We start from the raw sequence: 114,051 nt of genomic DNA, 5'->3' as shown, positions 1-114,051 counted from the left end.
CTCGCCGACCACCCCCGCCGGCACCGGTCGCAACCAGCCATCGAGCACAAACAACGCCGCGCCGGGCACCGGCGAACCGATCGGCACAACCCCCGACCCAGGAACCAAGGGCGCGCTGATCGCCGCATACACCGTGGTCTCGGTCGGGCCGTAGCCGTTGACCATCACCCGCCCCGGCGCCCAGCGCTCCACCACCTCAGCCGGACACGGCTCAGCGGCCACCACCAACGCCGCCGACTCCAACGCCTGCGGGGAGAGCCTCCCCACCGCAGACGGGGTCTGGCTCAACACGCTCACTTTCTCTGAGGCCAGCACGCCCTGGAAGTCCTCCGGCGAGCGGGCCACCTCATCGGGCACCACCACCAGCCGCCCCCCATGCAACAGCGCAGCCCAGATCTCCCACACCGAGTAGTCAAAGGCCAACGAATGACACTGCGTCCACACCTGCCGTGGCGCCAGCGCCACACCGACATCTAGGCCATCGAACAGCCGGGTGACATTGCGGTGAGTGACCGCAACGCCTTTCGGCACTCCGGTGGTGCCCGAGGTGTAGATGAGGTAGGCGATGTCGTCGGGGGTCGGCGTCCGCAACGCCGTGCGCGGATACGTCTGAACCCGGGGGTCGGCGACATCGATCACCGGAAGATCAAACTCCTCTAGCCGGTCGGCCAGCTCGGTGGTGGTGACAGCGGCGATGGGTGCGGCATCAGCAACCATGAAGCCGATCCGGCTCGCGGGCAGCGCCGGGTCGATCGGCAGATAAGCCGCCCCGGTCTTGAGCACCGCCAAGATCGACACGATCGCCTCAGCCGACCGCGAAAACATCAGTGCCACAAATCGTCCCGGGCTCGCACCCCGAGCGGTGAGCAGATGCGCCAGTCGCTTGGCCGCCTCGTCAAGCTCGCGATACGTCATCGATCGGCCGTTGTAGGTCAGCGCCGGTGCCTGCGGGGTGCGCGCCACCTGCGCGGCGAACAACTCCGGAACCGACGAACCGGTCACCGGCAGCGTCAACACCGCCCGATTACCCCACCCATCCAGCCGGGCGTGCTCGGGCTCGTCGAGCAGATCGACCGACGACACCCGCGCGGGCGGCGCAGCGGTAATCGCCACCAACACCCGCCACAACCGCTCGAGGAGCGCCTCGATGCTGGCCGCATCGAACACATCGGTGCGGAACTCCACCGTGCCGCCGATCCCGGCCGGCGCACCGGATTCGCTCCACCGCTCCCCCAGGGAAAACGTCAAATCCATACGCGCCGTCTGGGTATCGATGGGCAGCGGTGTCACCTGCAGACCACCCAAAGCCAGCCCAGTGGCATCACCGTCTTGACCCGTGAAGTTCTGCCAACCCAACAGCACCTGCACCACCGGGTGATGGGACAGGCTACGGGTCGGGTTGAGCCGCTCGACCAACACCTCGAAGGGCACATCCTGATGCTCGAAGGCCTCCAAACTGCGCGCCCGAACCCCCTCCAACAACTCAGCCACCGTGGGATCACCAGCGAGATCAACCCGCAGCACCAAGGTGTTGACGAAAAACCCGACCAAATCATCGAGCGCAGGATCGCGCCGCCCGGCGATCGGAAAGCCCACCGCCACATCAGAAGTGGCGCTCACCTTCGCCAGCAGCACCGCCAGCGCCGCTTGTACCACCATGAAACTGGTCGCGTTGTGCTCACGGGCCGCTCGGGCGACCTGTTGCTGTAGCTCGGCCGGCCAGTCGACGGCCACCGTGGCGCCGTGCTGATCAGCCACCGCCGGATAAGGCCGATCGGTGGGCAGCTCGAGGCGTTCGGGCAACCCGGCGAGGGCTTCCTCCCAGTACGCCAGCTGCGCTGCGATGGGACTGTCGCTGTCGTCGAGCTCCCCTAGCTGCGCGCGCTGCCACAGCGTGTAATCGGCGTACTGCACCGTCAGCGGCGCCCAATCCGGGGCGTGTCCCGCACACCGGCTGGCATAGGACACGCCCAGATCGCGCACCAACGGGGTCAACGACCAGCCATCGGCGGCGATATGGTGCACCACCGCCACCAGCACGTGCTCATCCTCGGCGAGGCGGAAAAGCTGTGCCCGCAACGGAATCTGGTGGCCTAGGTCAAACGTGTAGCGCACCGCCTCCTCGATCGCCTCCGCCAGCCGGTGCGGTGGCCAGCCGGTGGCATCGATGACGTCCCAACCGAAGTCGGCCCGCTCGGCGGGCAACACGACCTGCTGCGGGACCCCGTCGACCGCGACAAACAGTGTGCGCAGGCTTTCATGGCGGGCCACCACATCCGCCAGCGCCGCACTCAACGCCTCCGCATCAAGCTGCCCCCGCAGCCGCAACGCCGCCGGCATGTTGTAAACCGGTGACGGGCCCTGCAATTGCTCCAGGAACCACAACCGGCTCTGGGCGAACGACAACGGAACCACCGCCGGCCGCTGCTCAGCGGCGACCAACGGCTCCAGCTGACCGGTACCCTCACCGATCCGCGGCGCCACCCGAGCAACCGTCGGCGCCTCAAACAGCGTCCGCACTGAAAGATCAGCATCGAGTGCGGAATTGATCGCCGCGATCAGGCGCATCGCCGAGATGCTGTCACCACCAAGGTCAAAGAAGGAGTCGTCGACGCCGACCCGCTCGAGCCCCAGCACTTGGGCGTAGATGCCGACCAGAATCTCCTCGGTCGGGTTGGCCGGGGCCCGGTACTGGCCGGCGGTGTACTCCGGCGCCGGCAGAGCGCGGGTGTCGAGTTTGCCGTTGGGGGTCAACGGAAGGCTCTCCAGCGCTACGACTGCGGCCGGAACCATGTAGGCGGGCAGCCGCTCGGCCAGCACGCTGCGGGCTTCGGTCGGGTCGGCGGTGCCGGTGATATAGCCAACCAGGCGTTTGTCGCCCGGGCGGTCCTCGCGGGCGATCACAGCCGCCTGCTGCACCCCCTCCAGCGCGGCGAGCGCCGTCTGGATTTCGCCGAGTTCGATGCGATAGCCGCGGATCTTCACCTGCTCATCGGCGCGGCCCAGATAGTCGAGCTGCCCGTCGGCGCGCCAGCGCACCACATCCCCGGTGCGATACATCCGTTGTGCCGGCGCGCCGAATGGGCAGGCGACAAACCGCGACGCGGTCAACCCGGCCCGTCGCCAATACCCGACCCCCACTCCGGCGCCGGCCAGATACAACTCGCCTACGACACCGGCCGGCACCGGCCGCAGCCAGGCGTCCAACACGAAAAACGCCGCCCACGTCACCGGCGAGCCGATCGGCGGCGCCCCCGCGCCCGCCGTCAACGGCGCACTCTTCGATGCCCACATCGTGGTCTCTGTGGGGCCGTAGACGTTGAGCATCACGCGCCCCGGCGCCCACCGGTCGACCAGCTGGGCCGGGCACGGCTCTGCGCCGATCACCAACGCCGTCGACTCCAACCGCTCAGGTGATAGCGCTCCCACGGCAGACGGCGTCTGCGTCAGCACGCTCACCTTCTGCCCAACCAGCAAGGCGTGGAAGGCTTCCGGCGAGCGAGCCACCGACTCGGGCACCACTACCAGGCGTCCACCATGCAACAGCGCAGCCCAGATCTCCCACACCGAGAAGTCGAAGGCGTACGAGTGACACTGGGTCCACACCTGCCCGGGGGCCAGTTCCAGGCCGGTATCCAGTGAGTCGAAAAGCTGGGTCACGTTCTGGTGGGTGACCGCTACACCCTTGGGAACGCCGGTGGTGCCGGAGGTGTAGACGATATGGGCCAGGTCATCTGGTGCCGGCCCCGGCAACCCCGTAGCCGGGTAGGCGCCAATCCGGGTGTCGTTGACGTCGATAACGACGACGCCGAACTCGGCTAGCCGCTCGGCCAGCTCGGTGGTGGTGACAGCGGCGATGGGTGCGGCATCAGTAACCATGAAGCCGATCCGGCTTGCGGGCAGCGCCGGGTCGATCGGCAGATAGGCCGCTCCGGTCTTGAGCACTGCCAAGATCGCCACGATCGCCTCGGCCGAACGCGAAAACATCAGCGCCACACACTGTCCCGGGCGTGCACCCTGGCCGGCGAGCAGATGCGCCAACCTGTTCGCCGCCTCGTCAAGGTCGCGGTAACTCCACGAACGCTCGCCGCAGCTCAGCGCCACCGCCTGCGGAGTGCGAGCCACCTGCGCGGCGAACAACTCCGGAACCGACGAGCCCGTCAACGGCAGCGTCAACACCGCCCGATTGCCCCACCCATCCAGCTGGGCAAGCTCAGTGGCATGCAGTAGATCCACCGACGACAACTGTCGCGTCGGGTCGGCGGTGACAGCCACCAAGACTCGCCTCCAGCGCTCGAGGAGCGTCTCGATGCTGGCCGCGTCGAACACGTCGGTGCGGAACTCCACCGTGCCGCCGATTCCGGCGGGCGCACCGGATTCGCTCCACTGTTCGGCCAGGGAGATCGACAAATCCATGCGCGCCGTCTGGGTGTCGATCGGCATCGGGGTGACGTGGAGATCACCCAGGGCCAACGCTGCGGTGTTTCGCTCCTGCCAGGGAAAGTTCTCCCAACCCAACAACACCTGCACCAATGGGTGATGGGTCAAGCTTCGGGCCGGGTTGAGCCGCTCCACCAGCACCTCAAACGGCACATCCTGATGCTCGTAGGCGGCAAGGCTGCGCCGCCGCACCTGGCCGAGCAAGTCGGCAAAACTGGGATCCCCGGCCAGATCAACCCGCAGCACCAAAACGTTGACGAAGAACCCGACCAGTTCATCGAGCGCGGGGTCGCGGCGCCCGGCGATCGGGAACCCCACTGCCACTTCGCTACTGGCGCCGATCTTGGACAGCAACGCGGCAAGAGCGGCTTGGACCACCATGAAGCTGGTCGCGTTGTGCTCGCGGGCCACCCGACGAACCTGTTGCTGCAACTCGGCCGGCCAGTTCACCGCCACCCGGGCGCCACGGTAGTCAGCGACCGGTGGATAGGGCCGATCGGTGGGCAGTTCGAGGCGTTCGGGCAACCCGGCGAGGGCATCTTCCCAATGAGCCAGCTGGGCGGCGATGGGGCTTTCGCTGTCGTCGAGCTCACCTAGCTGCGCGCGCTGCCACAGCGTGTAATCGGCATACTGCACCCGCAAGTCGCTCCAACTCGGGACTTGCCCCGCGCACCGGCTGGCGTAGGCCATGCCCAGATCACGGGCCAACGGGGTGATCGACCAACCGTCGGCGGCGATATGGTGCACCGCTGCCACCAGCACGTGTTCGACATCGCCGATGCGGAACAGCCGTGCTTGTAGCGGGATCTGGTGTGCCAGGTCGAACGTATAGCGCGCCGCGGTCCGGATGGCATCCTCGAGCCGGTGTGCCGGCCACTCGCCGGCGTCGATGATGTCCCAACCGAAGTCGGCCTGCTCAATGGGAATAACCACTTGCTGGGGTATGCCGTCGCGAGCGACAACCAATGTGCGCAGGCTTTCATGGCGGCCGACCACGTCGGCCAGCGCCGCACCCAGCGCGTCGGCGTCAAGCCGCCCCCGCAGTTGCAACGCCAGCGCGATGTTGTAGATCGGCGAGGGCCCCTGCAATTGCTCCAGGAACCACAGCCGGCTCTGGGCGAACGACAACGGAAGCACCGGTGGCCGCTGTCCTGCCACCAACGGCTCCAGCCGATCCGCATCGCCACCGATGCGTGGCGCCAACTGGGCAACCGTGGGCGCCTCGAAAACGGTGCGCACTGAAATATCTGCGTCCAGCGAGTTGTTGATCGCCGCGATCAGGCGCATCGCCGACAGCGAATCCCCACCCAGGTCGAAAAACGACTCATCCACACCGACCCGGTCCAGCCCGAGTATTCGGGCGTAAACGCCTGCCAGGATCTCCTCGACCGCGCCGACCGGAGCGCGATAACGATCGGCATCCTGGTACTCGGGGGCCGGCAGCGCCCTACGGTCGAGCTTGCCCGATGAGGTCAACGGAAATTCCTCGAGCACCACAATGTGCGTCGGCACCATGTACTCGGGCAACCAGGCGCTCAATCGCTGACGGACCGCGTTGATTTTCGTATTGGTATGCGGGTCATTGGCATAGGTGCCGCGTCGGTGGTCCCCGGCGGTTGGTAGGTAGAGGTCGGCGAGTGCTGTGTCGTGCTGCCGGTGGGAGTCGGTAGCGGTGATGAAGACGGCATCAACCGTGCCGGGTCGGGCGCCCCAGGTGACGGCAACGTGGTATCCGTTGGCTTCACCGAGGCGATGCAACTCTTCGGGGACAGCGGAATCGGCGGGGGCGGTGGCTTGGGCGAGTGCGTCTGGCACAGACAGCCCGGCGGCCAGACCGCGCTCGATGTCCACGTCGCTGATCAGTCCGGTGCGGGGGATCTCGGTGACGCGGACAACGGCGGGACGTTGGGATACGAACCGATCTTGTAGGTCACGCAGGCGTGAGAATTCGATCCACGCCCAGGTGGGTGCGGCGGCCAGTGAGCGCACCCGTGTCGGGCTTTTGTGGACGACGACTTCGTAGCGATAGCGGCTCAGCTCGTTATCGGCCCATCCGCGTTTGACTTGGATATCGAGTCCGGCCACCGCCGGATGCTCCGCGGCCCAGGTGGTGAAAAAGTCTGGGGCCAACAGCAATTCGGGTTCGCCGAGCATGGCGCGGTGTACCCGTTGGCGGATCTCGGCGGCGTCGGTCGCCGCACTGCGGACCAGTGCGATACCGGTCTGGAAAGCACTCTGCAGGCTGTGGTTACGGATGTCGCCGATGAACAGTGCTCCGCCGGGTGCCAGCAGATCCATGGCGTTGTCGATGACCTCCGCCAGATACCCCGCATTGGGGAAATACTGGACGACCGAGTTGAGAATGATGGTGTCGAAGTAGCCCTGCGGCAAGCCCTCGGTGACGTGGGCGGGCCGGACCATCAACTCGACCCGGTCGCGCCACGGGATCTGCAACTTCTCCAGCGTGCGGGCCAGTTCGTCGATGACCACCGCCGACATGTCAGTGCCGACGTACTGCTCACATTGCGGGGCGATCTGCGACAACAACAGCCCCGAACCCACGCCGATCTCCAGCACTCGCCGTGGCTGCAGGGCGACGATCCGGTCCACGGTGGCCGAACGCCACTCCTGCATCTCCTCAAGAGGAATCGGATCATCGGTGTAGCTGCTGTTCCAGCCCCGAAAATCCATGCCGAACTCCGAGCGCTGTGTCTCAGCGCCGTAGAGGTCGTCATACAGGTGTTGCCACTCTTCGACGATTTCGGCGTCGTGATCGCCGGTAGTGCTGTGCTCGAGGGTGACGTAGGCGACGAGATGGGCGCCGGTATTGCTGTGTTGCACCGTGGCGGCGGCCTGGGTGACCTGCGGGCAGGCCAGCAGCGTGTTCTCGATTTCGCCTAGCTCGATGCGCTGTCCACGCAGCTTGATCTGGGTGTCGGCGCGGCCCAGATAGTCCAGGGTGCCGTCCGGGGTCCAGCGCACCAGGTCGCCGGTGCGGTACATGCGAGTTCCGGCGTCACCGTAGGGGTTGGCGACGAACCGTTCCGCGGTCAACTCAACTCGGCCCACATAGCCGTGCGCCAGGGCCGGCCCGGACAGATACAGCTCACCGACAACCCCAGTCGGGGCAGGGTTCAGCCAGGCGTCGAGCACCAGCGCGCACACCCCAGGGATCGGGGCGCCGATGTGAATCGGCTGCCCCTCGGACAGGCTCGCGCAGGTGACCCAGATCGTGGTCTCGGTCGGACCGTAGCCGTTGAACATCCGCCGGCCCGGCGCCCAGGCCGTCACCAACTCCTCCAGGCAGGCCTCTCCGACGGCGACCAGTGTGTCCAGCCCGTCCAGCCGCGCGCGATCCAGCGACGACAGCACCGTCGGGGTCAATATGGCCGCGCCGACCTGCTTGTCCTGCAGCAACGCGGTCAGCGCCTCCCCGGCGTACACCCCCGGCGGCGCCACCACCAGCGCGGCCCGCGATTCCACCGCCAGCAACAACTCGCCGATCGACGCGTCAAAGGTCGGCGAAGCAACCATCAGCACCCGGGCATCTGCGCTCAGGCCGAACAGCTCGCGCTGGGCCGCAGCCCAACCCAGCAGACCGGCGTGGCCGACGGCCACCCCCTTGGGGGCCCCGGTGGACCCCGACGTGAAGATCACGTATGCGGTGTTGTTGACCTCCAGCGCCGCCAACCGGTCGGCGTCGGTAATCGGATCCGCGGAGCGCGCCGACACATCCAACCCGTCGATGCGCATCACCGGGCGCTCCCCGCCTGCGGCGAGATCGTCGGCACCGCAAGTCAATACGCACACCGCATCGGCCGCGTCCAGCACCGTGGCAATCCGCTCGACCGGATGCGATGGATCCACCGGGGCATACACCCCACCGGCCTTGACCACGGCCCACCAGGCCACGACCAATTCCACGCATCGATCCATTGCCACGCCCACCGCACGCTCCGGACCGGCGCCCGCCTCGATCAGCACCCTCGCCAGCCGAGTCGACCACCGATCGAGCTCGCGATACGACAGCGTGCGCGTACCGTCCACAATCGCCACCGCGTCGGGGTCGGCCGCCACCGCCGCGGCTAACAGCTGAGGCGCCACCCCGACCGGCGCCGCCACCCCAGCGCCAGACCACCGCGACAGCACGAGCTCGCGCTCACCACGGTCCAGGAGATCCACCGACGACAGACGCCGTGTGGGATCGGCGGTCATCGCCAGCAAAACGCGGCGCAACCGCTCGATGACTGCCTTGATGGTGGCGGTGTCGAAGACGTCGGCGTCGTACTCGACGTGCAGGTCGAGCTCGCGGCCTGGCAGAGCTTCTACGGTCAGCGGGTAGTGGTTGTATTCGCGGTTGGTGAACTCGGTGATGGCCAACTCGTCGACGCCCAACGGCACGTTGGTTTCGATGGGGTAGTTCTCGTATACGAAGAGCGTGTCGAAGAGTCTTTCGTGGCCGGTGACGCGATGAATCTCGCTCAGCGCCAGGTGCTGGTGCTCGAGCGTGTCGTTATGGTCGTTTTGCAGCTGGTCCAGCAGATCTGCGGTGGTCGTTACCGCTGTGATGTTGGCCCGCACCGGCACCGTGTTGATCAACAGGCCGACCATCGATTCCGCGTCGCCGACCTCCACCTGGCCCACCCGTGACCGCGGGGTGCCGAAGGTGACATCGTGCTGACCCGTCAGCGAGGTCAGCACCAGCGCCCAAGCACCCTGCAACACGGTGCTGACGGTGGTATGACATGAGCGCGCAAACCCGTTGATGGCGCGCGTGGCCTGCTCCGGGACCCGGAACGACTCAACACCTCGCCGTCCTGCCCCTAACCGATCCTGCGGACCGACCAGTGTGGGAGTGTCGAAGTCGGCGAGTACCTCGCGCCAAGCCGCGCGAGCGGCGTCGAGGTCTCGATCGGCCAGCCAGGTGAGAAACGTCCGATACGACCGGGCTCCGGGCAGTCGCTGCCCGTAATAGCTGGCGAATATTTCGCGGAGCAGGATCGGCATCGACCAGCCGTCCAGCACGATGTGGTGATTCGTCAGTACGAACCGGTGCCGGTCTTGTGCCGTGCGGATCAATGCGGCTCTGAAGGGTGCCTGGTTGGCGAGGTCACATACCGCGGCGCGTTCGGCCACGCACAGCCGTTGGATCAGCTCATCTGCGTCGACGTCGATGCCGGCGGTCTCGACGCTGAGATCTACATACCGCCACTCCACCGCTGGGTCAGCCGGGATGATCTGCACCGGTTCCTCGAACCGCTCGCAGAATCGGGCCGCCAGGTGCGGGTGCCGATCGACCACCGTATGCACCGCGTCCCGCAGACGGTCGGGGTCGAGCCGGCCGGCCACCGTGAACTCCAGCTGGACCGCATACAGTTCACTCGATTCGCCGGGGCCCTGCGCACTGCTCGCGTGAAAGAGAAGCCCCTGCTGCAGGGGGGTCAGCGGCAGCACGTCGGCGATCCGGTATTGCCGTTGCAGTTCGTCGAGCTGGTCCTGGCTGAGGCGAGCAGGCGCAATATCCGACGGCGTCAACCCGCCTCCACCGGATCGCACATGCGCGCAAATGCCGGCCAGGGCGTCAAACCACAGCTGGCTGAGCCGGGTGATCTGCGGGCGATCAAGCGTCGAGGGCGCCCAGGCCCAGTCGGCGTGAAGGCGAGGGCCAGTGTCGGTGTCGACGGTGCCGGCGTTGAGCTCCACAGTGTGCGCAAGCGGCATGGGCACCGCCGCGGCGGCGCCGGTCAACGACAAGCCTTCCTTGCCGATCCGCCAACCATCACCCGAGACGTCGGCCGTCGCGCCCAGGCGCCCGAGATAGTTGAACCCGATCGCCGGGTCGGACCCATCGAGGTCGACTTCGGTGTTCAGATAGCGCAGCAGACCGTAGCTCAAGGGGTGCGGTAGGGCCCGCAGCTGTTCTTTGGCGTCCTTGATGACGGCCGCCAGTGCCGGTGCACCGGACATCACTTGCGCCCACCGCAGCCCGCCCACCCTCAACGACACCGGGTATTTGGTGGTGAACCACCCCACGGTGCGCGACAGATCCATAGCCGAGGAAAGCTCCTCGTGGCGGCCATGGCCCTCGACGTCGATACTGAGCGGCGCGGTGCCGTTACCCAAGAACTCCGCCGCCGCCAACGCGAACGCAATCAACAAGATGTCGTGCACTCCGGCGTGAAACGCCGCAGGCACCTCACCCAAGAGCATGCCGGTGGTCTCCACATCCAACGACACCGACAACCGACCGGCGTTGGCATACGTGTCCACCGCAGGACGTACCGCGGGCAGCGCGGTGTGTGCCGCCGCCACCTGCTTCCAGGCGTCGGCCTGTTCCACCACGTGAGGGCTATGCGCGTGCTCCGCCAACAGCTCCGCCCACCGGGCGAAGGACGTCCCGCCGGCCGGTACTGCCACCGGTTGACCGGTGCGATGCTGCGCCCAGGCGATGTTCAAGTCCTCCAACAAAATCCACCACGACACCGCATCGACGGCCAAATGATGAACGATGAGCACCAACTGGCCGGTCGAGGCGATCCAGAGCGCGCGCAGCATCACTCCGGCGGCCGGGTTCAGCCGTGACCTCGCCTCCACCACCGCCGCATCGGATAACAGCTCCACCGCTTGCAGACACTCACGGGCATCCACCGAACCGGGCTCTGGCACCGTCAACGACCAGCCACCCGCGCCGTCGTCATCGGCTCGCAGCCGCAACATGCCATGACGGTCCAGCAAGGCTTGCAACAGGATTACCGCGTCGAGCTCAGTAGCCTCGGCTGGAGCCTGCACCACCACCGTCTGGTTGAACTGCTCCACGGGGCCGTCCACGTCGCGCAGCCACCGCATGATCGGCGTGGCCACTACCGGCCCGACGCCCTCGTCCACCAAGCCGCCATCACCGTCTGTCACCGCGGCGACTCGGGCCAGCCGGGCCACGGTCTGCTCGACGAAAACATCATGCGGCCGACACATCAGGCCCGCGGCACGCGCCCGCGCAGCCACCTGCATCGCCGAAATGCTGTCGCCGCCCAGCTCGAAGAACGACTCGTCGACGCCGACGCGTCCCAGTCCGAGCACCTGTGCGTAGATGCCGGCCAGGATCTCTTCGACCGCATTGTCCGGAGCGCGGTAGTCACCGATGGTGTATTCGGGCGGCGGTAGGGCGCGGGTGTCGAGTTTGCCGTTGACCGTCAACGGCAGCGCTTCCAACACCACCACGGCCGAGGGCACCATATAGGCGGGGAGGCGCTGCGTCAGTTGGGCGCGTATCTCGCTCGGGTCGGCGTCGCCGGTGACATAGCCGACCAGGCGCTTGTCGCCCGGTCGGTCTTCGCGGGCGATCACCGCCGCCTGATCCACCTCGTGGAGCGCGCTCAATGCGGCCTGAACTTCGCCGATTTCGATGCGGTAGCCGCGGATCTTGACCTGCTCGTCGACGCGCCCTAGATAGTCCAGTTGCCCATCGGCGCGCCAGCACACCAGATCCCCCGTGCGGTACATCCGTATTCCCGGCACTCCCGCGCCACCGAACGGGCAAGCGACAAATCGCGTCGCGGTCAGTCCCGCCCGGCGCACATACCCGACGCCAACTCCGGCACCGGCCACATACAACTCCCCGACCACACCGACCGGCACCGGGCGCAACCACCCATCGAGCACAAACAACGCCGCCCCTGACACCGGCAACCCGATCGGCACAAAGCCCGGCCCGGGTGTCAACGGCGCGCTGATCGCCACACACATCGTGGTCTCAGTCGGACCGTACGCGTTGACCATCACCCGTCCGGGCGCCCACCGGTCCACCACCTCGGGCGGACACGCCTCACCGGCCACTACCAACGCCGATTCCAGCCCCTGCGGCGACAACATCCTCACCGCCGACGGTGTCTGGGTAAGCACGCTGACCTCTTCCGAGACCAACATTTCGTGCAGGTCTTCCGGCGAGCGCGCCACCCCTTCGGGCACCACCACCAGTCGCCCGCCGCGCAACAGCGCACCGAAGATCTCCCACACCGAGACATCGAAAGCCAGTGAATGACAATGCGACCACACCCCCGGCGCCGGCAGGCCGGCACCCAACGACGCCAACAGCTGGGTCACGTTTCGGTGGGCGACCGCCACTCCCTTGGGCAACCCGGTGGTGCCCGAGGTGTAGATGAGGTAAGCGACGTCATCAGGGCTCGGCGCCGGTAACGCTGTGCGGGGTTGGGTACCGACCACGGGGTCATCGATATCGATCACCAGCAGCTTGTGCTCATCTAGCCTGGGACGCAGCTCAGCGGTGGTGATCACCGCCACCGGTGCGGCATCGGCCAGCAAGAACTCGATCCGCGTCGTCGGCACCGCCGGGTCGACGGGCAGATAGGCCGCCCCCGTTTTGAGCACCGCCAACATGGCGACGACCGCTTCGGCCGAGCGCGAAAACAGAAGCGCCACATACTGTCCGGGGCCCACCCCGTGACCTGCCAACAACGAGGCCAACCGGTCGGCGGTGTCATCGAGTTCCCGGTACGTCATCGACCGGCCTTCACATACCAGCGCCACCGCTTCCGGGGCGCGGGCCACTTGTGCGGCGAACAACGCCGGAACCGACAGGGACACAACGGGAGCGGTGGCTAGCGCCGCCCGATTAGCGAGGCCGTCCAATCGGGCACAGTCGAGTTCATCGAGCAGCCCCACCGACGACAATGACCGCTCGGGATCGGCGGCCATCGCGGCCAATAACCGCTCTAACTGCTGTGCCAAGCTGCGGAGATCACAATCAGCAAACGAATGCGCCGTGCCCGGCGTGCTGAGAAAGAGCCGATCATCGTCCCTGAAAAAGACGAGCCCGAACTGATCTCCCAGCGCAGCATGTGTCAAGGTTCCCGACGCCGCAGCATCACCAAAATGTCCAATATGCGTGGTGGGAATGAAATTGACAACGACACGATTTGACACCTGCCCCCAACCGCGGAGGCCCGCCTTGTTCTCAAGAACTTGCACCGGGAACCGCTGATGTTGCAGCGCTTCTCTCATTCGCGTGTCGACGTGCCTACAAAAATCAGCGACGGCAAACTCCGGCGAAGGTCTCAACACGAGCGGCACAAAGCCGGTAACCATTCCGGGCACAGCCTGCACTCGTGGACTCACACGCCTGCTCACCGGAAAATCGAGCACCACCTCGGGACCGTCGGCATGGTATTCACGCACCAGCAGCGCGCACGCCGCAGTGATCACGGAGGCTCGACGCACACGCAACGCACGCGCCATTTTGTGAGCCTCGGCGACGACCGAAGGATCCAATTGAATCGGTTCAGGAAATCCGTCGGGGTCAGTGCCGCCGCCCCCGGTGCGCGTCAACTGATAAGGCGGTGCAGTTTCCAGCGGGAGATTTCTAGTCCAATAGGCTTGATCGTCGAGATAATCGGTGGATGCTTCGTATTCCAACTCGGAATCAACCAGATCAGGCAGCGATCCGAAGAAAGCGGGTGGTATCGAAGTACCCGAAGAAACTGCATTATAGATTTCCTCGACCCGGTGACAAACCAGAGCGACACCGATTCCGTCTGCCACTATATGGTGGCAGCAGACAAACCAATAGAATTCGTCCTCCCGTGTCTGTATCAACGCAAATTTGAACAGCGGTCCAGTAAGCGGCATGACGTTGCTTTGGATCGAGGAGGCTATCCGATAGGCGCCCTGTTCAGGATCCTGCGAGCCCGAAAGGTCATAGCGGGCAAGCTCGACATCGGGACAATCCACGGTCTTTTGGAAGACCTGGCCATCCGCCTCGAAGAAGACAGCTCTGAGTGGTTCCGCCTCAGAAACGACTTGACGGATCGCCGACCCAAGCAAATCCGGGTCTAGCGAACCTTCGATTCGCACAAGAAAACCAATGTGCCACTTCGCGCCGAGGCCGCTCGCCTCCGTGGCGAGCCATATATCCAGCTGTCCGCGCGTCAGCGGATGTACGCGATCAGCCATCCCCATCCAAGTGCCTCCCCACTAAGCAGAAACAGGTCTATGCGTCAAACACCTGGTTCTGTCCCCACTTCTCACGCGAAGCCGCGTCAACCAAAACGACGACGCTGCCACTGTCGTCATCGAAAGGGTTGGGCTGCACCGGATTACCCATCAACTCGTCGATACGCGGTGTCCGCCGGCGCGTTGCCATATTGGTGAATTTGCGCCTGCTGTTGCGGTTTCGGCTCTTCATCGACATCGAGTGGCAGCCCGACGATCGAGGAAATGAGGTCGCGGTCGTCCTGCTCTACACCATTGGCGAGGGCATGAGCTGCGTGCCAGCGATCCCTGTCGTCGCGTTCCTGGGAAAGCTTGAATCGTCCTCTCATATCGTCGATGTCGATCTCGAAACCGACGAGTAGTGGAAAGAGGCGCTGATCGCTGGCCGCTTCGCGCGTCAGCCGGAAGCCGCCCGGCGTTGGGTCCGCTGCGGCGGCGATACCGCGCAGACCGTTGACGACGGCGTCCTTGTCGCGCAGGATCCGTGCACGCCCACGAACCTCCACAGTGATGGAGTTCCACGTGGGCAGTTGCGCGGATTCGTACACGTGCGGAGAGATGTATCCGTTTGGTCCATGGAACAAAACGAGGACGCGTCGCCCGTCGAGAAGCTCGGTGTGCGGGTTTGCAAAGTCCATGTGGCCGAACAGAACCCCCAATGACCCGCGCGATGTATCGAGGGTCAAGGGAAGTTGCGTGACAACCGGCTCGTCTACCCCGCTGGCAGAGACAAGTGTGGCGAACCGGTATCGATTGATCACGTCGTGCAAGCGGTCCGGATCGGTCTCCAGATATCGCTTAGGTGGATACTCGCCATGGACGCGTTGCTTGCGGCGTATCGGGGCGCCGCTTGGCGCATTTCCGATCTCTTGCGCGATGGCCTGAGCTCGGAACGGCAACAGCGACAACAGGGTATCGCCGATTCCGAACCACGCTTCGCCGTACCCCTGCAGGAACAGCCTGGCGGTCACCGCGGGCACGGTGTTGACTCGACAGCTCCGAGTCAGCGAGATCGCGCCGGATTCATCCCACAAGACATGCGGCAGAACATGGCGAAACACCTCGGCGTCCAGCACACGCTCGTAACCAGTGGCAAGGACGGCACCGTCGAAGTGGAACTCACTGGAATCGCCGCTGAAGCGGTCTTCGAAGCTGGCGACGACTTGGTCGTCGATTTCTTCGATTTGCGAGAGCCGTGACTCACGATGCAGGAGTAGCCGGCGACATCCCTTCACCTCGTCGAGGTAGGTGATTTGGTATAGCTTCTGCAGCAGATCCGCGTCGACGACGCCATAATTGGTCGAGCGTAGTGCGCTGCGCAGCGCAACTCGTTGTGCTGGCGGATGATTGTAGAAATCCGCCGCGCTCGTCGAGAAGAAGTGTTCATTGATGAACGGAGAATGATCGGTGGCGCGAAGGGTACAGTCAGAAATGAACAGGTGGATAGTCGCTCCGGGGTAATGGTTCAACAGATAATCGACAATTTCTGCTGCGCTTTGGCCGTTGCCGATAACCGCGAATCGGTACGGCTTTTGTGATTCGTTGAATCGGTTCGTGAAGTTCGGCAAAAATGCACTTGAGTGGAGCACCGCCGACGCATCCGCACGCGCGCCGAGAAGACGCGGAACGCCGCCGCCGCCAAAAATGACGTTCGCGGTGAAGAAGCAGGACTCTGCGCCCGTAGCCATGTCACGTACATGGACTCTGAACCGCGTAAGGTGCCCGTTCGATGATGGGGAATGGCCAACGGGGACCACGGCGGTGACGATTGTGTTGTAGCAGACTCTGTCAGTGAAGAATTCGGCTACCCAGCGAAGATAGTCATTGTACTCGAGCCGGCTCGGGTGGAATTCGTGGAGATTGACGAATTGTTCCAGGCGACCTCTGGCTTTAGCATACTGAAGAAATGTGTAGCGGCTTGCTGGATTGCGAAGTGTCGCCAGATCTTTCAGGAATGAAATCTGCATTTTCGTGCCGTCGAGCAGCATTCCTGGATGCCATTGGAAGGTTCCGCTACGTTCGAAAAACAGGCCCTTCCGGTCCGGTACGATTTCGTCGGCCGCTACGGCTAGTGCCAGATTGGATGGGCCGAAGCCGATACCGATGAAATCGAGGTCGGAATCGTGGCCCTCACCGGGCGGCATAGATGTCATGTTGTCGTTCCTCCCCCACTGTCATCCGGCCCTCCGCCCAGGACTACCCGGCTCGCCCGTGGGCTCGTGCGCACGCACGATCGGAACCCACTCCCGCAAACTTGACACCTGTAGCCATAACGGGGATCGAGGGAATCGTGTTACCCGACTGCGACAGTCGCTGCAGCCAAGCCGCCCCACCTCGCTGCCTTGTATATCCGCAGGTTACCGTCCTCCCGTAGTTCCCCGCACGACAGAGTCGAGGTCATCGTAACTCGCCCTCCGAAATCTGTAGCAACTATTTCGGCAAAATCTGGTGATTGCCCAGCGAAGTATGAGCACAGCGTTCAAGTCGTCCGCTTGCGAGCGCCGCGGCGCCTTACACCGGCCCGGTCATTCCGGCGCGACGGACACTGTTCGAGCGCGACATCTACCTCGAATAACGTTCCCGCGCCCAACTGTTCAGCCACGGGTGCAGCCTCGACGACTACCGGTCCGTCACGCCACCTGGCGTGCCCTCGGCGAGGCGTCAAGCCAGGGCCGGCGGCGCACGAAATATCCCTGCAATAAAAAATTAGCGCCGCAGTAACAGAAAACTATTTGACCGAACGGACAATATCCCGTGGTTCGGCAATTTGAATGTGCTGCCGGCATCGTCAATTACCGCCTATAGCAATGATCCGTTGGCGGGCGAAATCTCGTTCGGACGACTTTGGCGCGTCCGGGGGCCCCTCGTGAGCACCTCCGAGCGTGGCAAAGCGTCGATTTTCGGCGGCGTGTCGTGTGCGGCCAGGACACTCGCGGTGCGCCCACGCACAACTGGCGTACATGCCCACGCGCAGAAGAGGAACCGCTAGCGGGAGGCCTTCTTGCGTTCGATATCGGCCAGAGCCGCCGCAAGTTCCGCGCGCTGCGCAGCCGATGTCTCCCACGCGTGTTGGCGGTTCTTGACCACCTTCGCCGGAGCGCCGACCGCGATCGAGTAATCGGGGACGTCGCCTCGCACGACGGCGTGCGACCCCAGCACGCACCCACGCCCGATCGTGGTGTTGCGCAGCACGGTCACCTTTACCCCGACCCACGTGTCGGGCCCGATCCGCACCGGGCCCTTGACGATGCCCTGGTCCTTGATCGGCACGTTGATGTCGTCCATCCGGTGGTCGAAGTCGCAGATGTAGCACCAGTCGGCCATCAACACCGAATCGCCCAACTCGATGTCGAGGTAGGTGTTGATCACGTTGTCGCGGCCGAGCACGACCTTGTCGCCGAACCGCAGCGAACCCTCATGGCAACGAATCGTGTTCTTGTCGCCGATGTGCACCCAGCGGCCGATCTCCATCGTCGACAACTCCGGCGTCGCCTCGATCTCCACACCCTTACCGAGGAACACCATGCCGCGGGTGATGATGTGCGGATTGCGCAGCTTGAACTTCAGCAACCGCCAGTACCGCACCAGATACCACGGCGTGTACGCGCGGTTGGCCACCACCCACTTCAGCGAGGCCAGCGTGAGGAACTTCGCCTGTCTCGGGTCGCGCAGCCGCGACCCGCGCCAGCGCTTGTGTAACGGCGCGCCCCACATCGTCGTCATGGCCGGAAAGCCTACGCGAGCGATCCCACCCCGAACGGTTACCCTCACGTGGGCCCAAGACGAGGAAACGGGAAAGGATCGAGTGTTCCGGCGATTGACCGTGCTGCCTGTGCTGGCACTGACAGCGCTGATCACGGCCACATTGGCAGGGTGTCAAAGCACCGACTCCTGGGTCGAGGCGAAGGCCGCCGACGGCTGGGCGGCCCAGTACCGCGACGCCGGCAACAGCAGCTACCAACCGCGGGCGGGCGCCGACACGCTGCGCCTGGAGTGGACCCGCTCGGTCAAGGGCAGTCTCGCGGCCGAGGTCGCGCTCGCATCGGGCAGCTACCTGGCCGTCAACGCGCAGACGTCCGCCGGTTGCTCGTTGATGGTGTGGGAGGCCGACAAGAACGCTCGGCAGCGCTGGTGCACCCGGCTCGTGCAGGGTCCGGGACCCGGCGCCCCGCTCTCCAGTCCTCTCTGGGACGGGTTCGACAACCTCTACATCGGACAGCCGGGCGCGATGCTGTCGTTCCCGCCGACGCAGTGGATCCGCTGGCGCCAACCGGTCATCGGGATGCCGACCACCGCCCGCATCCTCAACCCGGGTCACCTGCTGGTCGTGACGCATCTGGGGCAGGTGCTGGTCTTCGACGCCCACCGGGGCACCGTGGTGGGCAGTCCGGTGGACCTGGTCGCCGGTGTCGATCCCAAGGACCCCGAGCGCGGGCTCGCCGACTGCCGCCTCGCCCGGCCCCGCTGTCCGGTGGCCGCCGCGCCGGCCTTCGCGGCCGCGAGCGGGACCGTCGTGCTCGGCCTTTGGGAGCCCAACGCCGACAAGCCCATCGTCGTCGGGTTGCGGTACCAACCGGGCCAGACGCCGATGCTCACCCGGGAGTGGACCAGCGACGCCGTCGGCGGCGGGCCCCTGGCCAGCCCGGTGTTCTCGGCCGACGGGTCGACGGTGTACGTCAACGGCCGCGACGAGCAGCTGTGGGCACTGAACGCCGCAGACGGAAAAGCCAAGTGGTCGGTTCGGCTCGACTACCTCGCGCAGACGCCGCCGTCGGTCTCACCCGACGGGCTCATCGTCGCGGGCGGGGGCCCGGGCGCAAAGTTGGTCGGGATCCGAGACGACGGCGACCGCGGCGAGGTGCTCTGGACCCGCGATGACGTCGCGCCGCTGACGACATCGAGCCAGGCCGGCCCCGACGTCGCCTACACCGTCACGCGCGAGGGCGCCGGAGACGACGCCGGCCAAGCGCTGCTGGTGTTCGATCCCGCCGACGGCCGCACACTCAACACCTATCCGCTGCCGAGGGCGACCGGCTGGCCGGTCGGCGTCTCCGTGGGGAACGACCGCCGCGTCGTGACCGCCACCAGTGATGGTGTGGTGTACGGCTTCGCGCCCGATTAAAGCGCGAGCAGCGGTGCCACCGCGGCGCGCGGCACGTTCGCCTGAACCGGACCGGAGGATTCGGGGAACAGTTCACCCTGGCTGAAGAAGAAGATCAGCGAATCGTCGGTCAACGCAAAGTTCTGGTAGTTAGCGGGATCCATGCCGTCGCCGGGCGGCACCGGTTCGATCATGCCCTGCCTCTGTAGGTACCGGTCGATCTCGGGATAGATGACCTCCAACGGCTTGGTGCCCGGCTTGAACAGGGTGTCGAAGGTGATTGGCGCACTCTTGGCGACGTCCCAGTTGAACGCCTGGTAGAAGGTCTGCGGGCGCACCCCGCCGACGTTCTGCCAGACGGTGAAGACCACGCTGCGGGTGCCCGCGACCGGCGGCCCCGACCGATAGCCGATGCCTTCGGCGTCGAGTTCGTAGGGCAGGTTGTAGGCGTCTGGGTCCTGGGCGACGTTGACGAACCCGTCGCGGGTCTTCTTCAGATAGTCGACCAGAGGCGCTTGGTCGGGGTAGTCGTTCGGATAACTCAAATCGACGGTGTACGTCGGGGTCTCGACGTGCACCCGGCATATCTGGTCCGGCCCGACGATGCCATGGAGGTCGGCGCACCCGGTTTGCGCGCTCGCAGCCGGAGCGGCGAAGACGCCCACGACAGCGGCGACCGCGAACGGGGCAGTCCACCTGAGAATGCGCATTGTCGACGTCCTTGCAGCCGGCACCGGTCTGGATACCGGCATCACCGCCACAATACGTGTGCGGTCAGCGGGACGAACGGCAAATGAATGCCGTTGCCCTACTTGTTCCCCCGGCCCCGATGCGGGCGATGACCACCGAAGCTTGCTGTGTGCCACGCAGGCGAAGTCTCGGGCGCAGCGCGTCGGGGTCCACCTCGACACCGCGGACGAGGATCTCGACCGCCCCGACATCGCGTGCCGAAAGTGCCTGGCGCAGCCGTCGTTCGCCGAACGGTATCTCTTCGAGCACTTCGAAGCCCCGCACCCCGTGCGGCAACCCGTTCCCCGACAGGTAGGCGATGTCGCGGTCTAGTTGCCACAGACCGTGGCGCGCCGCGTAATGCCGCACCAGACCGGCGCGCACGATTGCGCCGTCCGGGTCGACGATCCACCGCCCGGCCGGCGACACCGCGCACTCGTCGGGTTCGCCGTCGGTGACCTGTTCGCCGGTGTCCAACACCGTGGCTCGGCGCCGCACGCCCGATTCCGCCAGCCCCGCCGACCACAGGCACGCCTCACGCACACTGCCCGCCGCCGAGGTGACTTCGATCTCGCCGTCGAACCCCAGCCCGGTCACCGCGTCGAAATCGATTCCGGGAGCACACTTGACGGCGAGGTCGCGACCGCGGTACGCCTCGAGAAGCTCGTCGAGCGGGGGTGTGTAGTCCCGGGGGTCGAACCGGCGTCGTCCGCCGCTGCGTCGGGCGGGGTCGAGCACGATGACGGCGTCCCGCGTCACCGGACGCAGCGCGTCGGCGCGGCAGACATCCACGTCGGCGACGTTGTTGCGAGCCATCGCGAGACGGACCGGATCGATGTCGCTGCCGACCACGAGTGCGGCCGAATCACGCAGCGCCGCAAGCTCGGTGCCGATCGAGCAGGTCGCATCGTGCACCCGCAAACCGGCCAGCCGTCGCGCGCGGTGACGGGCGACCGGTTCGGCGGTGGCCTGCTGCAGCGCCTCGTCGGTGAACAGCCAGTCGTCGGGGCGAGAGAGTTTCGCCTTCGCCTTCCTGCGCAGCACCGTGGTCTCGACCAGTATCGCGGCGCGCTCACCGAAACGGGCCCGCGCCGAGGCGATGTCGGAGATCAGCGTCGCACTCGTCAGCCGCAGCGCGGCGATCTCCCGAAGAGCGGCGACACCGGCCTCGCTGCGCAGATAGCCGACGTCCTCGACGCCGAACGCCACAGTCACTTCGCGGGCGGCTTGACCCCCGTCACCATGACGTTGTAGAACCAGCCCTTCGGGACCACCTGACGCCAGATGTTGTGGTCCACCCAGGACAACGCAATCCAGCTGTTGAACGCGAATTTCGCCCAGCCCCAGCCCAATCGGTCCGGCGGCACCGCGGCCTCGAAGGTGCGCAGCGGCCAGCCGAGCATCGCCGCGGTGAACTCGGTGGTGGCGGTGGACACGTCGACGGCGCCTGCATTGCCTGCCATGCGTTCCAGGTCGGCTGGTGAGAACGTGTGCAAGTCGACGATCGCCTCCAACGCGGCCGCGCGTGACGACTCGTCGAGCTCGGCCTGCGGGCGGCGCCAACCCGACAGCCCCGGCAGCCTCGTCACATTCGTCACCGCCCGCCACGTCAGCGTCGACAGCGGACGCGCGTAGCTCTCGCCCGCGTTCGTCGGCTCGCCGGCGAAGATGAATCGGCCCCCTGGCTTGAGCACCCGCACCACTTCCCGCAGCGACAGTTCGACGTCGGGGATGTGGTGCAGCACCGCGTGGCCGACCACCAGGTCGAAGGTGTCGTCCTCGTACGGGATGCCCTCGGCGTCGGCGACGCGGCCATCGACCTCGAGGCCGAGGTTCTCGCCGTTGCGCACGGCCACCTTGACCATCCCCGGCGACAGGTCGGTGACCGATCCGCGCCGCGCGACCCCGGCCTGGATCAGGTTCAGCAGGAAGAACCCGCTGCCGCAGCCCAGCTCCAACGCCCGGTCATAGGGCAGCTTGCGCTGCTCATCGAAGGGGACAGTCGCGTCGAACAGGTCGCGGGCGTAGTCCACACACCGCTTGTCGTAGGAGATCGACCACTTCTCGTCGTAGCTCTCCGCTTCCCAGTCGTGGTAGAGCACCTGGGCGAGCTTCGAGTCGTGACGGGCCGCCTCCACCTGTTCCGCGGTGGCATGCGGATTGGGGACCGGAGCCGCGGAGTCGGCGACATCAGGGACAGTGTCGATTTCCTCAAAGCTCATAACAGGGCAGCCTAATTGTCGAAGGTGGCCTTGGCGGCAGCCAGTACCCGCGGCGGATGCTCGACGAACCGCCGCGCCCAGGCCAGCGCCGCGTCGTACACGCCGTCGGGCGCCACCATCTGGTCGATCAGACCCAACGCGAACGCCTCCTTGGCGTCGACGAACCGGCCGCTGAACACCAGGTCCTTGGCCTTGCTCAGGCCGACGGCGCGGGCCAACCGCGACGTGCCGCCCGCCGGCACGAGCCCGGCCAGGATCTCGGTCACTCCAAACTTGACGTTGTCGCCCGAGATTCGCCAGTCGGCGCCGAGCGCCAGCGCCAGCCCGCCGCCCAGGGCGTAGCCCGTGATGGCGGCGACCGTGGGCTTGGGGACCGCGGCCAGCGCGTCGACCGCATCACGGCAGCCCCGTGCGGCCGCGGCGGCTTCGTCGGCGTTCAGCGTGCGCAGTTCGGGCACGTCGTCGCCGGCGGAGAAGATCTCGTGGCCGCCGAAGACGATCACGGCGTGGACGTCGTCGCGGCACCCGACGCTGTGGGCGGCGCCGGCCAGCTCGCGGTACACCTGGCGGGTGAGCGCGTTGGTCGGCGGCCGCGACAGCAACAGCGTGGCGATGCCGGGTTGCGCATCGCTGGTGTGGACGGAGACGAACTCGCTCATGCCTGGCGCGTATCGGATTCGTAGCCCTGCGGCGCGCGACGGTTACGGGCGGCGTTGTACCGGTCGCTGTTGAAGAACTCGATCTCCCAGTTGCCGGTGTCCTTGTTCGCCGCCAGATGAGGTGTCACGGAGACGATCTGGCGTTCCACTGCGAGCACTTCGGCAACCGTGCGGCCGTCGAGCGAGTCGAGTTGGGTCCACGTGGGCGGCAGCAGGAAAGTCCGGCCGTCGGCGAAGTCCTCGAGCGCTTCATGTGGGGTGATCCAGTCGGCCCTGTCGGTCTCGGTGTTCTCCCCGTCGGCGCGTTGCCCCTCCGGCAGCGTGCCGACGAAAAAGTAGGTGTCGTAGCGGCGGGTGCGTTCCTCCTTGGGCGTCACCCAGTTCGCCCACGGCCGAAGCAGATCGGCGCGCAGCACCAGGTTCTCGCGGCGCAGGAAGTCGGCGAACGACAACGACCGATTCACCAGGTCGGCCCGCGCCTCGCGGTAGACCGAGGCGTCGTCGACGAGCACGTCGGGGTCGTCGGCCGCGCCGGCGAACAACACCCCTGACTCCTCGAACGTCTCGCGCGCCGCCGCGCACACCAACGCCTGCGCCAGATCCGTCTCGACGCCGAAACGCGTTGCCCACCAGGCAGGTTCGGGACCGAACCAGGCGATGTCGGCGTTGCGGTCGCGGTCGTCGACACCGCCGCCGGGAAACACCATCACCCCGGCCACGAAATCCATCGCCGAGTGCCGCCGCATCAGGAACACTTCAAGCCCCGGGTGCTTGTCGCGAATCAGCATCACGGTCGCGGCAGGCCGCGGCGTCAGTGGTTCGTCGGCCGGTTGGTCTGTCATGCTCGCCTCCTGTGTGCGGCCCGGCTTCTGGCCCGCCGCGCGAAGTACCGGCCCTCCACGATCTCGAGTGTGATCGCCTGGCCGAACGCCTTGGACAGGTTCTCGGCGGTCAACACGTCCGGTAGCAGGCCCGAGTCCACGACCTTGCCCTCGGACAGGATCAGCCCGTGGGAGAAGCCGCGCGGGATCTCCTCGACGTGGTGGGTCACCAGCACCATCGCCGGCGAGTCCGGGTCGGCCGCCAGGTCCTCGAGTCGGGCCAGTAGTTCCTCGCGCCCGCCGAGGTCCAGTCCAGCGGCGGGTTCGTCGAGCAACAGCAGTTCGGGGTCGGTCATCATCGACCGCGCGATCAGCACCCGCTTGCGCTCCCCTTCGGACAAGGTGCCGTACGTGCGTTCGGCCAGGTGTTCGGCGCCGACACTCTCGAGCATGTCGATCGCCTGCTCGTAGTCGGTGTCGTCGTACTGCTCGCGCCACCGGCCCAGCACCGCGTAGCCGGCGGAGACCACCAGATCGCGCACCACCTCGCCGTCGGGCACCCGCTGCGAGAGCGCCGAACTGCTGAGCCCGACACGGGCCCGCAATTCGGTCATGTCGGTGCGGCCGAGTCGCTCGCCGAGCACGTACGCCGTCCCCGACGACGGATATTCCAGGGCGGCGGCGATGCGCAGCAGCGATGTCTTACCGGCGCCGTTGGGACCGATCACCACCCAGCGTTCGTCGAGTTCGACCGCCCAGGTGATCGGCCCGACCAGGACCTGACCGCCGCGCCGCAGCGACACCTTGGCGAAGTCGATCAGCACATCGGGGTCGGCTGCATCTCCTTCGGTGGCGGGCACCCGCTCATCGTAGTCAGGCGATTACGGTGCGCTCGTGCTCGCCCGGCGGGTGTTCGCGCACCCAAGCCGACCGCCTGCACGACGAAACCCCGCTACGCATGGTGCGGGAAGCGCAACCGGATCAACTCGAGTTCACGGGCCATCCGCTCGGCGTCGCGGTCCTGGTAGTCGGTGTACGCGATCGGCGGGTGCCAGGTGAAGTGCCTCGCGAGACGCCGGCTCATCCGAGAGATCCAGTTTGTCCTCATGGCCCCCATCGTCCGCGGTGACTGGCTTGCTCTTCAATAGCCAGTTCGTCCATACTGGCCTGTAATGACCGTCGAAATCCCGGCACGTGCGCTCGATGTGGACCTCTTGGTACGCGAGCTGGGTAACTGGCGGACCTCCAGTCGGAGCGGTCCGGCCTATCGGGGTTTGGCCGATGCGATCCGATTGCTCATCGTCGACGGACGCGTGCCCGTGGGTGCGCGACTGCCCAGCGAACGCGCGCTCGCCGACGTGCTGCGGGTATCGCGCACGACCGTCACCGGCGCCTATACGCAACTGCGCGAGGACGGCTACCTCATCGCCCGTCGCGGAGCGCGCAGCACGACCGCGTTACCCGTCGCACCGGCGGCGCGCGCCGAGCCCACCCCGCCGGCGGTGAGCTTGGCCGCCGCGGCGCTGTCCGCCCCCGCCGCCGCGGTGATGGAGGCGTTCGCCGAGGCCACCCACGACGTCACGCCGTATCTGCACGCGCCGGGACACGAACTCGTCGGCGTCACCGCGCTGCGCCAGGCTATCGCCGAAAGATACTGCGAGCGCGGTCTTTTGACCGAACCGGACGAGATCATGGTGACGACGGGCGCGCTGCACGCCATCGGGCTGATCCTGACCACCTATGTTCAACCGGGCGATCGCGTGCTCGTCGAGCAGCCCACCTATCACGGTGCGCTGTCGTCGATGATGACCGCCGGAGCACGGCCGGTCCCCGTCGCGATGACCGAAACCGGCTGGGACCTCGACGCGTTGCAGAGCGCGCTGCAGCAGTTGTCGCCGAGCCTGGCGTATCTGATTCCGGACAACCAGAACCCCACCGGGTTGACCATGCCCGCGGCGGACCGGAAACGGTTGGCGCGCATCATCGCCGAGACCCGCACCCGCACGGTCATCGACGAGACCATCCTCGACATGTGGCTGGACGAGCCGGTGCCGGGGCCGATCGCGGCCGAGATGGCTTCGCGTCGTGATCTGGTGCTCACCGTCGGTTCGATGTCGAAGTCGTTCTGGGGTGGGCTGCGGGTCGGCTGGATCCGCGCGGAGCGCGCGACGATCGCCACCCTTGCCGCGCTCCGGCCGTCGGTCGACATGGGTACGGCGGTACTCGAACAATGCGCTGCCGCAAGGCTTCTCGCTCGACACGACGATGTGCTGCCGGAGCGACGCGCAATCCTGCGCAGCCGTCGCGCCCATCTGCAGAAGCTGCTGAGCCAGCACCTGCCCGACTGGCAACCCGGCCCGGGAGCGGGTGGCATGTCGTTGTGGGTGCGGCTACCCGCGCCGATGAGCACCGCGCTGTCGGCCGCCGCCTCCCGGCTCGGCCTCGACCTGCCCGCCGGGCCGCGGTTCGGGGTGGACGGCACGCTCGAGCGGTTCGTCCGAGTGCCGTACGCGCTGCCCGAAGAGCAATTGAGTGAGGCGGTGGAACTGCTGGCGCGGTCCTGGCACAGCGTCACCGGGCTGTCCGCCCCGGAGCCGACGACCGTGGTGGTCTAGTAACCGCCGCGTGGGCCCACGCGCAAGCTGGGGACGACCGTGTCTGCACGTGACACGCCGCGAAAAGTTGGCATTTTGCGGTCGCTCGCGCGAGATGTCAGTCCGGGATGTCGACCCGGCGCACCAGTCCGTCGAGGGCGTCGGCGGCCTCGATCTCGCCGCGGGTGATACCGAGGATGAACAGGACGGTGTCCAGGTACGGATGGCTCAGCGAGGTGTCGGCGACCTCCCGCAACGCCGGCTTGGCGTTGAAGGCCACACCGAGACCCGCGGCGGCGAGCATGTCGATGTCGTTGGCGCCGTCGCCGACGGCCACCGTCTGCTCCATCGGCACGCCGGCTTGTTGGGCGAAATCGCGGAGCGCCTTGGCTTTTCCGGCCCGGTCGATGACGGGCCCGATGACCCGCCCGGTCAGCTTGCCGTCGATGATCTCGAGTTCGTTGGCCGCGACGAAATCCATCATCAGCTCGTGTGCGAGCGGTTCGATGACCTGACGGAAGCCGCCCGACACGATGCCGCAGTGATATCCCAACCGCCGCAGTGTGCGCACCGTGGTCCGGGCTCCGGGGGTCAACTCGATCTGTTCGGCGACGTCGTCGAGCACCGTCGCGGGCAGGTCCGCCAGCGTCGCCACTCGCCGGTGCAGCGATTCGGCGAAGTCGAGTTCGCCACGCATGGCGGCTTCGGTGACCTCGGCGACGGCGGCCTCCGCGCCGACGCGAGCGGCCAACATCTCGATCACCTCGCCCTGGATCAGGGTCGAGTCGACGTCGAATACGATGAGTCGCTTGGCCCGTCGCGTCAGGCTGTAGTCCTCGAGCGCGATGTCGATTTCCTCGGTGACCGCGACCTGTGCCAGCGCCTGCTGAAGCTCTTCGTAGACCGCTTGGCCGGACACCGACACGCGCAGCTCCAATCCCGTCACCGGGTAATCGGATACGCCGCGGATGAAGTCGATGTTGACCTTCAGCCTGGCAAGCTCACGGGCGACCACACCGAATGCCTCGGCCGTGATGGGACGGCCGAGCACGACGATGGTGTGTGTGGAGGGTTCGCGTAGGACGGGTTCGGCGTCACTGCGCTCGATCGTGACGTCCAGCCCGACGTCGTGGATCGCCGTCGTCACCGCATCGCGCAGCTCGGCACCGCCGGCCACCTCGGCGGGGCCGGCGACCAGCACGCCCAGTGTCAGCCGCCCGCGGATCACGACCTGCTCGACGTTGAGCAACTCGACCTGATGCCGCGACAACACCTCGAACAGGGCCGACGTGACACCTGGTCGGTCTCGGCCCGTCACCGTGATCAACAGCGACGAGCGCGCGCGCGACGGCATGCTCACCCCCGTTCGCGGCCGATCGTCAGCTCGATTGGTCGACGGGCCGCGAGTCCGAGTGATCGTGACTGCGCCCCACGTGGGCTTCGGCGCGCATTCGTTCCACCATGTGCGGGTAGTGCAATTCGAAAGCAGGGCGCTCCGAACGGATTCGGGGCAGCTCGGTGAAGTTGTGCCGCGGCGGCGGACACGAGGTCGCCCACTCCAGCGAGTTGCCGTAACCCCACGGATCGTCGACGGTGACCGGCTCGCCGTACCGCCAACTCTTGAAGATGTTCCAGACGAACGGCAGCGTCGAGATGCCGAGGATGAACGCGCCGATGGTCGACACGACGTTGAGCGTGGTGAACCCGTCGGTGGGCAGGTAGTCCGCGTAGCGGCGCGGCATGCCCTCGTCACCGACCCAGTGCTGCACCAGGAACGTGGTGTGGAAACCGATGAAGGTCAACCAGAAGTGCAGCTTGCCCAGTCGTTCGTCGAGCAGCCGGCCGGTCATCTTCGGGAACCAGAAGTAGATGCCCGCGTAGGTGGCGAACACGATGGTGCCGAACAGCACGTAGTGGAAGTGCGCGATGACGAAGTAGCTGTCGGTGACGTGGAAGTCCAGCGGTGGGCTGGCCAGCAGCACGCCCGACAGGCCACCGAGCAGGAACGTCAGCAGGAAGCCGACAGAGAACAACATCGGCGTCTCGAACGTCAACTGGCCCTTCCACATCGTGCCGATCCAGTTGAAGAACTTGATGCCGGTCGGCACCGCGATCAAGAACGTCATGAACGAGAAGAAGGGCAGCAGCACCGCGCCGGTGGCATACATGTGATGCGCCCACACCGCGATGGACAGTGCGGCGATCGAAATGGTCGCGTAGATCAGCGTGGTGTAGCCGAAGATCGGCTTGCGGCTGAAGACCGGGAAGATCTCGCTGACGATCCCGAAGAAGGGCAACGCAATGATGTACACCTCGGGGTGGCCGAAGTACCAGAACAGGTGCTGATACAGCAGCACGCCACCGTTGGCCGGGTCGTAGATGTGCGCGCCGAGATGGCGGTCGGCGGCCAGGCCGAACAGCGCCGCCGTCAGCAGCGGGAAGGCCAGCAGCACCAGGATCGACGTCACCAGAATGTTCCAGGTGAACACCGGCATCCGGAACATCGTCATGCCGGGGGCGCGCATGCACACCACGGTGGTGATCATGTTGACCCCGCCGAGGATGGTGCCCAGACCCGAGATGGCCAGGCCCAGGATCCACAGGTCTCCGCCGGCGCCGGGTGAGTGGATGGCGTTGCTCAGCGGCGCGTACGCCGTCCAGCCGAAGTCAGCCGCACCGCCCGGGGTGATGAATCCGGAGATGGCGATCAGGGCCCCGAAGACGAACAGCCAGAAGGAAAGGGCGTTGAGTCGCGGGAACGCCACGTCGGGGGCACCGATCTGCAGCGGCAGCACGAGGTTGGCGAACCCGAACACGATCGGCGTCGCGTAGAACAGCAGCATCACCGTGCCGTGCATGGTGAACAGCTGGTTGAACTGTTCGTTCGACAGGAACTGCAGGCCCGGCATCGCCAGCTCGGTGCGCATGAACAGCGCCATCAGCCCGCCGATGAAGAAGAAGATGAAGCAGGCGACGCAGTACATGATGCCGATCAGCTTGTGATCGGTGGTGGTGATGAGCTTGTAGACCAGGTTGCCCTTGGGGCCGAGTCGCGCCGGGAACGGACGCCGTGCCTCGAGTTCTCCGATTGGGGGCGCTTCGGCTACCAACAGGTCCTCCATACATCCAGGTCGGGACATCCCCGCGGTTTTCTCGATGAATCCTAGCTGCCGTCTCACGCGCGAGTCGGGGGCGGTCCTACAAAGTGTCGTATTGGCTCACTCCCGTCGGCTCACAGCCCGGGAGCTGGCCGGATGTTACCGTCGGCGACGTGCTGATCAGCGGACCGCGGAGGGGTCTTTTGGCGGGCCGGACGCTGGGGCTGGCGGCGATCGCCACCGCAGTCGCCATGACTGTGATCAGTGGTTGCGGCTCCCCCGGCGGCGATGAGTCCCGCACCGGCGCAACGCGGTCAATCGTGACGAGTACGACGAAAATCGCCGGCGCCGGAGTGCTGGGCAACGAGCGCAGGCCGGACGAGTCGTGCGCACCCGAACCCACGCCGGTGGATCCGGGGCCGCCGGACCGGATGGTGCGGCACGCGGCGGGCGAGACCCGGGTACCCGCCGACCCGCAGCGCATCGTGGTGCTCTCCGGTGACCAACTCGATGCGCTGTGCGCCCTCGGGCTGCAGTCGCGGGTGGTGGCGGCCGCGTTGCCCGACGGTTCGGACAGCCAACCGTCGTACCTCGGGCAGGTCATTCACGATGTACCCGGCGTCGGCACCCGCAGCGCCCCCGATATGGACGCCATCCGGGCCGCGGCGCCCGAGCTGATCCTCGGTTCGCAGGCGTTGACTCCCGAGGCGTTCGGCGCACTGTCGGACATCGCGCCGACGGTGTTCACCGGGCCACCCGGGCCGGCGTGGCAGGACAACCTGCGCACGGTGGGCGCGGCGACCGGTCGCCAGGACGCAGCCAACGGTCTGGTCGAGGGATTTCACCGCGCCGCCGACAGGACCGGTGCCGACAACGACGCCACGCATTTTCAGGCGTCGGTCGTGCAGTTCACCGACACCACGATGCGGGTGTACGGCGCCGACACGTTCCCGGGCAGCGTGCTCTCCGACGTCGGCGTCGATCGCCCTGTGACGCAACGCTTCACCGACAGGCCCTACATCGAGGTGGGGATCAGCGACAGGGACCTGGCCGACAATCCCGATCTGTCCATCGCCGACGGTGACATCGTCTACCTGTCGTTCGAGTCCGACGCGGCTCGCGAGCGCGCGCCGGAGGTGCTGGAGAGCGACGCATGGAAGAGACTCGGCGCCATGCGCGACGGGCGGGTGTTCGCGGTCAACAACGAGGTGTGGCAGACCGGGCAGGGCATCGTCGCCGCCCGGGGGATCCTCGCCGACCTGCGGTGGCTCAACGCCCCGATCAACTAGCGTTCGAGCCGTGTTCCACGTCTTGAAGTCGACCTATCTGCAGCCGCCCGACGTCGTCAACCAGACCAGGCCAGCTCACCTCGAATGGCTCGAGAACGAGGTCAGCGCGGGCCGGATCGTGCTGGCCGGCCGCCGGGAGGACGAGTCCGGCGCCGTTCTGATCACCGGCGACATCGATGCCGATGCGGCCCAAGACGTCATCGCCCGCGACCCGTACACGCTGGCCGCCGTCGCCAGCTATGAACGGCTGTCGTTCAACGGCGCGTTCCGCGCGCCGGGACTGTAGGGCGGATCTCACAGCTCGACCCGGAATGATCGCGGTGCGGCCAGCCGTTGTCGTGGTGGGCCCGCCGCACCGTCAGCGGCGGTTTTCTCGATAGTCACTCGAAGCAGAAGAAGGCCGTTATGAGCACTGTTACCGCATATGCCGCACCGTCGGCGACCGAACCGCTCGCCCAAATCACGATCACCCGCCGCGAGGTCGGGCCGCGCGACGTGGCGTTCGACATCCATTTCTCAGGCATCTGTCACTCCGACATCCACACCGTCCGCGACGAGTGGGGCCGGGCGAGTTATCCGCTGGTGCCCGGGCACGAGATCGCAGGCATCGTCACCGAGGTCGGTGCCGAGGTCACCAACTTCGCGGTGGGCGACCGGGTCGGCGTGGGCTGCTTCGTCGACTCCTGCCGCGAATGTGCGCAGTGCCGCGCCGGCGAGGAGCAGTACTGCGCCAAGGGCATGGTCGGCACTTACAACGCTGTCGGTCGCGACGGTGAGCCGACGCAGGGCGGCTACAGCGGCGCCATCGTGGTGGATGAGAACTATGTGTTGCGCATTCCCGACGGCCTGCCGCTGGACGCTGCCGCGCCGCTGCTGTGCGCGGGCATCACGCTGTATTCGCCTCTGCGACACTGGAATGCGGGTCCGGGCACCCGGGTGGCGATCGTCGGGCTCGGCGGGCTGGGCCACATGGGCGTCAAGCTTGCGCACGCGATGGGCGCGCACGTGACGGTGCTGAGCCAGTCACTGAAGAAGATGGAGGACGGGCTGCGTCTCGGCGCAGACGAGTACTACGCCACCTCTGATCCCGAGACCTTCACCAAACTGCGGGGATCGTTCGACCTGATACTGAACACCGTGTCGGCCAACCTCGATCTGGCCGGCTATCTCGGATTGCTCAAACTCGACGGGACGCTGGTGGAGCTGGGGATGCCGGAGAACCCGATGTCGGTGCCCGCTGGCGCGCTGATCTTCGGCCGCCGCCGCATCGCCGGCTCGTTGATCGGCGGCATCGCCGAGACGCAGGAGATGCTGGACTTCTGCGCCCAGCACGGTGTGCTGCCGGAGATCGAGGTCATCACACCGGATTACATCAACGAGGCGTACGAGCGGGTGTTGGCCAGCGATGTGCGGTACCGGTTCGTGATCGACACCGAGTCACTGCGGTGACGACCCAAAGCACGGAGTCACTGCGGGCTTGATTCGCCGAAACTGCGGCGAGATCGCGATTTCCGCGAAAGTTGCGATCTCGCTGCAGTTTCGATCCTGCTCAGACGTTCAGAACCCGCGGATCTCGACCGCGTTGATGAAGATGCCGTGGCCGGTGCTGTCGTAGGTGATCCGCGTGCGCAGCCCCTCCGGCTGGACGGTCCAACCGTTGACCTGGTACGCCTGCCCGCCGTCCACGGATACGGGTGCGTCCACCGGATCGGCGATAAGGCCTCGGTCCCAATAGAACTCGCCGGTCCCCCGCACGACGGCGAGGTTCAGCCGCTGATTCCATTTGGACGTCTCGGGAGGCGCCATCCCCCACGGCTGTCCGTTCGTCAGCGCGCATACCGTCATCGGTCCGCCGCCGAACGCCACTTCATCCGCGCTCAGCAAACACCGCACCGCGCCGGAGTCGAGCAGCACCTGCTGCCCCGGATCCGCTGCCGCCGGCGGTGCCAGCACCACCGCGCCCAGGACTGCCGCACCCAAAGCCGTAACTGCCCGCCGAATCATGCCCGTCTCCACGTCACCCGCCATCACCTTCAGCCGGGAATGGTCTCATGGTGGCGATCATGACAGGCCGGTTTCCCGCGATCTGAAACTTCAGTGTCTGCTGACCGCAGCACCTACTCGTCGGCGGCGCGGTGCGCGGCCCGGTTCTGTGCCCGCTCGTCCGCAGCTTCCTGCTCCTCTGCTTTCAGAACAATTGCGTCAGGACCGGGAACCACCGTCGCGACATGGCCGGTCGCGACCCAGCGCACCACGTACGGCGGCGACCCGTCCGCCGAGTGCACCTCCGTAATAAGCCCCCGCTGCTCCGAAAGCTCTGTCGTCCTGCCCTTGATCACCAACCAATCGCCTACGTTTGCCTTCATCACCAGCTCCTCCTGCGCTCCTGTTCCATTCTGCGCGTCTCCCGGGCGTAGACAATCTCGCCTCGTCATCTTGGGACAGGGTGTGGCAGCCGTGCGAGGCGAAAGAGCGGTTGGCCGAAACGCGCTGGCGATCGCGCGCAGCCGTCGCAAGGCACCTCTGCGCGGCGCAGCAGCGGGTACAGAAATTCCCCGTCGCCGATGACGTACGACCGCGAAGTCAGTGAACCGGGAAGGCGGCGATCCGAGCGTCGCTGGTTAGGGTGTCACTCCGTCGGCGACGATGATGAGACGCTCGCAACCGAACACCCGTCCGTTGACTGAGGTCCTCCGGCGCGTCCTCAGCCGACGCTGCCCGGTGTACCGATCGGAACCTGTACACCTACCCAGTTGCACGGTGTCCAGGTCCGCCATGCGACCAGTGCGCACTGCTGCTGGGGACTCAGCGACGGCGCACACGGCGGCGTCCCCGGCACCCCACACACGGCAGGGTCAGCCGACGCGGCACCCATACCCACGTAACCGCCGACACCGATCGAGGCTGCGGCGGCCCCGATCATCAGCAATCGTCTCAACATGTCCAGCCCTGCCTTCTGTCGTTCACGTCAGGGGTGTTGCGCTCGTCGCTGGAGCCGCCCCGACGGCTGTTGCTGCCACGGCAACGCGGCCACGCCGGGGTTCGAATCGTTTGGCATGCCCCGCTTTTGATCTTGAAGCTGAGCCGGTCCGCCCCAGCCGGGGCCCGCCCACAACACCAAGTTTGCGCGCGAGACGGCGGAATGGAATCAGGTGTTTCCCTATATTTCGAGCTCGCCTCAGCTAACCCGACAAGACGCGGTGGGAAAAGTACCGCTGGACAGTAGTACCAGCAGCGCTCCCGCCGACAGCCTCCTGAACTGCGGCTCTAGAAGTCCCAGTCCTCGTCTTCGGTGACGACGGCCTTGCCGATCACATACGACGACCCCGAGCCGGAGAAGAAGTCGTGGTTCTCGTCGGCGTTCGGCGCCAGCGCGGACAGGATCGCCGGGTTGACGTCGGTCTCGTCGCGCGGGAACAGCGCCTCGTAGCCCAGGTTCATCAACGCCTTGTTGGCGTTGTAGCGCAGGAACTTCTTGACGTCCTCGGTCAGCCCGACACTGTCGTATAGGTCCTGGGTGTATTCGACCTCGTTGTCGTAGAGCTCGAACAGCAGCTCGTAGGTGTAGTCCTTGAGCTCCTGCTGCTTGGCGGCGTCCTCCATGGCCAGCCCGCGCTGGTACTTGTAGCCGATGTAGTAGCCGTGCACGGCCTCGTCGCGGATGATCAACCGGATCATGTCGGCGGTGTTGGTCAGCTTGGCCCGGCTGCTCCAGTACATCGGCAGGTAGAAGCCGGAGTAGAACAGGAAGCTCTCCAGCAGCGTGGAGGCCACCTTGCGCTTCAGCGGCTCGTCGCCCTTGTAGTACTGCATGACGATCTCGGCCTTGCGCTGGAGGTTCGGGTTCTCCTCCGACCAGCGGAATGCGTCATCGATCTCGGCGGTCGAACACAGCGTGGAGAAGATGTTGCTGTAGCTGCGCGCGTGCACCGACTCCATGAACGCGATGTTGGTGTAGACCGCCTCCTCGTGCGGGGTCAGCGCGTCCGGGATCAGGCTGACCGCCCCGACCGTGCCCTGGATGGTGTCGAGCAACGTCAGGCCCGTGAACACCCGCATCGTCAACTGCTTCTCGTTGTCGTTGAGCGTGTTCCACGACGGGATGTCGTTGGACACCGGAACCTTCTCCGGCAACCAGAAGTTGCCCGTCAGCCGATCCCACACCTCGGCGTCCTTCTCATCCTGGAGACGGTTCCAGTTGATCGCCGAAACGCGGTCAATCAGCTTCATGCCATCACTCACGACAACCTCGTTTCCCCTGGGTCTTTGGATGGTCTGCAGCCGCCCTAAACGGTTCTGTTTCCCAATTGCGACACTACCCCTGGGGTCGGACATCTCGTGCCAACCCAACATGTTGATCTCACCGTGTCGCCGGCAACTTCGGCGAATTCTGCGCCCAGGGTTCTATCTTGGCCCTGTTTACGACCCACGTGAGAAATCGGTACCGAATCAGGCCGCCGAATCCGCGCGAGGTGCGCCGAAGAACCGGTATTCCGACGGGTCGAATTTGCGGGTGGCCAACCAGTACTGCCACGTCATGCCGCTCCACAACGTCCGGTTCACGCCGTGCTCGTCGAGGTACCAGCTCTGGCAACCTCCGGTGCTCCACACGGTGCCAGCCAGCTCGCCCTGCAACTCCTCGTTGTAGCGGTCCTGCGCCTCGCGCGTCGGGGCCAGCGCCTGCGCGCCGGCACGGTCGACCGCCGCGATCGCATGGGCGGCGTAGCGGATCTGCGACTCGATCATGAACACCACGGAGTTGTGACCGAGTGCGGTGTTCGGGCCGAGCAGGAAGAACAAGTTCGGCATTTCGGCGACGGTGATGCCGCGCAGGGCCGCGATGCCCTCCCGGTTCCACCGGTCGACGAGATCCTCGCCACGTGGGCCCTTGATGTGGACATAGGTATAGGAGTCGGTGACGTGAAAACCCGTCGCGAACACGACGACGTCGACCTCGCGTTCCGCCCCGTCGGCGGTGACGATTCCGGTCGGGGTGAACCGCGCGATGCCGTCGGTGATCACCTCGGTCTTCGGGTTCGCGACACCGACGTAGTAGGTGTCGGAGTTCAGGATCCGCTTACAGCCGGCGCGGTAGTTGGGCGTCAGCTTGCGGCGCAGTTCCTTGTCCTTGACCGACCGGCGGATGTTCCACTTGCCCATCAGCTCACCGATTTTCAGCAGGCGGGGCTGTTTGGTCATCGCGAAGCCGACGCCCTCGTGGGCCCAGTAGATACCCGCGCGCATCAGCGCCCGGGTGCCCGGCACGGTGGCGAACAAATTGCGCATCCACTCGGGGATCGGGTTGTTGGGCCGTGGCATCACCCACGCGGGTGTGCGCTGATACAGGTGCAACTCGGCGACGTCCTTGACGATCTCGGGCACGATCTGGATCGCGCTGGCGCCGGTGCCGATCACCGCGACTCGCTTGCCGGTGAGATCGACGCTGTGGTCCCACTCCGCGGAATGGAAAGCGGCGCCGGTGAATTCGTCGAGGCCGGGAAACTCCGGCACCAACGGAATGTGCAGACCGCCAGCGCCGGAGATCACGAACTGCGCGATGAACTCGCGCCCGTCCTTGGTGAAGACGTGCCAGCGGTTCTCGTCGTCGTCCCAGTGCGCACGGTCGACGTGTGAACCGAAGCGGATGTAGCGGCGCAGGCCGTACTTGTCGGTGACACCCTTGAGGTAGTCAAAGATCTCCGGCTGGAACGACCACATGTGCTTCCAGTCCGGCTTCGGCTCGAAGGAGAACGAGTACATGTGCGACGGGATGTCGCAAGCACACCCCGGATAGGTGTTGTCGCGCCACGTGCCGCCGATTTCGTCGGCCTTCTCCAGCATCAGGAAGTCGACGTTCTGACGCTGCAACGCGATAGCCATACCGAGGCCGCTGAAGCCGGTGCCGATGATCAGGGCGCGGGTGTGCACAGGTTGTCGGACGGTGATGTCGTCGGCCGTCTGCTCGGCAACGGTCATGGTCGGGTCTCCCCAATCTTCGATGTGGCCCGTTCCTGGGAACGCCGGTACCGGATACTTGAGCCCAGTCTCCGGCCTCGGCCGGAAGGTGTCAACGCGCCGTCAGGCGACGGGCTGCTGCTTGCGGACTGCGGTGTGAATGGGCTGGTCGGGTTCGATCTTGATGCCGAGCAGCTCGGCCGTGCCGTTGATGGCGCCCACCATGATCGTCGTCATGTGCGCGACGAACTCATCGGCTGGCATCCGGCGGGGGCGATCATCGTCGGCACCCAGCCACCAGTCCGTGGCTGAGGCGGCGGTGCCGAAGATCGCGAACGCGGCCAGCTCGAAGGCGGCGGGTTCGGGCGCCAGATCCTTCAGTTCCGCGCTGATCATGTCGGCGATGGCCAGGGTGATCTCGCTGCCCTTGTTGACGGTCGTCATCGCTGCCGCCGACTGGTCGGCGAACCGGCCCTGCAGAAGAAAGCGCACGACGTTCGGGTGGCGGTCGACGAGTTCGACGTAGTGCGCGACGCCGCGACCGACGATCTGGCGGGCCGAGTCTTTCTCCACGTCGATCGACGGAATGATCGCCGCCCACAGCATGTCCCGCATGCGCTGGCCGATCTCGGCGAACATGTCGGACTTGTCGGTGAAGTGCCGGTAGATCTTGGGTTTGGCGGTGCCGGCCTCCTCAGCGATTTCCCGCACGCTGACGTTGGGGCCGAGGCGGTCGATGGCGCGGAAGGCGGCGTCGACGATTTCGGCGCGCACCTTCTTGCGGTGCTCGCGCCAGCGTTCGCTGCGGGCGTCCACCTTGACACCCGGCTCACCACTCGAGCGTGGCCTGGACCCTCGTCGCACCCGGCCACTCTACCGCTCAAGCGGCGCTGACCTGCTCAGACCATGCCGCGCCGTGTTTCGCGGGGCGCTGGCCAGGCAACTCCGTCCGACAAGAGAGGCGGTCTCGCCGCAGGTAAGATCGCTGCGACAGCCGATCGACGAGACGAGATTCATGACCCAGCGATACGACCTGATCATCGCGGGTGGCGGGCCTTCGGGTTCGGCCGCCGCGTGGCAGGCCGCGCAGACCGGCGCGAAGGTAGTGGTCCTCGACAAGGCCGAGTTCCCCCGCGACAAGCCGTGTGGTGACGGGCTGACGGCCCGCGCGGTGAGCTACCTGCAGAAGATGGGGCTGGCCGACGAGGTCGCCACGTTCCACCGGGTCAACCGCGTCACGGTGTTCAGCCCCAGCCAGTGGGAGCTGTCGTTCCCGCGTCGGCCGGGCATGCCCGACCACGGCCACACCGTCAGCCGCACCCACTTGGACACGGTGCTGCTCAAGCACGCCGAGTCCGCGGGCGCCGAGGTGCGCCAGGGCGCGGAGGTGACGGGGCCGATCGTGGAGAACGGCCGGGTGGTCGGCGTGACGCTCAAGAGCGGCGAGAAGGTCCACGGCGACGCGGTGATCGCGGCCGACGGCGCCTATTCGCCGATCAAGCGGGCGCTGAAGATCGACTCGGAATACAACGGCTACTCGGCGATCGCGATCCGCTCGGAGATGCCCGCCAACCGTCCCGACTCCGACAGCCTCGACATCTACCTGAAGCTGGTTTTCGAAGGCGATCAGCTGCCGGGCTACGGCTGGGTGTTCCCGATGGGCAACGGCGTGTTCAACATCGGGCTCGGCTACGTCAACAGCTACAAGAACTGGCAGTCGATCAACGCGACGCAGTTCCTCGGCGAGTTCCTGCGCACGTTGCCGCCTGAGTGGGAACTGCCGCCGATCGAAGAGCTCAAGAAGAACAAGAGCGTGCGAGCGTGGCGCCTGCCGATGGGCTTCACCGCATGGCCGCCGTGGCGTCCGGGGGTGCTGTTCACCGGCGACTCGCTGGGCGCCGGCAAGCCGGCTTCCGGTGCGGGCATCTCCAAGGCACTGGAGTCGGGTCTGGCCGCGGGTGAATGTGCGATCGCCGCGCTGCAGAATGGCGGGCCCGACGACTTCACGAACTACGCGCAGCGGATGGAGGCGGCCTGGGGTCGGGAATACCGGCGCGGCCGCTACTTCCACAAGCTGCTCGGGTATCCCCGCTTCGCCAATGCCGGCATCAAGCTCATCGACAACGCCGCGTTCCGCGACCGGATGCTCAAGGCGCTGTACAAGAAGGCACAGGGGCCCCAGCACACGGTCAGGTGAAGCCGAACGGCTGGTTGTCGCGGGGACTTCGCAGATTCGCGTCCACGGCTCGGTATGGCGCGGCTATTTGGCGACGACCGTCAGCATGACCGCCGAGTCCTCGAGGGCCGAAAGGCTGTGCCGTTCCGCGGGAATCGCGATGTGGTCGCCCGCGATGCCGTCAACGGCGCCGCTCACGGCGTTCAGCCGGACCCGGCCGCGCAACACCAACAACGTTGCCTCGCCCGGGCTTTCGTGCTCATCGAGCCCGTGGCCCGCGGCCAGCGCCAGCAGGGTCTGCCGCAGCATGTGCCCTCGGCCGCCGTACACGGTGTGCGCCGAGCGGCCGGAGGAAGCGGCCTTCGCCGAGGTGAGCTGTTCATCGGCCATCGTCGACAACGACTGGACAGTCTGACTGGCCACGGGTTTTCCCTTCTCGCCCAGGCATTTACGGTCCCGGGCGCAACACCAAGCCGATCTCGCAGGAGCCACCGCGCGCATCGGGTACCACCGAAACCTGGTACCGCGCACCGATCGCGTCGGCGTTCAGATCGATCACTTCCTGAATGAGCCCCTGCTGCATGCCGCGGACTACCTCGGGCGCCGACGCGGCGACCTCGGCCAGCGGGCAGGTGCAGATCTGTACCGTCATCTCGCCGAACGAGGTCAACACCGAGCGCACCTGGAAACCGAGCTCGTTGAGTGTCAGCACGACGAGGTCGCCCACCGAGGTTTCGGCGCGCGGCCGCGCCAAGTGCACGCGATGCGCGAGGTCTGCACCGATGCGCAGTGCGCGCTCTTCGCGTTCCTCGACGGTCCCGCCCAGGTGCGCGGCGAACAGCGACACGATCTCCGCGTAGTCCAGTCGCGGCGCGATCTCGTAGGTCAGCCTCGGCCTGCCTGCCCCCCGGTTGCGCACACCGCCGCTGCGCCGGACGAAGCCCTGGCCCTCGAGCGTGCTCAGGTGAAACCGGGCCGTCGTGACGTGTATCTGCAAGGTGTCCGCGACGTGCTGCACGTCGACCGGTCCCGTCGCCGAACGCAACAGGTTCAGGACACGCTGTCGCTGTTGGCCTGCCGCCCGGTCGGGCGGAGTATCGCGGTCGTGGCGGGGCGCTGACATTCTCTGAGTCTGTCACGATGCCGGTACGACGCCGACGACCGCAACGGCGGTCAAGGCGCGCCGGTACCGATGGAACGTCTTGCGCATTCCAATGACGCGTTTGCGGGCTGCGCGGCGCCGAATCAGGTTGCCCACGATGCGCAGCGCTCCGCCCAACCCTTCGTCGGCCAGCACTCGCGCCGGGTTGAGCAGCGCCATCGGCGCATGGTCGACCGTCGCCACCTCGAAACCGGCATCGGTCAGCAGCGCAGACCATTCCGCCGTCGTCAACGGGCGGGCGTTGACCTTGATCGCGCGCGCCATGTCGCGGCGGATCTCGTCTTTGGTGTCCTGCGGGAGGGTGTCCGGCTTCAGACCCAGTTCGTGGATGGCGTACCGCCCGCCCGGCCGCAGCACGCGGAATGCTTCGGCGGCGATCGCCCGCTTGTCGCGGTCACCTTGCATGGTCAGCATCGCCTCGCCGATCACGACATCGGCGCTGCCCGAGGGCAACCCGGTGTCGGCGGCGTTGGCCACCACCACTTGTCCGTTGACAGGCGCGACGATCGTGCGTACGGCCTCCGTCGCGGCGGCAGTGTCGTCGACACCGACATAGGAGCGCGGCCGCAGGGCGACGATATCGCTCGCGGTACGGCCCAAACCGGGCCCGAGTTCCACGACGTCGGCACCCTGGACACCCGCCGCGGCGAGCAGGCGGGTGGTCAGTTCCAGACCACCGGGGCGCAGCACCCGCTTCCCCAGCCTCGCCAGCAGCCAGTGCCCCGGCAGATCGGCGTCGGACCGCTGGGCAAGTGGAAGGTTCTCTCTTCCAGTCATTTTCGTTGTCTCCTTCCGACAGCCGAGAGCGCGAAGATCGCGGTGAATATCACGCAGGCGTCCGCGGCGGCGCTCCGCTCGGCAGGTACCTGGCCGCGGTGTCGATGACGTACACCCAGAGCAGGATCGCTCGCCATGACCGGCTCCTTATTTAGAGGAAACTTTTCCGGTTAATGTAGACGGCGATACTGGATGAGGCAAGGCTTACCTTTGGGCCCTGCCGACTGGCGATTTTTGCCGCGCGAACGCAAGGTTCGCGTGCGGTTACTGGCGGCCCGGCGAACGCCGGACGGTCACATGTGCAGAGGGTCGACGCTGCAGCGCCGTTTGTGAATTTGACGACGTAAATTGCCGAAAAGCGTCGTCAGATTCACAAACGATGGCAGCGCTAGGTGTAGAGGGTCGACGCCGAGTGTCGGGTCAGCCAACATCAATCCGCATTTCGCGGGTGTCCACCCGACACTCGGCATGGCGGTCTCACAACATGCAGCTGACGCAGCCATCCACCTCGGTGCCTTCCAAAGCCATTTGGCGCAGCCGGATGTAGTACAGCGTCTTGATGCCCTTGCGCCAGGCGTAGATCTGCGCCTTGTTGACGTCGCGCGTGGTGGCGGTGTCCTTGAAGAACAGCGTCAGGCTCAACCCCTGGTCCACGTGCTGGGTGGCCGCGGCGTAGGTGTCGATGACCTTCTCGTAGCCGATCTCGTAGGCGTCCTGGAAGTACTCCAGGTTCTCGTTGGTCATGTACGGCGCGGGGTAATAGACGCGGCCGATCTTGCCTTCCTTACGGATCTCGATCTTCGAGGCGATCGGGTGGATCGAGCTGGTCGAGTGGTTGATGTAGCTGATCGACCCAGTCGGCGGCACCGCCTGCAGGTTCTGGTTGTAGATGCCGTGTGCCTGCACCGACTCCTTGAGGCGTAGCCAATCCTCTTGCGTCGGGATGCGGATGTCGGCGTCGGCGAACAGCTGACGGACCTTGTCGGTCTTGGGCTCCCACACCTGCTCGGTGTACTTGTCGAAGAACTCGCCCGACGCGTACTTCGACCTTTCGAATTCCTTGAAATGCGTACCGCGTTCGATCGCAATGCGATTCGACGCGCGCAGCGCGTGGTACAGCACGCAGTAGAAGTAGATGTTGGTGAAGTCGATGCCCTCTTCGGACCCGTAGAAGATCCGCTCTCGCGCCAGGTAGCCGTGCAGGTTCATCTGCCCGAGCCCGATTGCGTGGGAGTCGTTGTTGCCCTGCTCGATCGACGGCACCGATGCGATGTGCGTCTGATCCGACACCGCGGTCAGCGCCCGGATCGCCACCTCGACGGTCTGCGCGAAGTCCGGCGAGTCCATCGCCTTGGCGATGTTCAACGATCCGAGGTTGCATGAAATGTCCTTGCCCACCTTGGCATAGGACAGGTCTTCGTTGAACAGCGACGGCGTCGAGACCTGCAGGATCTCCGAGCACAGGTTGGAGTGCGTGATCTTGCCGTCGATCGGGTTGGCCCGGTTCACCGTGTCCTCGAACATGATGTACGGGTAGCCCGATTCGAACTGCAGCTCTGCCAGCGTCTGGAAGAACTCGCGCGCCTTGATCTTGGTCTTGCGGATGCGCGCGTCGTCGACCATCTCGTAGTACTTCTCGGTGACCGAGATGTCGGCAAACGGCAAGCCGTAGACACGTTCGACGTCATACGGCGAGAACAGGTACATGTCCTCGTTCTTCTTGGCCAGCTCGAACGTGATGTCGGGGATCACGACGCCGAGGCTCAGCGTCTTGATCCGGATCTTCTCGTCGGCGTTCTCCCGCTTGGTGTCCAGGAAGCGGTAGATGTCGGGGTGGTGCGCGTGCAGGTACACCGCACCCGCGCCTTGGCGTGCGCCGAGCTGGTTGGCGTAGGAGAACGAGTCCTCGAGCAGCTTCATGATCGGGATGACGCCCGAGCTCTGGTTCTCGATGTTCTTGATCGGCGCCCCGTGTTCGCGAATGTTGCTCAGCAGCAAGGCAACTCCACCACCGCGCTTGGACAACTGCAGCGCTGAGTTGATGGAGCGGCCGATCGACTCCATGTTGTCCTCGATGCGAAGGAGGAAGCACGAAACCGGCTCGCCGCGCTGCTTCTTGCCCGAGTTGAGGAACGTCGGGGTGGCCGGCTGGAAACGACCGTCCATGATCTCGTCGACCAGCTTCTCGGCCAGCGCGGTGTCACCGGCGGCCAGCGTGAGCGACACCATCACCACGCGGTCCTCGAACCGCTCCAGATAGCGCTTGCCGTCGAAGGTCTTGAGCGTGTAGCTGGTGTAGTACTTGAACGCGCCGACGAACGTCGGGAACCGGAACTTCTTGGCGTACGCGCGATCGAGCAGGCTCTTGACGAAGTTGCGCGAGTACTGGTCGAGCACCTCGCGCTCGTAGTAGTTCTCCTTGATCAGGTAGTCGAGTTTCTCGTCGACATCGTGGAAGAAGACCGTGTTCTGGTTGACGTGCTCGCGGAAGTACTGGTGCGCGGCCTCGCGGTCCTTGTCGAACTGAATCTTGCCGTCGGCGTCGTACAGATTCAGCATCGCGTTGAGCGCGTGGTAATCCATCTCGCCGGCCCCCGAAGCCGAATGCGTGGCCGGCGCGGCGGGCGCTACAGGCTCTGCAGCTGTGACGGTTGGTGACACGTCTGGTCCTTCCAAAACTCTTCCAAACCCGATCGGACGGCGTCGACGTCGTCCGGGGTTCCCATCAGTTCGAAGCGGTACAGGTACGGAACGCCGCACTTGCGGGACACGACATTGCCCGCGTAGGCGAACTCGGCGCCGAAGTTGTTGTTGCCCGCGGCGATGACGCCGCGGATCAACGACCGGTTGTGTTCATTGTTGAGGAACGCGATGACCTGCTTGGGCACATAGCCGCCGTCGTTGATGTCCGGTGTGGCGCGTCCACCCCCGTAGGTGGGTAGCACCAGCACGTAGGGCTCGTCGACCTCGATGCGTCCATGCAGCGGGATCCGGGTAGCGGGCAGGCCCAGCTTCTCGACGAAACGGTGGGTGTTCTCCGAGACGCTGGAGAAGTAGACGAGATTGCTCATCGCGCTCTCCCTTTCTGCCCGTCGGATACCCCTAAGCCGTCGCCGCGACCGCTCCGAGGGCCTTGATGCGGTCGGGCCGGAATCCGGACCAGTGCTCGTTGCCGACCACCACGACCGGGGCCTGCAGATACCCGAGCGCCATCACGTAGTCGCGGGCTTCGCTGTCGAGGGTGATGTCGACCTTCTCGTACGCGATGCCCTGCTTATCCAGCGCCTTGTAGGTCGCGTTGCACTGCACGCATGCGGGCTTGGTGTACACGGTGATCGAGTGCTGAGTCATCTGCGGTACGGCTCCTGTCGCGAACTGGGACTGGCAACTGGTCGAACACTTTCATCTGGCCGAGATTCATCGAATTTCAGCAGCCCGGAGACCCTGAAAATTCCTGTCGCCCGAGGCCACCGTCCGGTGTGCCTTGACGCCGACACGACCGGGTTCGGGGGCTCCGGCCGACCCTCAGCGAGCTTGGAATCGTGGGGGCCTGTCGGTGCTCGAAACACTACACCTAGTGTCCGACATTGCGAAGGAATACCAGATGTTCTGAATAACAATCTTGGAATTCCCAGGTCGTAAGCTCATCAGGCCCACCTCGCTCGGCGTGTCGCACGTCACACTCGGAGGTGTGTCGTGTACCTGCGGCAGGTATAGCAGTCGGCACCGACAACTCGATATGCATGACGGGCGGACAGCAAAGCGACCAAGGGCGTCGCCTAGGGCGTGGGATCGAATTCGAGCAGGCGGCGCTCGACCAGGTCGGCTCCGCGCGCGACGCCACCCGCCGATGCGAACCCGGCCGCGACCCGGCGCGCGCCGTCGACCCTCGTCATCGCTTCGTCGATCTTGCGCCGAAGCCGCGGTGCGGTCAGCTTCCTGCTCGGCAGCCGGGACCCGCAGCGCGCGACCTCAACGCGGCGAGCCACTTCGAACTGGTCGCGGCCGAACGGGACGACGCACACGGGCACTCCTCGCGCAAGTGCTTTCTGAGTCACTCCCATCCCGCCGTGGGTCACGGCGCAGACAGCCCGGTCGAGCACGGCGCCGTGCGCAACGAAGGTCCGCACGGTGGCGTTGTCAGGTATCACCAGGCCGTCGGGTACCCCACATGGGAACGTCGCGATGACATGTACCGGTCGGGTGCTCATGGCGGCCAACGCGGTCGATGGCAGAACAGCATCGGCCTGTCGCTCCGATGAAGTCGCGACCAGAACGATCGGGCGGTCGATGCCATCCAGGAACGAGACATCATCAGGCACATCGAATTCACAAGGCCCGATCATTTGAACTCGGTCGTCCCAATCCGGATGCGAGTATTCGAAGGGCTCGGCAGTCGCGACGAGGATGAGCGGCGCGCGGCTGACCAGATCCTGGCCCGACACAACGGATTTCGCACCTACCTGCGCGCACACGCGGTTGAGCGGTTCGCGCATGGCACGGTCGAATGTTCCAGCGACGAGTGGGCGCAGCGCCTCATCGCGAAGCCGACCCAGCGGTCCAGGCCATGGGCGCAGGCCGGGCCCGAAGGGCGGCGCCTTCCGCGATCTCAGAATCGGCGGGTAGGACCAAAACAATGCCCAGGGCATCGATGCCGCGTCAACGACGGCGGGTGCACCCCAGCAGTTCGAATCGATGATCGTGGCATCGGGGCATACCGACTCGATCGACGCGGCGAGATCCTCCACCTCGTATACCGCGCGTTCGGCGAAAGCTCGAAACGCGGCCCTGAGTGCGGCTCTCGGGTTGGCAGCGGTCCAGTCGTCCATCGCCACCGCCTCGATGCGCGGATCGAGGGCCGAGGATTCGAGCCCCAGCGCGCCGCCGATTCCGACTCCCTCGGACAACGTCCGCAGCACAACCCGGTGGCCGCGATTGCGCATTTCGACCAGCAGTGCCAGCAGCGGGTAGAGATTGCCGAAGGCCGGAGAGGTGTACGCCAAGATCGTGGCCACGGCTTCACCGGCCTCTTCGCTCCGAGGCCGTGCCGCTCCGGGGGCCGGCCCTTGAGCCGGAATTTTATCGGCTCACCCGCCAGCGCAGCTCGCATTCGGCAACCGGTCCCTTAGCCGACCTCGGCGGCCAGTTTGCCGACGATGTCACGCAGCCCGGCGACAACTTCCGCGTCCTCCCGCGGATGCCTGCCGTCGAGCGTGGCGGTCGGTATCGACAGCCGCAAATCCTCCACGACGCGCGGTCCAGCGATCGCGAAACTCTTGCGCGTCTCGTCGTGCGCCCACTGGCCGCCATAGCGCCCAAGCGACGCGCCGACGACCGCGAGCGGCTTGTCCTTGAGCGCGCTATCGCCGTAAGGCCGCGACAACCAGTCGATCGCGTTCTTGAGCACACCCGGGATGCTGCCGTTGTACTCGGGGGTGACCACCAGCGCGGCATCCGCATCCGCCGCGGCCCGCCGCAGCGCCACCGCCGGTTCGGGCACTCCGCCCTGCGCCTGGCCGTCGTCGATGTCTTCGTTGTAGAAGGGCAGTTCAGCAAGCCGGTCGAACAACTGCAGACGGATGCCCTCCGGAGCTGTCTCGACCGCAGTCTCGACCAGCTGCCGGTTGACCGATCCTGCCCGCAGGCTGCCCAACAGCACCAGCACCTTGGCGTTCGACGTGTCCGACATCTTTGTGTTCTCCTCGGTCGACGGTGAAAATCCTCGCACAGCACAACCGGACTGCAGTCCGAATCATTCCGGCTGAACTAAACTGCTGACATGGCCGCGCCTCGTCCCCTCAACGCGCTGCCGGTTTCCACCCCAACCCCTCCCGAGCGCGGTGACGCCGCTCGCAACCGCACGCTGATTCTCGACGCCGCGCGAAAGCTGATCGCCGAACGCGGCGCCGAAGCGGTCACCACCGATGACATCGCGACGGCCGCCGGCGTCGGCAAGGGCACATTGTTCCGCCGGTTCGGCAGCCGCGCGGGCTTGATGCTCGTGCTGCTCGACGAGGACGAGAAGGCCCAGCAACAGGCGTTCCTGTTCGGGCCCCCACCACTGGGGCCGGGCGCTCCGCCGCTCGAGCGGCTGTTGGCCTACGGCCGCGGCCGATTGGAGTTCGTGAACAGCCACCACGCGCTGCTCTCCGATGCCAACCGAGACCCCCAGATGCGGTTCAGCCCGCCCGCCACGCTGCACCATCAGCATGTCCGCGTGCTGCTGCAGGCCGCCGACACCACCGGCGACCTCGACGCGCAGGCCGCCGCGCTGCTCGCCCTGCTCGACGCGGACTACGTGCGCCACGAACTCAACGAGCGCGGCGCGACGCTCGAGTCACTCGCCGATGCCTGGGAAACGTTGGCGTGCAAGCTGTGCGGGCGATGAGCGCTTGCGCGAAGTGGGGGCACCACCCGCCCGAATGGCAGGGGGACAGACGGCTCCGATGAGACGCTGGATACTGCACGTCGACCTCGACCAGTTCCAGGCCGCGGTCGAGATCCGCCGCAACCCGGCGCTCGCCGGGCTGCCGATCATCGTCGGCGGCAACGGCGATCCGGACGAGCCCCGCAAGGTCGTGACTTGCGCGTCGTACCCGGCCCGCGCGTACGGGGTGCACGCGGGCATGCCGTTGCGCACCGCGGCTCGCAAGTGCCCGGATGCGACGTTCCTGCCGTTGGACACGGACGCCTACGATGCGGCTTCCGAAGAGGTGATGGACTTGCTGCGCAACTTCGGGCACCCCGTGGAGGTGTGGGGCTGGGACGAGGCGTACATCGGCGCCGACCTCGACGACTCGCAGACCCCGTTCGGGTTCGCCGAGCGGATCCGCGAGGTGATCGCAGCCGAGACGGGCCTGTCGTGTTCGGTGGGCATCAGCGACAACAAACAGCGCGCCAAGGTGGCCACCGGATTCGGCAAGCCGACGCGCGTGCCCGGGGCCGACGACGCGCCGGGCGTCTATCAACTCACCGACGAGAACTGGATGGCGGTGATGGGCGACCGTGCGGTGGACGCCGTCTGGGGTATCGGACCGAAGACGGCGAAAAAGCTTGCGGCCATGGGCATCACCACCGTCGCCGATCTCGCTGCCACCGACGCGTCGCTGCTCACCGCGACCTTCGGCCCCACGACAGGGCTGTGGATCCTGTTGCTCGCCAAGGGCGGCGGCGACACCGACGTCAGCGCCACACCGTGGGTGCCGCGCTCGCGCAGCCATGTCGTCACCTTCCCCACCGACCTCACCGAGCGCTCCGAAATGGACAGCGCCGTCGTCGATCTCGCGCAACAGACCCTGAGCGAGGTCGTCGGGCAGAACCGGGTCGTCAGCCGGGTGGCCGTGACGGTGCGGACGAAGACCTTCTACACCAGGACAAAGATCCGCAAGCTACCCGCACCGACGGTCGACGCCGAAATTGTCACCCGAACCGCACTCGATCTCCTCGGCCAGTTCGAGCTCGACCGACCCGTCCGATTGCTGGGCGTGCGGCTGGAACTGACGCCGCCCGAAGGCGGGTACTGAACCAATGCTGCACACGGTCGCGATCCGCGGATACCGGTCACTGCGCGACATCGTCCTACCGCTGGCGGGACTGACCGTTGTCACCGGCGCCAACGGGACGGGTAAGTCGTCGCTGTATCGCGCCTTGCGCCTGCTGGCCGACTGCGGCCGCGGCGAGGTGATCGGGTCACTGGCGCGCGAGGGTGGCCTGGAGTCGGTGCTGTGGGCGGGTCCCGAACAGCCCAGCGGCGCCCGTCGCACCGGACGCGTCGAGGGCACGACGAGGACCGGTCCGGTGTCACTCGAAATGGGTTTTGCATCAGACGATTTCGGCTACCTCGTCGACCTGGGCCTGCCGCAGATGGCGGGCCACGGATCGCTGTTCGGGCGCGATCCGGAGATCAAGCGAGAGGTCGTGTTCGCGGGTCCGGTCATGCGTAGCAGTTCGACGCTGGTGCGCCGAACCCGCGAATACGTGGAGGCGAGCGCGGAGTCCGGGCGAGGGTTCGACAAACTGTCCCAGTCGCTACCGCCCTACCGCAGCGTGCTCGCCGAGTTCGCCCATCCCGGCGCACATCCCGAACTCGCCGCGGTGCGGGACCGGTTGCGCAACTGGCGTTTCTACGACGGATTCCGGGTCGACGCCGCGGCGCCGTCGCGACAGCGCACGGTCGGAACCAGGACCCCGGTCCTGTCCGACGACGGCAGCGACCTGGCGGCCGCGATCCAGACCATCCTCGAAGCCGGCTTCGACGACCTACAGCGGGCCATCGCCGACGCCTTCGACGGCGCCTCGGTGTCGGTGGCCGTGCACGACGGGTTGTTCGATCTGCAGTTGCAGCAGCGCGGCATGCTGAGACCGTTGCGGGCGGCCGAATTGTCCGACGGCACACTGCGATTCCTGCTGTGGGCCGCCGCGCTGCTCAGCCCGCAGCCCCCGTCGCTGATGGTGCTCAACGAGCCGGAGACCTCGCTGCATCCGGACCTGGTCCGTCCGTTGGCGTCGTTGATCCGTGCAGCGACAGGAGGCACCCAGGTCGTCGTCGTCACCCACAGCAAGGCCCTGCTCGAGTACCTCGACACCGTTCCGGTCGGTGACGGCGGCGATGCTGTGGAGATCTCGCTGTACAAGGATCTCGGGGAGACGCGTGTCGACGGGTTGGGCATGCTGTCTGCTCCGCCGTGGGACTGGGGTCGGCGTTAGCGGCGCGCCGCCGGTCGCAGTGCCTTGGTGAACAACACGTTCGCCTGGCGCATCGCGACGCTGTACGGCCACCACATCGTGCGCTTGAACAGATACAGCGCCCGGATGTCGGGCGAGGTGTAGATCAGGAACCGGTTACGGCGAACGCCTTTGAGGATGCACTCGGCGGCGTGTTCCGGTGACACCGCGTGGCCGCCGAACCGGTCCGTCCACCTCTTCACCCGGGGGTCCTCGCGGTCCACCCCGGCGATCTGAACCGTCTGCACCAGCGGCGTTTTCACCGCGCCGGGCACCACCACGGAAACCCCGATCCGGTGTCGGGCCAGATCAAAGCGCAACACCTCCGACATCCCGCGCAATCCGTACTTGCTCGCGCTGTACGCGGCGTGCCATGGCAACGCCACCAGTCCGGCCGCCGAGGACACGTTGACGAGTTGACCTCCGGTGCCCGCCGCGACCATCGGCGGCACGAACGCCTCGATGACGTGGATCGGACCCATCAAGTTGATGTCGACCATCGACTTCCAGTGCTGGTGCGTCAGCGTGGACACGGTGCCCCACGCCGATACCCCGGCGATGTTCATCACGATGTCCATCGCCGGGTGGCGGGAGTGGATGTCGGCGGCGAACGCGGCCACCGCGTCGTAGTCGGAGATATCAAGAGCTCTGTACTCGGGCACCTCGGCGCCGAGCGAGCGCGCGTCGGCGACGGTCTTCTCCAGGCCCTCGGCGTCGCGGTCGGTGAGATAGAGTTCGGCGCCCTCGGCGGCCAACTTCAACGCGGTCGCGCGGCCGATGCCGCTGGCGGCCCCGGTGAGAAAACAACGCTTGTTCGCAAAGCCGGGGTGCGCCATGGCGGTGAGGATACTGTGTTCAGCCCTGCGGCCGGCCGGACGGTTCCGGACTCCCCCAGAACGCCGCAACCCAGAGTCGCTCCAGCGCGTCGATCGCTCGATTCGGATCGATACCGCGGCCCACGAAGGTGCTGTCCTGGGTCAGCGTCATCGTCGTCGTCGCGGCCAGGGTGCGAACGAGTGCGGGCAGGTCATCGGAGATCGGGCGCGCGTCGACATCTTGTTCGAGCAGCGTGATGAGTTTCTCGATGATGCCGTCGTAGAAGTCGTCCATCATCTCGCGGATCTTGGCGTCGGTGTTGCGAGCGACTGCACACGCCGTCAACACGGGGTCGTCATTGGCGTATACGGCCGCGGCGCTGCCGACCATGCGCTTGGCGAACGCCTCCGGCGTCTCTCCCGGCTCACGCGGAGCGAAGTGGTGGGTGAGGCTGTCGAGCATCTCCCCCGCGTCGGCCAGGATCACCGCGAGCACCGCGTACTTGGAGTCGAAATAGAAGTAGAAGCCGGACCGGGCGACCCCGGCACGCTCGCTGATCGTGCTGACCGACAGGTCGGCGAACGGACGCTCCTGAACCAGTTCCCGGACGGCGTTGATGATCGCGTCGCGCTGCCGGTCGCCGCGGCTGCGACGCGCCTGCGGCGCTGGTTGAGCAGTCATCGCCCTAGACCTTCGCACCGCGGCGCGCCAGGACAAAACTTGACATGCGTCAAGTGTGCCATTCAGGATGAGGATGAGAGTGACAACGGCCACAGTCTTTCTGCGCAGGAGCATGCCAATGACGACGACCATCAACACCAAGGATTACCTGCTCGACCAAGCCAAACGCAGGCTGACCCCGTCGTTCAACAACTTCCCGGGCATGGGCCTGGTCGAGCGCAGGCTGCTCAACACCGACTTTCCGCAGAAGCCGATGGCGTTGCCACCGGCGGGTAGCGACCTGAAGCCGGTCATCGGCGACGCAGGCCTGCCGATCATCGGCCACATGATCGAGATGTTCCGCGGCGGGCCGGACTATCTGCTGCACGTCTACCGCAAATACGGGCCGCTGTACTACGGAGATTCCCCGGCCTTGCCGGCCGTCGCCGCGCTGGGCCCCGACGCCGCGCAGGCCGTCTACTCCAACCGCAACAAGGACTTCTCCCAACAGGGCTGGGTACCGGTGATCGGGCCGTTCTTCCATCGCGGACTGATGCTGCTCGACTTCGAGGAGCACATGTTCCACCGGCGGATCATGCAGGAGGCGTTCGTCCGCAGTCGCCTGGTCGGCTATCAGGAGAAGGTCGACAAGGTGGTGTCTCAGGTCATCGCCAAGCAATGGGTGGCAAACGACCCGCGCTTCCTCATGTATCCGGCCATGAAGGAACTGACGCTCGACATCGCGTCGATGGTGTTCATGGGGCACGAGCCCGGCTCCGACAAGGAATTGGTGACCAAGGTGAACCAGGCGTTCACCACCACGACGCGCGCGGGCAATGCGATCATCCGCAAGCCGGTGCGGCCGTTCACCTGGTGGCGCGGCATGCAGGCCCGCAAGCTGCTGGAGGATTACTTCGAGGAGCGGGTCAAGGAACGTCGCGGCAAGGAGGGCTCCGACCTGCTGACGGTGCTGTGCCACACCGAGGACGAGCACGGCAACAGCTTCACCGACGAGGACATCGTCAACCACATGATTTTCCTGATGATGGCCGCGCACGACACGTCGACGTCGACGGCCACCACGATGATCTACCACCTGGCCAAGCACCCGGAGTGGCAGGACCGCTGCCGCGACGAATCCGACCGCCTCGGCGACGGCCCCGTCGACATCGAGGCGCTGGAGAAGCTGGAGTCGCTCGATCTGGTGATGAACGAGTCGATTCGGCTGGTGACGCCGGTGCAGTGGGCCATGCGCCAAACCGTGCGCGACACCGAACTGCTGGGCTACTACCTGCCGAAGGGCACGAACGTCATCGCCTACCCGGGCATGAACCATCGGCTCGAGGAGTTCTACCCCGAGCCGATGAAGTTCGACCCGGAACGTTTCACCGAGCCCCGCAACGAACACAAGCAGCACCGCTATGCGTTCAGCCCGTTCGGCGGCGGTGCACACAAGTGCATCGGCATGACGTTCGGTCAGTTCGAGGTGAAGACCATCCTGCACCGGTTGCTGCGCAAGTACCGGCTCGAACTGCCGCGCCCGGATTACACGACGGAGTGGGACTACGGCGGCATGCCGGTACCCAAGGACGGCATGCACATCGTGCTGCGCCCGCTGCGCTGACCTTCGGCGATCAGGCCGCAGTCAGCAGGCGGTTCGCGCAGGCGATGACGGCGCTCAGTGCCGACTGTGTCGGATCGTCGGACAGCCCCATCGCCCATTCGGACCGCATACCGTCGGAGCCGCGGATGAAGGTGGCCGTGCGTTCGCCCGCGTGCATCTGGTGAAAAGCGGTCATCTCCAGTGCGATTCCCCGGTCGTAGAGCATCGATGTCAGCGCGGCGACTGGGCCCGGCGCGGCCGCCGACGTCGTGCAGATCCGGTCGCCGATCGCCAGTGTCGCCTGATACTGGCGCGCCTGAGGCCCCAGCCGGGTAGCGGGGCGGTCACCGTCGATGCAGCTCCAGTCGCCCAGCCGCAATGGACCTGAACTGGGCGCATACTCGGCGACAAACGATTCGAAGGACATCGCGTAGGCCTCCTCCCGCAGGCCGCGCGGCATCGGGGCGTCGATGTGAGCCGCGAACGTGGGCGACGCTGCGCTGGTAGCGGATTCGGTTGCGAACGAGGTGGTCATGTGCCGATCTCTTCTTCGAAAGGAAGCGACCGACAGGGAAAGCTACGTAGCGACGACCCACAGCGAGGGGTCGGTCAGAATCAGACCCCGCTGCGGGTTGCTACTACGAGTCGCCTCGGCACGCGTCCGATCGTAGACGCACGCGCACACGGCTGCAAAGACAATTCCGTTCGCCTCCATGGCTCGTGACGCGCCCCTTGGCCGTAACGTGTGGCTGATGTCGGCCAGTCATGTGTCATCCGCATGGCTGGAGCGTTGTTCGGGCCACGGGTGAACTGGGCGCTGCTGTTCGCCGCCGGCATTCTCGGCGGGCTCACCGGCAGCATCGCCGGCCTCGCCTCGGTGACCACTTATCCCGCCCTGCTGCTGTTCGGCCTGGCGCCGGTGACGGCCAATGTGACCAACACTGTGGCGCTGGTGTTCAACGGCATCGGTTCGGTGTTGGGCTCGCGGCCCGAACTCGAGGGCCAGGGTCGCTGGATCAGGCGCACCCTGCCGGTCGCCGTGCTCGGTGGCGCGGCGGGCGCCGCGCTGTTGCTCTCCACGCCCGCGGAGGGTTTCGAGAAGGCCGTGCCGATCCTGCTCGGCGTCGCCTCGCTCGCAATCCTGCTGCCGCGCCGGATATCCACCGAAGCACAGGTAGCCAGTCACCTGCGGCACCGAACCGGAGTGCTGTTCGAGGTGTCGGCGATCTTCTTGATCTGTGTCTACGGCGGCTATTTCGGCGCGGCGGCCGGTGTGCTGCTGCTCGCGCTGCTGCTGCGCGCGGCTCCCGCGTCGCTCCCCCAGGCCAACGCGGGTAAGAACGTGGTCCTCGGCGTGGCGAATACCGTTGCGGCCGTGATCTTCGCGTTGCTGGCGCCGGTGCATTGGTGGGCGGCGCTGGTGTTGGGCCTCGGCTGCCTGGTCGGGTCGCGGCTGGGCCCGATCGTCGTCCGGCACGCACCCGCCGGCCCACTGCGCGTGGTGATCGGCGCGGCGGGCGTGGCGCTGGCGGTCAAGCTGGGAATCGACGCCTACGGTTCCTAGCGCGAGCAGACGCGAAATGCCCTCGACACGCCGCAAAATGGGGCACTTCGCGACTGCTCGCCACGGCTACTAGAGCTCGAACGGGCTGTCGCCCTTGACGACCCGGGTACCCAGGTCGATGAGGTTCTGGGCGTTGGCGTGCAACCGCTCACCCGCGTCCCGGCTGGCCTGGCCGACCAGAAATCGCGACCAGGTGCCCTCGATCACGATGCCCAACTTGAAGCACGCCATCGCGATATACCAATCGAGACTTGGAGTTTCGCGGCCACCCGCAGCGAGGTAGGCCGCGAGGAGCTCACGCCGGCTGGCCAGCCCGCCGAGCGCGGCGAGCTGCGCGCCCGCGGTGATTGTGTTGGTTTCCAGCGGCCAGCAGATCAACATCCAGCCCAGGTCCAGCAGCGGGTCGCCGACTGTGCACATCTCCCAGTCGACGAACGCCGCCAGCTCGGGCGTGTCGCGGCGCAGCAGCACGTTGCTCAGATGCGGGTCGCCGTGCATGACGCCCGGCCGCCCCTCCGGCGGCACGTTCGACGCCAACCAGTCGGCGAGTTCCGTCACGGCCAGCGACTCGGGGTCGTAGCGGTCGTGCCGATAGCTCTCGAGCAGCCGCAGGAACTGCGGGACCTGACGCTCCAGAAACGAGCCGGGACGCTTGAGTGCGGCCAGCGGACGGCCCTCCCACTCGACCTGCCCGAGCATCGCCAGGCTCGCCGCATACGACAGGCCGACCTGATGGCGCATGGCCGGGTCGCGCACGTAGGCCTCCGCCATGTCGTCGCCCGGGTTGAAGCCGTCGACCTCCTCCATCAGATAGAACACCACCCCGAGGACGCTGCGGTCCTCGCAGCCGGCGATGAAGCCGGGGTGTGGCACCGGCGTGCCCGCCAGCGTGCGCAGCGCCGCGATCTCGCGCAGCATCGTCTTGTCGCTCGTCGGCCGCGGGTGCAACGGCGGCCTGCGCAGCACCATGGGTCTGCCGTCGACGTGTAGCCGCACCACGATGTTCTGCGTCCCGCCGGTCAGCGGTTCGACGTCGCTGACCGTCGATCCCAGGCCCTGCTGCCGGACCCACTTCTGCAGGGCGGCCTGGTCGTCCTCACTCAGGGTCGGAAGCTGATGCGTGTCGTCGGGCATGCAGCCATCGTGTCAGGTCGCCGGACTCACCTAGTGCGGCTTGTGCACAAGTCACCAGTTACTTGGGGGCGAAGCGCTGGCCCGCATCCAGCCGCAGGCACTGGCCGTTGAGCATCGGGTTCTCGACGATCGCCGCGACCAGCTTGGCGTACTCCTCGGGCTTGCCGAGCCGCTTCGGGAACGCCGCATCCTTGGTCAGCGCCTTGGCGAACTCGTCGGGGATGCCCTCGGTCAGGCCGGTGGCGAACAGGCTCGGCGCGATGGCCAGCGCCCGGATGCCCAGGCTGCCCATGTCGCGGGCCATCGTCAGGCACATCCCGGCGATCGCCGCCTTGGATGCGGTGTAGGCGACCTGCCCGATCTGGCCCTCGAACGCGGCGATCGAGGCGGTGTTGATGATGACGCCCCGCTCCTCCTGCTCATCGTCGACCAGGTCCTGCTGGCTCATCTGCCAGCCCGCCAGCCTGCTGATGTTGAAGGTGCCAATGAGGTTCAGATCCACGCACTTGCGGAAGGTCTCCAGGCTGTGCGGGCCGTCCTTCTTGACGGTGCGCTCCGCGGCGCCGCCACCGGCCGTCGTCACGATGATGTGCAGGGCGCCCAGCCCGTCAATGGCCTGCTGCAGCACTTTCTCGGTGCCGTCGAAGTCGGTGACGTCCACCTCGAAGAACGAGCCGCCGATCGCGTCGGCGACCTCCTTGCCCTTCGACTGCGGGCGGTCCAGCACCGCGACGTCCGCACCGCGCTGTGCCAGCAACTCCGCCGTGGCCTTGCCGAAACCCGACGCACCGCCGACGATGATGGCCTTCTTGCCCTGGATTTCCACCTGGGTCTCCCCTTTCCAAAAAATGCTCGAATCGTAAAGCAACCTAGCCGACGTCATCTTTTGGTAAGGCCTTTGGGTCGCCAACGTGAGTACTTTGGCGGCATGACGGCGCGCAGCACCAAGGCGATGGGCGGCATCGCAGCGGCCGCCGTCGCGCTTGGAGTCACCCAGCTTCTCGCCGCTTTCGTCGGACCGGAGGCCGACGCCCGCACCGCTGTCGGTTCGTCGGTCATCGACCGGACGCCCGGGCCGGTCAAGGAATGGGCGATCCAGACCTTCGGGATGGCCGACAAACTCGTGCTCTCGATGCTCGTTCTGGCGGTGATCGCCGTCGTCGCCGCGGCCACGGCCGCTCTCGAGACCAGACGCGTTCCCATCGGCAGCATTGCGATCGTCGCGGCCGGTGTCCTCGGTTGCGCGGCCGTGCTGTCGCGCGCTGGGGCGAACCTGTTCGACGTGGTGCCGACGGTGGTGGGCACCGCGTGCGGCGTCGCGGTGCTGCGGCTGCTCGTCTCGGGCCGGTTCACCGACGCTCCCCAACCCACGGACGACGGTCCCGATCCCGGCCGACGACTGTCGTTGGTGACACTGGGTTTTCTCGGCGTCGGGGCGCTGACCGGTGTCGGCGGCGTCGTGCTTTCCCGCCTGACGACCTCCGTCTCGGGCGATCGCAACGCCTTCGCACTGCCGCCGGTCGACGTCGCCGCGCCGCCCGTCCCACCGACGGTACAGCCGAAAGGTGTTGCGCTGCCGACGTTCATCACCAGCAACGCCGACTTCTACCGGATCGACACGGCGCTGCGTGTCCCGCAATTGAGCCGGGAGAACTGGCAGTTGCGGATCCACGGCATGGTGGACCGCGAGATCACCCTGCGCTTCGGCGATCTCGAGCGGTTCGACGTGGTGGAGGAGCTGGTGACGCTGACGTGTGTGTCGAACCCGGTCGGCGGCAACCTCATCGGTACCGCCACCTGGACGGGCTACCGAACGCGGGACCTGTTGGCCGAAGCGGGAATCCACCCGGACGCGGACATGGTGCTGTCGATGTCGATCGACGGGTTCACCGCGGGGACTCCGGTCGATGCGCTCACCGACGACCGCGGCGCGATGTTGGCGGTCGGCATGAACGGTGAACCGCTGCCGACCAATCACGGCTACCCCGCCCGGTTGGTGGTGCCCGGGTTGTACGGGTACGTCTCGGCGACCAAATGGGTCGTCGACTTGGAAGTGACCCGATTCGACCGGGCCGAGGCGTACTGGACGCGGCTGGGTTGGTCGGCGCGCGGGCCGATCAAGACGTCGTCGCGGATCGACGTGCCGCGCAGCGGCCAGGACGTGCCGCGCGGTGCGGTGACGTTCGGCGGCGTGGCGTGGGCGCAGAACCGCGGGGTGCGCAACGTCGAGGTGCGCATCGACGGCCCCGAAAGCCAAGGCGACTGGCAGCAGACCGATCTCGGCGCCGCCTATTCCGACGAAACGTGGCGGTTGTGGAGCTTTCCATGGCAGGCCACCCGGCCGGGGCGCCACACGATCACCGTGCGGGCCACCGACAACACCGGTGCGGTGCAGACCGCCGACGTCGCCGACCCGGTGCCCGACGGCGCCACCGGCTGGCACAGCGTCGAGTTCACGGTCACCTAACGCATTGCCGCCTGACCCCACCCACCGCGAGTGACCGTGTCTGCACACCGACACGCCGCGATTGCCGGTACAAATGCGGTCACTCGCGCATCTTCAGAGACCCGTGACAGGCTGAACCCGTGCAGTTGCTCGACGTCGCGACCGCGTCCACGGAAGTCGGCGCCTCATCGTCGCGGCTGGCCAAGACCGCCACGATCGCCGATCTGCTGCGCCGGGTCGGCGACGAGGGCGACGCCGATCAGGTGGCGGTCGTCGTGTCATGGCTGTCGGGTGAGTTGCCGCAACGCCAGATCGGCGTCGGTTGGGCCGCGCTTCGCTCGATGCCGGAACCGGCGACGGCCCCATCGCTGACGGTGCCGGAGGTCCACGCGCGGTTCACCGAGATCGGACTGGTCGCGGGCAAGGGCTCGCAGGCGCGGCGCGCCGAGTTGCTCGCCGGGCTGTTCGGCGCCGCAACCGGCGTCGAGCAGACGTTTCTGCGCAGGCTGCTCGGCGGCGAACTGCGCCAGGGCGCGCTCGTCGGCGTGATGGCCGACGCGGTCGCCAAGGCCGCCGGGGTGCCCGCCGCTGCGGTGCGCCGTGCCGCCATGCTCGGTGGCGACCTGCCCGCCGTCGCGGCCGCTGCCCTGACCGAGGGCGAGGCGGCGCTCGAACAGTTCACGCTCACGGTCGGGCGCCCCGTCGGCCCGATGCTGGCGCAGACCGCCGCGGGCGTCGCCGAGGCTCTCGAACGTCTCGGCGGCACAGCCGTTTTCGAGGCCAAGCTGGACGGCGCCCGAGTACAGGTGCACCGATCCGGTGACGCCGTGTCGATCTACACCCGCAGCCTCGACGACGTGACCGCCCGTTTGCCGGAGGTCGTCGACGCGGCATTGGCCCTGCCCATCACAACCTTGATAGCCGACGCCGAGGCGATCGCATTGCGAGCCGACGGACGTCCGCACCGCTTCCAGGTCACGGCGTCGCGCTTCGGTCGCTCCGTCGACATCGCCGCCGCCGCGACGGCGCAACCGTTGTCGGTGTTCATCTTCGACCTGCTGCACGTCGACGGCGTCGATCTGCTGGACAAGCCGACCCGAGAGCGTATCGAGGTGCTGGACGCGCTTGTCCCGAAGGTCAACCGGGTCGACCGCCTGGTCTCCGACGACCCCGCGAAAGCGCGGGAGTTCCTGGAGGTCACGCTGGCGGCGGGCCACGAAGGTGTGATGGCGAAGTCGCTCAGCGCGCCCTACGAGGCGGGGCGCCGCGGCGCCGGATGGCTCAAGGTCAAACCCGTGCACACCCTCGATCTGGTCGTCCTGGCGGTCGAGTGGGGATCAGGCCGTCGCACCGGCAAGCTGTCCAACATCCACCTCGGCGCCAGGGATCCCCGCACGGGCGAATTCGTCATGCTCGGAAAGACTTTCAAGGGCATGACCGACGCGATGCTCGAGTGGCAGACCGCGCGGTTCCTCGAGTTGGCCGACGGGCCGACCGACGGCTACGTCGTGAAGGTGCGACCCCAGCAGGTGGTCGAGATCGCGTTCGACGGCGTTCAGGGCTCCTCGCGCTACCCCGGCGGAATGGCTCTGCGATTCGCCCGGGTACTGCGCTACCGCGACGACAAGAGCCCCGCAGAAGCCGACACCATCGACACGGTGCGCGCCTTCTACCAGCGCGGAAGCTAAAGCGACCGTTTTTACACGTGGCCGATGCGGCCGATGAAAAGATCGCCACATGGCATCCCCAACCGCTGCATCGCAGCGCACAGAGGAAACCGACGGCGACGTCACCTACGTCCGCACCGACAAGGATCTGCCCCCGGTGGCGATCATCGACCGGTCGCCGATCACCGCCAGACACCGGATCGTCTTCGGGATCATCGCCGTGCTCGGCGCGCTCGCCTGGGCGGTGATCGCGTTCTTCCGCGGCGAGACGGTCAACGCGGTCTGGTTCGTGATCGCCGCGATCTGCACCTACGTCATCGGATTCCGGTTCTACGCCCGGCTCATCGAGATGAAAATCGTGCGTCCGCGCGACGACAACGCCACGCCCGCCGAGTTATTCGAGAACGGCACGGATTACATGCCGACCGATCGCCGGGTGTTGTTCGGCCACCACTTCGCCGCGATCGCCGGCGCCGGTCCGCTCGTCGGCCCCGTCCTCGCCATGCAGATGGGCTACCTTCCCGGCACCATCTGGATCATCATCGGTGCCGTCCTGGCCGGCTGCGTGCAGGACTATCTCGTGTTGTCGATCTCCACCCGGCGGCGCGGCCGTTCACTCGGGCAGATGGCCCGCGACGAACTCGGGGCCATCGGCGGGGTGGCCGCGATCGTCGGTGTGCTCGTCATCATGGTGATCCTGCTGGCGGTGCTGGCGTTGGTGGTCGTCGGAGCCCTCGCCGAAAGTCCGTGGGGTGTCTTCTCGATCGCGATGACGATCCCGATCGCGATCTTCATGGGGTTGTACCTGAGGTTCTTTCGCCCCGGCCGGGTATCGGAAGTGTCGCTGATCGGTGTCGGCCTGCTGCTGCTCGCAGTCGTCGCCGGCGGGTGGGTCGCCGAAACATCATGGGGCACCGACTGGTTCACCCTGTCGAAGGTGAGCCTGTCGTGGGCCATCATCGTCTACGGCTTCGCCGCCTCGGTCCTGCCCGTATGGTTGCTGCTGGCCCCCCGCGACTACCTGTCGACGTTCATGAAGGTCGGCACCATCGCCCTGCTGGCGGTGGGCATTCTGCTGGCCCGACCGGTCATGGAGGCACCGGCGGTTTCGGCGTTCGCCGGCCAGGGCACCGGCCCGGTGTTCGCAGGATCACTGTTCCCCTTCCTGTTCATCACAATTGCCTGCGGTGCACTGTCGGGCTTTCACGCGCTGATCTCGTCCGGCACCACGCCCAAGCTGTTGGAGAAGGAAGGACAGATGCGGCTGATCGGCTACGGCGGCATGCTGACCGAGTCGTTCGTCGCGATCATGGCGCTGATCACCGCGGCCATCCTCAACCAGCACCTGTACTTCGCAATCAACGCGCCTGCGGCGTCGACGGGGGCCACGGCGGAGACCGCAGCCGCCTATGTCAACGGCCTGCCGATCGACAGTCCGCCGATCAGTGCCGACGACATCACCAGAGCCGCCGAAAGCGTCGGCGAAGAGTCGATCGTTTCCCGCACCGGTGGCGCACCGACGCTGGCGTTCGGCATGTCCGAAGTGCTGAGCAAGGTCTTCGGCGGTGACGCGCTCAAAGCGTTCTGGTATCACTTCGCGATCATGTTCGAAGCGCTGTTCATCCTCACCACGGTCGACGCGGGCACCCGGGTCGCCCGGTTCATGCTCTCCGACGGCCTGAGCAACCTGGGCGGCCCGCTGCGAAAGCTCAAGGATCCGAGTTGGCGTGTGGGCGCGTGGATCTGCAGCCTGATCGTGGTGGCGGCGTGGGGCAGCATCCTGTTGATGGGCGTCACCGATCCGCTCGGGGGCATCAACACGCTGTTCCCACTGTTCGGCATCGCCAACCAGCTGCTGGCGGCGATCGCGCTGACGGTCGTGACCGTGGTCATCGTGAAGAAGGGCCTGCTGAAATGGGCCTGGGTGCCGGGCATCCCGTTGCTGTGGGACCTGACGGTGACGATGACCGCGTCCTGGCAGAAGATCTTCTCGGGCGATCCCAAGGTCGGCTACTGGACGCAGCACTTCCAGTATCGCAACGCCAGGGATGCGGGTGAGACGGCGTTCGGCGCGGCGAAGGACGCCGACCAGCTCGACGCGGTCATCCGCAACACCTTCATCCAGGGCACGCTGTCGATAGTGTTCGCGCTGCTGGTTCTGATCGTGTTCCTCGCCGGGGTCGTCACGGTGTTCCGGGCGGTTCGCGGCACCGCCCTGCCGTCGACCGAAGACGAACCGGTGCCCTCGCGGCTGTTCGGACCCAGGGGTCTTGTCATGACCAAACCCGAGAAGGAGGTGCAGAAGCAATGGGACGCGTTGTCGAAGTCGCACGCAAGATCGGTTGGCACTGGGGCACATTGATAGGCGACCTGATGGGCGACACCCACTATCGTCGCTATGTCGAGCACCGGATGCGCACCCATCCGGGTGAACCGGTGCTCTCCGAACGGGATTACTGGCGGATGCGCCACGCCGCCGCCGACACCAATCCGAGCGCGCGCTGCTGCTAGCGACGACCGCTACGGTGACAGCGAATAGCGGATCGGCAGATGCTTGAGTCCGCCCACGAAAGTCGTTGCGACGAACTGCGGTTCGCCGGCCAACTCGACCGCTTTCAGGCGCGGCAGCAACTCGGTGAAGAAACTGTTCACCTCCATGCGGGCCAATGCGGCCCCCAGGCAGAAGTGCACGCCGTATCCGAACGCGATGTGTTTGTTCGGGTCGCGCCCGACGTCGAAGCGGAAGGGGTCGTCGAAGATGTCCTCGTCGCGATTACCCGAGACGTAGGACAACAGAACCGATTCCCCCGCCGCGATCGATACACCACGGATGGTGGTGTCCTCAGCGGCGGTGCGCATAAAGGCCTTCACCGGTGTGACCCAGCGGATCATCTCTTCGGTCGCCAGTGGCATCAGTCCAAGATCGGCGCACAGCCGCTGACGCTGGTCGGCATTCTCGATGAGCGCCAGCATCCCTCCGGAGATGGTCGCGCTCGTCGTGTCATGTCCTGCCGCGGCGATGATCGCGTAGTACGAGATCGTGTCGATGTCCGACAGCGGCTCACCGTCGATGGTCGCGTTGGCGATCGCCGATGCCAAATCATCGGTCGGGTTCTCCCGGCGTGAGGCGGTCAGCGCGGTGAAGTACTCGAACATCTCCAGCAACGCCGACATCTGCTCGGACGGGTCGGTACTACGCTTGAATTCGTCGTCGTCGCTGCCGAACAACTCCTGAGTGAGCTTGAGCATCAGTGGGAAGTCCGACTCCGGGATGCCGAGCAACGACATGATGACGTAGAGCGGGAAATTGACGGCGACCTGTTGGACGAAGTCGCACTCGGACCCGATCGTCATCATCTTGTCGACGTACACTTTGGCGAGTTCGTCGACGCGAACCTTCAACGCACGCATGGCCTTCGGCCGGAACCAGTCTGCGCCGATCGCCCGCACGACGCGGTGCTGCGGGTCGTCCATGTGGATCAGGGTGCGCACGCCGATCGCCGCCTGCTGTTCGTCACCCTCCTCGGTGACCAGCACCGGTCGCGGGTAGTTGGTGAACAGTGTGTTCGCCCGCTCGATGTCCATGATGTCCGCGTGCTTGGTGATCGCCCAGAACGGGCGGTAGTTCGGCACATCGACCCATGACACGGGGGCGTTCGCGCGCAGATGCGCCAGCGACGCATGCAGTTTCGCCTCGTCGGTGTAGGCCCGCGGGGTGGCGAAGACCTTGGCCGCCTCGTCCATCATCGGTGTGCTCACAAGCAACTCCTCGCCAGAACTGTCATATGCCGCGTAACTCCTTCAGCACCTGGGAGACGCTCTCTTCAGCAACCGACGAGGGAAATCCGATCATTACCCGGTCGATCAACCCGTCGCAGCGGTCCCGAATCTGCGCCGCCAGCTTGTCGATCGGCGCGACGACTGCGAACGCTTCGAGGATCTCGTCGTCGATCAGCGTGCCCATCGCATCCCACTGCCCCGCCAGGCTCAACCGGTGCAGTTCGGTATGCAGATCGCCCCAGCCGTGCAGCTCGAGGACCTTGCGATAGGCCGGCGTCGACCCGTAGAACGCGATCTGTTTTCGGGTGGCGACGGCGGCGGCGGTGAGGTCGCGTTCCCGCTCTCCGGTGACGACGAAGATCGGACAGGACACCTGAAAGTCGCTGCGTTGGCGGCCCGATCGGGCCATTCCGCGCTGCAGCGCCGGCGTGGTCACCTCGGCGAAGTAGCGCTTGGTCGTGAATGCGTGCGCCAGAATCCCGTCGGCCACCTCGCCGGCCAACTCCGTCATCGCCTCACCGACCGCGGCGAGGAACACCTTGGGCACACCGTAGTCGTGTGGTTCGGGCGTGAACATCGGCGTCATCAGCTTGTGCGTGTAGAAGTCGCCCTCGAACTCGAGGCGGGTGCCATCTCGCCAGCACGCCCAGATCTCTTGCATCGCGACAACGAACTCGCGCATGCGGCGCACCGGGTGACTCCACGGCATGCTGAACCGCTTCTCGATGTGCGGCTTGATCTGGGAACCGAGACCCACGATGAGCCGGCCGCGCGAGTAGTCCTGCAGATCCCAGCCGATGTTGGCGATTGTCATCGGATTACGTGCGAACGCGACCGCGATGCTGGTTCCCAGTTCGAGGGTTTCGGTGTGCTCGGCCGCGAGGGTCAGCGGCAGAAACGGGTCGTGGTTGACCTCGGCCGTCCAGCAACCGTCGTAGCCGCGTCGCTGCAGTGTGCTCGCCGCTCTTGCGATGTTGGCGAGCTGGCTGGAAACCGCCCCGTCGACCTTGAGGGCGGCGCCGCTAAGCATGGTCGTAGACGCTACAGTAAGCGATTCAGTATGGTCAACGCGGACATCTGAGTGCAACGATCGCCGTGCGGAGACAGGAGTTGTGATGGCCGAGGCAGAAGGCTGGGAGCACACGCTCGACGAGTTGTCCCGTCGACGCCGTCATGCCCACGGCATGGGTGGCACCGAGCGACTGGAAAAGCACCACGGCAAAGGCAAGCTCGACGCCCGCGCGCGCATCGAGCATCTCTTGGACAAGGGCACGTTCCGCGAGTTCGGCACGCTGGTCGGCGGTGACATCGCCGCCGACGGCATCGTCGCCGGCTCGGGATTCGTCGACGGCAGGCCGGTGATGGTCGGCGCCGAGGACTTCACGACGCTGGCGGGCAGCATCGGTCCAGGCGGGAACGCCAAGCGTTATCGGTTGGCGGAGTTGGCGTTGCGGGACAGAGTTCCGCTGGTGATGCTGCTCGAGGGCGCGGGTTTTCGGCCCAGCGGTGAGCACTACGGCCGCACACCGACCGACCTGCTCGCGCAGGCGCAGTGCTCGGGCAAGGTGCCGATGGTCGCGGGCCTGTTCGGGCCGTCGGCGGGCCACGGCGCACTCGTCGCCCCCGTCTGCGACTGGACGGTGATGAGCAGTCAGGGCGCAATCTTCACGGCGGGGCCGCCGGTGGTGAAAGAGTCGACGGGCGAGGAGATCTCGAAGGAAGACCTGGGCGGGCCCGCCGTGGCGCTCGCCAGCGGCGTCATCCACAACCTCGCCGACGACGACGAAGCCGTGCTCGACGACATCCGCCGCTATCTGTCCTACTTCCCGTCCAGTGCGTGGTCGTATCCGGAATCGCTTTCCGACGATGCCGAGCCGCGGACGACGTCGGAACTGCTCGACATCGTGCCCCGCGGCAACCGGCGCGTGTACGACATGCGACGGGTGCTCGACGTGGTCTTCGACCGCCCCGACTGGTTCGAGGTTCAGCCGAAGTTCGGCGCTGCCATCATCTGCGCGCTGGCCCATCTCGGCGGCCACCCCGTCGCGGTGGTGGCGAACCAGCCCCAGGTCCTTGCCGGTTCGATCGATGCCGATGCCGCCGACAAGGCCGCCCACTTCATCGCGGTTGCCGACTCGTTCCATCTGCCGATCGTGTTTCTGGCCGACAATCCCGGCATGCTGCCCGGCAGCCGGTCCGAGAAGAGCGGGGTGTTGCGCAGCGGCGCCCGGATGTTCGCCGCGCAGACCGCCGCGACGACGATCAAGCTGCATGTCACGTTGCGGAAAGCCTATGGTTTCGGCTCAATGGTGATGTCGCTGTTGGGGTTTGACAACCAGAGCGCGACGTTCGCCTACCCGGGAGCGACGATGGGCGCGATGAGCGCGGCCGCGCTCAGCAAGGCGTCCCACGCCGCCGAGGATGTCGAGGCACGCCTACGGCGGATGGAGGTCGAGGCATCGTTCCGATCGGCCGGCCACCTCGGCTTCGACGAGCTGATCCATCCCGAGGAGACCCGGAATGCGTTGTTGTCGGCGCTGCAGCGGGCGGTCTACAGCCGCCAGGCCGCCGCCGAGCCGGTGTCCCGCACGGTGATCACGCCGTAGCCATTTGCGATTTCGGTGTCGTTGGTTGCGCTCACCGCACCTGCCGACACCGAAATCACTCACGAAGCGCGGTAGGCGGCGACGATCGGCTCGAGCTCGTCGGGGGTGGCGCCGTGCATGATGAGCGCGTCGGCGCCGTAGTCGAATTCCTTGCGAATGCGGTTCACGCACTGCTGCGGCGAACCGGTGGCCGCGGGTTCGAGCCATTCGTCGGGAATCAGCGTGGCGATGTGCTCGATCTGTTCGGCATTCGCCTTGTGGTCGATACCGCCGGGGATGGACTGCACCACCTTGTCGTCCCGGAAGCGCTGCAGCACAGCAGGATCCCAGCCGTTGGTGTTGATCAGCAGATCGCCGTAACCCTGTAGATAGGTGGCCAGCCGGGCCACCGTCTTCTTCAGGCGCAGCTCTTCGGGCAGGTGGTCGCCGACCGTGGCGAAACAGGACCACACCCGCACACTGGCCGGGTCGCGGCCGGCCTGTTCGGCGGCGTCCTTGACGGTCTTGACGGCGCGCTGCAGCGTCTCGGGGGTGAAGTAGGTGTGCAGAATGACATCGTCGAATGCCCGCCCGCCCAGGGCGAGCGTCTGCGGGCCGAACGCGACGATCGCCAACCGGATGTCCTCCTTGAAATCGGGGTCGAGGAAGAGCACCTGATACTTGCCGATCGGGCCGTCGTGGTTGAAGATCACCTCGCCGTTCCACAGCCTGCGCATGACGTGGGCGAAATCCTCCATCTGCGCCGTGGTCACCGACGGGATGCCGAACGCCCCGTACATCGCCGCCACCCCCCGGCCGATGCCGAGGGTGAACCGGCCCCCGGAGAGCCGGTGCATCGTGGTCGCCCACGATCCGGTGATCAACGGGTGGCGGGTGTTGTGATTCGTTGCCGCCGTGGCGATCTGCACCCGCGTGGTGACCGCGCACGCCGCGCCGACCAGCGACGACGCCTCCTTGACGTTCCACCGCTCGGAGATGAAGGCCGTACCGAACCCGAGCTCTTCGCCGCGGCGCGCCTCGTCCATCAGCGACGCCGGGCCTTCACCCCCGGCGCCGGCCAGCAGGTAGTAGCCCAGTTCGTCGAGCACCCGATCCGTCACGCCCAGACTCCTTGTTTGTAGCCGCAGTTCCACACTTCGACGATCCTGCCGTCGACCACCCTGAAGATCTCCATGCTGCCGATCGTGGTCTCCGTTCCGTCCTTGAGCTTCATCGGCGACTGGTAGACGATCGCGACGTGCTCGCCGTCATCGCCGGCCACCACCAGGTTCAGGTCGAACCGGATGCGTTCGGAGACATCCCACATGTCGATGACCCGCCGCACCGCCTGGTCGTGGGTGAGGGTGTGCGCTTCGCCTACCTCGTGGCGGATCACGGTGTCGCCCAACAACTCCTCGGCGAGCGCGAAATCGCGCCGATTCCATACCACCAGGTTGTACAACTCCACCACCTCGCGGGCAGACCGGGTCACCCGAACACCTCCAGGGCGTCGATCGCGTCGATGGCCGCGACCGCCCTGTCGGTGAGCGTCAGGCACAACCGCCGGGACCGGTCGGGCATCGTCGCCCACCCGTTGAGCGTGATCACCGGCAGGACCATCAGGTAGACGGCGGCGTAGCGGTATTGCCGCCACGCCTCGTCGATTCCGTAATCGGTGACACCGTGCGCCGCGACGTGGTCGAGGTACTCACGCAGGAGTGCCTTGTCGTGGCCCGCCCTGACCGCGGTCGGCAACCCCTGAGTCACGAGGTAGGCCACATCGGCAGCGCCCGCACCACGGGCGGCGAACTGGAAGTCCACCACCTTCATCTGCTCGCCCGCGAAGAACAGGTTGTCGGCGCGGATGTCGCCGTGCAAGAGCATGTCGCGTTCGGTGAGCACGGGCAGCGCCTCGACCGCGCGTTCGGCGAAGCGCTCGGCGAATGCGGCCACCGCCGCCGGCACCGCTTTCTCGGTGTGTGCGCGGTAAACCTCCCAACCGGGTCCGAAGGCCGGCAACAGCAGGTCTCGCGCGATCGGCGTATCGATGCTCGGAAATTGGCGTATCGCAGTCGCATTGAGCCCTCGGCATGTCCATGCGTGCAGGCCGGCCAGTTTGCCGATGCAGGTGCGGGCACGTTCCATCGACAGGCCCGTCAGATGGTCGGCGTTGTCCCAGCCCTCGAGGTCTTCGAGCAGGAGCACGAAGTCGACGCTGTTGTCGGCCACCCGTGCCGTGTACACACGCGGCGTCTGCATCGGGGTGCGTCCGGCGATGTCGCGGTAGAAGGCCAGCTCGCGCCGGTAACCGCCGAGCAGCTCCATCGCGCCGCGCGCCTCCGACACCGCGGGCAGCTTGGCGATCAGGGTGGGCGGCACCTCGCTGCCGGTCAGGTGCAGCCGGTAAAGCAACGACGAGAACCCGCTGTCCATCGCAATCTGCTCGGCGCGAACCGCTCTCACGATCGCAGTGCCCATGCCGGCGTCGTTGCGAAGCGCCTCGGTCAACCAGGCGGCGCCCACGTCGTCGATGCCGGCTGGTACCGCGGCCATGCTCGCTGTCATGTAGCGCTCCGCTGCGGGCTGACCGTCGCGAGGAACCGCTCGGAAGCGGCCTGCACCCCTCCGGCGAACAGGTGCCCCACGTGGCTGCCGCGATGCCAGTAGAGCTCACCGCCCCAGCGTTCGTGCAGCCGCTCGGCGGGTTCGCGTCGGGCCATCTGGTCGTGCCACGCCCCGACGATCAGCCGCCGTTCGGGCGGTGGTGAAGGTTCGAGCGGGTGATAGTCGACGAGCGACATCATCTGCTCGACGGGTTCTGAACACAGCAAGTCGATGGTGTCGTGCACCGACGGTCCCCACCTGCCCAGGTGCGCGGCGATCATCGCGTTGAGCCCGAAGATCGGGGTGTACACGGCGACGGCGTCCACCTCCTCGAGATGGGCGACCAGGCCCGCCACCGGGCTGCCCATCGAAACACCCGACACCGCAAGGGTACTGGCCTGCGGTCGCAGCCAGCGGACCACCGCCCGCACCTCGGAGACAGCCCTGATCACGCCCGCCAGGTTGTTCAGTGGGTCCATGTTCGGATAGGTCGGCCACCGCCGACGCCGGACCCCGCAGCCGGGCTGGACCGGCAGCGCGATGTTGTACCCGAGCCGGTCCTGAAGCCGTCGGGCCCGGGAGAACACGAGATCCATCGGTCTGCCCTGGCCGGCGCCGTGCACCCACACCAGCCACGGTCGCGTCTCGTCACCGTGTCGGCACAGGTGCACCACCGCGGTCGCCGGGCCGCCGAATTCGGCCAGCGGTTCCGGCAGGTGCGGATCATGTACGAAGACCAGCTGCTCGTACCGGTCCCGGCCGAATCGGCGTCGCCGGATCATCTTCGGCTGCAACGGATCCGGTTCGGCGTGTACAGCCGCCGATGAGCGCGAAAGCTGCTGCGCTGCGGTCACACAAGAGTCGATCGAGCGCTCCAGCCTCGGCGGTGGCGCGGCCAGCGTCATACCGGTCAACGCCAACTCGTCGAGCACGACCTCACCCAGTTGTCGAACACCGCTCACAGAGACCGGTTTCCAGCCGTCTTCCCGCAGCGCGGCATGGGCACGCGGCACCACGCCGGCGAAGTCGCGGCCGACGCGGTAGGCGCGCTCAGCCGCTCTCATGAAAGCTTGAACCCGGTGTAGCCGGCCTCGGCGATCTCGTCGCAGCGCCGCCGGTACTCCGGAATGCCTGCGGTGTAACCCATGTACATCCGCTTCTTACCCGGCACGTTGCCGCCGTTGTACCAGGAGTTGCATGTCGGATGGGCGAGCACCGTCGGCGCCACGAGGGCGGTGGTGTGTTCGACCCAGTCTCGCTGCGCGTCCGGCAGCGCCTCGATGGCGCGGTACCCGTTGGCCCGTAGGTACGCGATGCAATCGCCGATCCACTCCACGTGCTGTTCGAGCGCGGTGACGAAATTGCTTGCAGGCGCCGGGCTTCCGGGCGCCTGCACGATGAACAGGTTCGGGAAACCGGCCACCGCGATCCCGAGATAGGTGTAGGGCCCCTCGGAGGTCCAGAAATCACCGAGCGACGTGCCGTCGCGGCCGGTGGTGGCGATGCGGGTGAGCGCCCCGGTCATCGCGTCGAAACCGGTGGCGTAGACGATCACATCCAGCTCGTGGCTGCCCTGCTCGGTGCGGATGCCCCTCGGCGTCACCTCGACGATCGGCCCCTTGCGCAGGTCCACCAGCGTCACATTGTCGCGGTTGAACGTCTGGTAGTAACCCTGGTCGATGATCGGACGCTTACACCCGAACGGATGCGTCGGCGTCAGCGACGCCGCCGTCTCGGGGTTCTCGACGATGCGCGCCACGGCCTCGCCGTACAGCTTGGCGGCCATCTGGTTGGCCTCGATGTCGAAGAACACGTCACCCCAGCTCAGCGCACCGATGACACCGCCCTCCTCGACGGCGCGTACCTGCTCTTCGCGTGTCGCCGTCTTCAGCGGAGGTTTGGCCAGCATCTCGAACATCACCGAGAACGCGCTGAGCCGGGCCGCCCCCACGGCATGCTCGCGCTGCGCCGCACGGATTCCGGCGTAATTCGCCTTCAGTTCGTCGAGTTCGCCGTCGTAGAACGCGCGCATTCGCCACGGCAGCGTGTAGGCGGGCGAGCGCTGGAACACGGTGAGGTGACCCGCCTCCTGCGCGACGACCGGGATCAGCTGGACACCTGTGGAGCCGGTGCCGATCACGCCGACCCGCTTGCCGGTGAGATCGACGCGCTCCGTCGGCCACCGACTGGTGAACAGCGACAGCCCTTCGAACGTGTCCATGCCGGCGATGTCCGGTTCCAGGGGCACCGACAGGATGCCGGCAGCCGCGACGACGAAGGGCGCGACGAACGACTCCCCCGACGCTGTCCGCACCCGCCACTCTGCGGCGGCTTCGTCGAAGCTCATCGCGGCGACCTCGGAGCCGAAGCGGATGTCGCGCCGCAGATCGAGGCGGTCGGCGACGAAATTCAGGTACGCCTCGATTTCCGGTTGAGCGGGCATGGTCTCGGTCCACACCCACTCCTGCTGGATCTCGTCGGAGAAGCTGTAGGAATACTCGATGCTCTCGATGTCGCAACGAGCTCCCGGGTACCGATTGAACAGCCAAGTGCCCCCGACGTTCTCGGCCTTCTCGAGAACGACGGCCCGCAGCCCCTGTTCCCGCAGTCTGTGCAGTGCGTAGAGACCCGAGAAGCCTGCGCCGACGACGATCGCGTCGAAGCGGGCCGGACTGGAAACACTCACGGAGTCACCTCACGTTCGCGGCGTCAGAGATACTGTAATCATTACAGTATCTCGACCAGTCCGTGGGCGCGTTTCGACGAAGCGAGACGAAGGAGGCCGACCGTCAGCTGGACGACGCTCCTGCGGCCGCCAGCCGTTCCTGGCGGCGCTGCTCGTATTGCGTGGCACGGGCATCGACGAGGTCGAGAAAGGCCGCCAGTTCGTCGCGCGCCTGCGCGCCCCGGCCGTCCAGGTCGTCGCGCTCGAACACCTTCCAGAACCGCAACACTGGACGTAACACATCGTCGAGATGCGAACGCAGGTCGTAGATGCCCGCCTTGGCGATCGTCACGGCGTTCTCCGCGAAACCGGGCATCGTGCCTCCCGGCATCTGGAAGTTGACGACTTCGTGAGCGATCGCCAGCATGGTTTCATTCGGCGCGAGGTCGAGCGCCGCGTCGACCAGGTTCCGGTAGAAGACCATGTGCAGGTTTTCGTCGGTCGCGACCCGGCTCAGAAGTTGTTCGGCGACGGGACATCCAGAGGCCCGTCCGGTGTTGCGGTGGCTGATCCGCGTCGCCAGCTCCTGAAAGGACACGTAGGCCAGCGCCTCCAGCATCGACTTGTCGCCAGAGTCGTACCCGGCGGCCGTGTGCACCATGCGACCACGCTCGAGCGCGACAGGGTCGACGCCGCGGGTGACGATGAGATAGTCGCGGATCGCGATGCTGTGCCGGGCCTCTTCGGCGGTCCACTGACCGACCCACTGGCCCCAGGGCCCGTCGAGCCCGAACCGCATGGAGATCTCGCGGTGGTAGGAGGGGAGGTTGTCCTCGGTCAACAGGTTCACGACCATGGCGGCCTTCGAGACCTCGTCGAGGGGCGAATCCTGCGGTACCCAGTCCTGCCCGCCGAGCAACGCGAAGTCTCGGCCGCGGCTCCATGGCACGTAGTCGTGTGGATTCCAGGATTTCGCCATCGCGAGGTGGCGGTGCAGATTCGCCTCTACCACCGGCTCCAATTCGATGAGCAGCGCCTCTTGGGTTGTCGTCATCGAGACTCTCCCGTTCCCAACACCTGCGGATGTGGAACCTACGCTAGCGTAGGTTCCCGCGATTCAAGAGGCGTATCGCAGATTGCCCGCAAAGGAATGCAATACGGCCTCATTGGGGCGAACGCTCATACATGACCTTCCGCGCACCGATGCTGAAACGGCTACTGTAAGATTTTCCGTATCGAGGCAGGCAGAGGAGGCGACGTGAAAGTCCCGTTCACCTGGAAGGTCACCGGCTGGTTCATGATCGGCTGGTCGGCAGAGTTCGAGCGCAACGAGGTCAAGCCGCTGCGGTACTTCGGCGACGACCTCGTCGCCTACCGCGACGACGCCGGCGAGCTGCATCTGCTGTCGGCGCATTGCCGCCATCTCGGCGCGCACATCGGCCACGGCGGCAAGGTCGTCGGCGACTGCGTCGAGTGCCCGTTCCACGGTTGGCGCTGGGGACCCGACGGGACCAACCGCTACATCCCGTATCAGCCCGAAAAGCCGAACAAGGCGCTGCGCCTGCGGGTCTACCCGGTCGTCGAGCAGTACGGCTGCGTGTTCGCCTGGCATCAACCGGACGGCAAGGAACCGCAGTGGGAGATGCCCGACCTGTTTCACAAGTTCCCGCAGTTTCCGACCGACCCCGACGCGTATTACCGCCCGTACCCGGAGTTTTCGAGTCGTGCCGAACGCGAGCCGGTGCACCCGCAGATCGTCGCGGAGAACGGTCCCGACAGCGCCCACTTCCACTACGTCCACGGCGCCACGGTCACCCCCGTGTGCCTCAATTGGGAAGCGGTCGACGAGGAATGGCGCTTCCTGACGGGGTGGCCTGACACCCGCAGCGATGACCCCGCGAAGATGGCGCTGTACATCCACAGCCACTTCTCCGGGCTCGGCTTCGCGATCAGTGCGTTCGAAGGATCGTCGAACCACCGCCTGATCTTCGCCTGCACACCGGTCGAGGACGGCTACTCGGACATGTTCTATTCGATCTGGTGGCCCCGGGTGCCCGGCGACGCCTCCGATGTGCCGCCGGACCATGTGCGCGAGCAGGTGGAGCGGCAGTTCATGGGCACGGTGTGGGACGACCTCAACATTTGGCGGTATCAGGAGTACATCGAACGTCCCGCGTTGTCCAAGGTCGACGCGAAGCCGTATATGGCCATGCGCAAGTGGGCGACCCAGTTCTACGAAATTCCCGCCACCCCACCCGGTGAAATTCCCGCCACCCCGCCCGGCGAGGTGCCCGCGACGGTATGAGACCCGACCTCGCCGACATCGCGGCCCCCGGCCACACCGCGATCGTCACCCAGGAGTGCCAGGGCGCGGTCGTCGGCCCCGACGCCGGGCTCAAAGCCCTGGCCGACGAGGCCCGTCGCGAGGCCATTCCCAACATCGAGCGGCTGTTGCCGGCGGCCCGCAGCGCGGGTGTGACTGTGGTGCACTGCCTTGTTCAGCGCCGTCCCGACGGGAAGGGAGCCAACCACAACGCGAAGATCTTCTCGTTCGGCGGCGCCGTCGCGATCGCCCCCGGCACCCCCGGCGCCGAACTGCTGCCGGAACTGGGGCCCGAAACCTCCGACGTCGTGCTGCGCCGGTCGCACGGGATCGGCCCGATGGGCGGGACGGACCTGGACGCGGTGCTGCGCAATCTCGGGGTGACGACGATCGTCGCCGTCGGGGTCTCGGTCAACGTCGCGATCACCAACCTGGTGATGGACGCCGTCAACGCCGCGTACCACGTTGTCGTACCGCGCGACGCGGTGGCAGGAATCCCCACCGCTTACGCCGACGCGATCATCGACAACACGTTGTCGCTTCTGGCGACGATCACCACCACCGACGAGCTGATCGAAGCGTGGAAGTAATAGACGAGTGACCGACACCGAGGACGACATCCGCGAATTCGCCCGGGTGCAGCCGACTCTGGGGACCGGGGAGATGGGCCGCTTCCTCGCGGCCATGCGACGGCTCCAGGACATCACGGTCTCAACCAATCCCGATGCCGCGCTATGGGATCGCACCGCCGAACTCCTGGAGAACGTCTGCGAGCAACTGGAGCCACACAAGGCACCCGCCGGAGTGGCGCCCGCGGGCCGGGCGCCGAACCTGCCCGGCAACGGGCACCCTCTGATGCCGCCCTGGCAGATGGTGGCGTCCGGGTCCGACGAGGTCACCATGCGCGGACAGTTCAGCCGATTTCACGTCGGCGGCAACGAGGCCGTGCACGGCGGGGTGGTCCCGCTGTTCTACGACTGGCATTTCGGCATGGTGGTTTCGGCCGCCGGCCGCCCCGACAGCCGCACCGCATACCTGCATGTGGACTACCGCCGCGTGACGCCCATCGATGTGCCGTTGGAGTCGCGGGCCTGGATCGACTCGGTGGACGGGCGAAAACTGTTCGTGAGGGCGGCGATGACCGACCTGGACGGCAACGTACTATCCGAGGCCAACGGTCTGATGATCAAGTTGCTACCACACCAGCCCTGAGAGGCACGATGTCCGATCCGCTCACCACGCCCACGCCGTCCGGCACCACCGAGTTCACCGTTCCAGCAGCCGCCGACACCGTCGCCGCCGCGATCGGCGACCGCGCGTTCCTCATTCAGGGAAAACGTCGCTATACCTACGCGCAGGTCGTCGAACGCGCCAACCGGCTGGCGGCCTTCCTGCACAGCCGCGGCCTTGGGTGCCATGTCGAGCGCTCTGAGTTGGCCGGCCACGAGGTGGGCCAGGACCTGCTGGGCATCTACGCCTACAACGGACCGGAGTACGTCGAGGCGATGCTCGGCGCCTGGCGGGCCCGGGCCGCGCCGTTCAACGTCAACTACCGCTACGTCAAGAACGAACTGCAGTACCTGCTCGCCGATTCCGGCGCCACCGCGCTGCTCTACCACGCCGCGTTCGCGCCGCGCGTCGCCGAGGTGCTGCCGGATCTGCCCCACTTGCGGGTCCTGATCCAGATCGCCGACGAGTCGGGTAATGATCTGCTCGACGGCGCAGTCGATTACGAGTCGATCGTCGGATCGGGCGCTGCGGTGCTGCCGCCATTGGAGCCCTCGCCCGACGATCTCTATGTGCTCTACACCGGGGGCACGACCGGCATGCCGAAGGGTGTGCTCTGGCGTCAGCACGACATCTTCATGACCTCGTTCGGCGGCCGTAGCCTCTACACCGGCGAACTCGCTCACTCCTACGACGACATCACCAAACGGGTCATCGAGGCGCCGGAGTCGCGCTTGATGATCCTGCCGCCGCTGATGCACGGCGCCGCGCAGTGGGCGGTGATGACGGCGATGACGACAGGCCAGTCGGTCGTGTTCTCCACTGTCACCGAGCGGTTCGATGCCGACGAAGTGGTGGCCACCATCGAACGCGAGAAGGTGATGGCCGTGACGGTCGTCGGTGATGCGATGGCGCGACCGCTCGCCGACGCGATCGAACGCACCGACGCCGACCTGTCGTCGCTGGCCGTGGTGGCCAACGGTGGCGCGCTGTTGACACCGACCGCCAAACAGCGCCTCATCGACGTCAAACCGGGATTGATCGTCGTCGACGGGGTCGGCTCTTCGGAGACCGGCGCGCAGATGACGCACATGTCCGCCTCTGGCGCAGTGGCAACCGGCAAGTTCAACGCCGGACCCGACACCTACGTCGCCTCCGAGGATCTCAGCAAGCTGCTGCAACCGGGCCACGAGGGGATGGGCTGGCTGGCGCAACGAGGTTATGTGCCACTGGGTTACAAGGGCGACGCGGCCAAGACGGCCAAGACGTTCCCGGTGATCGACGGTGTGCGCTACTCGGTGCCCGGCGACCGTGCCCGCCATCTCGCCGACGGGTCCGTCGAACTGCTCGGCCGCGACTCGGTGACCATCAACTCCGGCGGCGAGAAGATCTTCGTCGAGGAGGTCGAGATGGCGGTCGCATCGCATCCGGCCGTCGCCGACGTGGTGGTGTCCGGCCGGCCCAGCGAGCGTTGGGGCCAGGAAGTTGTCGCCATCGTCGCCTTGGCCGAGGGTGCCAGCGCCGAACCGCAGGAACTCATCGACCACGCTGCGACGTCGATCGCTCGGTACAAGCTCCCGAAAGCCGTGGTGTTCCGGCCGGCGATCGAGCGCAGCCCCGCGGGCAAGGCCGACTACCGGTGGGCCCGCGAGCAGGCGATCAGCGGCGACGCCTGAGCCGACGCCGGGTTCGGTTGCGCGCCAAGCGCAGACCCAGCGCTGTGGTCGCGCGCATCGACGGTGTGAACGGCGGAGCCGCACGTCCGGTGATGGTGAATGGCAGATCCGTGCCGACCACCGTGCGGTAATGGCTGAACGCGTCGAATCCGGCCTTGCCGTGGTAGGCGCCCATCCCGCTGCGCCCAACGCCGCCGAACGGGGCCGCCGACGGAATCATCTGCGCGGCGAAGTCGTTGCGCGCCACGCCGCCGCTGCGGGTGCTGCCCACGAAGCGGCGGAAATCGACGTCGTCCGGGCCGTACCAGTAGGCGACCAGCGGTGAGGGCCGCCGGTTGATGTAGTCGATCGCCTCATTGAGATCGCGGTAGGACTGCACCACCAGCACGGGCCCGAAGATCTCGTCGCGCGCGATCGCCATTCGGTCATCGACGTCACGCACGATGGTAGGAGCGATCTTTCGGGTGTCGTGGTCCGGCAGGATCTCACCGGCCGGGGCGACGGTCTCGATCCGCGCTCCCTTGGCGCGCGCGTCGTCGATGAGCCCGACTACCCTGTCGTAGTTCGCATGGTTCACCGACGAACAGTAGTCGTCGTTGCCTACGATTGTCGGAAACATCTCGCGCAGTGTGCGTTTCGCCGTGTCCACGAACGCGTCCACCCCATCGTCGGGCACGAAGACATAGTCCGGACAGACGCAGACCTGTCCCCCGTTGATCATTCGCGAGCGTGCGATGCGCGCGGCCGCCCGGTTCAGGTCCGCCTCGCGGGAGACCACGACGGGGTTCTTGCCCCCGAGCTCCAGCGTCACGGGCACCAGGTTCTCGGCTGCCGCCCGCTGCACCTGCGCGCCGACGGACGGCGAGCCGGTGAAGAACAAGTGGTCAAACGGCAGCGCCGAGAACGCCGCCGCGACCTCGGGTCCGCCGGTCACCACGTCGAGCTCGGCGACGTCGAAGTACCTCGGTGCCAACGACTTCATCAGAGCGGCTGTGTCCGGCGTGATCTCCGACATCTTGATCATCACGCGGTTGCCCGCGGCGAAAGCGGCGACGGCCGGAAGCACCACGAGGTTGAGCGGGAAGTTCCAGGGACCGATGATCCCGACGACCCCCAGCGGCGAGGGGTTCACCTCGGCCCGCAGACCGAACAGCCGCGCGGCACGCATCAACCTTGTCGACCGCATCCACTGCGGCACATGCGTTCTGGTGTGTTCGATGACGGACATCATCCCGAGTATCTCGGTGAACATCGTTCCGGTTCTCGGCCGGGTGCCGTAGTCGGCGGCCATGGTGTCGACGAATTCGTCGGCGTTGTCCAGCACCAGAGAAACCAACCGGTCGATACGGTCGCGCCGTACCGCGACGCTCGGCGCGCCGTCGGCGAGGAATTCGCGCCGCTGCCGCTCGAGGTTCGCGTGCATGACCTCATGCTCGAGGGTCACCGCGCCGCTGGTCTGAATTGTGCTCTCGCTCATCGCACCACCAATTGTGGGAGTGATTGTCTGAAAGACCGGAATTGTTTACTGTCGTCCTTACAGTCAGCCATTCGATGATACGCCGGCGACGCGCGACGGCGAAGGAAACGGTGAGATGAGCGGCAAACGCAAGATCCTCGTGGTGGGCGCGGCATCCGGCATCGGGGCGGGCGTCGCCGCTCATTTCCACGAGCGTGGCGATCACGTCCTGGCGGTCGACATGCGCGAGCAGCGAACCGCGGCAACCGAGTACGCGCGTTGCGATCTGCGTGACGGCGACAGCATCCGCGACCTGCTCGCCGGCATCGGGCCAGGATGGGACATGCTGGCGCACGTCGCGGGTGTGCCCGGCACCGCACCGGCCGCCGACGTGCTCAAGGTCAACTACCTCGGTATGCGGTTGATGGCCGAAGGCATGCTTCCCCTGCTGCGCGAGGGCGGCTCGATCGTGGCCGTGGCCTCCACCGCTGCGCTCGGGTGGGAGCAGCGCACCGAGACGCTCTCCGGGCTGCTCGAACTCGCCGACGCCGACGCCGTCGAGCGCTGGCAATCGCAACAGGATCCGGACTATCCGGTGTACAGCACGTCGAAACAGGCGGTGATCCTCTACGCCAAGCGACTTGCGGGCCCGGCATGGGCGAAGTACGGCGTACGTGTGAACACCGTGAGCCCCGGGCCGGTGGAGACGCCGATCCTCACCGACTTCGAACAGACGATGGGCAAGGAAGTTCTGGACATGTGCCGGGCCACCGTCGGTCGCCACGCGTCGGTCGATGACATCGTGCCGGTGATCTCGTTCCTAGGCTCCGCGGCGGCGCGCTGGATCACCGGCCAGGACCTACAGGTCGACGCCGGATTCGTCAACGCGATGACCGCCGGTATGCCGGTCCAGCTGTTATAGTCTACTGTAATCATTACAGTACCTCTCGCAGGAACTATCCGAGCCCCTGGAGTGACCGGTGGAAAGCCCCGTTCAGGACGTCGCCCCCGACGAAGTGGCCGACCTCCTCCGTGACCCCTATCCCCTGTTCGCACAGCGGCGCAGCGACACCAGTGGGGTCTTTCGCGGCAGCGTCATGGACTGGTCCAAGACACCGGAATCCATGCGGCCCGAACATCTCTACGCGGCAGTCTCGTTCGATGCGGTCAACCGGGTGTTCCGCGATGGCAAGGTGTTCAATTCCCAGATCTACGACAGCACCATCGGCCTGTTCATCGGTCCGACGATCCTGGCGATGGAAGGCAAGAAGCACTGGGAGCACCGCAACCTCGTCTCCGCGGCGTTCAAGTCGAGATCGCTGGCGCAGTGGGAACCGCTGATCGTCCGCCCCGTCGTGACCGCACTGATCGACGAGTTCGTCGACAGTGGCCGGGCGGATCTGGTGCGCGATTTCACCTTGGAGTTCCCCACCCGGGTCATCTCGAAGCTGTTGGGCTTGCCCGAGGAGGACCTGCCGTGGTTCCGCAAGCGTGCCGTCGAACTGATCAGCTACACCATCAAGTACAAGCGGGCTTTCGAGGCGTCCGCTGCGCTCAAAGACTATTTCCTGGAACAGATCGAGCGGCGTCGATCCAAGCCGACCGAAGACATCATCGGTGATCTGGTCTCCGCCGAGATCGACGGCGAGAAGCTCAGCGACGAGGCGATCTATTCGTTCTTGCGACTGCTGTTGCCCGCCGGACTGGAGACCACCTTCCGCTCGTCGGGCAACCTGCTGTACCTGTTGCTGACCCATCCCGAGCAGTTTCGGGCCGTACAGGCCGACCGCGACCTGATTCCGGCTGCCATCGAGGAGGGGCTGCGCTACGAGACACCGCTCACGACGGTGCAGCGGTACGCGACCGCGAAGACGGAACTGGAGGGTGTTGAGATCCCCGAGGGATCGGTGATCGACGTGTGTATCGGCTCGGCGAACCGGGACGAAAAGCGCTGGGAGCGCTCCGAAGAATTCGACATCTTCCGCAAACGTGTACCGCACATCTCCTTTGCCGCGGGCGAGCACACCTGCATGGGGCTGCATCTGGCCCGCATGGAGACCAGGGTGGCGGTCGAGTGCCTGCTGGACCGCCTGACCAACATCACCCTCGTCACCAATGACAACCCCCACATCTGGGGCCAACCCTTCCGGTCACCCACGGCGCTGCCTGTGACATTCGACCCGGTCGGCTGACGGTGCCCGCAACGGGAGCGGGAGAAACCCGCGCACGTCGCGACCGCGGGTCGATCAGCGCCGACGAGATCCTCAACGGCGCACTGGAAGTCGCCGCAGAGGTGTCGATCGACAATCTGAGCATGCCGCAACTGGCCAAGCACCTGGGGGTCGGGGTCACCAGCATCTACTGGTACTTCCGCCGCAAGGATGATCTGCTCGACGCGATGACGGATCGGGCGTTGCAGCGGTTCGAGTTCACGGTGCCGACCATCTCAGCGTCGAATTGGCGAGAGTCGCTGCGTGATCACGCGCTGGCCATGCGCCGACGATTCCGCGCCGACCCGATTCTCTGCGATCTGATGCTGATCCGTGGACATTACGGCCATCGGGCCATCCACGGCGCGCTGCAGAAACTCGAACAGCCGATCGGGGCGCTGATCGAGGCGGGGCTCAGCGCCGAGCAGGCGGTCGAGACGTACGGCGCGATCTCGGTGCACATCCGGGGCTCGGTGGTTCTCGAACGGTTGCAGGAGCGGACCGAGGGCTTCCCGTCCCAGCGCGCCGACGGCGGTAGGTACATCGGGTTCGCCGACGACATCGACTTCGACTACATCCTGGACAGCATCCTCGACCAGGCCGAAGCGATCATCGCGACGGCGTAGCGCTCGATCTGGGTGCGCGGTAGGCCACGGTCTTCGATTCCAGATACTGCTCGAAACCCTCGATGCCGCACTGCCTTCCGACACCGCTGTTCTTGAAACCACCGAACGGCGCGTCGGCGCCGTAGAACATGCCGCCGTTGACCCCGAACGAACCGGTGCGGATGCGACGGGCGATCGCCATGCCCCGTTCCAGCGAGCGTGAGGACACGGCGCCCGCCAAGCCGAAGGCGCTGTCGTTGGCGATGCGGACCGCTTCGTCGTCGTCGTCGAACGGCAGCACCACCAGGACGGGTCCGAACACCTCCTGCTGGGCGATCGCCGCGCCGTTGTCGACACCGACGATCACCGTCGGCGCCACGTAGTGCCCGCCGGACAAGTGGTCGGGGAGGTTCGCGACGATCCCACCGCCGGTGGTGATCTCGGCGCCGTCGGCGCGAGCCTGATCGATCGCGTCGAGGACCCGTCGCTTCTGCGCCGCGCTGATCACGGGGCCGACGAGGGTCTCCGGGTTGACCGGGTCCCCAACGGGCACAGCCTGATACGCCGCGGTGACGGTTGCGACGGCGTTGTCGAACATCGACCGGTGAACCAGCATGCGCGTGGTGGCGGCACACGCCTGCCCGGCGTGCACGCACACCCCGACCGCCGACCCGACGATCGCCGCGGGAGGCGCGTCGTCGAGCACGATCGACACCGATTTGCCGCCCAGTTCCAGAAACATCCGCTTCATCGTGTCGGCACCCGCACGCATCAGCAGCTTGCCGACCGCGGTGGAGCCGGTGAACGAAATCATGTCGACGCGTGCGTCGGTGCCGAGCAGCGCGGCCACGTCGTTGGACGGCGTCGGCACGACGTTGACGACGCCGGGCGGGATGTCGGTGTGTTCGGCGATGAGCCGGCCGAGACGCGTCGCGTTCCACGGGGTGTTCGGATCGGGCTTGAGCACGACGGTGTTTCCGGTCGCGAGCGCGGGACCGAGCTTGTTGAGGATCACCTCGATCGGGAAGTTGGACGGTGTGATCGCGGCAACGACGCCGACCGGTTCCTTGACGACGATCCGCACATTGCGGTCACCGAACAGGCCTCCGCCGTCGAGCGTGCGCTCCCACGGAAAGTCGAGCATCAGCCGCGCGGGATAGCGCAGCGCGTCCGCCAAGGGCCAATCCAGTTGTGCCGACCGGGTCGTCATCTCGGGACAGCCGACCTCGGCGATCAACTCCTCGCGCAAATCGTCCTGCTCGGCTTCGACCGCGGACTGCAGCTGATCGAGACAACGCGCCCGCAATCGGCGGTTGGTCCGCCAGTCGGTCTCGTCGAACGCCCGGCGCGCGGCCGCGATCGCGCGGTCCATGTCGTGGGCGTCGGCGGCAGCGGTACCTCCCAGAAGCTGGCCGGTGGCCGGGCTCACGTTGTCGAACTGTTCCCCGGACGCCGACGCGACCAGTTGTCCATCGATGAGCATCCGCGATTCGGCGCGCGCGCCTGCCCGCCTGCCGACGTCGATGCTGGTCTCGATCCGTTCTTCTGCATTCCTCGCGGCGCTCACCCAGCTACCTCGTACAATCAGACATTGCGGGACGACTAACTGTAAAGCTTACAGTAAGCTATTACAACAGCCGGGTGACGAGTACAAGGGAGCCGATTTGGTCAGGGTCATGGAGGGCGTGCGCGTCCTCGAGGTCGCACAGTTCACGTTCGTTCCGGCGGCGGGGGCCATCCTCGCCGATTGGGGCGCCGACGTCATCAAGGTCGAGCACCCGGTGCGCGGCGACACCCAACGCGGCTTCATCAACATGGGCGGCTTCCAACTCGACCCCGACCGGCACCCGCTGATCGAGCACCCGAACCGTGGCAAGCGCAGTGTCGGCATCGACGTGTCGAAACCGGAGGGCCAGGAGGTTCTCTACGAGATCGCCAAGACCGCCGACGTCTTCCTCACGAACTACCTTCCGGCGCAGCGACAGAAGAACAAGTTCGACGTCGAGCACATTCGCGCCGCGAATCCGGAGATCATCTACGCGCGCGGCAGCGCATACGGCGACAAGGGCCCCGAGCGTGACGTCGGCGGCTTTGACGGCACCGCGTTCTGGACCCGAAGCGGAGTAGGCCACGCCCTGACGCCGGAGGAGATCGGCGGGGCGCTGTCGCAGGGTATTCCGGCGTTCGGCGACTCGATCGGCGGCATGAACATCGCGGGCGGGATCTCGGCCGCACTGTTCCATCGGGCGCGCACCGGCGAGGCCGTCGAACTCGACGTATCGCTGCTGAGCACCGCATGGTGGGCAGCCGGCGCCAGCGTGACACAGGGCATGGAGACCGGCGAGACGATGCGTTCGCTGATGCCCGACGCGACCGGGCCGAGCGTCAATCCGTTCATGGCGAACTATCTGACCTCCGACGGCGGCACCATCAACCTGTGCATCGTCAGCCCGACCGGCTACATCCGCGACGCTTTCATCCACCTCGGGCTGCCGGAACTGGCCGACGATCCGCGCTTCTGCGACGTCATGCCGTTGATCGAGAATGCCTCCGCCGCAGCCGAACTCATCGCCGCGTCGATCCGCAGCAAGCCGTTCGACTACTGGCGCGAGCATCTGAAGACGATGAAGGGCCAGTGGGCGCCGTTCCAAAGCCTGCTCGACCTCGGCAGCGACGAGCAGGCGCTGGCCAACGACATGGTCGTCGAGGTCGACGCGGCCGACGGCGGTGAGCCGTTCAAGGTGGTTCGCGGGCCGGTGCAGTTCAATCACGAGCCGCTGGAGACGACGCGAGCCCCGCAGGCCAGCGAGCACACCGAACTGGTCCTGATGGACATCGGGATGGACTGGGACCGCATCGAAGCACTCAAGGACTCCGGCGCAATCGCCTGATTATCGCGAGGGCCCACACGCAGTCGGGGACGACCGTGTTTGCCCGCTGACACGCCGCCGCAGATGTACATTTCGCGGTCGCTCGCGACGGAGCTACACCCGCTCCACCCGTACGGGCACTCCGGTCAACCACGCCATGCCCGACAGCGGTTCCACATCTGCCGGGTCGCTGGACGTCAACCGGTTCACGTTGGCGCCACCGGCTCGATTGGCCAGCCGCCAGCTTCCAGTTCCCTTGTGGCCCCAGCCGTGTGGCACCGCGACGACGCCGGACACGAGATCCTTCGTCGTCAGCACCGGCACGGTGATGGCGCCGTACGGCGACCTGATGCTCACCTCGTCGCCGTCCGCGATGTGCTGCTCGGCCGCGTCGTCGACATGCATCAGCGCATGCTGGCGACGATCACCTCGCATCAGCAGCGGTGAGTTGTGCATCCACGAGTTCTCCGAGCGTGGCTCGCGCAAACCGATCATCCGCAGTGGGTAGCCGTCGGGCAGCGCGCGCTGCGACAGCTTGGCCAGTTCGTCGGCAATTCCGGGGTGGGCCAACCGCATCCGACGCGACAGGTAGCCGACGGCATCGCGCAGTACACCCGTGCGGATGTGCGGTGAGAGCACGACGCCGTGCGGATGCTCCTCGGTCAGCCGTCGCAGTGTCAGACCGCCACGGCGCAGGCCGAACCTGTCGCCGCCCTCCGACATTCGCACCAGCGCGTCGATCATTGCCCGTGGCGAAGCCTCGAACCCGATGAGACGCCCGAGCTTTCGCACACCCGTGAACGCCGCGAAAGCGGGCACTCGACGAGCCAGCCGCCGGGCCAGGTCCTCGACGATGTCCCACTCCCCGCGCGCCTCGCCCACCGGTGCGAGGACCGCTTCCGTCGCTTGGCGGAACGGCGTGGCCTGAAACCCTTGAAACGTGTACGGGAAGTCGTCGCGCTCGTACATCGTCGTGGCGGGCAGGATGTAGTCGCATTGGGCGCTCGTCTCGGTGACGTAGAAGTCGAGCGCGACCGACAACTCGAGGTCACCGAACGCCGCCTCGAGTTCCTCGCCGTTGGGCACCGACAGCACGGGGTTTCCGGCCGAGACGAACATCGCCCGGATTCTGCGGTTACCTGGAGTGGTGATCTCCTTGGCCATCAGCGCCGCGGGCTCGGACCCGATCGCGCTGGGGACCCCGCTGATCCGCGAGCGCTTCCGCCTGTACGACCGCCGCATGACCGCACCCATCGCGACGTTCTGCCACTTCTGACCGACGGTGTGCATGGAGCTGAACACCGAACCACCCGGCACATCGAGGTTGCCCGCCACCAGGTTCACGGCATCGATCAGATAGGTGGTCAGCGTGCCGTGGCTACCTACACAGGTGCCGAGCCTGCCGTAAACGGCCGCACGCGGAGTGTCCACCAGGTCGCGCGCCAGGGCCCGCACGCTGCCCGCGTCGATCCCGGTCCGGGTTGCCGTCGACTCCGGAGTGAAGGGCCGGCACATCTCGTGCAGCCAGTCCACGCCGTCGGCCTTCCGTTTCACGGCGGGGATGTCGACCATGCCGTCGGCGAACATCACGTGCAGCAGCGAGAGCAACAACAACGAGTCGGTGTCCGGGACGATGCCGAGCCATTCGAACGCCACAGCGGTCTCGCTGCGCCGCGGGTCGACGATCACCACGCGCCCGCCGCGCTTGACGATGTCGTGCATGCGGTCCTTGATCCGCGGTGCGGTGAGGAAACTGCCATGTGACACAACCGGATTGGCGCCCATCATGACCAGCAGATCGGTTCGGGTCAGGTCCGGGATCGGCACGGACGTCGGCACGCCGTAGAGCAACTGGCTCGCGATGAGCCTGCTGTTGGTGTCCTGCGACGATGCGGTGAAGTAGTGGCCGTGACGGCCGAGGCCCTTCATGAACAGCAGCGCCGCGAACGTGTGCGCATAACTGAACGCGCCGGGATTGCCCATGTACCAGCCGACCGCACCCGAGCCGTGGCGGCGAAGGATGTCCGAGAGTCGCCCAGCGATATCGGCCATCGCCTCGTCCCAGCCCACCTCTTCGAAGCCGGTCGGCCCTCGGCGCAGCGGCCTCGTCACCCGATCGGGATCGTTGACGACCTCGGTGAACGCAATGCCCTTCTGGCAGGCGAAGCCGGCCGACAGCGGGTGCTCCTTGTCCGGCCGCAGTGCCACCAGACGGCCGTCCTCGACCGTCGCGATCATTCCGCACAGCGGTTCGCAGATCCGGCAGAACGTCGGCTTGTGCTCGATGACCGTGGCCACGCCGATTACGATACTGTAAGCATTACAGTTCGCATAGGCCCGGCTCAGGAGGAATGCGCAGAATGAATGACGTCGCGATCATCGGTGTCGGACTGCATCCGTTCGGCCGCTTCGAAGGCAAATCCGCGATGGAGATGGGCGTCGACGCGATCTTCGCCGCGGTCGCCGACGCCGGCGTGGAATGGAAGGACATCCAGTTCGCCACCGGCGGCAGCTGGACCGTCGCCAACCCCGACGCGATCGTCGGCATGGTGGGGCTGTCCGGTATCCCGTTCACCAACGTGTTCAACGCCTGCGCGACGGCGGCGAGCGCCGCCAAAGCGTGCGCCGACGGAATCCGGCTGGGCGACTATGACATCGGCATCGCGATCGGTCTGGACAAACATCCGCGCGGCGCGTTCACCGAAGACCCCGCCCTCGTCGGCATGCCGCGGTGGTACGCCGAGAACGGCCAGTACCTGACCACCCAGTTCTTCGGCATGAAGGCCAATCGCTACCTGCACGAGCACGGCATCAGCCAGCAGACCCTGGCCAAGGTCGCGGCCAAGAACTTCCGCAACGGCGCGTTGAATCCGAACGCGTTCCGCCGCAAGCCCATCCCCGAGGACCAGATCCTCAACTCCACGATGCTGAACTATCCACTCACCCAGTACATGTTCTGCGCTCCCGACGAGGGCGCGGCAGCGGTGGTCATGTGCCGCGCCGACATCGCCGAGCGGTACACGTCCAAGCCGGTGCACCTGCGGGCGGTCGAGGTCCGCACCCGCAAGTACGGCGCCTACGAGGTGAACACCACGTTCGCGCCCGTCGAGGAGGACGTCGCGCCGACGGTCTACGCCGCCAAAGCTGCGTTCGAAAAGGCCGGAGTGGCACCCGAAGACGTCGATGTCATCCAGTTGCAGGACACCGACGCCGGGGCCGAGATCATCCACATGGCCGAATGCGGCTTCTGCGCCGACGGCGAGCAGGAGAAGCTGTTGGCCGACGGCGCCACCGAGATCACCGGTTCTCTGCCGGTCAACACCGACGGCGGTCTGATCGCCAACGGCGAGCCGATCGGCGCGTCCGGCCTTCGGCAGATCCACGAACTGGTCCGCCAACTACGCGGCGAGGCGGGCGACCGCCAGGTTCCCGGGGAACCGAAAGTCGGCTTCTCCCAACTGTATGGCGCGCCGGGCACCGCCGCCGCGACGATCCTGACGAGGTGACGCCCACTGCTCGCCAGGGCGGGTTTTGACACGTCTCATCGCGGTATGCGTGAAACAACTCCACACTCGACGCAACGACCCTTGGCGGGCATGCTGTAGACCATGCCCACCATCACCACGAGCGACGGCGTCGACATCTTCTTCAAGGACTGGGGTTCGGGACAGCCCATCGTGTTCAGCCACGGCTGGCCGTTGTCGGCCGACGACTGGGACACCCAGATGCTGTTCTTCCTGCAGCACGGATACCGTGTCGTCGCCCATGACCGTCGTGGCCACGGCAGGTCGTCGCAGGTCGCCGACGGTCACGACATGGACCATTACGTAGACGATCTCGCCGCGGTCGTCGAACACCTCGACCTGCGCGACGCGATCCATGTCGGGCATTCGACCGGCGGCGGGGAGGTCGCGCATTACCTGGCGCGGCACGGTGAGAGTCGAGCTGCCAAGGCCGCGCTCATCAGCGCGGTGCCGCCGCTGATGGTCAAGACCGAGGCCAATCCCGACGGACTGCCGAAGGACGTGTTCGACGACCTGCAGGCGCAATTGGCCGCCAACCGCTCGGAGTTCTACCGCGCGCTACCGTCCGGGCCGTTCTACGGATTCAACCGCCCCGGTGTCGAGGCGTCCGAAGCAGTCATCGAGAACTGGTGGCGCCAGGGCATGATGGGCGGCGCCAAGGCGCACTACGACGGCATCGTCGCGTTCTCGCAGACGGACTTCACCGAGGACCTCAAGAAGATCACCATTCCCGTACTGGTCATGCACAGCGAGGACGACCAGATCGTGCCGTACGTCGCCGCGGGGCCGCGCTCGGCCGAACTGCTGTCGAACGGCACGTTGAAGACCTACCAGGGATTTCCGCACGGCATGCCGACCACGCACGCCGACATCATCAACGCCGACCTGCTGGAGTTCATCCGGTCCTGAGCCATACTTCATCACCCGGCGCGACAGCCGGGACCAATCCTGTTGTCGGGCCGATCATTTGAACTCATCCGGCCGGCGCCAGCATGTGCTTCCATCCGTCATCTCCGGTGTGCGTCGAATGTTCGACTCCGTACTTGACTCCGTTGGGGGCGACGACTTCTCCGCTGGACGGGTTGTACGTCGCCGCGGGAGGAGTGTTCGGGGTGTAGTCGCACGGGTTGGGCTGTTGCCCGCTGCACTGGACGGTTCCCGAACCCGGCGGCGACAGCGGATCGCTGACTGGCGGTGGCGTGCCGGGCAACAGATCGGCGGGCAGCGGGTTCAGGCCGGTGTTCACCGACGGCGCGGGGATCACCCTGCCGGGCTCCACCGGGTGATCGCAGCGCGCGGCCGGCGCCGGGCAGCTCAAGATCTGATTGGGATCCCCGTACCACGGGTTGGTGCCCAGCGGGACGTAAGGCTCGTCGCTGCGGCACTCCCGGGGAGTCGCGGCGCGCTTGCCGGGGACGTCGACACAGGGGATGTTGCGCGATCCGCGAACCACGTTGGCGGCGGTGTCCTTTGGGATTTTGCAGTACATGCCCGCCGGTAACGGCGCCTTACTGGTGTCGGCGGTTGCGCGCCATTCCGAGGCCGGCAGGAACCCGGTGAAGCACGGCGGCGGCTGGTTGATGCTGAACGCGAAATCCAGCACGATGTCCTCTCCAGATGCGGTTGCCGTCTGCGCGATCGACGTGAGCTGAGGAAGCAGCACCAGCAACTGTTCGGCGTTGGCGTGGTAGCGCTTGAGCATGTCGAGCACGATCGCGAGATTGGCCAGTGTCTGCGGAAGCGATTCGCCGACGCCGGCGAACACCGCATTGAGCTGATCGGCGAGCGGTGCCGCGTTTGACAGGATGCTGTCGAGGTTTTGGTCCGTCTCTGCGGCCTGGCGGGCCAGGATGTTCGACCGGGCGGCCCAGCGTTCGATGGAGTCGGCGGAGTTGACCTGGCTGTCGAGTATGGGGCCCGAATGCGCGATGATGTCGTTGACGGCGTCGATGTTCGCTTTGAAATCACCGACGGTCGCTTGAGTGGAGTCGACGAGGCGTTGCAGCGCCGGCCCCAGCCCGCCGACAGCCTGGGACGTCTCGTCGAGCAGCGAGGCGATCTTGTCCTCGGGCAGCGCCGCCAACCCACGGTTGGCGGCGTCCAGTGCGGGCCCGATCGCGGCCGGCACTGTGGACTTGGTGATGGTCTGGCCGGGCGCGAAGTATTGGTCAGGACTGTTCTCCGATACCAGATCGATGTACTGCTCGCCGACCGCGGACACCGAGTGCACGTTGGCCGTGGCGTCGATCGGGATCTTGTACTGATCGCCGATGCTCATCGTGGCGATGGCGCCCCGGCGGGTCGGTTCGATGTTTGTGACCTTGCCGATGGTGACGCCACGCGAAGTGACATTGGCCGTCGCATACAAGCCGCCCGAGGAGGGGAGTTCGGCCTTGAGCTCGTACTGCCCGACACCGGCTAGGCGAGGAATGTGCATGTAGTACCAGCCGAGCACGATCACCCCTATCACCGTCAGGACAGCGAAGACGACCAGTTGGCGCTTGATCTGGGGCGTCAGCACGGCTCATTCACTCCGTTCCACCAACGGTCCGCCGGGGACGTTGTTCGGGTTGGGGGTGAAGCGGACGTCCGGGAGCATCGTTGCCGGGTCGCGTCCCCATGACTGTTCGAGCGCGCGCAGCATGCCCGAGAGTCCGGTTCCGGTGAGGATGCCGTTGTCGATGGCGCTCAGCGTCAGGTCGATATTTCCCGACAGGTTGATGTAGTCGCCGCGGACCGCCTTTGGCACCGCGTCGATGTCGAACGGCGCGGTCAGCATCAGCTTCAGCGCTTGCAGCAGCAGGGGTGAGGCGCGGCCCAGTTCGCGCAGTGGACGTTGAAGGGCCTGCAGGTCAGTGTGCAGATTGGCTTGCGCCGCCGACAGGGTTCGGTCGGTGACCGCGCTGAGTCGTCCGACAGCATCGATCGCGTCGGTGAACTGGTTCTGCGTGTCGGCGAAATGCTTGATCAGGGGCGGGAACTCGGTTAGTACACGATCCAGGGTGTCGGAGCGCTCGGCCACATACGTCAGCAGCCGGTCGATGGAATCGATGGCGTGGGTGATGTCGTCGCGTTGCGCGTTCAGCTCCGCTGTGAATGTGGCCAGCTTGCCGAGGAATTCCCGAATCTCCTCGGCTCGGCCGCTCAGCATGTTGTAGATCTCGTTCTGTATCACTTCAAGATTGGGGATGCCCCCGCCGCGTAGCACGGTGGCCACACTGGCCAGTGTGCGCTCGGTCGTCGGGTAGGCCGAAGAGTTTTGCAACGGGATGGTGTCGCCGTCCGTCAGCGGCTCCGGTGACGGGTTGGCCGGCGCGGCCAACTCGACGTGTTGCGAGCCGAGCAGGCTGGTCTGGCCGATGCTGGCGGTGGCATTCTTCGGTAGCCGAACGCCCTTTTGGATACCGACGGTCAAGACGGCGACCCAGTTTTTCAGTTCGATGGATCGCACGGTGCCGACGAAGACGTCGGCCACCCGTACCCGGCTGTTGGCGTTGAGCGCCAGTGTGTCTGGCATCTGCACGTAGACGGTGTAGGAATCGGCGCCAGTGCCCGGGCCGCCGGGCAGCGGCACATTCGCGATGCCACGCCAGTTCGCGCACGATGTCAGCACGGCGGCGGCCGTCAGCAGCGCCAGCGCCTGCCATACGCGGTGACGCATCGAACTCCCCGTGGCGCTCATTGGCCCGGTCCTGCGGGTGCGGACGCCTCGGCGGCGAGAGGTCCCGGCGGTGGCGCAGGAGGCCCTGCCGGCGGCGAACCGCCCGGTACCGGGCCAGGGACTACTCCTGGCGCAGGGCCCGGTGGTGGCCCGGGCTGGGGGTACCACGGCGGGGGCAACGGGCTGGATTCGTTGTAGGCATTAGGTGGCCCCGCCATGTTCTGTCCGGGCGGCGGGGGTGCGATATCGGGTCCACCTAAGAGCTCCGCCAACGACTCCGGAGTCAGCATGTTCCGGGTGAACGGTGACACCTCCACGCCCTGCATTCCCGGCGCCACCACCCAGCCCGGCTCGTGGTTCCCGTGCGAGAACGGTGTATCCGGGGAGAAGATTCCGGGCACGGTGGTGTCTTTGTAGCCCGGCGGGGGCCGCAGCCGCTCCTCGGAGTAGGCGATGTGCTTGGGCAACGCGGCGGCCGTGCTGACCAGATTCACGCCGAACGGCGGATAGTTGAACTTGATCGCGTCGAGGATGGGGGCCAAGTACTGAGCGCACAGCTCAGCTGACTCTTGATAACCGAGCCGGCTGCCGGCTTGAATCGCGCTGCAGATCAACTGCAAGGGGTTTGCGAAGTTCAGGAGTGCGGGCAGACCGACCACCCCGCCGTGTGCAGGCTGGTAGATGTTCTGGAAGTTGGCGGCCATCGTCGGAAAGATGTGCAGCGCCGTTTCCAGGCCGTCGAGGCGGTCGGGTTGCACCACAGCGGTGGTCACCTGCTCGAGATTGTTGACGTCGTGGGTCAGCACCTCGGCGTTGTCGTCGAAGAATTTGCGCGCCGCGGCGATCAAGCTGTCGAACTGTTGCGTCGCGTCGGCGAGTTCCTGACCGGTGTTGGTGAACAAGGTGGTGAACTGTGCCAAATCGGTGTTGAGTTGCGTGAACCGTTCGTGGTTTTGATGCATCGCGTTGACGAAGAGCGCCAGGCTGCGCAGCACCGCGAAAAAGTCGCCACGACCCTTGTTGAGCGCGGTCAGCGCGTCCGACAGGCTGGTCAAGGTGGTGTTGATCTGGTTGCCCTTGCCGGCCAGCCCGTCGGCGAGCGATTCGATGACATCGCCGAACGGGCCCTTGGGCTGATCGGGCGTCGGGCCGAGTTTGTCGAGGGTGTTGGCGATCCGATCGCGTAGGTTGTCCCATTCCACCGGCACCTGGGTGCGTTCGAGGGGAATCACCGCGTTGTCGGCCAGCACCGGGCCGCCGCGATAGGGCGGCGTCAACTCGATGACCCGCGACGCCACCAGGCTGGGGTTGACGATCGCCACGGAAGCGTCTGCGGGGACCTTGTACTTGTTGCTGTAGTGGAAGGTCACCTTCATCCTGTCGCCCGCGGGCTCGATCTTGTCGATCGAACCCACGCGCACACCCATGATTTGGACCTTGTCGCCGGCGTAGAGGGCGTTGGCCTCGGTGAAGTAAGCCACCACGGTGTTGGTCGTCAACTTCTGGTACACCTCCCGGCCGGCCACGACGCCAACGAGCGCCAATACAACCACGACGACGCCGAGCGTCACTGCCGTGCGAGACACCTGCGGCAGCTTGAGGTTTCGAATGTTGAAGATCGTCGACATCGTCAGTGACCTCCAATGTCCGTTGGCCACGGCACGCCCGGCGGTGGGGCGGCCGGAACCTGCGGGCCGGGTCCCGCGGGCGGTGGCGGTCCTGTCACTGGCCCGGGTGGCATCGCAGGCGGAGGGAATGGTTGCGATACGGGGCCAAGGGGTTCCGTACGCGCTCCCCGCGGCGCCGGCGGCAGCGGTACCGGCACGCCCTGCACTTGTGGCGGTGTTTCTCCCGGGACACCGGCGATGGGAATGCCGGGTTGGTATCCGGGCCCGCTCGGGTTGGGTTGCGACGTAACGACGTTCGGGGGTCCGAAGCCGGCGAACGGTCCGAGGGGACCCTGGCTCTGGTCGAGATGTGCGCACGGAAGTGGATTGGCCATAGTGGGTGTCCCGTCGGCCGGCGGGGTGTACGAGCAGGGCGAGCCCGGCGGGACGGCCGGCCCCGGGTTCTCGGGTGTGCCCTCCAACACTGGCGGCGCCGGCGGCGGCGCGCCGTTGGGGAAGCGCATCCCGTTCGGGTCGGGCCATCGGAATGCCGGCAGACCCGCTCCGCGCCAGAAGTTCTCAGGATCGATACCGCGCTTCTTGAATGCGGCATCGACGAACGGTTGCAGAATCTGGTAGGGCAGCAAGTTTGCGATCATCACCTTGAAATACGGCCCCGACGCCAGGCCCTCGTTCAACGCGGCGGTGTACTTGGCAAGCGTGACAAGCACCCTGCCCAAGTCGTCCTTGCGTTCCACCAGCACGTCGGTGAGCGTGCGTACCTGTTCGAGTACGTGGTTGAGGTTCGGGTTGTCGTCGATCAAGCCCTGCAGTTGCTTCGAGAAGGCCGAAACCCGTTCCAGGAGTGCGTCGATTGCGTCACCACGCTTGTTGAACGCGGCAAGTAGGCCCTGCGCGTTGACCAGCAACCGGTCGAACTCTTCGGCGCGGTTCCCCAGTACGTCGGCCGCCTTGTGTGCCTGCGCCAGCAAATGAGTAATCTGCTCGTCGCGCTTGCCGATGGTGTCGGAGAACTCGGCCACCCCGTCGAGGGCGGCACTCAGGTGGGGGTAGGTCTGGTCGACGGTTTCCGATAGCACGTTGAGTGACTGCTTGACGGTGTCGATATCCCAGCCAGCGGCGGCCTCGGTGACATCGAAGAACGCGTCATAGATCTGGTACGGGGTAGTGCTTTGGCCCAGTGGCAGCGTTTCGCCGGGCCTCAGGGGCCGATCGCCCCGCGGCTCGATCTCGAGCACTTTTTTGCCCAGGATGGTGTCGGTGCGAATGGCCAGTCGGCTCTCGGCGCCAATGGTGTTGGTGCCGATCGAGAACTTCACTGCGACATGGTCGCCGTCAATCGCGACGCCCTCCACGATGCCGACGTCGGTGCCCGCGATGCGCACTTTGTCGCCCGGGAAGACTCCACCCGAGTTCGCGAACTCCGCATAGTAGGAGGGGCGGGCGAAGAGCATCGGCACGCTGGTGAAGGTCTGACCGACGCCGATCACCAACGCGGTGATCGCAATGAACATGAGTCCGACGCGAATTCGGTTGGAACGCTGTAGTGATCTCATTGCGGCGTACACCGACCCGTCGGCTGGGACAGGAGCTTGACCGTGCGAACCGGCCCGCCGGGCTGCAGTCCGTTCAACTTCAGGCCGATATCACATAGGTACAGGTTGAAGAAGTCGCCGTAGATGCCTCCAGCGCGGCCGATCATCTCGAATGCATCCGGCACCTTTCGGAGAAGATCGTCGAGCTGCGCCTGTTGATCGACGAGCGGAGTGGCGATGACGTCGAGGCGTTGCACGGTGTCGTGCAGCAAGGGGCGGTTGTCGGCGAGCAGGTCGGCCAAAGTCCCCGCAGCGTTGCTGATGTCTGCGGTTCGCTCGGCGAGCGGATCGCCCTTGTCCTTCAGGCCGGTGATCAGCACTTCGAGGTTGTCGATGGTCTGGTCGAACTCCGGTAGCTGCCGAACCGTGGTGTCCAGCACGGCGTTCAGATTGTCGACCACCGCACCGATGGCCTTGTCACGCTCGGCGATGTGGGCGGTCAGCTGCGCGGTCTGGTCGAGAATGTCGTTGATGGTGCCGCCCTGGCCCTGGAACACGGTGATGATGGACTGGGCGATGGTGTTGACCTTCTCCGGGTTCAGTGCCCGGAAAAGCGGCTTGAAACCACCGATGAGCGCGTCGAGGTCGAGGGCCGGCTGGGTGCGAGACAGTGGAATGACGCCGCCCGGCGGCAGGACTTGCGCCGCGCCCTCGCCCGCCCCGCGCTTGAGTTCCACGTAGCGGTTGCCGATCAGGTCTTGGTAGCGAATCGAAGCGGTGGTCGACTGATACAGCGGTAACGACCGGCTCACTGTGAAGTGCACCTGCACGCGTCGCCCACCGTCCACCAACTCGATCTTCTTGACCTTGCCGACCTCGACGCCGGATGCGCGGACGAACTGGCCCGCGCGCAAGCCGCTCGCGGTGCTGAACACCGCGGAATAGCTGTTGGTTCGGTCGAAGCGCAGTTGGCCGAACACCACGACGATGCTGATCGTGAGTATCAGCAGCACCACCGACAGCGCGGCGAGCTTGATGTTGAGACCCGTGGTTTTCATGGGTTGATCGTGTTCTCCCCGAATTGGCGGCCCCAGACGTACTCGGTGAGCATCGGCTGGCCGATTTCGAAATGGTTGTAGGGGGCCATGTTGAAGCCGGTGTCTGTGACCAGCCACGGGGCCGGCCACAGTTCGCGGGTGATCTTCTGCCAGCAACCCGGTTTGCCGCCGGGCCCACCCTCGGCGTTTACCCGCGGGAGGTTGTCGGGATAGATGTATGGGTTCGCGGCACCCAGTATCAGGGCGTTCGCGTTGCCGGAATATCCGTTGCCGCCCAGTATCTTTGCCACTTTGGGTTGGAGATCGTGAAAGTTGCGGATGGTGCAATACAGGGCGGGGCTGTGTTCATCGAGCAGCTCGGCGGTGGGCACCAGATCGGCGATCCCGCGCTGCAGGTACGGCCCACCCCGTTCGAAGATGTCGGCGCCGGTGTTACCGAAGCCGATCGCCGCCAACAACGCTGCATCGATGTTGTCGCGTTGCGCGTTGAATGTGTGCGCCGTGGTCACGGCATTGTCCAGAGCCTCCCAGAGATCCGGTGACGCGTCGGCGTAGATGTCGGCGAGATTCGCCAGTTGCCGGACGTCGTGGCGAAGCTGCGGCATCTGCGGATTGACGTCGTCGAGAATGGCGTTGCCGTCGACAATTGAGGCGCCGAATCTGTCACCCAATCCGGTCAACGCCTCGGCCGCGGCCGATAGCGTCATGTTCAACTTGACCGGATCTACCTTCTCGGCGATCGACGTGATCGTCTCGAAGAGCGTGTTGAATTCGGTGGTCACCGAGGTTACATCGATCACGTCGGTCGGTTTGATCGATTGCGGAGAAGGGTCTTTCGGAGTTGTGAAGGTCACGTATTTGTTGCCGAATACGGTGCTTGCCGTGATGTCGGCGAGGACGTTCGCCGGAATCGTGGGCACGTATTTCGGCTCCACGGTCAGGGTGATCTTCGCCATCGGGCGGCCATCGTGTTCCACCCCATCGACGGCTTGCACGCGGCCGATCGCCACCCCGTTGTAGGTGACCTTCGAGCCGGGGTCCATCACCAGACCCGCGCGTTCGGCCAACATCGTCAGCGTCGTCTTAGCCGTCAGATCGCCGCGGAACTGCATGTACGCCAATGTAAAAACCGCTGAGAGCAGGATCAGCGCGAAAAGCGCGGCCAGTTTCCTGCGAGGTTTGGGGAACTTGTTCTCCTTGACTTGGGACACGGGAAGGGGCGTGGTCATCGCGAGTCACACCGTGAGGTTGAAGTTGGGGTCGGTGCCGTACAGCGCCAACGAGGCCACCAGCACGATCACCACGATCAAAATCAGGGATGCGCGCATCGACTTGCCCACCGCCTCGCCGACACCCACCGGCCCGCCGCTGGCGTTGAAGCCGAAATAGCAATGGTTCAGCAGGACGCACAGTGCGATGAGGATCGTGATGGAGAATGACCAGACGATGTCGTCGGGCCGCAGGAAGGTCGTGAAGTAATGCTCATAAGTTCCAACGGACTGTCCGTAAAAGAGGGTGGTGACGAGCCGGGCGGCGAGGAACGACAAGATGATTGCGATCGTGTAGAGCGGAATGATGACAATGGTCCCGGCGCTGATCCGGGTGGCCACCAAGAATGAGATCGATTTGATGCCCATCACTTCCAATGCGTCGATCTCCTCGCTGATGCGCATCGCGCCAAGCTCGGCGGTGGCACCGGCACCGACCGTTGATGCGAGCGCCATACCGGTCGTAACGGGCGCGACGATTCGCACGTTGGCCAATGCAGCGAAGAATCCGGTGAAAGCCTCTACGCCGATGTTGCCCAGAGAAGCGAAGCCCTGGATTGCGATCAGCGAACCGGCTGACAATGTGACGAAACCGATGATCGACACGGTGCCGCCGATCACCGCCATGGCGCCGGTGCCCATGCCCATCTCGGCGACCAGCCGTAGCGTCTCCTTGCGGTAGTGCCGCGTGGCGAACGGGATCTGCCGCACCGCCGCGAGGACGAACAAGGTCACGTCGCCGATGCGGTCGAGAACACGCGGCAACGCAGTCGTGGCGTCGGTAACGTGTTGGTAAGTACGCGGATACCGCGCGCGCAGAACGGTCGCGGTACTCATGTCAGTTTCCGGTCCCGAACCGGACACCGATCGCGGTGAGGACCACGTTCACTGCAAACAGGGCAAGCACGCACAACACGAGCGTCTCGTTCACCGCGGTGCCCACCCCCTTCGCGCCTCCGCCAACGGTCAGCCCGCGATAACAGCCGACGAGACCGGCGATCATCCCGAACAACGTGGCTTTGACGATCGAGATGACGACTTCGGGCAAGCCGGTGATGAATGTCAGCGTCGAGACATACGCGCCCGCGGAAACGTTTTGGATGTATACGCCGAAGAGAAAACCACCGACGAGCCCGATGGTGATCACCGCGCCGTTGAGCAGCGCGGCTACGTATGTCGATGCGACGACGCGTGGCACCACTAGCCGGTGGATCGGGTCGATTCCGAGTACTTCGAGCGCATCGATCTCCTCACGGATAGTGCGGGCACCGAGGTCCGCGCAGATCGCCGTGGAGCCCGCGCCGGCAACCACTAACACCGTCACCAGCGGGCCCAGCTGCGTCACCGCGCCGAGCGCCGCGCCCGCGCCCGAAATATCCGCGGCGCCAAACTCGCTCAGCAGGATATTGAGCGTGAAGATGATCAGCACGGTCAGCGGGATGGCGACCGCGACCGTGGGCAAGAACGAGACCCGAAACAAGAACCAGCTCTGCAGTTTGAATTCGCGCCATTGAAACGGCCGAGTCAACGCCTTGGCAGTGTCCACACACATCTGCGCGAAGCCGCCGACCGCCTCCAAACTCGGCCCGGCTTGCTCACGGACATAACCCTTCAAATCTGGTGGGGTCGTCACCGGCACCCCTCGGTCGCGCCGACCCATGCTGATTTGCTGAATTCTGTATATAACATTTCGTTTGGGCGTACTACATGGCCCCCATCATCGACCTCAGCGGCGGCTTCGAACACTGGTAAGACCATGTCGACCTATCCCAAATACACGTTGCTCCAGTCCTCTTCGTATTCGTAGAGGACTACTGTGATCGCGATCACCGTAGCACTGGCTGAATGAGCAGTCAACGACTGACTGCGCAGACAGTCAGTATGGTGGTATAGTTGCCCCATCAGGTGAGGAGGCGGCGTGACACCGATGCGCGACGATGCGGAATTGCGCGGAAAATCCGCCGAGATTCTGGACGCCTTCACGCGCAGCGTCGCCCGGGATGGCTACGAAGGAACCAGCTTCTCCATCATCGCGACCGAACTCGGAATCTCACGGGGTTTGATAGCGCACCACTTCGGCACCAAGGAACAGCTCTTCGCGACTTCGCACTCTTCCTACATGCGACGACGAATCGACGAGGCGGTTCGGATCGTCGATGAATTGGCCACGCCGGCCGAGCAACTCGCCGGGCTCCTATACGGTGCCATTCTGGTTCAGACACTCGATCGAGATGCGACTGTGGCGTTTCAGCGTGAGGTCGCTCGGCTCGCGAAGGAAGACGAGGGTTCCGAGGGCCGCAAGCTGCGAGCCGAGTACACCGAGCTCGTGCGCGACGTGCTCGATGCGGGCGTTGCATCTGGTGAGTTCCGTCCCGGTGACACGAGGACGCGAAGCCTGCTCATCTTTGGTTCTGTGCATTGGGCGTGGACTTGGTTTCGACCGGAGGGGCCGAAGTCGGTCGAGCAGATCGGCGCAGAAATCGTCGATCTGGCCCTCGGATCGCTGATGGTGACACGTCGTCGGTTGGCGCGGCTCGCCGACCCAGACGGTGCAATCGTCGCCACTGTGCGCGACATTCTCGCCAACGGACACCAGAGGCCTGCGAAGTCGCGTTCAGCTTGAACACACTTGGTGAGGTTTGTCGCGAGGTCCTGAGCCCTACTTCATCACCCGACGCGACAGCCGGCCGATCACGCGGCGCATCGGATCCGAGATGAACACGGCGACAAGACCGTTGCCGAGGTCCTCGCGTAAGCGCGTCAGCTTCGAGCTCTTGATGCGCCACCGTCCGTCGGCCTTCTCGTAGGTCTCGGTGTAGTGCCCGTACCCGCGCAGGTTGATGCCAGGACCGAATCGCACGACGTCCTCGAGCGCCCACACACCGCGTGCCGTCGTCGACGAGGTGATCTCGATCTCCGGTGCATGCACCTGGTGCACGGTCGCCTGGTTGCGCAGGCTCTTACGGGTGAACGCGACGAACTCGTCGGCGCCGTCGATCACCTTGCCGCCCGCTTCGGAGGTATCGCTGTGAAAGTCGTCGGCGAAGATGGTGCGCCAGGCCGCCCACTGCTTGGTGTCGAGCAGCCTGCAGTAGCGCGCTTTCAACTGTTTGATCGCTTCGATCTCCACGAGGTCGGCTTCGGTCACTTGGCCATCTCTTTCGCGCGTTCGACATAGAACCGCGCCGCCCGCCTGATCGACTCGGCGGTCGGCCGTGGCTGCCAGCCCAGTTCTCTTGTGGCCTTACTGTGGTCCGCCGGCGGCATGATGTGCAACAGTCGGACACCGGTGATGTTGATCGGCATCTGGCGTCGCAGCAGCCTGCCCGCCGCGGTGGCCATTCCGACCGCGGTGTACACCAGGGCGAGCGGGACGCCGAATCGCGGCGGCGTCGCCCCGACCTCGGTTGCCGCTGTCTGCAACATGTCTCGCATCGACATGTATGACTCCGAGATGATGTACCGCTCGCCTATCGCGCCGTTCTCGCCGGCCAGCAGAAATGCCTGCGCGACATCCTCGATGCCCACGACCTCGGTGTGCACTCCCCGGACGTAGGCGGGGATCTTGCCGAATGCGGCGTACTGCACCATCAACCCCTGATGCGGCTGCCAATCGCCCGGGCCGTACGGGTTCGACACGCACATCGCCACCGCGGGAAGTCCGCGCTCGCGCACGTAGCGCAGCACGAGATCCTCTGCCTGGCAGCGTGATTCGATGTATGCGCCGCCCTTGTCGCCCCAGTCGAACGGCATGTCCTCGGTGACCGGGCCGCGACCGTCGCCCAGCGCTATCGTGCCGATGGTGCTGCAGAACACGAACCGATGAAGGTCGGTCTCGGCGGCGACCTCGAGCACCCGCCGCAGGCAGTTGACGTTCGTCTCGAACAACGGCGCCGGATCGCGCAGGTGGAAGCGGGTGTCCACGATGCAGTAGTAGACGACGTCGCGGTCGGACATCGCCGCGCGCAGCGCCTCGTCGTCGTAGAGATCGCCGTAGCGGCGTTCGACATCGAGGTCGTCGATGGCCACCGTCGAACTGGTCTTGCGCAGGTACACCCGGACGTCGTCGCCGCGCTCGACGAGTTTGCGGGTGACATGGGAGCCGACGAAGCCGCTGGCGCCCATCACGAGTGCTCGACGGTTGGCGGGCGGCAATGTTGTCACCTTCCGTGGGTCACGAGCGGGGCGGCTCGCAGGCTCGCGCAGAAGTCTAGGACGCTTTCTTGGCGACGGGGGCGTATGCCGGCTTGCCGAGACCCAGCGCGTATTGGGCGATCATGTTGCGGAACACCTCCAGCGTGCCACCGTAGATGCCGACCAGCGGCGCGAAGCGATACACGTACTCCGCGGCGCCGTCGTCGGCGGCACCGTCGGCGCCCAGCGGCAGCGACGACGCGGTGCCGAGGATGTCCATCAGATCCGGCGAGATGTCCCGCATCGTCTGCGCCAGCGCCACCCGACCGAAGATGCTGGTGGCCGAGAACGCCGCCTCCATGCGGGCGACGCTGCGTCCCAACCGGTACGCCACCGAACCGTCGTCGATCAACCTGCGGCCGTTGGGGTCTGGCTCAGTGACCTTCGCCGCGGCCTTGTCGACCGCGGCGGCCATGGTGTTGGCCTGATGCATCATGATCGAGACGTCCTGAAGACCGTCGGCCGCCGCTTCGACCGCGCCGTGCTCGACGTTGAGCGGTTCACGCACCACCGTCCAGCCGTCGTTCACCTCACCGAGGCGATACTTGTCGTCCACACGGACATCGCTGTAGTAGACGATGTTCGTCCGATCGCCGTCGACGGTGCGGATGCCCTGAATCTCGATGCCCGGCGAATCGAGCGGTACCAGGAACATGGTGAGGCTCTTGTGCTTCGGTGCATCGGGATCGGTGTTGGTGATCAAGAAGACGTACTGGCAGTTGTGCGCACCGGTGGTGAACATCTTCGAGCCGTTGATGACCCAGCTCGATCCATCGGCTTCCCGCACCGCCCTGGTCTTGCAGGTCGCAACGTCGGACCCGCCTTCGGGTTCGGTGTAGCCCAGGCAGAGCCGTACTTCGCCGGTGTACACCCGCGGCATCACCTCGGCCTTGAGTTCCGGGGAGCCGAACTTGTCCACCGACCGCGCGATCATCGCGGTGGTGCCGAACGTCACCCACGGCGCGTGCGCGCGGCGCTTCTCCAGTTCCCAGATCCGACGCCGCACCCGGTTGAATCCGCCTTCGGATTCCGGCTTCCATTCGCGCGCGAGGTAACCGGCCTTACCGAGCGCCAGGTGGACGCCTTCGTCGAAGTTGTCGCCGGTCTCACGATCGCGGCGCAGGACGTCCTCGGTGACGATCTCGCGCAGGAACGCGCGCGCCTCGTCCTGGAACACCCGGTCTTCGTCGGAGAGTTCGACCCGTGAGAAATCCATTTACTCGGCCTCACCGCTCTCCCGCGCCGCGACGATGTCGGCGATGTACTTGGCACTGGCGGCGGGGTCTCCTCCGGCCAGCGCCCATCCCCTGGCGCGCAACAGGTATGCACTGGCGGCGGCCTCGGCCGAAACCCCGAGCCCGCCCTGGACATGCACGGCCATCGTGGCGGCTTTGGACGCCTCTTCGGCCATGAACACGAATGCCGACGGCGCCAATTCGGGCCGCTCGTCGGGCTCGTTGTCGAGGAACCACGCCGCGCGGCGCGCCAGGTTGCGCCCGCCCTGGACGGTGATCGCGATATTGGCCAGCGGATGCGAGATCGCCTGCAATGTCGAGATCGGTACACCAAGGGTGTAGCGGGTCTTGGCGAACTCGGCGGCGATGGTCATCGTCTCCTCGACGAGGCCGACCAGCGCCGCGGCGGTCAGGACGCGCCATTCATCCAGTGCTCGTTGGTATTCCGCCACCGCATCGGCCCCGCTCGCCAGGACTGTCCGGCTGTCGGCGGCCGACGGATCGATCCAGGCCATCGGCAACCGGCCGATGTTGTCCACCTTGACGGGCCGGGTGGCGAAGGTCAGCTTGACGATGTCTTGAAGACCGGGGCCGTCGCGGACGATGAGATGGTCGGCGACCGCTGCACTCGGCAGCAGTCGCATCCCGGGTGCGCTGTCCTGTTGCGGGTCGAGGCCGACGATCTGCTTGCCGCTGACGATATCGGGATCGACGGCGCCCAGTCCGCCGAGCAGACGCGCGGCGCAGACGTGGTCGATCCACGGCACCGGGGCCAGCGACCGGCCGATCTCCTCGGCCACCAACGTCAGGTCGACCAGTGCCGCTCCGTCGCCGCCCAGAGCTTCGGGCAGCGCCATCGTGGTCGCGCCCATCGTGCACAGACGTTCCCACAGGCTCTTGTCGAAGCCGGATGCCTCTGCGGCGCGGACGGTTTCGATCGAACAGTGGGTTTTGAAGAAGTCCTTGTACGCCGCCTGCAGCGCCTGGTGGTCCTCGGACAGGCTGTAATCGAGCCTGCGCAGTTCGTAACGGTCCATCACTGCTCCTTGTCGGCGCCGAAGAAGAATTCCTGCGCGTTGTTGTACAGGTAGTTGTTCAGCACCTCGGTCGGCAGGTCGAGGGCGATTGCCTCGGGAACGACACGGCGCATCTTGAGCACCGGCCAGTCCGACGCATAGATCACCTTGTTCGGTCCTCGGGTGCGCATGTAGTGAAGCAGGCTGTCGGGCAACCGCTTCGGCGACCACGCCGATGTCATCAGGCGAAGATTCTGATACTTGATCAGCAACCGGATCGCGACGTCCCACCACGGATCGGCACCGTGGATCATGCACAGCTTGAGTTCGGGGAACCGCACGCAAACCCGGTCGAGGTGGATCGGGTTCTGCACCTCGCCCGGAATCGGCGGTCCCGGCAGACCGGTGTTGACGCACAGCGGCAATCCGAGTTCGGCGCACTTGGTGTAGAGCGGGTAGTACACGGCGTCGCTGGGCGGATACTGACCGTCGCCCCAGAAGCTCGGCCCCACGGCCGTATACGCCACCGGCAGGTCCTTCACGACGGCTGCCAGCTCCCGCAGCGACGGGATGGGCCGCAACAGGTTGACACCGCCCATCGCCAGCGCGAACCTGTCCGGCCTGGCATCAACGAACTTGCGCGCGGTGGTCGAGGGTTTGGCGATGCTGTCCATCAGGATCGCCTTGACGACGCCCTGTTCGTCCATCTCGTCGAGCAATTCGCTCAGGTCGACGGGGGCGAACATCGACTGCGGACCCTTGAAATAGTCGTCGCGGACCTTGAGCATCCACGTCGGCTGCTGCTCGGTCTCGCCGAAGTGGACGTTGACCAGGCAGTCGATGGTCCGATTGGCCTTCGGGGAGGCTTGGGCGCTCATGTCAGCGACACCTGTTGTGTCGCAGTGCTTTTAGCCCAGCGGTAATCGGGCTTGCCGTTGCCGAGGCGACGAACGTGATCGACAAAGATGAACTCCTTCGGTGCCTTGAAGCGTGCGAGGCTCGACGTGCAATGTGTGCGCAGTGCTTCGTGGGTGGCATGCGCGCCGTCCCGCAGGGCGACAAGTGCCACGACTTCCTGACCCCACCGCTCGCTCGGCCGGCCCACCACCAGCGCGTCGGCGATGCCTGGGTGGGCGCGTAGCACTTCCTCGACCTCCTCGACGAAAACCTTCTCACCCCCGGTGTTGACGATCAGCGAGTCGCGGCCGAACAACCGCAGCGTGCCGTCGGCCGACAGCGATCCGCGGTCACCGGAGATCACCACACGCCGTCCGTCGACCACCGGGAACGTCTGTCGTGTCGCTGCTTCGTCGTCGAAGTAGCCCAGCGGAATGCGCCCGCCGCGGGCGACGAAGCCCACCTCGTCTTCGCCGGGCGCCACGAAGCGTCGGTAGTCCTCGGACAGCACCAGTGCACCGTCACGCAATTCGAAGGTGTCCTTCTCCTCGCCGCGCTGGCTGCGGCCGAACCCGACGTTGCCGGTTTCGGAGGATCCGTACCCGTTGATCAAGGTGATCTGCGGCAGCAGATCCAGCAGCGCGCGTTGGTGTTTCGGGTTGGTCGCCGCTCCCCCGGTGCCGATCGCGAACAACGACGACAGGTCATAGGAGCCGCGGCGCAACTCGTCGACCAGCGGTGCGGCGTAGGCATCCCCGACCATCGTCATCAGGCCGACCTTCTCCCGTTGTGCGGTTTCCAGTACCGCGCGCGGGTCGAATCTCGTCCGGTCATAGAGGATCACCGGCAGTCCGTTGAGCAGCGCGGCGAACGCCGTCCACATTCCCGCGGCATGCATCAGCGGCGACACCGCGAACCACGGTTGTCCGCCGTGTGCGACCTTGGCGTGAATCTCGTCGACGGAGTCGTGGTCGGCCCCGTTCATCGAGATCACATAGGTATCGCTCTGGCGCCACATCACGCCCTTGGGCCGGCCGGTGGTGCCGCCGGTGCACACCATCATCACGTCGTCGGGCGAGGGCATGATGTGGTGGTCGGTATCGCCGTGCGCCAGCGCATCTTCCAAGGCGATGGCACCCGGCAGCTGCGGAGCCGAAATGTCGTCATCGACCGAGATCATCAGGTCGGCGCTGGCGGGTGGAAGCACGTCGGCGAACTTGGGTCCGAAGGACCGATGATAGATGACGGCGCGGGGGCGCAGGTAGTCGAGGAGTTCGGTGACCTCGCGGGGCGTGTAGTTGTAGTTCACGTTGACCGGGACGGTGCGCGCCTTCAGGCATCCGATCACCATGTCGGGGTACAGGTCGTTGTGCATGAGCAGCGCGACGCGGTCCTGCCCGCACTCCCAGTTCTGCAGTTCGGCGCGTTCGCGGTGCGCGCCGAACCCTTGCCCGGCAAGGTAGTTGGCGAGCCGACGGGTGCGCTCGGCCGACTCGCCGAACGTGCTGCGGCGGGCCCCGCATACCGTCATCAGCCGATCGGGCACCGCCTGAGCGATCGCGTCGAGGACCGCCCCGATGGTCCACTCGGGCATGCTAGGCGCCGACCCGCACGCTCGCACCGAGCAGCTCGAGAGCGTTGTCGCGCATCACCTTCCGGGTGTCTTCGGCACTGAACTCGGGGAACTGCGGGATGTCGGCGGTGAACGCCATCGGGTCGGCCAGGCCTTCGCCGTGCGGCCAGTCCGAGCCGAACAGGATCTTGTCCACGCCGATGGTCTCGGCCAGCAGTTTGACGTCGTCCTCGTAGTACGGCGCGATCCAGACGTTGTTGCGCAACTGCTCGACCGGGTCCTCCTTGAAGTGGTACGGCGCCGTGTTGGCCGCCTTCTTCAGCCGCTTGATCAGCCGGTAGACGAAGTAGGAACCGTTCTCGATGCTGGCCACCTTCAGCTTGGGGTGCCGGGTGAACACCTGGTGCACGATCATCGAGGCCATCGAGTCGTGGATGGCGCGGTCGTCGAGCAGGACCTGGTCGAGCGGATCCTTCTTGCCGAAGCCCTCAAACGTCGACTTGCCGCCCCACAGCGCCGCAATCGCGAGGTACCCGCTGTCGGACAGGTGGAAGATCACCGGCACGCCGGCTTCGGCGAGGCGCGCCCAGACCGGATCGTGCAGCGGATCGCCCAGCGACCGCGGTTTCACCACGCCCGGCACGGGCGCGGGCCGCACGCACACCGTCTTGGCGCCGCGACCCAGGACGAACTCGACCTCCTCGACCGCCTTGTCGGGGTCGGCCAGCGAGATGATCGGCGCCGAGATGAACCGGTGGTCGGGCCGGTCGAAGCCCCAATCCTCGTCCAGCCACAGGTTGAATGCGTGCACCGACGCCATCGTCGCCTCGATGTCGTGCTTGAGCGCCTCCTCGACGCCGCACGCGAACGTCGGCAGCATGAACACCGTCTCGAGGTTCTGCTTGTCGAGGGTCTTCACCCGGGCGTCGCGGTTCTGGTACTCGGGGTGGTCGGCCAACCGGTCGACCTTCATCAGCGATGCCGGGTCGACGCCGTCGGGAATCTCGCCGCGGAACAGCAGGTCCAGGCACCCGGGTTCGATGATCGGGTCGAACGTCGGGTTCGGGATGAAGTGGTTGACCCGCTCGCCGATCACCGCGAAAGTGCGCTTGCCGTCGGTGAGCATTTGCACGCCACGGCGTTTGAACTCCTTGGGCAGGTGCCTCGTGAACGAGTCGACCGGTTCGTAGTAGTGGTTGTCGACGTCGATGGCCATGTAGTCCAGCGGTTTCGGGGAAGTCATGGGGTGTCCTCCTGCTGCGGTGTCAACGGCGGAAAGTTCGGTGGGCGCTTCTCGAAGAAGCTCGTGATGCCCTCGAGGAAGTCGGGCCGCGTCATCGATTCGTGCATCAGCTTCTCGGCATGGTCGCTGGCTTCGAAGACACTGCGCATGGTGTCTGCGTACACCTGTTGCTTGATCACCGCCAGCGAACTGGGCGCACAGTTGGCGGCGATGTCCTCGGCATAGCCGATCGCGCGGGATAGCAACTCGTCCGGCGCCAGCACCTCGTTGACCACGCCGAGCCGTGCGGCCTCGTCGGCGAAGAACATCCGGCCGGACAGCAGCAGGTCCATCGCCACCCCGGTGCCCACGATCCGCGGCAGGATCCAGGAGATCCCGTATTCGGCGATCAGCCCACGTCGCGCGAACGAGGTCGTGAACTTGGCGCCGTCGGCCGCGAAGCGCACGTCGCACATCAGCGCCAGCGTCAAACCCATTCCCGCGCAGGCTCCGTTGATCGCGGCGACGACGGGTTTGCGCATGCTCATCACGAAGTGTGGATGGCGCGCGCCGACCAGCTTCCCGACGTCGGCGTCGGCGGCGCCTTCGACGGTGGCGGCGCTGATCGTGGTCAGATCCCCCATGTCCGCGCCGGCACAGAATGCGCGACCGCTGCCGGTGACCACGATCGCCCGCACGGTGGGGTCCGCCTCGGCACAGTCCAGTCGCTCGTAGAACATGGTGGCGAGCCCGCCGCCCCATCCGTTCATCCGGTCCGGCCGATTGAGCGTGATCAGCGCGACGCCGGTGTTACGCACCTCGTAGCGCACCGGGGTGATGACCGGTTCGGCGACGTGGTCAGGAGCGCTCACCCGGCAGTCCTCCTCCGGCGGTCCGAGGCTTGTGAATGCTCATACTGTACACCTATCGGTAGTGCCTTCCGCAACCGTCGGGAACTCAGCTGCCGACCAGCCCGAACCGCCGATATGCAGCGTCGATCTGGGCTCTGGCCTCGGCGGGCAGCCCCGCCTGCGGCGGCCGCGAGTGCGGATACGCGCCGATGGGCAGTCCGAGCACCGATGCCGCGTACTTGAACGCGCCGCCCCAATGTGTGAAGTAGTCCGGCCGACCCGGATAGCAGGTGAACCACGACCCCATGTCGAGGTCGAACTGGTCCAGCCCCGATTCCCGCGCATGGTCCATGGCCTCGACGAGCTTGTCGGCCAGGATGAGTTCCCAGTACTCCGAGAACGGCCGGTGCGCAGCGGTCTCGAACAGGTACCCGGCGGTGCCGAGTTGCGCGGGGCAGACGACGCCGTCGCGCAGCCACCCGGCGCGGTACACGGTCTTGTCGCACTCCCACACCGCAAGTCCGGGCGCCAACTCGTGCAGCATCCGGCTGGCGGCCGGGCGGAACGCACCTTCCTTCGTCGCGCAGACAGCCGGAATCTCGTGGAAGATTTCGGCGCTTTCGGCCGGTGTCAACACGTAACCCGACGACGGCGAGTTGAACATTCCGAGCGCGATGTCGGTGCGGTCGGCGATGTATCGGAAAAAGCGCAGCACGCCGACTCCGCCGTGCGCTTCCATCATCGGGGTCTGGATGTAGACGATGTCGGCGCCGACCTCCTGTGCATGACGCGTCAGCTCGAGGCAGTCCTTGGCCGCCGTCGCGGCCGTGCACGCCTGAACGACAACGTCGGGATTGGCGGCCCGGCCCTCTTCGATTGCGATCTCCAGCAATCGTTTTCGCTCGTCGATCGTCAGGGCCCAGAATTCGGCGATGCCGCTCGTGCACCACAGCAGCGGGTGATTCAGAACGCCGACGCAGTGCCGCACCAGCGCCCGATACGCGTCCCAGTCGATGTCGTCGCCGTCGACACCGCAGAAGGGCGTGTACAGCGAGTCGCCGATACCCCGCAGATGAGTGCGGGCCCACTCTCGAGCGTCTTTCGCCGTCGCCACGATGATCTCCTCAGTCTCAGGTGAAGTCTGAGCCGCCGTCGACGTTGACGTTGGCCCCCGTCATGTACGAGTTGCGCCGAGACGCGAGAAACGCGACGACGGGCGCGATTTCGTGCGGTAAGCCGGCCCGCGGCAGGTGAGCAGGGTGGCCGAAGTGCTCGCCGATGGCGGCCATCAACGCGTACGGATCGTTGCCGTCGACACCGACGGATTCGGCCCAGCCGATCAATGCTTCCGATGCGATGCTGCCCGGTGAGACCACGTTGACCAGGATCTCGTCCTTGGCCAGCAACAACGACAGGTTTTTCGAAACACTGGTCAGCGCCGCTTTGGCCGCGGTGTAAGCGGGCAGGATCACGCTCTGCCGTTGTGTCGAATGCGCGGAGAAGTTGACGATGCGCGCCCAATCCGCGGTGCGCAGCAACGGAAGCGCCGAACGCACGCAGTGCACCATTCCCATCACTCCGCCGTCGAACGCGTTTCGCCACTGCTCGTCGGTCAGATCCTCGAAGGTGCCGACGGCGTCGGGTCCAACGGCGTTGATGAGGATGTTGAGCCCGCCGTCCCAGCGCTTCCCGACCTCATCGAAGACCCGCTGAACCTGGTCGATGTCGGTGGTGTCGGCGGTCAGCGCCACCGCGTCGGGGCTGCCGAGTTCGGCGAGGGCTGTGGCCGCGTCGTCGAGGACGTCCGGTGTGCGGCCGACGACCGCCACCCGGGCACCGTCTTCGGCCAGGCAACGCGCGGTCGCGAAACCCATCCCGCGCCCGCCGCCGACCACGACGGCCGTGGCGTCCTTCAGCCCGAGATCCATACGGCCTTTCGCTACCCGATTCGGTAGTGAACCTTACTATAGGACTTACAGTAGAACGGTGAAATCACCGTCGGAAGCGGCTGACGGTACATTCAGGTCCACCAACCCCGTTCGCGGGGGCGCAACGTACAGCTGATTCGATGGAGGTGCCCTACGTGGCAAGGCAACCGACCGCCGAGAAGCGTCAGCGACGTGAGCGCGGATCCATCAATCCCGACGACATCATCAACGGCGCCTTCGAACTCGCCGAACAGGTGGGCATCGACAACTTGTCCATGCCACTGCTGGGCAAGCACCTCGGTGTCGGCGTGACGAGCATCTACTGGTACTTCCGCAAGAAGGACGACCTGCTCAACGCGATGACCGACCGCGCGCTGCGCCAGTACGTCTTCGCGACGCCGTATGTGGAGGCCAAGGACTGGCGCGAGACGTTGCGCAACCACGCACGCACGATGCGAAAGACATTCATGGGCAACCCGATTCTGTGCGACCTGATCCTCATCCGGTCCGCGCTGAGCCCGCGGACGGCGAAGGTCGGCGTGCAGGAGGTCGAGAAGGCGATCGCCGGCCTGGTGGAGGCGGGCCTTTCGGCCGAGGACGCATTCGACACCTACTCCGCGGTGTCGGTGCACGTTCGCGGATCGGTGGTGCTGCACCGCCTTCGCGAGAAGAACCGCGCGGCCGCCGAGGGTCCGAGCGACATCGAGGAGACGATGACCATCGACGCCGAGACCACCCCGCTGCTGGCCTTGGTCACCGAGAAGGGTCACCACATCGGTGCGGCCGACGACAAGAACTTCGAGTTCGGCCTCGAGTGCATTCTCGATCACGCGGGCCGGTTGATCGATGAGACGAAGACCAAGCCCGCGAAGAAGTCTCGTAAATAGCGATTTCGGTGTAGTTCATCGCGCTCACCGCAACCAACTACACCGAAATCTCCTAGACCTCGATGACGACCGCGCCGCCCTGGCCGCCGCCCGCACACATCCCGGCGACGCCGATGCCACCGCCGCGCCGCTGCAACTCGTAGACCAGCGTGGTGACCATCCGCGCGCCGGATGCGGCGATGGGATGGCCGAGGCTGCAACCACTTCCGGAGAAGTTCACCAACTCCTCGTCGATGCCGAACTCACGGCAGGCCGCGATCGGCACCGATGCGAACGCTTCGTTGATCTCCCACAGCGCGACATCGGATGGCTTGAGCCCGGCACGATCGAGCACCTTGCCGATGGCCTTCACCGCACCGAGCCCGCAATCGCGCGGTGGCACGCCCGCCGCGGCCCAGGCCCGCACGGTCGCCATCTTGGTCAAGTTCTCGGCGTCGGCGTACTCACTGTCCACCAGCGCCACCGCGGCCGCGGCATCGTTGGTGCCGCTGCTGTTGCCCGCGGTGATCGAGAAGCCCTCGATCTCCGGATGCAGTGGCTTGAGGCCGGCCAGCTTCTCGACGGTGGTGTCGCGGCGCGGATGCTCGTCGACGCTGAACTCGATCACCGAACCGTCGAACTGCTGTACCTTCAGCGGCACGATTTCGTCGACGAACTTGCCGGCGTCGATCGCGGCGATGGCGCGTTGATGCGACCGCGCCGCCCATGCGTCCATCTCTTCGCGGGTGATGCCGACCGCCTGGGCGGTGTTCCAGCCGACGGTGATCGACATGTCCTTGCACGGGGCGTCGGGCGTCTCGACGTGCGTCGGCGGCATCCACTTCTCTTCGAACTTCAACTCGGGCCCGGGGATGCGCCAGTTGACCAGCGGCGTCATGGACAGCGACTGCACACCACCGGCGATCAGCGCACGCTCCATACCGGAGCCGATCTGCGCCGATGCATTGCCGATCGCGGTGAGGCTTCCCGCGCAGTGCCGGTTCACCGACTGCCCGGGTACGTCCTGCAGGCCGATGGCGTCGGCCGCATAGCGGGCGAGATCGCCACCGCCGTAATGTGATTCGGCGAAAATGAGGTCGTCGATGGCCTTCGGGTCGATCCCCGACCGCCTGATCACCTCGGGCAGCACGGTGGTGATCAGCGTTTCGGGTGGAGTGTTGACCAGCGTGCCCTTGAAGGACCGGCCGATCGCCGTCCTGGCGGCACCGACGATGACGGGTGTGCGCATGTTCTCCACCTCGGGGTTCGACGTAAGCGACGTTACAAAACTAGCAGATAGTGTAGCGAACCCCGCTATTCGGGCTCCGGCACGTGGAAATGCTCGTCACGCAGCCGGAACGCTTCCTTGGTGCCGTGCTGCGCCCGCGTCTTGACGAAGTTGAACTCACCGTCGGCGAACTGCAGGTTCGTCCCGTAGGCATGAAACAGATAGCTCGCCACTTCCTCACCCTGGTAGGCCTGGCTCTGCTCGACGAGGCGGAACGCCTCCTTGGCGATCACGACGCCGTCGGCCGGCATCTTGGCCGCCTTCTCGGCCCAGTACCGCGCCCGTGCCGAGACCTTGTCGGGATCGCAGGTTTCGGTGAAGACGCCGAGATGCTCGACCGCCCCGGCCTCGATGATGTCGCCGGTGAGCAGGAGTCGTCGCGCGAGCACCGGACCCAACCGGTGGAAGAACATGTGCAGGCTGCCCAGCGCGGGGCCGAGGAAGCGGGTTGCGGGCATCCCGATCTTGGTCGTGCGGGCGATCACGGAGATGTCGGTCATCAACGCCATCTCGAAGCCGCCGCCCAGCGCGTACCCGCTGATCTCTCCGACCGTGACCTTCGGGAAGCCCATGAAGTTGTGGTAGAAGCCGAAGGACTTGCGGTCGACCGTCAGCCGACGGCGTTGGCTCGGGCGCCGCTTGGCTTGCGCCGAGTCCTTGTCGCCATACCAGGCGTAGGCGTTGTTCATGTCGGCCCCGGTACTGAACACACTGTCGGCGCCACGCAACAACACCACCGTGATGTCGTCGTCGTCGGCGACCTGGTCGAGGTGCCGGCCGACGGCGTCCCGCATCGCCGCGTCATAGGAGTTGCGCTGTGCCGGGTTGTTGAACGTGATCGTCGCGATCCGCTTTTCGCGGTCGACGTCGAACAGCACGCGGTCATCGGCGGTAGTGGTCATCGGGTGTCCTCACTGAACGCTGGAAATGAGCTTGGCCTCAATGGTTTTGTCTGCGCCGACGGCGAGCGTGTTGCGTCGCGCAGCGGCCAGATGGTCGGTGGCCAACCGCACCGCACGGGCTTCGTCGCCGTCGCGGATCGCGCCGAGCAACCGGTGGTGGTCGCGCAGCGCCGCCCGCATGGTCTTCTGGTTCATCTCCCCCGCCGGGCTGTCCGTGCCGGCGGTGCCCGTTTCGTCGCCCCACACCGACGATTCGTGTGCCGACCAGATCAACTCCAGCGAGCCGATCAGCAGGATCATCGGCTCGTTGCCGCATCGAGCAACGATCGCCTCATGAAAGCGCCGAGCGTTCGGGACGAACTGCACAGGATCGTCGAACGCGGTTGTCTGCCTGCCGATTTCTTGTTCCAGGTAAGGCATCACCTCGGTCATGCGGTCTTTCCGGGCGGCGCACATGCCCGCACAGACCGGCTCGAGATGCAGTAGCGCACCGCTGACGTCGGCCGGTGTCGCCGACCGGGCCTGCAGCACCATGCTGATCATGTGCGCGGTTCGGTCGGCCGACGGCAGATGCACCACCGCGCCGCCCATGTTGCCTCGGCGCACCGAGATCAGCCCATCCACCTCGAGAAGATGGATGGCCTCGCGCAACGCCGGTGGGCTGACGCCGAATTCGGCGAGCAGGCCGTCCTGAGATGGCAACACGTCGCCCTCTTTGAGCCGCCCTGAAAGGATGTCGTCACGCAGCCTCGCGGCGACGATCTCGGCCACCCTCGGTTGACGGATCCGCTGGGACCTGATCATCTGTCGCGGCGTTTCCCGAACTCGAACACCGAAAGCCGGTCAGGTGGGGACGCCGCGGTGTGGAACTCCCCGATGCACAACACGTCGTCTTCGCGGAGCAATCGGGCGGTCGAGGTCACCCGCCCGTCGGTCTCCACGCGGGTCACGTCGAAGCCGAGTTCGGTGAGGATCGGCGTCGGCTTGCGGAATGTGACGGTCAGCGAGCGGGTCTTACCGGTTCGCCCCGTCGCGCAACTGTGATGCTGTGTCACGCAGTCGAAGAACACCGCCAGGAACCCGCCGTTGACCAACCCGGGCGGACCTTCGAACAGCACAGGGAAGGTGACTCGCCCCGTGGCCGCAACCTCGCCGATTTCGTCAAAGGTGTACTCGGGAAAGGCCGGGTTGTACGCGCCGACGTCAAATGCGTGATCGAGGTAGATGCGCTGGGAGTCGGTGGCCGCGGGGCCGATCCGTGGTGTGAGATCCGCCGGTGCCGCAGCGGCCAGTTCGCGTTCCCACTCGTCGATCTGCCCGAGCATGGCATCGACGGTCGGGTGGTCGTGCTCCAGCGACAGCAGCAGCCCGCTGAGCCGACGGATCGCGCCCGCCGCGGCGACGGTCTGCGGCAGGGGCTGCTCACCGAAGCTGGGCGTCGTGTGCGCCATGACTACCTTCCATCGCGGGAGCTGTCCTTGCTAACTTGTACAAGATAGCATTACTGTACGTCTAACCGTATAGCTTGAGATGGACGGATTCCACGGTGACCGGTACGGCCGACGACGGGGCGGTGGCGACATCGCGCGACGAAGCGATCCTGCGCATCACAGTCGATCGGCCGGCGCGGCGTAACTCATTGAGCCACACGATGATCGACGATCTCGTGACGATCTTGACCTCGGCGGCCAGCGACGACTCCCTGCGCGCGGTGCACATCCGCGGCGGCGGATCGGACTTCTGCGCCGGCGCGGACTGGGTG

Annotated in this window: 92 protein-coding genes (1 of these 92 running past the window's edge); 29 read left to right on the top strand and 63 right to left on the bottom strand. The window is 66.0% G+C overall.

The window, feature by feature from the left end:
• The 3 genes from AU185_RS17645 to AU185_RS17635 all read right to left on the bottom strand — a co-directional run.
• Nucleotides 1–14,412: non-ribosomal peptide synthetase (locus AU185_RS17645; RefSeq protein ID WP_156425562.1), on the bottom strand; the 14,412-nt coding region annotated here is incomplete at its 3' end.
• A 137-nt stretch (nucleotides 14,413–14,549) separates the two neighbouring features.
• Nucleotides 14,550–16,589: a SidA/IucD/PvdA family monooxygenase gene (locus AU185_RS17640; RefSeq protein ID WP_059100814.1), complete on the bottom strand. Its 2,040-nt coding sequence runs from the start codon at nucleotides 16,587–16,589 to the stop codon at nucleotides 14,550–14,552.
• An 841-nt stretch (nucleotides 16,590–17,430) separates the two neighbouring features.
• Nucleotides 17,431–18,168, bottom strand: coding sequence for an acyltransferase (locus AU185_RS17635; protein WP_059100815.1), 738 nt, complete (start codon nucleotides 18,166–18,168; stop codon nucleotides 17,431–17,433).
• Between the two features lie 82 nt (nucleotides 18,169–18,250).
• Between AU185_RS17635 and AU185_RS17630 the strand changes: the two genes are divergently transcribed.
• A complete protein-coding gene (locus AU185_RS17630) occupies nucleotides 18,251–19,567 on the top strand; it encodes an outer membrane protein assembly factor BamB family protein (RefSeq protein ID WP_059100816.1) in 1,317 nt (438 codons plus the stop codon).
• Here the strand turns inward: AU185_RS17630 and AU185_RS17625 are convergent.
• The 7 genes from AU185_RS17625 to AU185_RS25375 all read right to left on the bottom strand — a co-directional run bounded on the left by AU185_RS17625 (nucleotide 19,564) and on the right by AU185_RS25375 (nucleotide 25,085).
• Nucleotides 19,564–20,256 carry an esterase gene (locus AU185_RS17625; protein WP_059100817.1) on the bottom strand — a complete coding sequence of 231 codons (693 nt, stop codon included), beginning with the start codon at nucleotides 20,254–20,256 and terminating at the stop codon, nucleotides 19,564–19,566. The genes AU185_RS17630 and AU185_RS17625 overlap by 4 nt on opposite strands.
• A 64-nt stretch (nucleotides 20,257–20,320) precedes the next feature.
• Nucleotides 20,321–21,484, bottom strand: a complete 1,164-nt coding sequence (locus AU185_RS17620) for a class I SAM-dependent methyltransferase (protein WP_059100818.1) — start codon at nucleotides 21,482–21,484, stop codon at nucleotides 20,321–20,323.
• 2 nt (nucleotides 21,485–21,486) lie between these two features.
• Complete coding sequence (locus AU185_RS17615) at nucleotides 21,487–22,497, bottom strand: class I SAM-dependent methyltransferase (RefSeq protein WP_059100819.1); 1,011 nt, start codon at nucleotides 22,495–22,497, stop codon at nucleotides 21,487–21,489.
• 11 nt (nucleotides 22,498–22,508) lie between these two features.
• Entirely contained in the window at nucleotides 22,509–23,156 is a 648-nt protein-coding gene (locus AU185_RS17610) for an enoyl-CoA hydratase (RefSeq protein WP_059100820.1), read from the bottom strand.
• Entirely contained in the window at nucleotides 23,153–23,998 is an 846-nt protein-coding gene (locus AU185_RS17605; protein ID WP_059100821.1) for an NUDIX hydrolase, read from the bottom strand. Before AU185_RS17605 ends, AU185_RS17610 begins: the two co-directional genes overlap by 4 nt.
• Complete coding sequence (locus AU185_RS17600) at nucleotides 23,995–24,837, bottom strand: ABC transporter ATP-binding protein (RefSeq protein WP_059100822.1); 843 nt, start codon at nucleotides 24,835–24,837, stop codon at nucleotides 23,995–23,997. Before AU185_RS17600 ends, AU185_RS17605 begins: the two co-directional genes overlap by 4 nt.
• Nucleotides 24,838–24,929: 92 nt before the next feature.
• Nucleotides 24,930–25,085, bottom strand: coding sequence for a hypothetical protein (locus tag AU185_RS25375; RefSeq protein ID WP_172800323.1), 156 nt, complete (start codon nucleotides 25,083–25,085; stop codon nucleotides 24,930–24,932).
• Nucleotides 25,086–25,149: 64 nt separating this feature from the next.
• Here AU185_RS25375 and yczR point away from each other — a divergent pair, with 64 nt between their 5' ends.
• Nucleotides 25,150–26,592: a MocR-like transcription factor YczR gene (gene yczR, locus AU185_RS17595; protein ID WP_059100823.1), complete on the top strand. Its 1,443-nt coding sequence runs from the start codon at nucleotides 25,150–25,152 to the stop codon at nucleotides 26,590–26,592.
• A gap of 97 nt (nucleotides 26,593–26,689) precedes the next feature.
• Here the strand turns inward: yczR and serB are convergent, their stop codons facing one another.
• Both serB and ctaD read right to left on the bottom strand, forming a co-directional pair.
• Entirely contained in the window at nucleotides 26,690–27,925 is a 1,236-nt protein-coding gene (serB, locus tag AU185_RS17590; protein WP_059101120.1) for a phosphoserine phosphatase SerB, read from the bottom strand.
• A gap of 25 nt (nucleotides 27,926–27,950) precedes the next feature.
• Nucleotides 27,951–29,681 carry an aa3-type cytochrome oxidase subunit I gene (gene ctaD, locus AU185_RS17585; RefSeq protein WP_059101121.1) on the bottom strand — a complete coding sequence of 577 codons (1,731 nt, stop codon included), beginning with the start codon at nucleotides 29,679–29,681 and terminating at the stop codon, nucleotides 27,951–27,953.
• A gap of 161 nt (nucleotides 29,682–29,842) precedes the next feature.
• On the opposite strand from ctaD, the gene AU185_RS17580 reads away from it, so the two are divergent.
• From AU185_RS17580 to AU185_RS17570, 3 genes are all read left to right on the top strand, one after another.
• Nucleotides 29,843–30,958, top strand: coding sequence for an iron-siderophore ABC transporter substrate-binding protein (locus AU185_RS17580; protein WP_059100824.1), 1,116 nt, complete (start codon nucleotides 29,843–29,845; stop codon nucleotides 30,956–30,958).
• 10 nt (nucleotides 30,959–30,968) lie between these two features.
• Entirely contained in the window at nucleotides 30,969–31,244 is a 276-nt protein-coding gene (locus AU185_RS17575; protein ID WP_059100825.1) for a YciI family protein, read from the top strand.
• Between the two features lie 119 nt (nucleotides 31,245–31,363).
• Nucleotides 31,364–32,407 carry an NAD(P)-dependent alcohol dehydrogenase gene (locus AU185_RS17570; protein WP_059100826.1) on the top strand — a complete coding sequence of 348 codons (1,044 nt, stop codon included), beginning with the start codon at nucleotides 31,364–31,366 and terminating at the stop codon, nucleotides 32,405–32,407.
• Between the two features lie 108 nt (nucleotides 32,408–32,515).
• Here AU185_RS17570 and AU185_RS17565 read toward each other — a convergent pair whose 3' ends face one another.
• The 5 genes from AU185_RS17565 to AU185_RS17545 form a co-directional block, all read right to left on the bottom strand.
• Nucleotides 32,516–32,962: a hypothetical protein gene (locus tag AU185_RS17565; RefSeq protein WP_059101122.1), complete on the bottom strand. Its 447-nt coding sequence runs from the start codon at nucleotides 32,960–32,962 to the stop codon at nucleotides 32,516–32,518.
• Between the two features lie 113 nt (nucleotides 32,963–33,075).
• Nucleotides 33,076–33,324 carry a DUF1918 domain-containing protein gene (locus AU185_RS17560; protein WP_059101123.1) on the bottom strand — a complete coding sequence of 83 codons (249 nt, stop codon included), beginning with the start codon at nucleotides 33,322–33,324 and terminating at the stop codon, nucleotides 33,076–33,078.
• Nucleotides 33,325–34,225: 901 nt separating this feature from the next.
• On the bottom strand, nucleotides 34,226–35,188 hold the full coding sequence (gene nrdF, locus AU185_RS17555; RefSeq protein WP_059100827.1) for a class 1b ribonucleoside-diphosphate reductase subunit beta: 963 nt from the start codon (nucleotides 35,186–35,188) through the stop codon (nucleotides 34,226–34,228).
• Nucleotides 35,189–35,407: 219 nt separating this feature from the next.
• A complete protein-coding gene (locus tag AU185_RS17550; protein ID WP_059100828.1) occupies nucleotides 35,408–36,934 on the bottom strand; it encodes a flavin-containing monooxygenase in 1,527 nt (508 codons plus the stop codon).
• A 102-nt stretch (nucleotides 36,935–37,036) separates the two neighbouring features.
• Nucleotides 37,037–37,777 carry a TetR/AcrR family transcriptional regulator gene (locus AU185_RS17545; protein ID WP_059100829.1) on the bottom strand — a complete coding sequence of 247 codons (741 nt, stop codon included), beginning with the start codon at nucleotides 37,775–37,777 and terminating at the stop codon, nucleotides 37,037–37,039.
• Nucleotides 37,778–37,928: 151 nt separating this feature from the next.
• On the opposite strand from AU185_RS17545, the gene AU185_RS17540 reads away from it, so the two are divergent.
• Nucleotides 37,929–39,110 (top strand): NAD(P)/FAD-dependent oxidoreductase, encoded by a 1,182-nt coding sequence (locus AU185_RS17540; RefSeq protein ID WP_059100830.1) that lies wholly within the window; start codon nucleotides 37,929–37,931, stop codon nucleotides 39,108–39,110.
• A 63-nt stretch (nucleotides 39,111–39,173) separates the two neighbouring features.
• Here the strand turns inward: AU185_RS17540 and AU185_RS17535 are convergent, their stop codons facing one another.
• The 8 genes from AU185_RS17535 to AU185_RS17500 form a co-directional block, all read right to left on the bottom strand.
• Nucleotides 39,174–39,512, bottom strand: a complete 339-nt coding sequence (locus AU185_RS17535) for a cupin domain-containing protein (RefSeq protein ID WP_502687779.1) — start codon at nucleotides 39,510–39,512, stop codon at nucleotides 39,174–39,176.
• Nucleotides 39,513–39,537: 25 nt separating this feature from the next.
• The gene (locus tag AU185_RS17530) at nucleotides 39,538–40,212 is read right to left on the bottom strand and encodes a helix-turn-helix transcriptional regulator (protein WP_059100832.1); all 675 of its coding nucleotides are present in this window, start codon (nucleotides 40,210–40,212) and stop codon (nucleotides 39,538–39,540) included.
• Nucleotides 40,213–40,224: 12 nt separating this feature from the next.
• Nucleotides 40,225–41,028: a class I SAM-dependent methyltransferase gene (locus AU185_RS17525; RefSeq protein WP_059100833.1), complete on the bottom strand. Its 804-nt coding sequence runs from the start codon at nucleotides 41,026–41,028 to the stop codon at nucleotides 40,225–40,227.
• A 477-nt stretch (nucleotides 41,029–41,505) separates the two neighbouring features.
• Nucleotides 41,506–43,611 carry a class 1b ribonucleoside-diphosphate reductase subunit alpha gene (nrdE, locus tag AU185_RS17520; RefSeq protein ID WP_172800400.1) on the bottom strand — a complete coding sequence of 702 codons (2,106 nt, stop codon included), beginning with the start codon at nucleotides 43,609–43,611 and terminating at the stop codon, nucleotides 41,506–41,508.
• Nucleotides 43,612–43,655: 44 nt separating this feature from the next.
• On the bottom strand, nucleotides 43,656–44,099 hold the full coding sequence (gene nrdI / locus AU185_RS17515) for a class Ib ribonucleoside-diphosphate reductase assembly flavoprotein NrdI (protein WP_059100835.1): 444 nt from the start codon (nucleotides 44,097–44,099) through the stop codon (nucleotides 43,656–43,658).
• A gap of 31 nt (nucleotides 44,100–44,130) precedes the next feature.
• A complete protein-coding gene (locus tag AU185_RS17510) occupies nucleotides 44,131–44,379 on the bottom strand; it encodes a redoxin NrdH (RefSeq protein ID WP_059100836.1) in 249 nt (82 codons plus the stop codon).
• Between the two features lie 428 nt (nucleotides 44,380–44,807).
• Complete coding sequence (locus AU185_RS17505; protein WP_059100837.1) at nucleotides 44,808–46,043, bottom strand: nucleotide disphospho-sugar-binding domain-containing protein; 1,236 nt, start codon at nucleotides 46,041–46,043, stop codon at nucleotides 44,808–44,810.
• A gap of 110 nt (nucleotides 46,044–46,153) precedes the next feature.
• The gene (locus AU185_RS17500; RefSeq protein WP_059100838.1) at nucleotides 46,154–46,717 is read right to left on the bottom strand and encodes an NAD(P)H-dependent oxidoreductase; all 564 of its coding nucleotides are present in this window, start codon (nucleotides 46,715–46,717) and stop codon (nucleotides 46,154–46,156) included.
• 90 nt (nucleotides 46,718–46,807) lie between these two features.
• On the opposite strand from AU185_RS17500, the gene AU185_RS17495 reads away from it, so the two are divergent.
• From AU185_RS17495 to AU185_RS17485, 3 genes are read left to right on the top strand one after another with little or no spacing between them, the layout of a single operon-like run.
• Nucleotides 46,808–47,416: a TetR/AcrR family transcriptional regulator gene (locus tag AU185_RS17495; protein WP_059100839.1), complete on the top strand. Its 609-nt coding sequence runs from the start codon at nucleotides 46,808–46,810 to the stop codon at nucleotides 47,414–47,416.
• A gap of 58 nt (nucleotides 47,417–47,474) precedes the next feature.
• On the top strand, nucleotides 47,475–48,551 hold the full coding sequence (locus AU185_RS17490; protein ID WP_059100840.1) for a DNA polymerase IV: 1,077 nt from the start codon (nucleotides 47,475–47,477) through the stop codon (nucleotides 48,549–48,551).
• Between the two features lie 4 nt (nucleotides 48,552–48,555).
• Entirely contained in the window at nucleotides 48,556–49,734 is a 1,179-nt protein-coding gene (locus AU185_RS17485) for an AAA family ATPase (RefSeq protein ID WP_059100841.1), read from the top strand.
• Here AU185_RS17485 and AU185_RS17480 read toward each other — a convergent pair.
• Nucleotides 49,731–50,588, bottom strand: a complete 858-nt coding sequence (locus AU185_RS17480) for an SDR family oxidoreductase (protein WP_059100842.1) — start codon at nucleotides 50,586–50,588, stop codon at nucleotides 49,731–49,733. The two genes, AU185_RS17485 and AU185_RS17480, sit on opposite strands and share 4 nt — an antisense overlap.
• A gap of 19 nt (nucleotides 50,589–50,607) precedes the next feature.
• Complete coding sequence (locus tag AU185_RS17475; RefSeq protein WP_059100843.1) at nucleotides 50,608–51,249, bottom strand: TetR/AcrR family transcriptional regulator; 642 nt, start codon at nucleotides 51,247–51,249, stop codon at nucleotides 50,608–50,610.
• Nucleotides 51,250–51,367: 118 nt separating this feature from the next.
• Here AU185_RS17475 and AU185_RS17470 point away from each other — a divergent pair, with 118 nt between their 5' ends.
• Complete coding sequence (locus AU185_RS17470; RefSeq protein WP_059100844.1) at nucleotides 51,368–52,852, top strand: cytochrome P450; 1,485 nt, start codon at nucleotides 51,368–51,370, stop codon at nucleotides 52,850–52,852.
• A 10-nt stretch (nucleotides 52,853–52,862) separates the two neighbouring features.
• Here AU185_RS17470 and AU185_RS17465 read toward each other — a convergent pair whose 3' ends face one another.
• Complete coding sequence (locus AU185_RS17465; protein WP_172800325.1) at nucleotides 52,863–53,366, bottom strand: 2-isopropylmalate synthase; 504 nt, start codon at nucleotides 53,364–53,366, stop codon at nucleotides 52,863–52,865.
• Nucleotides 53,367–53,609: 243 nt separating this feature from the next.
• Here AU185_RS17465 and AU185_RS17460 point away from each other — a divergent pair, with 243 nt between their 5' ends.
• Entirely contained in the window at nucleotides 53,610–54,395 is a 786-nt protein-coding gene (locus AU185_RS17460; protein WP_059100845.1) for a sulfite exporter TauE/SafE family protein, read from the top strand.
• Nucleotides 54,396–54,464: 69 nt separating this feature from the next.
• On the opposite strand, the gene AU185_RS17455 is transcribed toward AU185_RS17460, so the two are convergent.
• Both AU185_RS17455 and AU185_RS17450 read right to left on the bottom strand, forming a co-directional pair.
• Nucleotides 54,465–55,529: a phosphotransferase family protein gene (locus AU185_RS17455; RefSeq protein WP_059100846.1), complete on the bottom strand. Its 1,065-nt coding sequence runs from the start codon at nucleotides 55,527–55,529 to the stop codon at nucleotides 54,465–54,467.
• A 58-nt stretch (nucleotides 55,530–55,587) separates the two neighbouring features.
• Nucleotides 55,588–56,355: an SDR family NAD(P)-dependent oxidoreductase gene (locus AU185_RS17450; protein WP_059100847.1), complete on the bottom strand. Its 768-nt coding sequence runs from the start codon at nucleotides 56,353–56,355 to the stop codon at nucleotides 55,588–55,590.
• A gap of 102 nt (nucleotides 56,356–56,457) precedes the next feature.
• Between AU185_RS17450 and AU185_RS17445 the strand changes: the two genes are divergently transcribed.
• The 4 genes from AU185_RS17445 (at nucleotide 56,458) to AU185_RS24800 (ending at nucleotide 62,153) form a co-directional block, all read left to right on the top strand.
• Entirely contained in the window at nucleotides 56,458–57,996 is a 1,539-nt protein-coding gene (locus AU185_RS17445) for a molybdopterin-dependent oxidoreductase (protein ID WP_059100848.1), read from the top strand.
• A gap of 119 nt (nucleotides 57,997–58,115) precedes the next feature.
• A complete protein-coding gene (locus AU185_RS17440; RefSeq protein ID WP_059100849.1) occupies nucleotides 58,116–59,663 on the top strand; it encodes an ATP-dependent DNA ligase in 1,548 nt (515 codons plus the stop codon).
• Nucleotides 59,664–59,712: 49 nt separating this feature from the next.
• A complete protein-coding gene (locus tag AU185_RS17435) occupies nucleotides 59,713–62,004 on the top strand; it encodes a carbon starvation CstA family protein (protein ID WP_059100850.1) in 2,292 nt (763 codons plus the stop codon).
• An 11-nt stretch (nucleotides 62,005–62,015) separates the two neighbouring features.
• The gene (locus AU185_RS24800; protein ID WP_502687780.1) at nucleotides 62,016–62,153 is read left to right on the top strand and encodes a YbdD/YjiX family protein; all 138 of its coding nucleotides are present in this window, start codon (nucleotides 62,016–62,018) and stop codon (nucleotides 62,151–62,153) included.
• Nucleotides 62,154–62,162: 9 nt separating this feature from the next.
• Here the strand turns inward: AU185_RS24800 and AU185_RS17430 are convergent, their stop codons facing one another.
• Complete coding sequence (locus AU185_RS17430) at nucleotides 62,163–63,386, bottom strand: cytochrome P450 (protein ID WP_059100851.1); 1,224 nt, start codon at nucleotides 63,384–63,386, stop codon at nucleotides 62,163–62,165.
• Between the two features lie 37 nt (nucleotides 63,387–63,423).
• Nucleotides 63,424–64,452 (bottom strand): LLM class F420-dependent oxidoreductase, encoded by a 1,029-nt coding sequence (locus AU185_RS17425; protein ID WP_059100852.1) that lies wholly within the window; start codon nucleotides 64,450–64,452, stop codon nucleotides 63,424–63,426.
• Between the two features lie 85 nt (nucleotides 64,453–64,537).
• Between AU185_RS17425 and AU185_RS17420 the strand changes: the two genes are divergently transcribed.
• Complete coding sequence (locus AU185_RS17420) at nucleotides 64,538–66,028, top strand: acyl-CoA carboxylase subunit beta (protein ID WP_059100853.1); 1,491 nt, start codon at nucleotides 64,538–64,540, stop codon at nucleotides 66,026–66,028.
• A gap of 59 nt (nucleotides 66,029–66,087) precedes the next feature.
• Here the strand turns inward: AU185_RS17420 and AU185_RS17415 are convergent, their stop codons facing one another.
• The 6 genes from AU185_RS17415 to AU185_RS17390 form a co-directional block, all read right to left on the bottom strand.
• Nucleotides 66,088–67,161 (bottom strand): TIGR03857 family LLM class F420-dependent oxidoreductase, encoded by a 1,074-nt coding sequence (locus tag AU185_RS17415; RefSeq protein WP_502687781.1) that lies wholly within the window; start codon nucleotides 67,159–67,161, stop codon nucleotides 66,088–66,090.
• Entirely contained in the window at nucleotides 67,125–67,499 is a 375-nt protein-coding gene (locus AU185_RS17410) for a nuclear transport factor 2 family protein (protein ID WP_059100855.1), read from the bottom strand. Before AU185_RS17410 ends, AU185_RS17415 begins: the two co-directional genes overlap by 37 nt.
• Nucleotides 67,496–68,572, bottom strand: coding sequence for a phosphotransferase (locus AU185_RS17405; RefSeq protein ID WP_059100856.1), 1,077 nt, complete (start codon nucleotides 68,570–68,572; stop codon nucleotides 67,496–67,498). The genes AU185_RS17410 and AU185_RS17405 overlap by 4 nt, the downstream gene beginning before the upstream one ends.
• Complete coding sequence (locus AU185_RS17400; protein WP_059100857.1) at nucleotides 68,569–69,675, bottom strand: alpha/beta hydrolase; 1,107 nt, start codon at nucleotides 69,673–69,675, stop codon at nucleotides 68,569–68,571. The genes AU185_RS17405 and AU185_RS17400 overlap by 4 nt, the downstream gene beginning before the upstream one ends.
• Nucleotides 69,672–71,297: a flavin-containing monooxygenase gene (locus tag AU185_RS17395; RefSeq protein ID WP_059100858.1), complete on the bottom strand. Its 1,626-nt coding sequence runs from the start codon at nucleotides 71,295–71,297 to the stop codon at nucleotides 69,672–69,674. The genes AU185_RS17400 and AU185_RS17395 overlap by 4 nt, the downstream gene beginning before the upstream one ends.
• 103 nt (nucleotides 71,298–71,400) lie before the next feature.
• Nucleotides 71,401–72,330, bottom strand: coding sequence for an acyl-ACP desaturase (locus tag AU185_RS17390; protein WP_059100859.1), 930 nt, complete (start codon nucleotides 72,328–72,330; stop codon nucleotides 71,401–71,403).
• 204 nt (nucleotides 72,331–72,534) lie between these two features.
• Between AU185_RS17390 and AU185_RS17385 the strand changes: the two genes are divergently transcribed.
• From AU185_RS17385 to AU185_RS17370, 4 genes are read left to right on the top strand one after another with little or no spacing between them, the layout of a single operon-like run.
• On the top strand, nucleotides 72,535–73,581 hold the full coding sequence (locus AU185_RS17385; RefSeq protein WP_059100860.1) for an aromatic ring-hydroxylating oxygenase subunit alpha: 1,047 nt from the start codon (nucleotides 72,535–72,537) through the stop codon (nucleotides 73,579–73,581).
• Nucleotides 73,578–74,189: a cysteine hydrolase family protein gene (locus AU185_RS17380; protein ID WP_059100861.1), complete on the top strand. Its 612-nt coding sequence runs from the start codon at nucleotides 73,578–73,580 to the stop codon at nucleotides 74,187–74,189. Before AU185_RS17385 ends, AU185_RS17380 begins: the two co-directional genes overlap by 4 nt.
• A 7-nt stretch (nucleotides 74,190–74,196) precedes the next feature.
• The gene (locus tag AU185_RS17375) at nucleotides 74,197–74,811 is read left to right on the top strand and encodes a PaaI family thioesterase (protein WP_059100862.1); all 615 of its coding nucleotides are present in this window, start codon (nucleotides 74,197–74,199) and stop codon (nucleotides 74,809–74,811) included.
• Between the two features lie 8 nt (nucleotides 74,812–74,819).
• Nucleotides 74,820–76,502 carry an acyl-CoA synthetase gene (locus AU185_RS17370; RefSeq protein ID WP_059100863.1) on the top strand — a complete coding sequence of 561 codons (1,683 nt, stop codon included), beginning with the start codon at nucleotides 74,820–74,822 and terminating at the stop codon, nucleotides 76,500–76,502.
• On the opposite strand, the gene AU185_RS17365 is transcribed toward AU185_RS17370, so the two are convergent.
• Nucleotides 76,486–77,925 (bottom strand): aldehyde dehydrogenase family protein, encoded by a 1,440-nt coding sequence (locus tag AU185_RS17365; RefSeq protein WP_059101125.1) that lies wholly within the window; start codon nucleotides 77,923–77,925, stop codon nucleotides 76,486–76,488. The two genes, AU185_RS17370 and AU185_RS17365, sit on opposite strands and share 17 nt — an antisense overlap.
• 169 nt (nucleotides 77,926–78,094) lie before the next feature.
• On the opposite strand from AU185_RS17365, the gene AU185_RS17360 reads away from it, so the two are divergent.
• The 3 genes from AU185_RS17360 to AU185_RS17350 are packed head-to-tail and all read left to right on the top strand — an operon-like array spanning nucleotide 78,095 to nucleotide 80,794.
• Entirely contained in the window at nucleotides 78,095–78,880 is a 786-nt protein-coding gene (locus AU185_RS17360) for a coniferyl-alcohol dehydrogenase (protein ID WP_059100864.1), read from the top strand.
• A 58-nt stretch (nucleotides 78,881–78,938) separates the two neighbouring features.
• Nucleotides 78,939–80,150 (top strand): cytochrome P450, encoded by a 1,212-nt coding sequence (locus AU185_RS17355; RefSeq protein WP_059100865.1) that lies wholly within the window; start codon nucleotides 78,939–78,941, stop codon nucleotides 80,148–80,150.
• Nucleotides 80,147–80,794 carry a TetR family transcriptional regulator gene (locus tag AU185_RS17350; protein ID WP_156425561.1) on the top strand — a complete coding sequence of 216 codons (648 nt, stop codon included), beginning with the start codon at nucleotides 80,147–80,149 and terminating at the stop codon, nucleotides 80,792–80,794. The genes AU185_RS17355 and AU185_RS17350 overlap by 4 nt, the downstream gene beginning before the upstream one ends.
• Here AU185_RS17350 and AU185_RS17345 read toward each other — a convergent pair.
• The gene (locus AU185_RS17345) at nucleotides 80,778–82,256 is read right to left on the bottom strand and encodes an aldehyde dehydrogenase family protein (RefSeq protein WP_156425571.1); all 1,479 of its coding nucleotides are present in this window, start codon (nucleotides 82,254–82,256) and stop codon (nucleotides 80,778–80,780) included. The genes AU185_RS17350 and AU185_RS17345 overlap by 17 nt on opposite strands.
• A 193-nt stretch (nucleotides 82,257–82,449) precedes the next feature.
• Between AU185_RS17345 and AU185_RS17340 the strand changes: the two genes are divergently transcribed.
• The gene (locus AU185_RS17340; protein ID WP_059100868.1) at nucleotides 82,450–83,664 is read left to right on the top strand and encodes a CaiB/BaiF CoA transferase family protein; all 1,215 of its coding nucleotides are present in this window, start codon (nucleotides 82,450–82,452) and stop codon (nucleotides 83,662–83,664) included.
• Nucleotides 83,665–83,757: 93 nt separating this feature from the next.
• Here AU185_RS17340 and AU185_RS17335 read toward each other — a convergent pair whose 3' ends face one another.
• Nucleotides 83,758–85,941: a molybdopterin-containing oxidoreductase family protein gene (locus AU185_RS17335; RefSeq protein WP_082683942.1), complete on the bottom strand. Its 2,184-nt coding sequence runs from the start codon at nucleotides 85,939–85,941 to the stop codon at nucleotides 83,758–83,760.
• 62 nt (nucleotides 85,942–86,003) lie between these two features.
• Here AU185_RS17335 and AU185_RS17330 point away from each other — a divergent pair, with 62 nt between their 5' ends.
• Nucleotides 86,004–87,149, top strand: a complete 1,146-nt coding sequence (locus AU185_RS17330) for a thiolase family protein (RefSeq protein WP_059100869.1) — start codon at nucleotides 86,004–86,006, stop codon at nucleotides 87,147–87,149.
• 102 nt (nucleotides 87,150–87,251) lie between these two features.
• Nucleotides 87,252–88,076 (top strand): alpha/beta fold hydrolase, encoded by an 825-nt coding sequence (locus tag AU185_RS17325; protein ID WP_059100870.1) that lies wholly within the window; start codon nucleotides 87,252–87,254, stop codon nucleotides 88,074–88,076.
• 64 nt (nucleotides 88,077–88,140) lie between these two features.
• Here AU185_RS17325 and AU185_RS17320 read toward each other — a convergent pair whose 3' ends face one another.
• Genes AU185_RS17320 through AU185_RS17285 form a run of 8 tightly spaced genes read right to left on the bottom strand, consistent with a single transcriptional unit; the run spans nucleotide 88,141 to nucleotide 97,950 of the window.
• A complete protein-coding gene (locus tag AU185_RS17320; RefSeq protein ID WP_059100871.1) occupies nucleotides 88,141–89,688 on the bottom strand; it encodes an MCE family protein in 1,548 nt (515 codons plus the stop codon).
• A gap of 3 nt (nucleotides 89,689–89,691) precedes the next feature.
• Nucleotides 89,692–90,849: a virulence factor Mce family protein gene (locus tag AU185_RS17315; protein WP_502687782.1), complete on the bottom strand. Its 1,158-nt coding sequence runs from the start codon at nucleotides 90,847–90,849 to the stop codon at nucleotides 89,692–89,694.
• Nucleotides 90,846–92,456 carry a virulence factor Mce family protein gene (locus AU185_RS17310; protein WP_059100873.1) on the bottom strand — a complete coding sequence of 537 codons (1,611 nt, stop codon included), beginning with the start codon at nucleotides 92,454–92,456 and terminating at the stop codon, nucleotides 90,846–90,848. Before AU185_RS17310 ends, AU185_RS17315 begins: the two co-directional genes overlap by 4 nt.
• Before the next feature lie 2 nt (nucleotides 92,457–92,458).
• Nucleotides 92,459–94,012 carry a virulence factor Mce family protein gene (locus AU185_RS17305; protein WP_059100874.1) on the bottom strand — a complete coding sequence of 518 codons (1,554 nt, stop codon included), beginning with the start codon at nucleotides 94,010–94,012 and terminating at the stop codon, nucleotides 92,459–92,461.
• The gene (locus AU185_RS17300; RefSeq protein ID WP_059100875.1) at nucleotides 94,009–95,049 is read right to left on the bottom strand and encodes a virulence factor Mce family protein; all 1,041 of its coding nucleotides are present in this window, start codon (nucleotides 95,047–95,049) and stop codon (nucleotides 94,009–94,011) included. The genes AU185_RS17305 and AU185_RS17300 overlap by 4 nt, the downstream gene beginning before the upstream one ends.
• On the bottom strand, nucleotides 95,046–96,278 hold the full coding sequence (locus AU185_RS17295) for an MCE family protein (protein ID WP_059100876.1): 1,233 nt from the start codon (nucleotides 96,276–96,278) through the stop codon (nucleotides 95,046–95,048). Before AU185_RS17295 ends, AU185_RS17300 begins: the two co-directional genes overlap by 4 nt.
• Nucleotides 96,279–96,284: 6 nt before the next feature.
• Nucleotides 96,285–97,154 carry an MlaE family ABC transporter permease gene (locus AU185_RS17290; RefSeq protein WP_059100877.1) on the bottom strand — a complete coding sequence of 290 codons (870 nt, stop codon included), beginning with the start codon at nucleotides 97,152–97,154 and terminating at the stop codon, nucleotides 96,285–96,287.
• 1 nt (nucleotide 97,155) lies between these two features.
• Nucleotides 97,156–97,950 carry an MlaE family ABC transporter permease gene (locus AU185_RS17285; RefSeq protein WP_059101127.1) on the bottom strand — a complete coding sequence of 265 codons (795 nt, stop codon included), beginning with the start codon at nucleotides 97,948–97,950 and terminating at the stop codon, nucleotides 97,156–97,158.
• 294 nt (nucleotides 97,951–98,244) lie between these two features.
• Between AU185_RS17285 and AU185_RS17280 the strand changes: the two genes are divergently transcribed.
• Nucleotides 98,245–98,940, top strand: coding sequence for a TetR/AcrR family transcriptional regulator (locus tag AU185_RS17280; protein WP_059100878.1), 696 nt, complete (start codon nucleotides 98,245–98,247; stop codon nucleotides 98,938–98,940).
• A 36-nt stretch (nucleotides 98,941–98,976) separates the two neighbouring features.
• Here AU185_RS17280 and AU185_RS17275 read toward each other — a convergent pair whose 3' ends face one another.
• From AU185_RS17275 to AU185_RS17230, 10 genes are all read right to left on the bottom strand, one after another.
• Nucleotides 98,977–99,465, bottom strand: a complete 489-nt coding sequence (locus AU185_RS17275; RefSeq protein WP_059100879.1) for a nuclear transport factor 2 family protein — start codon at nucleotides 99,463–99,465, stop codon at nucleotides 98,977–98,979.
• Complete coding sequence (locus tag AU185_RS17270; RefSeq protein WP_059100880.1) at nucleotides 99,462–100,442, bottom strand: NAD-dependent epimerase/dehydratase family protein; 981 nt, start codon at nucleotides 100,440–100,442, stop codon at nucleotides 99,462–99,464. The genes AU185_RS17275 and AU185_RS17270 overlap by 4 nt, the downstream gene beginning before the upstream one ends.
• An 85-nt stretch (nucleotides 100,443–100,527) precedes the next feature.
• Complete coding sequence (locus AU185_RS17265; protein WP_059100881.1) at nucleotides 100,528–101,727, bottom strand: acyl-CoA dehydrogenase family protein; 1,200 nt, start codon at nucleotides 101,725–101,727, stop codon at nucleotides 100,528–100,530.
• Nucleotides 101,728–102,783, bottom strand: coding sequence for an acyl-CoA dehydrogenase family protein (locus AU185_RS17260; RefSeq protein WP_059100882.1), 1,056 nt, complete (start codon nucleotides 102,781–102,783; stop codon nucleotides 101,728–101,730). It abuts the gene before it with no gap.
• Complete coding sequence (locus AU185_RS17255; protein ID WP_059100883.1) at nucleotides 102,783–103,640, bottom strand: amidohydrolase family protein; 858 nt, start codon at nucleotides 103,638–103,640, stop codon at nucleotides 102,783–102,785. The genes AU185_RS17260 and AU185_RS17255 overlap by 1 nt, the downstream gene beginning before the upstream one ends.
• Nucleotides 103,637–105,253, bottom strand: coding sequence for an acyl-CoA synthetase (locus AU185_RS17250; protein ID WP_059100884.1), 1,617 nt, complete (start codon nucleotides 105,251–105,253; stop codon nucleotides 103,637–103,639). Before AU185_RS17250 ends, AU185_RS17255 begins: the two co-directional genes overlap by 4 nt.
• A 1-nt stretch (nucleotide 105,254) precedes the next feature.
• Entirely contained in the window at nucleotides 105,255–106,475 is a 1,221-nt protein-coding gene (locus AU185_RS17245; protein WP_059100885.1) for an amidohydrolase family protein, read from the bottom strand.
• Nucleotides 106,472–107,326 carry an enoyl-CoA hydratase gene (locus tag AU185_RS17240; protein WP_059100886.1) on the bottom strand — a complete coding sequence of 285 codons (855 nt, stop codon included), beginning with the start codon at nucleotides 107,324–107,326 and terminating at the stop codon, nucleotides 106,472–106,474. The genes AU185_RS17245 and AU185_RS17240 overlap by 4 nt, the downstream gene beginning before the upstream one ends.
• Before the next feature lie 85 nt (nucleotides 107,327–107,411).
• A complete protein-coding gene (locus tag AU185_RS17235; RefSeq protein ID WP_059100887.1) occupies nucleotides 107,412–108,419 on the bottom strand; it encodes a dihydrodipicolinate synthase family protein in 1,008 nt (335 codons plus the stop codon).
• 16 nt (nucleotides 108,420–108,435) lie between these two features.
• Nucleotides 108,436–109,233 carry an SDR family NAD(P)-dependent oxidoreductase gene (locus AU185_RS17230; RefSeq protein ID WP_059100888.1) on the bottom strand — a complete coding sequence of 266 codons (798 nt, stop codon included), beginning with the start codon at nucleotides 109,231–109,233 and terminating at the stop codon, nucleotides 108,436–108,438.
• 140 nt (nucleotides 109,234–109,373) lie between these two features.
• On the opposite strand from AU185_RS17230, the gene AU185_RS17225 reads away from it, so the two are divergent.
• Nucleotides 109,374–110,120 carry a TetR/AcrR family transcriptional regulator gene (locus AU185_RS17225; protein WP_172800326.1) on the top strand — a complete coding sequence of 249 codons (747 nt, stop codon included), beginning with the start codon at nucleotides 109,374–109,376 and terminating at the stop codon, nucleotides 110,118–110,120.
• A 52-nt stretch (nucleotides 110,121–110,172) separates the two neighbouring features.
• Here the strand turns inward: AU185_RS17225 and AU185_RS17220 are convergent, their stop codons facing one another.
• From AU185_RS17220 to AU185_RS17205, 4 genes are all read right to left on the bottom strand, one after another.
• The gene (locus AU185_RS17220; protein ID WP_059101129.1) at nucleotides 110,173–111,348 is read right to left on the bottom strand and encodes a thiolase family protein; all 1,176 of its coding nucleotides are present in this window, start codon (nucleotides 111,346–111,348) and stop codon (nucleotides 110,173–110,175) included.
• A gap of 65 nt (nucleotides 111,349–111,413) precedes the next feature.
• A complete protein-coding gene (locus AU185_RS17215; protein ID WP_059100889.1) occupies nucleotides 111,414–112,289 on the bottom strand; it encodes an enoyl-CoA hydratase/isomerase family protein in 876 nt (291 codons plus the stop codon).
• Between the two features lie 9 nt (nucleotides 112,290–112,298).
• Nucleotides 112,299–113,093, bottom strand: a complete 795-nt coding sequence (locus AU185_RS17210; RefSeq protein ID WP_059100890.1) for a FadR/GntR family transcriptional regulator — start codon at nucleotides 113,091–113,093, stop codon at nucleotides 112,299–112,301.
• Nucleotides 113,090–113,740 (bottom strand): hotdog family protein, encoded by a 651-nt coding sequence (locus AU185_RS17205; RefSeq protein ID WP_059100891.1) that lies wholly within the window; start codon nucleotides 113,738–113,740, stop codon nucleotides 113,090–113,092. The genes AU185_RS17210 and AU185_RS17205 overlap by 4 nt, the downstream gene beginning before the upstream one ends.
• A 95-nt stretch (nucleotides 113,741–113,835) precedes the next feature.
• Between AU185_RS17205 and AU185_RS17200 the strand changes: the two genes are divergently transcribed.
• Nucleotides 113,836–114,051, top strand: partial view of an enoyl-CoA hydratase/isomerase family protein gene (locus AU185_RS17200; RefSeq protein ID WP_059100892.1) — the 5' portion only. The gene runs 591 nt beyond the window's last position; 216 of the gene's 807 nt are visible here — the first part of the coding sequence; its start codon is at nucleotides 113,836–113,838; its stop codon lies beyond the right edge, outside the window.

This window comes from Mycobacterium sp. GA-0227b, from assembly GCF_001499855.1.
Lineage (GTDB): Bacteria > Actinomycetota > Actinomycetes > Mycobacteriales > Mycobacteriaceae > Mycobacterium.
This window is presented reverse-complemented; position numbering and strand designations above follow the sequence as displayed.

Coding starts and splice junctions, on each gene's coding strand:
- AU185_RS17640 (WP_059100814.1), bottom strand. CDS start 16,589: ATGCCGCCCGGTGAGGGCCACGATTCCGACCTCGATTTCATCGGTATC.
- AU185_RS17635 (WP_059100815.1), bottom strand. CDS start 18,168: ATGACGACGATGTGGGGCGCGCCGTTACACAAGCGCTGGCGCGGGTCG.
- AU185_RS17625 (WP_059100817.1), bottom strand. CDS start 20,256: ATGCGCATTCTCAGGTGGACTGCCCCGTTCGCGGTCGCCGCTGTCGTG.
- AU185_RS17615 (WP_059100819.1), bottom strand. CDS start 22,497: ATGAGCTTTGAGGAAATCGACACTGTCCCTGATGTCGCCGACTCCGCG.
- AU185_RS17610 (WP_059100820.1), bottom strand. CDS start 23,156: ATGAGCGAGTTCGTCTCCGTCCACACCAGCGATGCGCAACCCGGCATC.
- AU185_RS17605 (WP_059100821.1), bottom strand. CDS start 23,998: ATGACAGACCAACCGGCCGACGAACCACTGACGCCGCGGCCTGCCGCG.
- AU185_RS25375 (WP_172800323.1), bottom strand. CDS start 25,085: ATGAGGACAAACTGGATCTCTCGGATGAGCCGGCGTCTCGCGAGGCAC.
- yczR (WP_059100823.1), top strand. CDS start 25,150: ATGACCGTCGAAATCCCGGCACGTGCGCTCGATGTGGACCTCTTGGTA.
- serB (WP_059101120.1), bottom strand. CDS start 27,925: ATGCCGTCGCGCGCGCGCTCGTCGCTGTTGATCACGGTGACGGGCCGA.
- AU185_RS17570 (WP_059100826.1), top strand. CDS start 31,364: ATGAGCACTGTTACCGCATATGCCGCACCGTCGGCGACCGAACCGCTC.
- AU185_RS17565 (WP_059101122.1), bottom strand. CDS start 32,962: ATGATTCGGCGGGCAGTTACGGCTTTGGGTGCGGCAGTCCTGGGCGCG.
- AU185_RS17560 (WP_059101123.1), bottom strand. CDS start 33,324: ATGAAGGCAAACGTAGGCGATTGGTTGGTGATCAAGGGCAGGACGACA.
- nrdF (WP_059100827.1), bottom strand. CDS start 35,188: ATGAAGCTGATTGACCGCGTTTCGGCGATCAACTGGAACCGTCTCCAG.
- AU185_RS17550 (WP_059100828.1), bottom strand. CDS start 36,934: ATGACCGTTGCCGAGCAGACGGCCGACGACATCACCGTCCGACAACCT.
- AU185_RS17540 (WP_059100830.1), top strand. CDS start 37,929: ATGACCCAGCGATACGACCTGATCATCGCGGGTGGCGGGCCTTCGGGT.
- AU185_RS17530 (WP_059100832.1), bottom strand. CDS start 40,212: ATGTCAGCGCCCCGCCACGACCGCGATACTCCGCCCGACCGGGCGGCA.
- AU185_RS17525 (WP_059100833.1), bottom strand. CDS start 41,028: ATGACTGGAAGAGAGAACCTTCCACTTGCCCAGCGGTCCGACGCCGAT.
- nrdE (WP_172800400.1), bottom strand. CDS start 43,611: ATGGATTACCACGCGCTCAACGCGATGCTGAATCTGTACGACGCCGAC.
- nrdI (WP_059100835.1), bottom strand. CDS start 44,099: ATGAGCAATCTCGTCTACTTCTCCAGCGTCTCGGAGAACACCCACCGT.
- AU185_RS17510 (WP_059100836.1), bottom strand. CDS start 44,379: ATGACTCAGCACTCGATCACCGTGTACACCAAGCCCGCATGCGTGCAG.
- AU185_RS17500 (WP_059100838.1), bottom strand. CDS start 46,717: ATGTCGGACACGTCGAACGCCAAGGTGCTGGTGCTGTTGGGCAGCCTG.
- AU185_RS17495 (WP_059100839.1), top strand. CDS start 46,808: ATGGCCGCGCCTCGTCCCCTCAACGCGCTGCCGGTTTCCACCCCAACC.
- AU185_RS17490 (WP_059100840.1), top strand. CDS start 47,475: ATGAGACGCTGGATACTGCACGTCGACCTCGACCAGTTCCAGGCCGCG.
- AU185_RS17485 (WP_059100841.1), top strand. CDS start 48,556: ATGCTGCACACGGTCGCGATCCGCGGATACCGGTCACTGCGCGACATC.
- AU185_RS17480 (WP_059100842.1), bottom strand. CDS start 50,588: ATGGCGCACCCCGGCTTTGCGAACAAGCGTTGTTTTCTCACCGGGGCC.
- AU185_RS17475 (WP_059100843.1), bottom strand. CDS start 51,249: ATGACTGCTCAACCAGCGCCGCAGGCGCGTCGCAGCCGCGGCGACCGG.
- AU185_RS17470 (WP_059100844.1), top strand. CDS start 51,368: ATGACGACGACCATCAACACCAAGGATTACCTGCTCGACCAAGCCAAA.
- AU185_RS17465 (WP_172800325.1), bottom strand. CDS start 53,366: ATGACCACCTCGTTCGCAACCGAATCCGCTACCAGCGCAGCGTCGCCC.
- AU185_RS17460 (WP_059100845.1), top strand. CDS start 53,610: ATGGCTGGAGCGTTGTTCGGGCCACGGGTGAACTGGGCGCTGCTGTTC.
- AU185_RS17455 (WP_059100846.1), bottom strand. CDS start 55,529: ATGCCCGACGACACGCATCAGCTTCCGACCCTGAGTGAGGACGACCAG.
- AU185_RS17445 (WP_059100848.1), top strand. CDS start 56,458: ATGACGGCGCGCAGCACCAAGGCGATGGGCGGCATCGCAGCGGCCGCC.
- AU185_RS17435 (WP_059100850.1), top strand. CDS start 59,713: ATGGCATCCCCAACCGCTGCATCGCAGCGCACAGAGGAAACCGACGGC.
- AU185_RS24800 (WP_502687780.1), top strand. CDS start 62,016: ATGGGCGACACCCACTATCGTCGCTATGTCGAGCACCGGATGCGCACC.
- AU185_RS17430 (WP_059100851.1), bottom strand. CDS start 63,386: ATGGACGAGGCGGCCAAGGTCTTCGCCACCCCGCGGGCCTACACCGAC.
- AU185_RS17425 (WP_059100852.1), bottom strand. CDS start 64,452: ATGCTTAGCGGCGCCGCCCTCAAGGTCGACGGGGCGGTTTCCAGCCAG.
- AU185_RS17420 (WP_059100853.1), top strand. CDS start 64,538: ATGGCCGAGGCAGAAGGCTGGGAGCACACGCTCGACGAGTTGTCCCGT.
- AU185_RS17405 (WP_059100856.1), bottom strand. CDS start 68,572: ATGACAGCGAGCATGGCCGCGGTACCAGCCGGCATCGACGACGTGGGC.
- AU185_RS17400 (WP_059100857.1), bottom strand. CDS start 69,675: ATGAGAGCGGCTGAGCGCGCCTACCGCGTCGGCCGCGACTTCGCCGGC.
- AU185_RS17390 (WP_059100859.1), bottom strand. CDS start 72,330: ATGACGACAACCCAAGAGGCGCTGCTCATCGAATTGGAGCCGGTGGTA.
- AU185_RS17380 (WP_059100861.1), top strand. CDS start 73,578: ATGAGACCCGACCTCGCCGACATCGCGGCCCCCGGCCACACCGCGATC.
- AU185_RS17370 (WP_059100863.1), top strand. CDS start 74,820: ATGTCCGATCCGCTCACCACGCCCACGCCGTCCGGCACCACCGAGTTC.
- AU185_RS17365 (WP_059101125.1), bottom strand. CDS start 77,925: ATGCACGCGAACCTCGAGCGGCAGCGGCGCGAATTCCTCGCCGACGGC.
- AU185_RS17360 (WP_059100864.1), top strand. CDS start 78,095: ATGAGCGGCAAACGCAAGATCCTCGTGGTGGGCGCGGCATCCGGCATC.
- AU185_RS17345 (WP_156425571.1), bottom strand. CDS start 82,256: ATGCTCATCGATGGACAACTGGTCGCGTCGGCGTCCGGGGAACAGTTC.
- AU185_RS17340 (WP_059100868.1), top strand. CDS start 82,450: ATGGAGGGCGTGCGCGTCCTCGAGGTCGCACAGTTCACGTTCGTTCCG.
- AU185_RS17330 (WP_059100869.1), top strand. CDS start 86,004: ATGAATGACGTCGCGATCATCGGTGTCGGACTGCATCCGTTCGGCCGC.
- AU185_RS17325 (WP_059100870.1), top strand. CDS start 87,252: ATGCCCACCATCACCACGAGCGACGGCGTCGACATCTTCTTCAAGGAC.
- AU185_RS17315 (WP_502687782.1), bottom strand. CDS start 90,849: ATGAGCGCCACGGGGAGTTCGATGCGTCACCGCGTATGGCAGGCGCTG.
- AU185_RS17310 (WP_059100873.1), bottom strand. CDS start 92,456: ATGTCGACGATCTTCAACATTCGAAACCTCAAGCTGCCGCAGGTGTCT.
- AU185_RS17305 (WP_059100874.1), bottom strand. CDS start 94,012: ATGAGATCACTACAGCGTTCCAACCGAATTCGCGTCGGACTCATGTTC.
- AU185_RS17300 (WP_059100875.1), bottom strand. CDS start 95,049: ATGAAAACCACGGGTCTCAACATCAAGCTCGCCGCGCTGTCGGTGGTG.
- AU185_RS17295 (WP_059100876.1), bottom strand. CDS start 96,278: ATGACCACGCCCCTTCCCGTGTCCCAAGTCAAGGAGAACAAGTTCCCC.
- AU185_RS17290 (WP_059100877.1), bottom strand. CDS start 97,154: ATGAGTACCGCGACCGTTCTGCGCGCGCGGTATCCGCGTACTTACCAA.
- AU185_RS17280 (WP_059100878.1), top strand. CDS start 98,245: ATGCGCGACGATGCGGAATTGCGCGGAAAATCCGCCGAGATTCTGGAC.
- AU185_RS17270 (WP_059100880.1), bottom strand. CDS start 100,442: ATGGGCGCCAGCGGCTTCGTCGGCTCCCATGTCACCCGCAAACTCGTC.
- AU185_RS17265 (WP_059100881.1), bottom strand. CDS start 101,727: ATGGATTTCTCACGGGTCGAACTCTCCGACGAAGACCGGGTGTTCCAG.
- AU185_RS17260 (WP_059100882.1), bottom strand. CDS start 102,783: ATGGACCGTTACGAACTGCGCAGGCTCGATTACAGCCTGTCCGAGGAC.
- AU185_RS17255 (WP_059100883.1), bottom strand. CDS start 103,640: ATGAGCGCCCAAGCCTCCCCGAAGGCCAATCGGACCATCGACTGCCTG.
- AU185_RS17250 (WP_059100884.1), bottom strand. CDS start 105,253: ATGCCCGAGTGGACCATCGGGGCGGTCCTCGACGCGATCGCTCAGGCG.
- AU185_RS17245 (WP_059100885.1), bottom strand. CDS start 106,475: ATGACTTCCCCGAAACCGCTGGACTACATGGCCATCGACGTCGACAAC.
- AU185_RS17230 (WP_059100888.1), bottom strand. CDS start 109,233: ATGGATCTCGGGCTGAAGGACGCCACGGCCGTCGTGGTCGGCGGCGGG.
- AU185_RS17225 (WP_172800326.1), top strand. CDS start 109,374: ATGGAGGTGCCCTACGTGGCAAGGCAACCGACCGCCGAGAAGCGTCAG.
- AU185_RS17220 (WP_059101129.1), bottom strand. CDS start 111,348: ATGCGCACACCCGTCATCGTCGGTGCCGCCAGGACGGCGATCGGCCGG.
- AU185_RS17215 (WP_059100889.1), bottom strand. CDS start 112,289: ATGACCACTACCGCCGATGACCGCGTGCTGTTCGACGTCGACCGCGAA.
- AU185_RS17210 (WP_059100890.1), bottom strand. CDS start 113,093: ATGATCAGGTCCCAGCGGATCCGTCAACCGAGGGTGGCCGAGATCGTC.
- AU185_RS17205 (WP_059100891.1), bottom strand. CDS start 113,740: ATGGCGCACACGACGCCCAGCTTCGGTGAGCAGCCCCTGCCGCAGACC.